We start from the raw sequence: 115,343 nt of genomic DNA, 5'->3' as shown, positions 1-115,343 counted from the left end.
GGATCATTTCTGTGACATCCGGTTATACTGGCGGGCATGTACCAAATCCAACTTATGAACAAGTAACAACAGGCACAACAGGGCATACAGAAGCAGTAGAGATCGAATATGACCCAGAAGTTATTTCTTATGATCAGTTGGTGGAAATCTATTGGCAGCAAACCGATCCGACTGACGCGTTAGGACAGTTCGCTGATCGTGGTGATTCTTATCGACCAGTGATCTACTATAGTGATGAAGAAGAACGAAGCATTGCAGAGCGTTCAAAACAAGAATTGCAAGACAGCGGGCGATTCGATAAGCCAATCGTGACAAAAATCGAACCAAGAAGCGAATTTTATCCTGCAGAAGATTACCATCAGGATTATTACAAGAAAAACAAGCTCCATTACAATCTTTATCGAGAAGGTTCTGGACGTGCCGGTTTCATTCGTCGACATTGGGGCGGCAAGAAATAAGAAGCCGAAAAAGCTACTTCTGGAATACCGTATATCAGAGATTGTGAAATCAGCATTTTGAGCTAATACCGAGGGTCAGCTGATTGAACACCATTTAGTGGAGAGGTTGTGAACCTGTCGCCTAGCTCCAAGTCACAAGGATTTGGTAGGAGAACACTATATATCAGAGGTTGTGACAAGTCGTTTGTCACAACCTTTTTTCAATACCTAAGATGAAGGACAATCAGCAACGCACTGCTCAAAAAAGGAATGAAAGGCAGTTTTTCCATCTTTTTTTTATGACAGATAAAGTAAACAAAAAAACGGATATTCCAAACAGACTAGCAAGAAACAAGATCTGAAGCAACTCTTCCAGAGACAAGCCACCACTCCAAGAAAGCATCAACAGAGTATCGCCAGCTCCGAGATAGGATTGACCATAGCGAAGGCATGCACCGCCTACGATGAACGTTAACAGAACACTTTGCCATTGGAAAACGCCGTCCTGCAACCAAAAAATCCATAAGACTGCCCAGGAGCAGAATAGCGTGTGAGAATGGACCATGAAGTAAAATAAATCCATCAACGAAAATAGCAAAGCCGAAAGCACCCAAATGAACGTCGAAAAATTTCTTGCGGAAGAAAAAGTAAAGAACCAGGCAAAAAGACCACCACATAAGACTTCTGCCAACAAATAGTAGAAGGGCAACCGACACCGGCAATAGCGACAGCGAAATCGTTGGACGATGATCGAGAGAATCGGAATCAATTCATACCAAGAAAGCGAACGACAGCATTTGACACAATGAGATCTAGGATAAATAATAGAGTGACCTAACGGAATCCGCTGGGCGGTTAAACATAAAAATGATCCGATACAGCAACCAATGATAAAATAAAGTAACACGCCATCTCCCCCTTTTCAAAACCAAGATACGCAAGCTTAAACTAAATTTTTGTACATACATAAAATTTGAGGTGAAAAAATGAACGTTTCAATCGGATTAGATATCGGAACCACACAAACCAAAGCAGTTGCTTTCACAGATGAAGCCCAAGAAGCAGCATCCGCTTATTTTCGCTACCCTTTGATCCAAGAAACACAAGGGATGGCAGAACAAGATCAGGAATTGATCTTTCAAGGTGTCTGCACCGTTATAAAAGAAGTAATTAAACAGTTACCTTCAGACACAATCATTCAATTTGTCTCCTTCTCCTCTGCGATGCATGGCCTGATATTGTTGGATGAAGAGAAAACACCGTTATCTCGAATGATCACTTGGGCAGATAACCGAGCAGCGGACGAAGCAGAAAAACTGAAATATACCGTGCTTGGCAAAGAATTTTATCGGCAGACTGGGACGCCGATTCATCCAATGACACCATTGAACAAAATCAAGTGGCTGCAAAATAGCCAACCTGAATTATTCAAAAAAACTGCTTATTTTGTCGGTATCAAAGACTATATCTTTTATAGATTGTTTGGCGAACTGATCAGCGACTACGGAACAGCTTCAGGAACTGGATATTTTGATATACATGAATTCCAATGGGCAGAAGAAGTGCTTGACTACTTGAACATTCGAATAGAGCAATTGCCGCAAGTCTTTCCTTCCACCTATCAAGTAACAGGTCTACCATCAAAAACAGCAGCAGAACTAGGTTTGCCAAATGATATATCATTTGTTTTGGGAGGGGCAGACGGGCCGCTTTCTAATCTAGGGTTAGGTGCTTTTGGTGATACGATCGCCGCTTTGACCGTAGGAACGAGCGGAGCACTTCGTTTTATTACTACTCAGCCTCAGTTCCATCCAGAAATGGAGACGTTTTGTTATGTTCTGGATCAGAAACATTGGGTAGTGGGAGGAGCGACTAGCAATGGTGCTGGCATCTTTGATTGGGCAGGGCATACATTTTTACAGGAAGTCGTTCAATCTGCTAAAGAAAAAGGAGAAAATCCATATGATGCACTGCTTTCGGCTATCGCTTTTGTGCCAGCGGGTGCCAATGGTCTGATTTTTCATCCCTATTTACTTGGTGAGCGAGCACCGCTTTGGGACGCAGATGCGTTTGGCAGTTTTATCGGTTTACAGCGGCAACATACAGAAAAAGAAATGATGAAGGCGATTCTAGAAGGGATCTGTCTCAACCTTTATCGGATTTTAAAAGGAGTTTGCCAGGAAAATCAGCTCACAGAGATCCGTGCTACAGGCGGGTTTGCTCAATCTCCGATTTTTCGTCAGATGATGGCTGATGTACTGGGTTACCCGCTTGTTTTCCCTACTGTCACAGAAGCATCCGCATTAGGAGCTGTGATTTTAGGCTGGCGAAGCATCGGAAAGATCCAAAGTATCAGTGAAGCACAGGAATTGATAGAATTGAAAGAGCAAGTTGGAGTACAAGAAACTGATCATAAAAAATATCAGAAAATCTATCCATTATTTGTTTCGACACAAAAGCATTTAGCACAGACTTATCAGCAATTTGCTCAACTGCGAGAAGAATTAGCTGATTCTGAAAAATGATTGGCTTTACGGATAAAAAAGCGAACTGAAAATCGTTCTCAGGTAAATGATTTTGTTGTACTTTTCATTGAAAGTCTACTATTATTTTAAGTGTAAGAAAATGTTAGGAGGCAAGAAAGATGAAATTCCAACAAACCAAAGAAGTATTAAATCAATTAGTTGCAGATCTAAGCCAAATGTCTGTTGTTGTTCACCAAACACATTGGTACATGAGAGGACCAGGTTTCCTTACATTGCACCCAATGATGGATGAGTTCATGGATGATTTGAACGCTCAGTTAGATGAAGTATCCGAACGCTTGATCACATTAGACGGTTCACCTTATTCTACATTGCGTGAATTTGCAGACAACACGAAAATCCCTGATGAAATTGGCCGCTGGGATCGTACTATTCCAGAACGTTTGGAAACACTTGTTGCAGGCTATCGTTATCTAGCAGATCTTTACCAAAAAGGAATCGAAGTTTCTGGAGAAGAAGGCGACGATCCAACACAAGATATCTTTATCGAATTCAAAACAGCCACAGAAAAACGTATCTGGATGATCCAAGCTCATTTGGGCAAAGCGCCAGAGATCGACGCGTAAAAACTGTTGTTGAACTTGACCGAAAAAGAGGTTGTGAAATCAGCGTTTTGACCTGAGTATTAGAGAAACAAACGTCAAAATAGTTCCTCATATTTTGCCGTTTTTTGAGCTAATACCGAGGGTCAGCTGATTGAACACCGTTTACCAAGAGGTCGTAAACCTGCCGTTCAGCTCCGAGTCACAAGAAACAATTTCAAAAAACAGCTTCTTAAGTTTTATGGATATTGTGACTTGTGACCGAGGAGTTGGCAGGAGACCGCCGTTTATTTAAAATAAGAGGTTGTGACAAGACTTTTGTCACAGCCTCTTTTTGTTTTTTATTTTAACAGGAAACGACCCTTTTATATAAAAGAAAGAAAAAGAAGTAAAGTTTCATATAAATTTTTCAATCAAGCAGAAAAACGTTGACATTGACTAGATTAGCGGGTAATATGTTAAATGGTATTGTTTGCCCCACAAAGAGCCCCGGAAACTCGAAGTGTATGTCAAACATCAGAACTTAAATTGGAGGAAAATAACGTGCGTACAACATATATGGCCAAACCAGGCGAAGTAGAACGTAAATGGTATGTAGTAGACGCAACTGATGTTCCATTGGGACGTCTTTCAACAGTTGTTGCATCTGTACTACGTGGTAAAAATAAACCAACTTTCACACCTCATTTGGATACTGGCGATTTCGTCATCGTCATCAATGCAGACAAAGTGAAATTAACAGGTAAAAAAGCGACTGACAAAATTTATTACCGTCACAGCAACTACCCAGGAGGATTGAAATCAATCACTGCTGGCGAATTGCGTGCTAAAAATTCTCGTCGTTTGATCGAAACTTCTGTAAAAGGTATGCTTCCTAAAAACACTTTAGGCCGCAAACAATTTACAAAATTGAACGTATACGGTGGAGCAGAACATCCACATGCAGCACAACAACCAGAAGTTTTAGACATCACAAACTTAATCTAATAGGAGGGAATTTCATTGGCACAAGTTCAATATATCGGCACAGGCCGTCGTAAAAACGCAGTTGCTCGCGTACGTCTAGTACCAGGAACTGGCAAAATTACTGTAAATAAAAAAGATGTTGAAGAATACATTCCACATGCTGACTTGCGTGAAGTAATCAATCAACCTTTCGCTGTTACTGAAACAAAAGGCGCATATGACGTATTTGTTAACGTAAACGGCGGAGGATACGCTGGACAATCAGGAGCTATCCGTCATGGTATCGCTCGTGCATTGCTAGAAGTTGATCCTGACTTCCGTTTAGCGCTTAAACGTGCTGGCTTGCTTACTCGTGACGCACGTATGGTCGAACGTAAAAAACCAGGTCTTAAGAAAGCCCGTAAAGCTTCACAGTTCTCAAAACGTTAATTGCGATTATCGTTCGAGTTCACGAGTTACGAGAATCGTACTGGGCGAAGCAATGCTGAGCGCAGTTACCTTAATCCTAACTTTTCTGGCACTTTCCACAATTTGGAAAGTGCCTTTTTGTGTTTTTAGCTATGTTAATAGGTAGGATTCTTGGTCTATAATATCATTCGATCTATAAACAAACGGGAAAAAGATCAAGTATCTTCAAACAATATTATTTATCCGCTTCTGAGGTTGTGACAGAAGTGGTCAGCTTCAAGAAATAAGAAGGAATTTACAAAAATCGCTTCTCATGTTTGATGAAGATTGTGACTTGTGACCGAGGAGTTGGCAGGAGAACACCGTTTATTCGGAAGAAGGGATTGTGAAAAGTCTTTTGTCATAACCTCTTATTTGGTAGCTAATTGTAAATCCCAAACGGCATGTATTATTTTTCATAAGTCCGTTTTTAAGGATTAATGTTTTCTTTTGCTTTTTATATGGTCTAGCTTCAGCGAGAAGTTCCAACGCATATACAAGGACGTCTGATGTCAACGATAACAACGATTACCATGGTGGCCAGTCCACTTGGATTAGCACTGTTTGGTGCGCTCTTTGATTGGCAGACAACTCAACCACGTCTGCGAGACAGTCTGATTTTTCTTGAAATTCAATTGGAAAATTTACACTTTCTTTATACATTTCTGGCTGCTTTCTTTATACCCGTCAACTATACTTCACTTATCAATAAGAAAGAAGGATAAGTATGGATTTTGGAAATGAAACGGTCTTGAAAGCAACTGGTATAACCAAAAAATACGGTGCTGCCAAAGCATTAGATAAAGTATCGATCGAAATCAAACGTGGAATGATCTATGGTTTGATTGGGGAGAATGGAGCGGGTAAGTCTACCTTTATGAGAACTATTATGGGTTTGATCTCGATTGATGAAGGTTCGATCGAATTATTTGGAACGACGGATTTGCAGGCAGCAAGACGACGTATGGGTCAATCGATTGAAACCCCTGCTCTTTATCCAGAATTAACTGCAAGAGATAACCTACGTATCCAAGCAGCGAACGGCGGTGTGTCGGATAGAGAAATCGAAGACCTGCTGAAAATGATGCGATTGGAAAATACAGGGAAAAAGAAAGCAAAGAATTTCTCTTTAGGTATGCGCCAGCGTTTAGCTATTGCAAATGCACTGATCACGAATCCAGAATTTTTGATTTTGGATGAACCGACGAATGGGATGGATCCAGCAGGGATGGCAGAAATGCGAGAAATCATCCAACGTTTGGTAAAAGAACGGGGCATCACCGTCTTGCTTTCTAGCCACTTGCTAGATGAATTGTCACAGATCGCCACTCACTACGGTATTTTGCATGAAGGACACTTGATCAAAGAATTATCGAAAGAAGAATTGGCACAAGAATCTCGTCAATTTATAAAAATTGACACTTCGGCGACGGAACAAGCAGTAACGGTTCTCGACTCTCTTGGTTATAGGGATTATTTTGTCCAATCTAGCCGTGTTATCCAGCTTTTTGAAGGAATTGACCAAGTAGCAGCCATCAATCAAGCATTGGTAGAGGCAAAAGTTCCTGTGGATGGTATCCACCTAGTTGGGCAAAAACTGGAAGATTATTTCTTACAATTAACTGGAGGCAATCCACATGTTTAATCTATTAACTGCTGAAAAAATAAAAGTATGGAAGAGCCGTAAAATGTGGGTCTCACTAGGACTGATGGTCGTACTTCCGCTTTTTTATTCTTGGAACGAATGGTATATGCATACAAAATACGGCAATGAATTAAACCAAGCAACGGATACAGTCATCAACGGTGCAACAGGGATTTTAATGGTGGAAAAAATGGCTGCATGGATTCTTCTGGCTTTCGCAGCATTTGCGTGCTTTTATATTGGGGAAGAATTTCAAAACGGTACGATTCGCAATACGTTATCTTTAGGACGGAATCGAATGACTTATTATGTGTCGAAACTTCTCGTTACGCTTTTGATCACAACACTTGGCGTGGTTTTGATTACGGGGCTAGCCATGATTGCTTACACACTTGCTTTCGGATTTGGTGAAGTTGAGGGAATCAAAAACTATGGAAATTATGTTCTAAAAGTATTTCCTGTATTGCTTCTGCTGATATTAGCGACATTATCTGTTCCAGTGGCTTTGACATTCATCACTAGAAGTACCAGTGTCAGTTTGCTTCTTTCTTTTCTTTATATCATGGGAACGGCCTTCGTTCCCGGTGTTTTCGCAAAAATCAAAGGCTTGGAATTTCTAACGGAGTGGTTTACGGAAACGTGGCTCATGTATACGGACTTTGCGCAACAAGCAACTTATTCGCAAGCACCGAAAATGATTCTGGTCAGTCTAGTAACAATCGTGGTATCATCAGCTCTAGGAATGTTTATTTTCCAAAAATCTGACATTAAGTAGGTGGTCCTGCTGGAAACTATTTTGATTATCGAAGACGATGAAGCTGTTCATTCTTTACTGGAGGAGGTTCTTGAACAGAGATACAAACTTCTTGATGCTTATTCAGGTACGGAAGGAAAATTATTGTTAAGCACATATCCTGTCGATTTGATCCTTCTAGATCTCATGCTTCCAGGGCTTTCAGGTGAAGCATTGTTAGCAGAAATCCGACAGACATCGAATGTTCCGATCATCGTTCTTTCAGCAAAAAGCGATCAAAGAGATAAAGTTTCCTTGTTGGCAGCAGGAGCGGATGACTATGTGACGAAACCATTTGATATCGAAGAACTGTTGTTACGAATCGGCATCCAACTTCGTCATCAGACTTCTGTCCAAGTAAAAGATCTGTCGCAACGCATCTATTACAAGGAAATCTTAATGGACAAAGAGTCAAGGGATGTAAATGTGAATGGTGTGACTGTCCATTTGACAGGAAGAGAATTCGATCTGCTGAAGCTTTTTTTAGAACATCCGAAAAAAGTATTTTCGCGAGCAAATCTTTATGAAACAGTTTGGCAAGAACCATATTTTGATAGTGAGAAAACAGTGAATATGCATATTTCCAATCTTCGAGGGAAGCTAGCAAAGGCACATGCTGTGTATATTCATACGGTGTGGGGAGTGGGGTTTAGATTTGATTAAGTGGCTGTTGCTTCTCGTTGTTATCTTTATGGGAAGTTTTATTTTCTTCCTGCAAAGGGAAATCAAGCGATTAACTAAGAAAATCGCCACTCTTTCTGAACGACAAGAATATGGTGGTCGTCTTTCAGTCGAATTTCGAGAAAAGAATCTAATGGACCTAGTAGATGCACTGAATAGATGGGTGGATGAAAATGAACAAAAAGGACAAGTATTTCAAGAAATGGAAGAAAACATCAGACTATCGATCGTCGGCCTTTCTCATGATCTCAGAACTCCTTTGACTGCTATTAACGGTTATGTACAATTACTGGAACAGGTAGAGGATACGGAGAAACGGGAGAAGTATTTAACGATCATCAAACAATCTGTTGCAAGATTACTCAGTATGACGGATCAGTTTTATGATCTTGCTCGAATAGAGACGAAGCAAAAAGAAATGGATCTCCATACGCTTTCTTTTTCTAAAGAGGTGGAAGAAGTATTTTTCTCTTTTTATGAACAATTTTCTGAGAAAAATATCGAGGTAGCGTTCGCTGAACACTCGATAAATACAACTGTATTAGCAGATCCGCTCATGTTGCTGCGAGTGCTGCAAAATATCATACAGAATTTATTGCGTTATGCAGATGGACAAGCAAAGGTGACATTTTCAAAAGAGGATCCATTCATTCGATTAACAGTGGCCAATCCTATCAAACCAGGAGCGCAAACCTCTGTTGAAAAAGTCTTCCAGCGTTTTTATACCGAAAATACCAGCCGCACAAATACGGAATCTAGCGGAATCGGGCTTTACCTGTCAAAAAAATTGGTGGAAGGAATGGGAGGAGAGATGACCGCTAGATTAGACGGGGGCATCTTCTCCATCTCCGTCAAGTTACGGAGGGTTTAATTGGCTCTAATTTACCTGAAGTGAATGACAAAAAATTGTATCTCGTTTTAAAGACATCTTCTTTTTTGGAAGGTGTTTTTATTTTGGTGTGATTGATACGAATTAGGTAACGAAGATAGTTATTTTTGTACCCCCTTTTCAAATAGCGCAACAGTGCTATACTAAAACTAACAAATCAAGGAACGGAGAGGGATATGGGCCAAAGAGAATTTATCGTTTTAATTATTATTGCAGTTGTTATTTTATTAGTTGTTTTAGACATTTTTTCACGTTTGAAAGTAAAGGAAACAGTTCGTAGTAATTGGGGAAAAATTCCTTATCAACCGAGATTTGATAAAGAAGAAAGTTTGAAGGATGCGTGGCTCACGGAGAAAAAATTCCGTTCATGGGATAGTGAAATCGACGATCTTACTTGGTATGACTTGGATATGTTCGAAGTATTTGAAGGGATCAACAGTACCTATTCTAGTGTAGGTTCAGAAGCGTTGTATCAGCGTTTACGTAGCTTTGATTTTGGAGAAGATTATCAGTTAGAAAAACTAATTGCTTTTTATCAGGAAAATCCTCAACTGAGAGAAAGAATCCAATATCAATTCGCTCGTTTAGGAAAAAAAGATCATAATTTTGCAAAACAATATCTAGCGGATGGAAAAAGTAAAAAGATTGGACGCGTAGGTTTATTTATTTTTCTTGGCTTGCTTCCGCTGGTGGGTGTAGGTTTGCTTCTTTTAGGTCAAGTACTAGGAATCTATCTAGCAATCGGTGGCTTAGTATTCAATACGGTCTATTATCTAGTGAAGAAACAAACACTAGAAACAGAGCTGAATAGCATGAGTTATTTGGTTTCAACGATTTCAGCCGCCAATCAGTTAGCAAAAATGACGACACCACTTCAAAAAGAGCTGAAACAGCAAACTAAACCATTAAGAGACATCCCTAAATTAGGTTTTTCATTTCGAATGAAGAGCGGGAGTGAAGCAGAATTGATTTTTGAATATGTCAACATCATGTTCATGCTACCATTTATCTCCTATCATTTCGTTCTCACTAAATTAGAAAAGCATTCAACTGAAGCCATCAAGCTGTGGGAATTGCTGGGAGAATTGGAAGTTGCAGCAGCCGTTTTGAATTATCGCACCTATATGCCGATCACTTGCCGACCAGAGTTTACTGAGGGCGGTGTGACAGCGAAAGATATCTATCATCCATTGTTAAAAGAAGCGGTAGTGAATCCAGTCAACTGGCAGAAGAATACATTAGTCACGGGTTCCAATGCATCAGGAAAATCTACGTATGTCAAAAGTATAGCCATCAGCTGTATTCTAGCACAGACGATCCAAACAGCGATTGCAGAACAGTTTACCCTGCAACCTGGACATGTGTTGACTTCCATGGCAATCGAAGATGATTTATTTGAAGGCGACAGTTATTTTGTTTCAGAAATCAAATCGATCAAACGTTTGCTGGACCAAGTGGCTTCCAAAGAACGCTGCTACTGCTTCGTAGATGAGATTTTAAAAGGAACAAATACGATCGAACGGATTGCTTCTTCCGCTTCAGTCGTTCGGTGGCTTGCGGAGTATCCATCTTTAGCATTTGTCGCCACACATGATATCGAATTGACAGAGATTTTAAAGAATTATTGTGAGAATGTCCACTTTGAAGAACAAGTAACAGAAGGAAAAGGAATCAGTTTTGATTTCAAATTAAAAGAAGGACCTTCAAGGACCCGAAATGCGATTGCCTTGCTGAAAGTTTTGGATTACCCAGAGACTTTAGTAGAAACCGCAAAAACGGAAGCCGCGTCATTTGATGAAAAGCGGCAGTGGCATGTATTGGGATAGGCGAAGTGATCGAAAGTATTTATTGGATCAAAAATCTTGGCTCATGCTTCCGCCGTTTATACGTGTTTAGAGCGTGAGACAAAAGTGTTCTTTACTTTTGTCTCACGCTCCTTTTGTTGCACATATGAATAGTAATCCTTTATCTTCGATTTGTTTTTTCTGAAAAGGTTGTCTGACTTCGTCCGATTGATGTCTTTCATTAGGAGATTTTCCTGAGCCCAGCAACCTGATTTTTCGCTGGAACCAAGTTGTTTTTTCATCTGCTGTATTCCATGATACAATAAAGAATCATGTCTATAAGGAGATAGGAAATAAATGGCAAATGCGCTTGAAATAAATAATTTGAAAAAGATCTATGGAAGTGGGGTCGAAGCATTGCGGGGAATCGATCTTTCGGTGAAAGAAGGAGATTTCTATGCGCTATTAGGGCCAAATGGAGCTGGGAAGTCTACAACGATCGGGATTATTACTTCTTTAGTCAATAAAACATCTGGAAAAGTGAATGTCTTCGGTTATGATCTGGACAAGGATCTAGTTCGAGCAAAGCAACAGATTGGATTGGTTCCACAAGAGTTCAATTTTAACCCTTTTGAAACGGTCCAGCAAATCGTCGTGAATCAAGCCGGTTACTACGGTGTTTCTCGCAAAGAAGCGATGAAACGCAGTGAAAAATATTTGAAGCAGTCCAATCTTTGGGAAAAGAGAAATGTCCGTGCACGTATGCTTTCCGGGGGAATGAAGCGAAGACTGATGATTGCTAGAGCACTGATGCATGAACCACGTTTGCTGATTTTAGATGAACCAACAGCAGGAGTTGACATCGAGTTGAGACGCGAGATGTGGGAGTTTCTACGAGAATTGAACGAAAATGGTACAACGATCATTTTGACGACGCATTATCTAGAAGAAGCTGAAATGCTTTGTCGCAACATCGGAATCATCCAATCGGGTGAACTGATCGAGAATACAAGTATGAAAGAGCTTCTGTCAAAACTGCAATTTGAAACATTTATCTTTGATTTAGCGCCATATGATACCAAACCTGTGATTGAAGGATATGCTTGTACATTTGAAGATGAGCAGACAATCGCTGTCGAAGTTGAACGAAATCAAGGGGTGAACGGAATCTTCGATCAGCTTACAAGACAAGGAATCAAAGTTCTTTCTATGAGGAATAAGTCGAATCGTTTAGAAGAACTGTTCTTGAAAATCACAGAAGAAAATAATCATACGGAGGAGAAAAATGTTTAATCTTTATTTTACTGCATTAAAAAGTTTAGCTATCAAGGAAACGAACCGCTATTTGCGTATATGGGTCCAAACACTGGTTCCGCCAGTGATCACGACATCCTTGTATTTTGTTATTTTCGGAAAAATGATCGGTGGGCGGATCGGTGACATGGGTGGTTTTTCATATATGGAATTCATCGTTCCTGGTTTGATTATGATGTCTGCTATCACTAGTTCGTATGCCAATGTTTCTTCGTCCTTCTTCTCTCAAAAATTTCAGAAAAATATCGAAGAAATCTTGGTAGCACCTGTTCCTACACATGTGATTATTTGGGGCTTTGTGATTGGTGGTGTGGGTCGCAGTATTCTCGTCGGCTCTCTCGTAACGATCATTTCCTTGTTCTTTGTACCACTTCATGTGTATTCATGGTTCATGGTCATCATTACATTATTGATGACGGCAATCTTGTTTTCGTTAGCAGGACTGCTCAACGGGATTTTTGCTCAGTCTTATGATGATGTATCGATCGTACCTACATTTGTCTTGCAGCCGTTAACTTATCTAGGTGGCGTTTTCTATGCCATCTCTATGTTACCGCCCTTTTGGCAAGCTGTTTCGAAAGTCAATCCGATCGTTTATATGATCTCCGGTTTCCGTTACGGATTCCTTGGAACGATCGATGTGCCAGTAGCAACATCGATGATCGTACTTGTGTTATTCATCGTTGTTTTGTACGCCGTTACTTGGTATTTGATCAATAAAGGAAGAGGATTGAGAAGTTAGAAAAGAGGTTGTGAAATCAGCGTTTTGACCTGAGTATTAGAGAAACAAACGGAAAAATAGTTCCTCATATTTTGTTGTTTTTTGAGCGAATATCGAGGGTCAGCTGATTGAACACCGTTTAGTGGAGAGGTTGTGAAAAAGCTGTTCTGCATCAAGTAATAAGAACAGCCAAACAAAAATAGCTTCTCATGTTTGATGAATATTTTGACTTGTGACCGAGGAGTTGGCAGGAGAACACCATTTATTCCGGAAAAGGGACTGTGAAGATTTTTGTCACAGTCCTCTTTTTGTTCAATCAGACAAACCTTCTGAGCTGTTCACTTTGCTTCTTTTTTTGTTTCCTAGTATAATGACAATGTTTTTGAGAAAGATTGCGACTTCACTGCTTGATAGAATGGAGAGTAACAAATAAATGACTACTAATTTTTGGAAAGAGCTGCCAAAGCCTTTTTTTGTTTTAGCACCAATGGAAGATGTAACAGATGTTGTATTTCGCCATGTCGTAAAGCATGCAGCAGCACCGGATGTCTTCTTTACTGAGTTTACAAACTCAGACAGTTTCTGTCATCCAGATGGAAAAGACAGTGTACGAGGAAGATTAACATTTACAGAAGATGAACAGCCGATGGTTGCCCATATTTGGGGAGACAAGCCAGAATTTTTTAGAGAAATGAGCAGTGCTATGGCAGAAATGGGCTTCCAAGGAATCGATATCAACATGGGCTGCCCAGTCCCTAATGTAGCAGAACGTGGAAAAGGCAGTGGCTTGATCCTTCGTCCAGAAGTAGCGGCACAATTGATTGAAGCAGCTAAAGCTGGCGGTTTGCCTGTCAGCGTCAAGACGCGTATCGGCTATACGGAAATGTCTGAGATGGAAGAATGGATCAGTCACCTACTTCATCAAGATATAGCCAATCTTTCTGTCCATTTGCGTACGCGTAAAGAGATGAGTAAAGTAGATGCACATTGGGAAGTCATTCCTAAAATCATTGCTTTACGTGACCAAATCGCTCCACAAACACTAATCACGATCAATGGAGATATCCCCGATCGCCAGACAGGAGAAGAATTGGCCGAGAAATATGGCGTTGATGGCATCATGATTGGCCGAGGGATTTTCAAGAATCCTTATGCATTTGAAAAAGATCCGAGGGAACATACAGAAAAAGAACTGATCGGACTACTTCGTCTGCAACTAGATCTGCAAGATCATTATTCAGAAATCATCCCGCGTTCCATCACAGGACTACATCGTTTCTTTAAAATCTATATCAAAGGATTTCCAGGAGCAAATGACTTGCGAGTTCAGTTGATGAATACGAAATCTACTGATGAAGTACGAGAGATCTTAGACACTTTTGAAAAAGAACATCCAACGCTTTTCAGTGAACAATGATTTCTTGCTTGAACACCGTGAATTAGAGGTCGTGAAAAAGCTGTCCTGCATCAAGTAATAAGAACAGCCAAACAAAAATAGCTCTTCATATTTTGTCGTTTTTTGAGCTAATACCGAGGGTCAGTTGATTGAACACCGTTTATATCAGAGGTTGTGAGCCTGCCGTTTAACTCTGAGTCACAAGGAGCAATTTCAAAAAACAGCTTCTCATGTTTGATGAATATTTTGACTTGTGACCGAAGAGTTGGTAGGAGAACACCGTTTATAAGAGGTTGTGACAAAAGTCTTGTCGCAACCTCTTTTTTAACCAAAAAAGTGCAAATAGTTTACTTTAAGTAAGAGAATAATTATGATGAATAAAAAAGGTGGAACAAATAGCATACTATATATATTGAAATGAACACTGTATGGATGCTCCAACTTGATGAAGCTAAGGAGGAATTCGTATGTCAGAAAAGGAATTAATGAAGGTAGTCGGTTTTTATGAAGGGTTGCCGATCGATGATCCAAAAAGCTTTATTGATGAAAAAGAACAGATACCTGTACCCAGTTCACGGGATCTTCTGGTAAAAGTCAACGCAGTATCTGTTAATCCTGTCGATACGAAACTTCGCCAAGATAACGGGATAAGAAATGCTTTACGTATCTTAGGTTTTGATGGAGTCGGGAAAGTTGTTGCTGTAGGTGACGAAGTGCAAAAATTTTCTGTCGGCGATCGCGTTTTTTACGCAGGTACAACAACAAGAGCAGGAAGCAATCAAGAATACCAACTAGTTGACGAACGTATTGTCGCTCTTGCACCAAAAAATCTTTCAGATGAAGAAGCTGCAGCCTTGCCGTTGACCTCATTGACCGCTTATGAATTGTTATTTGAAAAATTTGGTCTAACTCCAGAAGAAAATGCCAATCGCGGGAAAAAAATCTTAGTGATCAACGGATCCGGGGGCGTCGGTTCGATTTTGAATCAACTAGCGCATTGGGCTGGCCTAGAAGTCTACGCGACTGCAAGTCCGAAGAATTTTGAATGGCTGAAAAAAACAGGTGTAGACTATCCAATCGATTATCATCACGACTTAAGTAAAAGTTTTCGTGAATTAGGAATCGATCAAGTAGAGTATGTCGCTGTATTATTCGATATTACCCGCTACTTTGATCAAATCAAGCACCTTGTCCGACCATTTGGACATGTGGGAACGATCGTAGGGATCAAAGAGCCGTTAGATATAGGTGTTTGGAAAAACCAATCTATCAGCTTCGACTGGGAGTATATGTTCGCTAAAACAGACTATAACTATGAAATCGAAACGCAAGGAGAAGCTTTAGCGCACATTGCTGCTTTAGCAAATGAAGGGATTATCCGCAGTACATTGAGCAAGGTCTATTCAGATGGGATGAATGCGAAGAACTTGAAACAAGCAACCAAAGACGTAGAAACAGGACATATGTTAGGAAAAGTCGTTGTTAGTGGTCCGTTCAACGGATAAGCAAGAATACGCCGATTTTTTTCTTATTTGACTTTGATAAAAACAAGAGCGCATGACAGTAATTTGCCATAAGCTCTTGTTTTTTTATTTATAATAAGCGAATCAACGAAAGGGAAAGAATTCCTGCCAAGACGATCACCAATAAGCTTTTTGAAAGAATAGCAGCTAAAAGTGTAGGAACTGAAGCCAAAGCATTTTCGAGATTGATCTGCGGCAGATGTCCGATATTTTGGGTAAATAGACTGCTGAACCATAAAGCAGACATAATGACGATCGGGACAAAACTTAAATACTCAAGCAACGGTTGCGGTAAATCGAATTTTTTCAGTAAGACAAATGGTAGGACCCTAGAAAGCCAAGTTGCTAAAGTACAACCTAAAATAGTCAGCAATGTAAACTCAAAAGAAGGCATGTTTGATCCACACCCCCAATCCGCACCCAATCAGTGTTACAACTACAATCACTAAGTTGCTTGGGATAAAAATCAGTCCGACATATACCAGAATCAAAGTGAGACCAATCAGGATCAACTGTAATCGTTTAGAGGTGTTTCTATCAGAAATGACTTGAAGATAAAGTAACCCGATAAACATAGCGACGATGGCGAAATCCAAACCAAACTTTTTCGGATCAGTAATAAAATTCCCTAAAAGTGCGCCAACAAGAGAAGAACCCACCCACGTCAAATAAGAAATCCAATTAGCTGTATTCATCCAACGAAAGTTTAACTTTTGTCCAGTATAGTTCAATTTATTCATTCCCAGTGCGAAACTTTCATCTGTCAGCAATGTGCCAATCAGCAGATTTTGAAGCAGCCGATTTTTCTTGAAATAAGGAGCAATCGTCATACTCATCAGAATCATTCGGGAATTGACTAGAAAGGTCGAGAAAACGATGGAAAGCAATGGGCTGTGACTAGCAAGCATGCTGACTGTGATAAATTGGGCAGAACCAGCATAGACCAGCAGGGACATCAACGTGACGACTAGTGGATAAAATCCGGCAGCTTTCCCAACGATACCAAATGCAAGTCCAATACCGATATAACCGAAAACGGTAGGTAACGTGTCTTTGATCGCAGTTTTTATATCTAACTTTTCATCCAATAACAAAACTCCTTTAGCACGACATAAATTTTCATAATTGTCGTTAAACTTGTGAATATTCTAAATTTTTAATGAGCATTTGTCAATGGTGGGATTGAAACGTAAAGAACTAGCGGGTCGCAGATTTACACGTATTGTTTCGGTGGGAGGAGGCGCGAAAAATCTTGCATGGCTACAAATCCAAGCTGATATTTTCGATGCAACGGTCTATTGTTTAAGTGTGGAGGAAGGACCTGCATTAGGCGCAACAATGATTGCTGCACTAGGGTTAGGGTGGTTCGACACACCTGAAAGTTGTTGTCAGAATTTTATCCAATATACAGATGCAGTGGAACCTCTCTTACAAAATGTAGAAAAGTATCATAAAATCTATCAACAATGCCGGAAAATCTATCCAGCAACGAAGGAAATTTGTCATGACTTATAAAACAAAACGCGTACCTAATAGTCAAATGACTAATATTGGGTACGCGTTAAGTCTTCTTTACTTCATCCTTTGCATGATTCGTGTTTTTAAAGCAAGGTCTGCTGTATTTCTTGTGGATTTAGGATGGTTGTTATCGTTTACTTGCTATTTTTCATTGAAATCGTCTTTCTTTACCGTTTCTTTAGTTTTTTATCTATTTTTTTCTTTTGGTTAGAAAATTCTTTTTCCCGAAAGTCTTCTTTCAGGATTTTTATGGAGTAGCGTTTTGAATAAGAGGCGTCAGTATGATCGACTTGGCAGACGAACCAAGAGAACATTTGCCTTTTTTCTGCATGAGGTGCTTCTGCTAATAATTCTTTCCATAAATAATAACAGTCCTCTATCAGAAGAAGGGTTCGTTCATCCTCAGGCTCCCAATAGAATGTTTCGAGAGTAGCAATCACTTCATTGATCAATTCGAATGCGGGAAGATAGGCATTTTGCTGAATAAGCGATTCAACTGCTTCTTGGATGAACTTTCGCATCTCCATGATGAACTTCGCTGTTTTCCTGTTTTTGTTTTTCTTGATAATATGATCGTATTTATGGATGATAGTTGTTAATTTATCTGAATAATTTATTGCATGAAATGGCATCTTAACTTTGAAGCGTTCGATAAAGTGCGGATGTTCTATAAGAATCTCTGTTAAAAGCTCCCGTACAAGAGAGGAACTAGCGGAGGAAACAAGGGACGAGAGTTCGGAAAGTGAGTAGTTGGATTTTTTTATTGGACGTTCTTCGTAAGCGAATAAGACAGCAGCCATGTGTTTGCATTTTTTTCCTTCTATGGCATATAGACAATCACAAGTCATGTTGGTCTTTTCATCCCAAGTGATCACTACCTTATAATCTTCCGTGCCAGAAACTGTTGCGGACAAGTACTTGCTTGTATAGTTCAAATGACGGACAAAACCGTGCAGATGATAGCTGTAACCGCGTTCCAAAACGTTTTCAGGAAAATACTCAAGCCAATTATTCATCTAGTTCTCCTTTCATGAAACACTTATTTATATTTAGTATAAAGAAACGTTTAAGAAAAAAGTAGCTGATTTTACATATTTGATAATCACTTTTGCTCGAATTGTCAAAAATTCATTCTCCTTTTCTTTTCTTAGAGAATGTGAGAAAAAGTAAAAGAATAGCGTGTTTTAAAGATGGAACTTTTTTTGTTTTTTATTTATCTGACAAAAATGAAGTGATTTTGTTAGAAATAAATAATTGTTCCAATTGATAAAAGAGGTATGATGTATCGCAAAGAAAAATCCAAGCAGCGTTCTGATCAGCAGTTTGAACAACAATTTGCTTTGTACAGTAGGTAGTAAGCGGATTAACTAAGGGAATAAAAGATATTTTTACCGCTTTGTTTACTTAGAATCTGTCTTCCCCAAAATTTATTTTTCTAAAGGTAAAACATAGATAGGCAGATAATACCAATTATCCGTTACGAAACGCTGCTTGAGAATTTTCTTTAGATCCATACAACATTTTCTACATCTGACTAAATTGGTTCCTGATTCATCAAGTAATTGACTTTCTTTGATAATATGATAAAAAGGCAAGCAAGGAGGAAGATAAATATGCTTAAAGATCTGAACCAATTGATCGATTACATCGAAGAACATTTGACAGAAGGACTTTCCTATAAAATAATAGCCGAAAATACAGGAATCTCTGAATATCAATTAAAACGCATCTTTACGTTTATTGCAGGGATGTCGCTAATGGACTATATCAAAAACCGTAGATTGGCTTTGGCTAATCGCGATCTTCTAGATGGATCAAGAGTGACAGAAACGGCGTTTAGATATGGATATGAAACAGTCGAAGGTTTTTCAAGAGCTTTTCGTGATTGGTCAGGATATCTGCCTTCAGAAATCAGCAGATACGGCATACAAAAATCTTTTCCACGCTTGACATTTTTTATTGATGTCAGAGGAGGAAAATCGATGGAATTTCGTATCGAAAAGAAAGAACAGTTTTATGTGGCAGGTGTGGCGAAAAAAGTTCCTGTCAAATTTGAAGGAGTCAATCAAGAAATACAAAAGTTAGCGCAGACGATCACGGAGACTCAAAGGGAAGAGATGCATAAGTTAGGAGATTTATATCCAAATCAAGTAATCAACGTTTCTTATGGATTTGATGGAGACCGCTTGGAAGAAAAGGGCAGTTTGATGCACATGATTGGCTTTGCTACGACAAAAGAAAATCCGTACGCTGATTTAGAAATGCTTGCTATAGAAGAACACACTTGGGCCATTTTTCCTAATAAAGGGCCATTTCCCCAAACTTTACAAGATACTTGGGGGAAAATCTATGCAGAATGGCTTCCTTCTTCAGATTATGAGTTAGTCGAAGCTCCCGAGATCTCTTTTACAAAATGGGGAGAGGATTTCAGTAATGTTTACAGTGAGATTTGGATTGCAGTGAAAGCAAAAAAATAGTTAAAAAATAAAAATATCCCTAGAAAAAAGAGCGTAATCGTGTCATTTCCCTTTAATTTTATGTAAGATGAACTTAATATAATAGAAAGGGTGGGAGAAATGGCAAAGTATAGGATCGAAGAAAAACCAGATTTTACGGTGACGGGTATTGGTGTGGAATTGAAGAGTAGCAATACGGATTTTGTCGGTTTGGCTGCAGAGAAACAAGCATTTGAGCAAAAAGTTATCGGTAATGGAACAATAGATGCATTGAAACAAGCTGCTGAAAATCATTATTTCTTTACAGTCAACGAACCCTATAACGGGAAAATGATGTACTATGTCGGTGTTCAAACGAGTCAGGATGTTCCAAACACTACGCGAATCATCCCATTCCCAAAAGGAACGTATCTTGTTGTAAGCGCTTTAGCAGAATCGCCTGAAGAATTAAGAAATGATTTGACGAATACGGCCTTTGGGCATGTTTTAAGAGAAGTAGAAGATTACGCCTATGTTGGGGGTCCAAATGCTGTAGTCGAAATGGGAGTTACCAACGGGAAATATATGGGAGAAATCTGGATACCGGTAGTCAATAAACCATGATAATATAGAGGTCGTGAAAGTAGCGCTTTGACCTGAGCATTAGAGAGGAAAAATGGGAAATAGCTTTCCATATTTTGCATTTTTCAGAACTAATGCCGAGGGTCAGCTACTTGAACACCGTTTATCAAGACGTCATGACTTCAGCGCTTTGACCTGAGCATTAGAGAGGAAAAAGGGGCATGACAAGGCTTTTGTCCCCCGGAGAATAAAAGAATTTATGTAGACGATTCCGATCAGAAAAATGCAGGCACAGTAGAGAGAATTATAAAAATCTCTCTACGAGGCCTGTGTTTTCTGGTCTTTTTTCTTTTTCCAAAACGGCTATTTTATGTATCAGACTATCAAGTGTGATCTTAGCCATTTCTTCTTCTGCCTTTTTCTGCAGCCGAGCGTAGCTTTCTTCTAAAGCTTCTTGGATATTCGCACCAACGACGCAATTTGGATTTGTTTTTGGATCGACTTGGATAAGCTGTGTATTACCTTCGATGCTGCGATAGACATCTAGTAAAGAAATCTGATCTGGACTTTTGGCAAGGGAAGGCTGCGGTTTTCCGGTTTTTGTAAAGATCAAACCGGATTTTTTGAGCTGACTCATGATTTTACGTACATTTGCTGCATTTGTTTCGATACTACTGGCAATCATCTCACTAGAAAGTGATCGGGTATCTTGAAACATTTCAATATAGGCAAGTACATGGATTGCATCACTAAATTGCAGAGAATACTTCATCAGTTGTCATCCTTTCATTTTTTTTGCTTGACTTATCTTACCACACTCTTTATGATAAAGGTGTAATTTATAAATGTACAGCTGTAAATCTTAACAAATAAAAAGAATAGGGAGTGGCAAATATGCATTATTTAGTAACAGGAGCAACTGGAGGTTTTGGTGGTTATGCGCTGGAATTCTTAAAAAAGATGGTTCCACAAAATGAAATCTATGTACTAGTACGTAGTGAAGAAAAAGGAGAAGCACTGAAAGAAGCTGGATTTAATATACGTATTGGTGATTATGATGATTTAGACTCAATGAAAGAAGCGTTGAAAGGAATAGATCGATTGCTTTTTGTCTCTGGCGTTCCAGGAAATCGTCAAGCCGAACATAAGAATGTAGTGAAGGCAGCACAAGCAGCTGGGGTATCTTATATCGCTTATACAAGTTTTGCAGATGCCGATCACTCGATCAGTGTATTAGCGCCAGATCACCAATTCACTGAAAAAATGATTAAGGATTCAGGTATTTCCCATACATTTTTACGGAATAATTGGTATGTAGAGAATGAATTACCTATCATTGGGCAGGCTTTAAAAACTGGTCAATTCGTTTATGCTGCAGGAAATGGAAAAACAGGTTGGGCATTGAAACGTGAATATGCAGAAGCTGCAGCAAAAGTACTAGTAGAAAGTGACTCTCCAGAAATCTTAGAATTATCCGGCAATCTAACTGACTATGAAGAATTAGCCAAGGCATTAGAGCGTGCGACAGGTAAAGAGTTAGAAATTATTGAAGCAAGTGATGCAGCGTTTGTCGAAAATCTAAAAGAAGCCGGATTCCCTCAAGAAGCAGCTGACATGTTTTTAGCGATCCAACATGATATTAAAAAGGATCAGTTAGCTATTTCCTCTGATGATTTAGAAAAAGTATTGGGAAAACCATTAACTTCTCTTGAAGCAGCATTAAAAGAAATATTGGATCAGGAATAATGTATAAAGAGGTTGTGAAAAAGCCGATTAGTTTTGAGTATGAAGAAAAATTTTGTGAAAAAGCTGTTCTGCATCAAGTAATAAGAAGAGTCAAATAAAAAATAGCTCTTCATATGTTTCGTTTGGCTGGACTTATTACCGCGGAGTTGGCAGGAGAACGCCGTTTTTATTCGGAAAAAGGAGCTGAGACAAGATTTTTGTCTCAGCTCCTGTTTGTTTATCGATAAAAAAGTCTGGGGAAGACGATGGCTCAGGCTTTGTTGGAAACAGAGCCGATTTTATCATTTGCTTTTACATCACGTGCGGGTTCGATTTCTAAGCTTTGGACTTTGTCGCCATTTGTGAATACAACGACCATATCCGTGTTTTTGCCTGCAGATTGAATAGCGGCAAGATCAACTAAAGCAATCAATTGACCTCTTGCGACTTTTTGACCTTCTTCTACATATAAAGTGAATGGTTCGCCTTTTAAGTCAACAGTGTTGATGCCCATATGAAGCAAGACTTCGATACCAGCATCTGTTTGGATTCCGACAGCATGTTTCGTTGGGAAAATGTTTGTGATCGTACCAGCGATTGGAGAGAAGATTTCTCCATTTTCTGGTAATACAGCATAGCCGTCACCCATCATTTTTTCCGCGAATACATCATCTGAAACTTCAGTGATTGGAATCAGTTTCCCATTTGCGATAGCGTAAATATCTTGTTCGATCGTTTCACCGGCAAATGTTTCTGTTTTAACCACGGTGTTTGTTTGTGCAGGTCGTGCTGCAGCACCACCATGTAGTTTTGCCATCTCATCTGCAACGAATTGTACTTCTGTACCTACGATGACTTGCGCATTTTTTCCGTCGATGATCTTCATACCAGGTACGCCAGTGGCTTTGATTTTATTTTGATCGATCAGGCCTGTATCTTTGACTTGCAAACGAAGGCGTGTAGTACAGTTATCGATCGAAGTTACATTGTCGGCTCCGCCTAATGCAGCGTAGATTTTGCTTGCTTGTGCCGCATATTTATTGTCTGAATTAGTCGTTGCAGTATCGTCATCTGAAAGATCTGCTTCCTCGCGGCCAGGAGTCATCAGATGGAATTTTTTGATAGCAAAGTTAAAACCAAAGTAGTAAATCACTGCTGTTACTAATCCTTGGACGATCAACATCAATGGCTGATTCGCAATCGGATTTTTCAAAGATAGGAAGTAATCGACAAATCCGGCACTAAAGGCAAATCCTGCTGTCCAATGGAAGAATGCACTCACTGCTAAAGAAATCCCAGTGAAAATTGCATGCAAGACATATAATGGCCAAGCAACGAACATAAATGAAAATTCAAGTGGTTCTGTCACACCAGTAAAGAATGAAGCAAAAGCTGCTGCTAGCATCAAGGAAGCTGTTTTTGCTTTGTTTTCTGGACGTGCATTTCTGTAAATAGCATATGCTCCTGCTGGAAGCCCGAACATCATGATTGGGAAAAATCCAGCTTGATACATTCCTGTTACGCCTTTTGTTCCTTCAGAAGCCAAAAATTTACCAATATCATTGATTCCTGCTACGTCAAACCAGAACACGGAGTTCATTGCTTGATGCAATCCTGTAGGGATCAGTAAACGGTTGAAGAAGCCATAAAGACCTGCACCACCCCAGCCTAAACTCAAAATGAATTTAGCAAAAGAAACTAAAGCAGAGTAAACCGGAGGCCATACGAGCAGTAGCACTGCACTGATCAGCAACATGACAAAGGCAGCCAAGATTGGCACTAGACGCTTGCCGCTAAAGAAAGATAAAGCCATCGGTAATTTTGCTTCGTGGAAACGATTATAAAGAGCTGCCGCAATCAATCCGGCAATAATACCAATAAATACGTTACTGATCTGAGCAAAAGATGGATCAACTGATTCTGGTTTGATATTCAATAAAGTAGCTACTGAATCAGTTTTTAAAACATTTACTGGAACTTCAAATGCGACCAAACCTGCCAAGGCAGCAGCACCTGATTTGTCCACTGACATCCCTAGTGCTAACCCAACGGCAAACAGCAAAGGTAATTGACCTAAAACTGCGTTACCGCCAGCTTGTAAAAAATGAGCGACAATGTCGTTACTATAAGATGCCCACCAGTTTCCGATCCCTACTAGTAAAGCAGCAGCAGGTAAGACCGCAACTGGAAGTTGAAGGGAACGTCCCATTCGTTGTAGATATGCTTTCAATTTTTTTCCTCCTCATGATTGTTAACATTTGTTTGTACGATTGCGCTTCTTAAACGCTCGATATGGATGGCCAAGTAACCCAGTTCTTCTTTCGTGATCGCGAGCTGGTATTCTTTGGTCAGCAACACACGGATTTTTTTAGAAATCTTATAGCTTTCTGGGTATTTTCGTTTGACCATTTCTACGATTTCCGTGTCTAAAACAGCATATTGTTGCGCATGGGTTCGTTGTAGAAGCAGTCGTAAATGATTCACCAGTCTTGAATAATTCAGTGAAAATGGTTCTGAATGGATATCTGTTTCCAATTCTGATTCCACTAAATGGATGATGTCAGATACAATCGTCACTTCACGGATACTGCGATGGTTATTGTTCCGACCGCTTCGTCCGCTGTGAATATGGATTGCGATATATCCTGCTTCGTCATAAGTATATGGAATCCCAAGCTCTTTTGTCAGATACTCTACTGCCCATTGAGCAATACTGAATTCATCACTGTAAAGCACTTCGATTTCTCTTAAAAGTTTGTTGCGGATGACGATACCGTTATTAATGTTCTCCGCAGAAAAAGCAATGTGGTCGGTCAAAGCGATCAATACATGTTCATTCAACTTTTCCATCAAAACAGTTTCCGCATGATCAATGATCGTTTCTGCTGCAAATAAAAAGCGTTCATCAATCTGATTAAGTAAATTTTGCAACTTGATTTGACCTTCTGGTTCCATGACAAATATCCGTTCGACATCACGATCAAAAATCAAATCATTTCTTTTTCTGTCAAATCCAATCCCTTTTCCAATAGCTACTTTTTCCTGTCCACCGTCATCTACCAATACTGCATTTTGATTAAAGATCTTTTTGATTTTCATGCGCGCACCCTTTTTGAAGATTTGGTTTTCACGTTTGCTAGACCAGTTGATTGCGGCCAAACAAAAATAGACACGAAAAACCTCCTAGGGAAACCATGTTCCTCAGAGATTTTTCATGCCTAGTATGATCTAGTCACATGAAACGAATTATTGTTAACGTAATCAATTTTATATAGACAGTTATGTTTTGTCAATTCTTTTTTTATAATTATAGTAATTTACTGGAATTATCAGAAATAAAAGGAAGAAATAAATTAAGAAACTTATGTTATTTAATCGTTGGATCTTTTGCTTATCTTATTCGTTGTTAAAAAGCTGAAAGCGAAGGAAAAAAACTCTACTTAACTGTATTTCTCCGTTAGGACATCTAAAAATTTACGAGCAGCAGGAGAAAGAGGCTGGTCTTTTTTCCAAATGAGATTCAGTGAAGCTTGTAATGGCGGATCGAGTGGGATGAATATTTTTTCCGTCCCATAAGTATTGATGATCCCATCTAGAGCTAATGCACCAAAAGTCCCGTTATCGACCATCAAAGAAGCATTGTACAATAAGTTATATGTTCCGACGATCGATAACTGATCTATGCTGAAACCTAGCCATTCAGCTAGTTGACTGTCCACTGACGTTTGCCGGGAAATGATCAAAGGAACAGTTTTCAGTTCCTGCGGATGGATGACGGTTTGCTTTGCTAAAGGATGATTTCGATGTATCAAAAGTCCCCAACGATCTTGGGCTGGCAGTCGAAATGACTGGTATTTTTGTTTGTTTGTCGGTTCGATTACGAGTCCAAAATCAAGTAATCCGCTATCCAGTTTGTCTATGATATCATCTGCATTCCCGCTATATAAATGAAACTGGATATCAGGATGCGCCTTGATCAACGAATGAAGGCTATCAGAAATGAAAGAGATTGCTTTAGTTTCGCCTCCGCCAATGTAGATTTCTCCAGAGATGATTGCGTCATTTGTTAAATTGTTCGCCGTTTTTTCTACCAACGACAAGATTTCTTTTCCTTTTGAATAAAGATATCGACCAGAATCCGTCAACTGTATCTCTCGGGAGCCCCGAGTGAAAAGTGTCACACCAAGTTCTTCTTCTAAATCTTTCAGTTGTTTTGAGAGAGTAGGTTGCGTGATATGCAGAGATTTTGCTGCTCGGCTGATATTTTTTTCTCTAGCTACTGCTAAAAAATACGTCAGTATACGAATATCCATTTTTTCCCTCCTGTTTTTAAAAAAGCATACCACTAAGTATAGTTAAAAGGAATAGTTAAGTATGTTTTATAAGTATTAGACATGATAAGCCGTCCGTTATAAAGTAAGGATAAAAGGAGGGAGCAAAATGACAAGCCTCATCGAAAAACAAATCGTCAATAAAGAGATTCGAGTAACGGATCCGCTCTTTGAAGTGATCCATCAGATCCAAGCTGAAAACGAAGAGCCTTTAGCAGCGCTGAATACTGGGTACCATGAACCAGCAGATATCCGCAAACGGCTAGAAAATATCATTAGTGACAAAGTAGATGATACGGTGACTGTTCTGCTGCCTTTTTATACAGATTTCGGCAAACATATTAGTATAGGGAAAAATGTCTTTATCAATCGTCAAGTGATGTTCGTTGACTTAGGTGGCATCTGTTTAGAAGATTCAGTATTGATTGGTCCTCGTGTCAACCTCATCACGGTGAACCATCTAACCGATCTAAAAGAACGAAGAGGCTTGTCAGTAAAGCCAATCCACATCAAGAAAAATGCTTGGATCGGAGCAGGAGCAACTATTCTGCCAGGCGTAACGATTGGCGAGAATGCCATTGTTGCAGCGAATGCAACTGTTACGAAAGATGTCCCAGACAATACCATCGTTGCAGGAATCCCTGCCAAAATCGTCAAACCTGTCGAACGGATTATTTGAACAGTAAGATGAAATAAGAGATAGTGAGTATAAGCAAGAGATTTTTCAAAACAGGAGGAGAATAGAATGAATGATTTATCAGAAAAAGTGATTGTCATCATGGGCGCTTCAAGCGGAATCGGTGAAGCAACAACGAAGCTATTAGCAGAAAAAGGGGCTAAACTAGTTATAGCTGCACGCCGAGAAGATCGCCTAAAAGCAATAAAAGAATCTTTACCAGAAGCTGAGCTATATATTCAAACAGCAGATGTAAGAGATTTTGCACAAGTCCAAGCAGTTATCGATTTAGCGATGGAAAAGTTCGGTCGAATCGATGTATTGTACAATAATGCAGGAATCATGCCAACCGCTCCATTAGTTGAAGGTCACCGTGATGAATGGCAAAATATGCTTGATATCAACATCATGGGTGTGTTAAATGGAATTTCCGCCGTACTTCCAATCATGGAAAAACAAAAATCTGGGCATATCATTTCAACTGATTCTGTGGCGGGACATGTTGTTTATCCTGATTCCGCCGTTTATTGCGGAACAAAATTTGCTGTCCGTGCAATCATGGAAGGATTACGTCAAGAGCAACGGCAAAATAACATCAAATCTACGATCATCTCTCCAGGAGCTGTTCAAACTGAATTATATCAAACCATCAGCGACAAAAAGGCTGCTCTTGAACTTCATGAAGCGCAAAAAGAATGGGGATTGACCTCCGAAGATATAGCTTCTGCTGTAGCATTTGCGATAGAAACGCCAGACCGGATGTCTGTCAGTAACATGATTATCCGTCCGACGACACAGGAAGTATAATCCATAACGGATAATATCCAAAGAGAATTACTTGTTAAATAGTTATTCAAACGACCATCAATTTAAGGCGTGAATGGAGAAGAATATTCTTCATTTACGTCTTTTTATGTAGAAAAAGCAAATTTATCAAAAAGAAAAAAATGTTATTTAAATATGGACATTGACTTGCTTTTACTTTTTTAGTTACACTGTTATTTAGGAAAAGTTTCATAATTCAAAGGAGAAAAAAGATGAAAGCAAAGAATTTATTATTTAGCGTTATTCTTTTAGGAAATCTAGCAGTTGCCAACACAACAGTGCTAGCTGAAGAATCGACAGAAACTGTCGCAACTCAGACATCGAGTTCTTCAGAAACAGGAATTGAAAACGATACAGAGAGTACTTTGCAGTCAGCTACTGTCTCAGAAAATACAATTTCAACCGAAGAACCAACAACTGAAACAACAGAACAAACACAAACCGAAGACAGTACATCAGCAGAAGCTCAGAACAATCCAGAGAATGCAGAAGAAATCACGAACCAATTGACAGATGGGCAAACATTGACACATACCCATCAAGCAGATTTGTCTGAATTCGAAAACTATACTGGCTATGCTTTTTATGCTCGCTCATCTGCTAATTCTCAACAAGCGTTCATTGATAGTATTGCCTCAACTGCACAAAGTTTGGCAAGTGCCAATGACTTATATGCATCAGTCATGATTGCTCAAGCCATCGTTGAAAGTGGCTGGGGGAACAGTACTTTGGCTTCTGCCCCTAATTACAATCTATTTGGGATTAAAGGAAGCTATAATGGCCAATCTGTTACGATGCCTACTTCGGAATATGTGAATGGGCAATGGATTACGGTGAATGCCGCTTTTAGAAAATATCCTTCGTACAAAGAATCATTGCAAGATAACGTAACGGTATTGAAGACGACTTCTTTTCAGCCAGGCGTTTACTACTATTCCGGTGCATGGAAAAGCAATACGAACTCTTACAAAGATGCTACGGCTTGGCTAACAGGTCGTTATGCCACTGCGCCTAATTATGGTTCTACATTGAACAATGTAATCGAAACCTATAATCTGACACAGTATGATACAGCACCAACTTCAACTTCTCCGATGTATCGTCTGTATAACCGTCATACAGGAGAACATTTATATACATTGAATGCCGGAGAAAAAAATTATCTGCCAACTGTAGGCTGGGAATATGAAGGGATTGCTTGGCAAGCACCAAACAGCGGACAACCTGTCTACCGTTTATACAATCCTTACAGTGGAGACCATCATTACACAATGGCACAATCTGAGATCAACTCTTTAACAAAAATCGGTTGGCGTTATGAAGGTCTAAGTTTTTATTCTGGTGGTTCCAAGCCAATTTATCGACTATTTAATCCAAATGAAAAAACTGGTACCCATCACTATACCTTGAGTGCTAAGGAAAGAGATTGGCTAACACCGATGGGCTGGAGATATGAAGGAATAGGATTTTATGGTTATTAAAAAGAGGTAGTGAAAAAGCTGCCCTGCATCAAGTAGTAAGAACAGCCAAACAAAAACAGATTTTCATGTTTTTTGTTTGGTTGAACTTATTACCGCAGATGCAAGTTTTTGAACACCGTTTACTCAAAAAAGGTTGTGACAACATCTTGTCATAACTTTTTTATTACTGTTTAAGCATACTGATCCAATTTCTAATATTCGACGGGATTCTTGCAAAAGGCGATTTCGGAAATTTTTGGCGGTGTAAAATTTTCTACTGCAGAAGAGCTATCTTCTATAGTTTGATAAGAATCAATAATCTTGGTTTTAGCGTTGTGCTTTCTTTATCATTTTTTCCGTTCATTCTACAAAAAATTTCTTTTCTCTATACTTTTCTATTGAGAGCGTTTTTTTTTATTACACAGCTGATTCTTTGACTTTTTTCTTTTTTTATTCTATTATTGACAAGTCAATCGTTGACGAGTCAATTATTAGAAAGGAGGAAATTATGTCTTTAGAAGAGATTAGTCACCTTTTATATCAAATCAAATTAGCCGATCAAAAAATCGTCCAGATCTTTGAAGAAAATATCGGTATAAGTCTTACTAGATACGAGATCATGATGAGACTGAAAGAAGAAAATCCATTGCTACAAAGCAGTTTGCAAGAAAAGTTGCAGATTGATCAAGGAGCAGTTACTCGTCATCTGAAGGTATTGGAAGCAAATGGCTATGTTTCGCGTCAGAGAAATCCTCAGAACAACCGGGAAGTGTATGTAGCGCTAACAGAAAAAGCCCAGAAGAAAATCAAGCATTGTGAAATGGACCATAAAGATACAGGTTCCGTGCTATCCCCGGCTTTCAGCGATGTAGAAATGAAACAATTTCTAACACTTTTAGATAAATTGAATACCCAACTTTGCAATATAACAACAGAAACGAAAGAGGTTAATAATAATGGAACAAAAAAATGATTTTTCAACAATTATGACTGGTAGAAGATCCGTTCGCGTATATGATGAAACATACAAAATCCCACACGAAGAAATGCTGGAAATGATCAAAGAAGCGACGACTGCACCTTCTTCTGTCAATATGCAACCATGGCGCTTTGTGGTCGCTGAAAGCGAGGAAGCAAAAGAAATCTTGCGTCCTTTGATCCGTTTCAATACGAGACAAAATGATACTTCTTCTGCAATGGTCATGATTTTTGGCGATATGCAATGTTACGAATATGGCGAAGAAATCTACAACCAAGCTTACGAATCAGGGAAGATGCCAAAAGAAGTCAGAGATCAACAATTAGCTGCGATCATTCCTTATTACAAGAGTTTTTCAAGAGAAGAAATGAACGATGTAGTCAAAGTCGATTCTAGCTTAGCGGCTATGCAATTCATGTTAGTTGCGCGTGATCATGGCTATGAAACAAATCCAATTGGTGGATTCGAAGCAGATCAGTTGGCAGAGGCATTTGGTTTGGATAAAGACCGTTATGTTCCAGTTATTATTTTATCAATAGGAAAAGCGGTAGAAGAAGGTTACGAGTCTGTTCGTTTAGCACCAGAAAAGATCACTACGTTCGAATAAAAGGTTTTCAGTTACTATTCAGTAGCTATTGCTTTTTTTGAATCGTGTGTGGTAACCTAATAAAAAAGGAGGTCGGAAAAATGACTGCATCGATGAAATTACGTTTCGAACTTTTGAATAACAACTAAATAAATTCAAAAGACATGTATAAACAACAATTTCATGGATGGAGTATGTCCATTTTTTCGAACGACAGTAGAATAGGTGAAAGCTATGACAGATTTGGTGATTTAGTCATAGTTATTTCGTTCAGAGTAGGAAAAGATGTGATGCAGTTTTTTTGCAAACAGATTTTTCTGCTCTTTTTTAGTATCGATAATTGTTGTTTTACATGAAATAGGAGTGTAAAACATATGGAAAATTTAGCAGTAAATATAACAAATCTACAAGTCAGCTTTGGCAACCAGCTAGAACTATCTATTGATTCTCTTCGTGTCTATCAGCAAGATCGTATAGGGATCATAGGAGAAAATGGTGTCGGTAAATCGACTTTGCTCAAACTAATAGCCGGTGAACTTTTTCCCGATCATGGGAAAATCCAAACAGAGATCACCTTCAACTACCTGCCTCAATTAACCTATCTCGCTGAAGCAAAGGACCTAAATTTGGAATTAGCCAGTCATTTCCAGTTAAGACTGGAAGAAACTTCAGAGCGGAAATGGAGCGGAGGGGAAGAACGAAAGATCGAGTTGATACGTCTTCTTTCTTCTTATGAACAAGGGATGCTTCTAGACGAGCCAACAACCCATCTAGATAGAAAAAGTATTGATCGACTGATTGAAGAGCTTCGTTATTATTATGGTACGCTGGTTTTTGTTAGTCATGATCGCTATTTTCTAGATGAGCTAGCATCGAAAATCTGGGAAGTAAAAGACGGAGAAATCCGAGAGTTTTCGGGGAATTATAGTGCCTATCTCACTCAAAAGGAATTGGAGAAAAAGACTCAGCTACGAGAAGCAGAGTCGATCATGAAAGAGAAAAAACGATTGGAAAAATCGATCCAAGAAAAGAAAAAACAAGCGGAAAAGTTGGAAAAAGTGTCCAGTAAAAAGAAAAAGCAACAAATCAGACCGGATCGGTTGTCTTCCTCTAAACAAAAAGACAGTGTACAAAAAGCCATCCAAAAGAATGCGAAAACATTAGAGAGAAGACTCCAAAAAATAGGAGAAACAACCAAGCCGCAGCAGATGAAACAAATCCGTTTTCCAGTACCAAAATCTCTTGAACTCCACAGCCGCTATCCCATCATGGGACAAAATGTCCAATTGGAAAGAAGTGGGAGAACATTACTGGTAAATGGTGATTTTCAGTTTTCTTTAGGTAAAAAAATCGCGATTGTCGGTGAAAATGGTTCAGGTAAGACAACCTTATTAGAACATATCCGCAAACAAGGAGAAGGAATCCTTCTCTCTCCGAAAGTAAGCTTTCAAGTATATCAGCAAAAGGGTTATCAAATGACATCTGAAGAATCCATCATTCGTTTTGTCATGAGACAAACAGAGTTTTCAGAATCGCTTGTCCGTAGTTTGCTGAATCACTTAGGGTTTGCTTAGGAAACTTTGACGAAACCGTTATGTACATTAAGTGGGGGAGAAGCGACCCGTCTGACGATTGCTTTGCTTTTTACTAAGCCAAGTAATGTGTTGCTGTTAGATGAACCGACTAATTTTATTGATATGGCAACGATCGAAGCTTTAGAGAAGCTAATGCAAATATATCCGGGAACGATTTTGTTTACTTCTCATGATTCTTACTTTGTCGAGCGTACGGCTGATGAAGTTTATGAAATAAAAGGGCAGAAAATAAAAAAAGTACTTACGAGAAATTTTTAAATGTGCTACGATGATTTTCGTGACAAATTTAAAGGAGTGGTACAGATTGCCTACAAATAAAAAAGAAGGAATAATTTTTACAACAATGATGTGTTTTTTGATGGTCTTGGGGATGAGCGCGTATAATTTATGGCTGCATCAAGATCTTCATTTATCAAGTTTGTTGATTGGTCTAGTGCCTGGATTCGTGGTGGCTTTCATTTTGGATGTCTTCATCATCGGTGTGCTGGCGAAAAAAATTGCCTTTAAACTACCAGTAAATCCAGAAAGCAAGGTCCAAATGATCTTAACTATTTCATGCTTGATGGTTTTAGGAATGGTGACATGTATGTCTTTATTCGGTGTGATCATGGAACAAGGAATACCTGATCAATTATTCTCTGCTTATATGAATGCTTGGAAAATGAATGTGATTGCCGCTTTACCGTTGCAGTTGATCATCGTTGGCCCGCTTTCAAGAAGTGTGCTAAAAGCAATTCAAAGTAATGAATGATGGAACACTGTTATTTGAAAAAAGGCCTTGGCATGCTTTTTGTCATAGTCTCTTGAATGCAGTTCTAGAAAAATAGTGATCCGAACGATAGGTTTTGGCCTGTCGTTCGGATCGCTTTTTCTTTTCCAACTGTATTGCTCTTTTATTGAAGATAATTTGCTCTTCAATAGATATTTCTAGAAAGGTTCTGTTTATCCCTTACTCAAAAAACTGCTGCATTTGTTCTCTTACTTGCTGACACCATTGGAGTTCCTGCTGACAAAGCATAATTCTGCGCTGGATCACAACATAACGTCCAAATTCTTGTTTCTTGTCTAGCGAGAGGTCATTCAATTTTTTTTGATTTTTTTGCATGATTTTGTTCAGCTGTTGTTCTCTAGTGAATAGCAGTCCAGTAGCTGTTGTTTTATCGAGCGTCGAAAAAGCATAGATTTTTGCTAGAAATTCATCTTTTTGCGTAGGAGCGGGAGTTTCCTCTTTGATCCATTCCTCTACAAGAGCACGTCCTTCATCAGTCAAGTGGTAGATCTTTTTTTGAGAGTGCTCGTCTTTGTCCAAAACGGTCACATAACCCTGCTGGTCTAACTTGGCAAGCGTTGTATAGATCTGACTGTGATGGGCTTCCCAAAAAATTGTGATCAGCTGCTTCAATTCATACCCAGAACGTGGTTTGGATAAAAGCACGCATAATAATATATAGGCTAAAGTATTCATAAAAATCCTACCTCTCGTCTTATTTTCTTTATTATATCACAGTAAAGTTTCCACGTTTTACATGTGCATATTGACATGTAAAATAAATCATGTATGATGCTAATAGAGAGAAAGGGATGGAAATATTGGAGAATCAAATAGATATACAAGAACAAACAAATGAAGAAACAAAGGGGAAAAGTTCAGCGCTAGTTGTAGCAGCTACCTGTATGATCGCTTTTATGGGAGTGGGTCTAGTAGACCCAATCTTAAAAACGATTGCTGCACAGTTAAACGCTACGCCAGCTGAAACGACCCTGTTATTTACTAGTTACATGTTAGTCACTGGTGTGGTGATGCTATTTACAGGTTTCTTATCTAGTCGGATCGGTTTGAAAAAAACATTGATGACAGGATTGTTTATCATCGTTGTATTCGCTGGTCTTGGCGGATTATCTGGGAATATCGGAATGCTGATTGGGTTACGTGCCGGCTGGGGTGTCGGGAATGCTTTATTTGTCTCTACTGCTTTAGCAACGATCGTCAGTATTTTAGTTGGTAACACAGAAAAAGCAATCATGATGTATGAAGCAGCACTTGGCTGCGGAATGGCTGTTGGCCCTCTAGTCGGTGGGGTCTTGGGCAGTGGTTCATGGCGTTATCCATTTTTTGGGGTAGCATTTTTGATGTTTTGCGGTTTTATAGCCCTAGCGGTACTTTTACCTGAAACTGAGAAACCAAAGAGAAAAGTAGGCCTTTGGGAAGGTGTCAAAGCGTTAAGCAATCATAAACTTCGTTCAGTTGGACTAATCGCATTGTTATATAATTTCGGATTCTTTACTTTACTTGCGTATGCGCCATTTTTATTGATTGGCTATTCTGAATTAGAAGTCGGTTTTGTATTTTTTGGCTGGGGTGTGCTTCTGGCTATTGCTTCGATTTTCGTTGCACCGGCTCTTGAGCGGAAGTTTACGACTTATCGGACAATTTTAGCAGCATTTGTCTTATTCATTATTTGTTTGCTGTTATTAGGAGCTGGAACTTCTATGCCAGTCCTTGTACCGATCAGCATTGTGTTAGCAGGATTTTTCCAAGGAATTATCAATACACTGTTGACGACGATTGCTATGGAAATACCAGGTCTGCAACGAAACGTTGCTTCGTCCAGCTATAGTTTTGTCCGCTTTTTCGGTGGAGCTTTAGCACCATTTATTGCAGGTGTGATTGGTGAACATATTGGTGAAAGCTATGCGTTTTATTTTGCAGGTGCCATTGTTCTTATCAGTGTATGTTGTATCATTTATCACCGTAATTATTTTGCTACAAATGAAGAAGAATAAGAAATCAGAGGTTGTGAAAAAGCTGTCCTGCATCAAGTCATAAGAACAGCCAAACAAAAATAGCTTCTCATATTTTTCGTTTGGTTGGGCTTATTACCGCAGATGCAAGCTTTTGAACACCGTTTATCAGGAGGTTGTAAAATCAGCGTTTTGTCCTGAGTATTAGAGAAACAAACGGAAAAATAGTTCCTCATATTTTGCCGTTTTTTGAGCTAATACCGAAGGACAGCTGATTGAACACCGTTTAACAGAGGTTGTAAAATCAGCGTTTTATCCTAAGTATTAGAGAAACAAAACGGAAAAATAGCTTCTCATATTTTACCGTTTTTTGAGCTAATACCGAGGGTCAGCTGATTGAACGCCGTTTACCAAGAGGTTGTGAGACTGTCGTTTAACTCTGAATCACAAGGAACAATTTCAAAAAACAGTTTCTCATGTTTGTTGAATATTGTGACTTATGATTGAGGAGTTGGCAGAAGAACACCATTTATTCGGAAAAAGGGGATGTGACACGATTTTTGTCACATTCCCTTTTTTTCTCAAAATAATGAAACTGGAAAATTTTCAGTAGGTAAGCTAAAATTCATTTAAGAAAAAGAATGGGGGGATAATAGATGCTGGAAGAATATTTTCAGGAAGTCGGGTTGACACTCGTTGAATTACCCATTGAATTTTCAGATGATCGGTTGATTTATCGTGGCTATATCAAAGAATTGCCAATAATCAATGCGGAAGGTGAAACTAGAAAAGCGATGCAGCAAAAAATAGCTGGTATGTATCAGGTGTATCGGGAACAGCTACTGGCTGAATCAGCGGAAGAAGAAAAAGAAAAAACGATGAACTTGTCCATGGATGAGCTGCTTCGTTATTATGATGGCGAAACATTTGACGGATTTTCGCTTCTTAACGAAGAGGAAACAGATTTACCAGGCAGCTGGTAGGCGAACGCCGTTTATATGGAAAAAGAGGCTGTGACAAAATCTTTGTCACAGCCTCTAAAAAGTCCGGCAGTTTTTTGCCGATCTTCAAGGCACTCTACTTATCGTACGGATATTTTTTAGCGGAAAGTCCGATTCAAGTGGTTTTTATTCAGCTGATATTTATAAGATAAGTGAAAAATCCCAGCAATCAGTAGCGTAATCGTATAAGCGATTGAATGATCGAAAAAAGAATAGTAATTGATTGTCGCTAATAAGCATAATGCAACCATGTAACTAATGTGCAAGCGTGTAACCAGCCCTTTTTGCCCGATTTTGTCAAAATACTGCGACCATTTTTCCCGTTGACTCCCTATGCTTCGTTTTTTGAATTGAAAGAAAAGGGATAAAATACCGACTCCCAGAAAAGCAGCGATATTCAGAGAAATAAGGTAAATAAAAAAAATCATTAAAATTTCAAACATATTGACACCTTTCTAGTTGGATAGAACCTTTACAGAAAAAAGGCAAAAGGCGGGAATAATGTTTCACACGAAACATTATTCGCGGATTTGTCCATCGCCATAAATGATATATTTTGTGGAAGTTAATTCATTTAACCCCATTGGACCACGGGCATGCAACTTTTGAGTAGAGATACCAATCTCTGCACCAAAACCAAATACCGATCCGTCTGTAAAACGAGTGGAGGCATTGACATAGACAGCCGCCGCGTCCACTTCATTTAAGAAACGTTGACTAGCCGCATAACTATCTGTCACGATCGTTTCTGAATGTTTAGTATTATGCCGATTGATATGTGCAATTGCTTCATCCAAAGAATCGACCACTTTGACAGCAAGGATATAATCTAGATATTCAGTATCCCAATCTGTGTCTTCTGCTAAAGCAGCCGTCTCTAGATATTCTAACGCACGAGCATCCGCACGTAAAGAGACCCCGTGTTCTACCAGTTCTTTTTCAATAGCTGGCAAGAAAAAAGGTGCGATCTCAGAATGGATCAGCAATGTTTCTGCCGCGTTACAGACAGATGGACGGGAAGCTTTTGCATTGACGATGATGTTCACTGCCATAGATAACTGTGCTTCTTTATCGATATATACGTGATTATTTCCTGTACCTGTTTCAATGATAGGTACCGTTGCCTGTTCTTTGACTCGTTGGATTAATTTTGCTCCGCCTCGAGGAATCAGCACATCTAAGTATTCTGTCAATCGCATCAACTGTCCTGCAGTTTCATGAGAAGTATCATCGACAAACTGGATGGCATAAGGAGATTCGCCAGCACTGACCAGTACTTGCTGCAATAATTGGACTAATAATTGATTCGAGAAGAATGCTTCTTTGCCACCGCGAAGGATAACGGCATTCCCTGATTTGAATGCTAGACTAGCTGCATCTGTCGTGACATTTGGACGAGATTCGTAAATGATGCCGATCACGCCTAGTGGCACGCGCTTTTTGCCGATTCTCAATCCGTCGGTGTTCGTCCACATCTCATCTACTTTTCCAATAGGATCGTCTAACGAAGCAATTTTTTCGATCTCTGTAGCCATGGCATTGATTCGCTCAGGTGTCAGCTGCAAGCGGTCTTGCATCGTTTCACTGATATTGTTTTCGACTGCTTTTTCTAAGTCTTTATGATTTGCTTCAATGATCGTTTGTTGATTCTTTTTGATGGTTTGTGCCATTTGAACAAGTAGCTCATTTTTGCGGTTTGTAGGCATAAGTGCTAGTTGTTGCGCGCTATCTTTTGCCTGTTGTCCTAATTGCATCAAGTCAGTCATTTCAAGTCCTCCTTAAATAAAGTACCTACTTCTTTTCCTGCAAGAATATCAAAAATAATTGCCGGATTTTTTCCATTTGCTAAAATCATTGCGCTGTTTGCTTCAAATATCCTAGAAGCGGCTTTTAATTTACTCTGCATACCGCCTGTTCCAAATGTGCTACCAGCACCACCTGCTTGTGCCAGAATCTTTTCATCGATTTTATCGATATAGCGATACATCTGTGCCTCGGGATTTGTAGTCGGATTATCTGAATAAAACCCGTCGATATCAGAAAGGACGATCAAAAGGTCTGCCGCGACAAGTTTTGCCATGATGGCTGACAGCTGATCATTATCGCCAAATTTTGTCAGATGATCTAATTCATCCACTGCTACAGTATCGTTTTCGTTCACGATAGGGATCGTGTCCATAATCAAAAGCTGTTCCAATGTATTCCTCACATTTTTACGACTTTCAGGATAATCTACCACGTCTCTTGTCACGAGGATCTGTGCCGTCTGTTGATTATATACACTGAATCTTTGATTATAGATATTCATCAGTTCGGCTTGACCAACAGCCGCCGCAGCTTGCTGTTCAGGAATCAAAGTCGGACGTTCTGACAAATGTAATTTATGCATACCAACGCCTACAGCTCCTGATGAGACTAAGATCACTTCCTTTCCCCGATTTCTAAGATCAGAAAGGACAAAAGCTAACTGATCGATTGCCGCAAGATTGATATTTCCATTGGGATAAATCAATGTACTTGTTCCTACTTTGACAATAATTCGTTTTGCATTTTTAATTTCTTTACGCATGTGACACCTCAATCAAATATCCACTCATTAATTTCGTTCTATTCTACTTGTTTTGACGAGTAAAGTCATGTAAAAAATAGTTTTTTTGTACAACTTGCAGTCGTTTGGAAAAAGAACGAATTAATGGTTTACTTTAAGATAGCAGAATTTCTTGAAGAATTTGTAAAGAAAGTCTTTTACAGCCTCGGATATGTTAGAATAGGAGTAGTTTATTTAGGGAGGAAAACCGGTGAGAAAAAGAGGATTTGAAGTTATTTCTAAATATAAAGATCAAAATATCAATCTACCGCAGCGCGCTACACATCATGCTGCTGGCTATGATTTTGAAGCAGCAGAAGAGGTCGTGATTCCAAGTATCTGGAAAGCAGGCTGGAAAAAGGGGTTGGAAACAGTCGCAGATGGATTGAAAAAAGATGTATCAGAAAATGAAAAACAATTGAAACCAACCCTCGTGCCTACTGGAATCAAAGCTTACATGGGAGAAGATGAATTTTTGCAGCTTGCTAACCGTTCAAGCAATCCGTTGAAGCGGTTTTTAGTGTTGACAAACGGAGTAGGTGTGATTGACAGTGATTATTACAATAATGAGGCAAATGAAGGCCATATCATGTTCCAATTCACCAACTTTGGTTTCAAGGATGTAGTGATCAAAAAAGGCGAGCGTATCGGCCAAGGGATCTTTTTGCCGTTTTTAAAAGCAGATCAAGATCAAACGACTGCTCAACGTCAAGGCGGATTTGGTTCTTCCAGTAAATAAAACGTTAAAGATACTTAAGCTTGATTTAATGTCTCATGATTAGGATAAAAGGAGGCGGTACAATGGCAAAAAAATCAAAAGTACAATTTGTTTGCCAAAATTGCGGGTATGTGTCGCCTAAGTTCTTGGGACGCTGCCCAAATTGCGGAAAATGGAATACGATGGTCGAAGAAATCGAACAAGATACAACGGACCGCAGAACTCGGACAAGTTTGACAGGAGAAAAAGCAAAACCAACAAAAATCGCAGACGTCGTCCCTAAAAAAGAACCTCGGATCAAAACAAAATTAGAAGAACTGAACCGTGTGTTAGGCGGAGGTGTGGTGCCAGGGTCTATGGTCTTGATTGGTGGCGATCCAGGTATCGGGAAATCCACTTTGCTGTTACAAGTTTCTCAGCAATTAGCAGCCATAGGCGGAAAAGTCTTATATGTATCCGGCGAAGAAAGCGCAGAGCAGATAAAATTACGCGCGGAACGCCTCGGAAGTATCAACACAGAATTTTATCTATACGCTGAAACAGATATGAACGAAATCAGTCGTGCCATCGAACATATCTCCCCTGATTATGTTATCATTGATTCCATCCAAACGATGACGCAGCCAGACATCACAAGTGTGGCAGGAAGTGTCAGCCAAGTAAGAGAAACCACTGCAGAACTACTCAAAATCGCTAAAACAAATGGGATAGCCATTTTTATCGTCGGTCATGTTACCAAAGAAGGCTCGATCGCCGGCCCAAGAATGTTAGAACATATGGTGGATACGGTGTTATATTTTGAAGGTGAACAACATCATAGTTTTCGGATTTTGCGAGCAGTAAAAAACCGATTTGGCTCAACGAATGAGATTGGGATTTTTGAAATGCATGAGCATGGATTGGAAGAAGTCGCTAATCCTTCACAGATTTTCTTAGAAGAACGCCTAGACGGTGCAACTGGCTCTGCTATCGTTGTGGCAATGGAAGGGACACGTCCAATTTTGGTAGAGATCCAAGCATTAGTCACACCTACTATGTTCGGAAATGCCAAACGAACAACAACAGGTCTTGATTTCAATCGGGTATCTCTGATCATGGCAGTGCTGGAAAAAAGAGCTGGGTTGCTTCTTCAGAATCAAGATGCTTACTTAAAAGCTGCAGGTGGGGTAAAATTAAATGAACCAGCGATTGATTTAGCTATCGCTGTCAGTATTGCTTCAAGCTATAAAGAAAAAGGAACACAGCCAACGGAATGTTTCATCGGTGAAATTGGACTGACTGGAGAAATCAGACGTGTCAGTCATATTGAACAACGAGTCAAAGAAGTCCAAAAACTCGGCTTCACAAAAGTATACCTACCTAAAAACAACTTAGGTAACTGGGAAGCGCCAAAAGGAATCGAGATAGTTGGAGTAGCAACTTTGGCTGAAACGTTGAAGCGTGTGTTCCGCTAACTAATAAATGATTGTCGAAACGGAGGAAAAACGATGCAAAAACGTGTCATTACTTTGCTGATGATCATTGTCGGCGCAAGCTTGGGTATTTCATTTTTACCCTCAGCTTGGCAGGCAATCGGTCAACAGTCAAACGGATGGCTGAATAATACATTTACCAACAGCCTGTTAGGCGCACTTATTTTCTTTTTATTATCTTTGCTGTTGGCCAGACATATCTCAGCTATTATCAAACAAGTAGAACAAAAACTAAGTGAGGTCAGCTTGACTTATCTTCTCTTCGGTGCGATCGGTGCGATCATCGGATTGACTTTAGGTGTTGTGATCTCGACCCCTCTTTACAATATGGAAATTCCATTCGTCAATAGTGTATTGCCGATTTTACTGATGATCATCTTAGGCTATCTGGGATTGAGAATGGGAACGACACGAATCGAAGAATGGAAGAAAGTTTTTGGTTCACGAAGCAAAAAAATCGAGCAAGAAACAGCTAGTCAAGTTGAGAGTCAACTGTTAGAACGAAAATCAGGAGAAAATTTCCATAAATATAAAATCTTGGATACAAGCGTGATCATTGACGGTCGGATTTATGATATTACAAAGACTGGATTCTTAGAAGGAACCTTGATGATCCCTAATTTTGTTCTTTACGAACTACAATACATCGCGGACTCAGGGGATAGTTTGAAACGTGTGCGTGGTCGTCGCGGATTAGATATCCTAAATGCCTTGCAAAAAGAAGAGGGTATATCTGTCGAAATGTACGATGGAGACTTTGAAGATATCAGTGAAGTAGACAGCAAATTGATCAAATTGGCTAAGCTTTTAGATGGTGTCATTGTAACCAATGACTATAACTTGAATAAAGTCTCTGAATTCCAAAATGTACCTGTTCTTAATATCAATGCGTTGGCAAATGCCGTAAAACCAGTCGTCATCCCTGGTGAAACGATGAATGTTCTAGTAGTAAAAGCCGGGACAGAACGCCAACAAGGAGTAGCCTACCTTGATGACGGCACGATGGTTGTCGTAGAAGATGGACAGCATTACATGAATGAACGTATCGAAGTCGTTGTAACAAGTGCCCTTCAAACAGCTGCTGGACGCATGATCTTTGCTAAACCTGCACATGCAGGACGAGGAATCGACAATAAAAAAGAGACAGAGAAAAAGACTAAACAATCAAAATAAAAAAGAAATTCAGCCAACTGGTAAGGAAATTCAACCAGTTGGCTTTACTATTTACCTTAGAAAAGGTAAAATTTGTGCTGAGTGGCTTTAAATAAATGATATTTGAGAAGCCGTAACTGACGGAATTTTTGCTGTTAGTCAAAGTCTAGTTTGAAAGAAGAGGAAGAAAATGACGAAAGTACGCGTACGCTATGCACCAAGTCCAACTGGGCACCTGCATATTGGAAATGCAAGAACTGCATTATTCAATTATTTGTTTGCCCGCCACAATGATGGAGACTTTATTATTCGTATTGAGGATACTGACCAAAAACGTAATATCGAAGATGGCGAAAAAAGCCAGTTGGAAAACCTTGCTTGGTTGGGAATGAATTGGGATGAATCTCCTGAAAATCCTGGAGAATACGGCCCTTACCGTCAATCTGAACGTAAAGAAATCTATCAACCGCTGATTGATCAGCTGCTTGCTAGCAATCGAGCATACAAATGCTATTGCACAGAAGAAGAATTAGAAGCAGAACGGGAAGCACAACGCGCAAGAGGAGAAATGCCTCATTACGCAGGAACATGTGCGAACTTGACACCTGAAGAACAAGCAGAAAAAGAAGCACAAGGTCTAGAATCTGTTGTACGTTTCCGTGTGCCTCGCAATACAGAATACGCATTTACAGATATGGTGAAAGGCGCTATTTCGTTCGAATCCGATAATATCGGTGGCGACTTTGTCATCCAAAAACGCGATGGTATGCCAACTTATAATTTTGCTGTTGCGGTCGATGATCATTTGATGAAAATCACTCACGTTTTACGTGGAGATGACCATATTGCCAATACACCAAAACAACTGATGATCTATGAAGCATTTGGCTGGACACCACCAACCTTCGGACATATGACATTGATCATCAACAGTGAAACAGGTAAAAAACTAAGCAAACGTGACGAATCAATCTTGCAATTTATCGAACAATATCGCGAATTAGGCTATCTACCAGATGCAATGTTCAACTTTATTGCATTATTGGGCTGGTCACCTGTGGGCGAAGACGAAATCTTCGAACACCAAGAATTGATCAAAATGTTCGATCCAAAACGCCTAAGTAAATCACCCGCAGCTTTCGATGCGAAAAAACTGCAATGGGTAAACAACCATTACATCAAAGCAATGGATCTAGATGCATTTACTGACATGTGTCTGCCTTATCTAATCGCTGATGGACGTGTAGCAGAAAACCCAGATGAAAAGACAATCGAATGGGTGAAGAAGATCGTTAGCCTGTATCAACCTCAAATGAGCTATGCTGCAGAAATCGTTGATCTGTCTACGCTATTTTTCAATGAACATCCTGTATTGAATGAAGCAGCAAAAGAAGTACTTGCTGGTGAAACAGTTCCTACTGTTCTCCACGCATTCAAAGCACAGCTAGAACAAATGGAAGTAGTAGATGCTCCAACTGTCAAAGCTGCCATCAAAGCTGTTCAAAAAGAAACTGGCGTAAAAGGAAAAAATCTTTTCATGCCAATCCGTGTAGCTGTATCAGGACAAATGCATGGTCCAGAATTGCCTGAAACGATCGAATTGCTTGGTCGTGAAAAATCATTAGCACATTTAAATCAAGTACTGAACTAAACACGATGAACAGAAAAAAGTAAGCAGCTGATCATTACAAGAGAGATACCGGGTGGTGCAAGGTATCAATGAATGGTTGTCGAAATGCCTCTGGGAGTGGTCTTGGCGAAACACAGAAAACAGGAAAAACTGTTTTATAGGAAACAAAGTAGCCAAGAACGTATAACAGGCGTTAGCTGTCAGAGATAATCATTGATTATGAAGAAAAGTGGAACCACGCGGAAAGCGTCTTTTGATAAGGAAACTTATTTAAAAGGCGCTTCTTTTCTTTATAAGAAGATGATTTCCTACATAAAATTCTTACGAAAGGAGTGGAAAGTCATGAGTTGGTTTACCCGAGCGATTGATGCAGCAAAGAGAAACGATCCGGCTGCACGTTCGACAGCTGAGATCGTTTTGACATACCCTGGTTTTCATGCCTTGTTTTGGCATCGTTTCTCTCATTTTTTATATCAGCACCGGCTCTTTTTATTGGCGAAGATCAATGCTCAATTCTGGCGTTTCCTAACTGGTGTTGAGATCCATCCAGGAGCAACGATTGGAACTGGCGTGTTCATCGACCATGGAATGGGAATCGTCATTGGCGAAACCGCAGAAATCGAGGACGATGTGATTTTATTCCATGGCGTAACATTAGGCGGCACAGGAAAAGAAACGGGTAAAAGACACCCAACTGTTAAACAAGGAGCCATGCTCTCTGCGAATGCGCAGATATTAGGACCGGTAACGATCGGAATAAACGCCAAAATCGGTGCAGGTGCCGTTGTGTTGAAAGATGTTCCAGACGACGCTACAGCGGTAGGAGTACCAGCAAAAGTCGTTCGAATCAAAGGAGAAAAAGTGAGGAGATCAGAATGATAAAAATCTACAATACATTGACCAGAAAAAAAGAAGAATTCATCCCTATACAAAAGGGACATGTCGGTATGTATGTCTGCGGACCGACTGTGTATAATTATATCCATATCGGAAATGCTCGTAGCACCATTGCTTTCGATACAATTCGACGCTATTTTGAATATCGAGGCTATAAAGTCGATTTCGTATCGAATTTCACGGATGTAGACGATAAAATCATCCGTACAGCAAACGAATTAGGTATTACAGCACCAGAAGTTGCTGATCGTTTCATCCGAGCATTTGAAGAAGATACGAAAGCGTTGAATGTCGAGCCTGCTACACTGCATCCAAGAGTCATGGATCATATGCCAGATATTTTAGCATTTATTCAAGTGTTGGTTGAAAAAGGCTATGCTTATGAATCTTCAGGTGATGTGTATTACCGTACCCGTAAATTTGAAAATTATGGGAAATTAAGTGACCAATCCATCGATGAACTGGAAGTCGGAGCAAGTCAGCGTACAGGGGAAGAACAGCAGCAAAAAGAAGACCCATTAGATTTCGCTTTATGGAAACAAGCAAAACCTGGCGAGATTTCTTGGGATTCACCATGGGGCAAAGGACGTCCCGGTTGGCATATTGAATGTTCCGTTATGGCAACAAAACATTTAGGAGAAACGATCGATATCCATGGTGGCGGGCAAGATTTAGAATTTCCTCATCATGAAAATGAAATCGCACAAAGTGAAGCGAAAACAGGGAAAAAATTCGCTAATTACTGGATGCACAATGGCTATGTAACGATTGGCGAAGACGATGAAAAAATGAGTAAATCTCTAGGGAATTTCATCACTGTACATGAAATGATCAAAAACGTTGATCCACAAGTCTTGCGTTTCTTCATGGCGACCACACAATACCGTCGTCCGATCCGCTACAGTGAAACGACGATGAAAGAAGCAGCCACCAATTTACAACGACTGAAGAATACGTTTGACAATTTGAAATTCCGCCAAGAAACTGCCTCAGAGAATTTGGCAGATGATGCGGATAAAATCGCTTTGTTAGAAAATTTAGAACAGCGATTCATCGAAGAAATGGACGATGATTTTAATGCAGCAAATGGGATCACAGTGGTCTATGAGCTTGCTAAGTGGCTGAACACTTATCTAGACCAGCCGAAAGTTTCTGCCGCTGTCTTGGCACAAGGAGAAGCTTTATTCTCGCAATGGCTTTCGATCTTCGGTATTTTATTTACAGCAGAAGAGTTATTAGATGAAGAGATTGAACAATTGATCGAAGAACGAAATCAAGCAAGAAGCAATCGTGATTTTGTCCGAAGCGACGAAATTCGTGATTTGTTGAAAGAAAAAGGGATCTTATTAGAAGATACACCGCAAGGAACCCGATGGAGAAGAGAAGCATGAGAGATTACACACAATTGAACGGTTTAGCCTTGGCTTATGTTGGAGATGCGATTTACGAAATCTATGTTCGTGACCACCTGATTGATCAAGGAGAAACAAAACCCAATAAGCTGCATCGTGCGGCAACGAATTATGTTTCTGCGAATGCACAAGCCTTTTTGATTCAGCAAATGCTGGAAGAACATCTTTTGACAGAAGAAGAAGAACTTTATTATCGCAGAGGAAGAAATGCTAAAAGCCATACGAGCGCAAAAAATGCTGATGTTACGACGTATCGGGTCGCAACAGGGTTCGAAGCGCTCATGGGCTATCTGCATTTGACAAAACAAACCGAGCGGATGGAAGAATTGATCCGCTGGTGTATTCAGAAAGTTGGTGAAAAAAATGGGTAAAGAAAGAACAAACAAACATCAATCGAAACGTGGATTTGAAGACAAAAAACAAAATAGATATTCAAATAAAAAGCAAACTGGACGAAATCAGTCAGTTTCTGATCAAAATGAAGAAGCATTAGAAGATAATTTCGTCTTTGGGCACCATGCCGCAGTAGAAGCGCTACAACAAGGGCGAGGGAATAAACTCTTTCTTCAAGAAGATTCACGAGGAGAAAAAGTAGAAGAACTGAAAGAAATCGCACGTGAACAAGCTGTGCCAGTCAAATGGGTTCCTAAACAAAAATTAGAAACTTTGAGCGATCACGGCGTGCATCAAGGAGTCGTTCTTGCGATTACACCTTATGAATATTTATCCCTTGACCAACTGATTGAACGAACAAAAGAGAAAAAAGAAGACCCCTTCTTTTTGATTTTGGATAGCATCGAAGATCCACACAATTTTGGGTCGATTTTACGGACAGCAGACGCAAGTGGCGTCGATGGTGTGATCATACCAAAACACCGAGCAGTTGGAATCACACCTATCGTAACAAAGACTTCCACTGGGGCAGTCGAACATGTCCCTGTTGCACGCGTGACGAATTTGGTACAAGCTGTGCAACAGCTCAAAGAAACAGGATTTTGGGTATTTGGCACAGATATGACCGGCACAAACTTCCAAAAATGGAATGCCAAAGGATCAATTGCTTTAGTCATTGGTAATGAAGGCAAAGGAATGAGTCCAGGATTGAAAAAAGAAATGGATGAATTGCTGACGATCCCGATGACCGGGCACGTCCAGAGCTTAAATGCCAGTGTTGCTGCTGGTTTGCTTATGTATCAGGCTTTTTCCCAACGTCAGGGGGAGTAGACCATGAAAAAACAGCTGTTGATTGTAGACGGCTACAACATGATTGGTTCGTGGCCGGAACTTGTCCAGCTTAAAAAGCAGGACAAAATGGCGGATGCAAGAGAAGCTCTTTTACATCGTTTATCAAATTATGCGAAATATGAAGGAATGGAAGTCATCGTTGTCTTCGATGCCCAACTAGTTCCGGGCATCCAACAAAATTATAAGAAATACCAGTTGGATGTTGTTTTTACGAAAGAAGACGAAACGGCTGACAGTTATATCGAGAGAATCGCTGGTCAGCTGAATGACCGTTTGACACAAGTGACAGTGGCGACAAGCGATTTAGCAGAACAGTGGATGATCTTTTCCCAAGGAGCATTACGAACTTCTGCTTATGAATTATATAAGACGATAAAAAAAACGGAAAAAACAATAGCCCAAGAAAATAAAGATATGCATTTTATTGATTTCCGACGTAATTCTCCATGGAATGAAGAGCAGTTAAAAAAATTGTCCCAAAAATTGGACGATTTAATGAGAAAAAATAAATAACATATCGTTCTAATCAGTTCGATGAATCATTGATGATAAGATTCCTCCATAAACGAATTTATGGAGGAATTATTTTATGTCTGAGGAGTTATTGCGCGCTGCACGTAATGGTGACGAAGAAGCATTTGCTGCCCTGTATCAAAAATATTTTCCACTTTTACTACGTTTGAAAAACACCTATTATTTAAGAAATTATGTTTCTGAGGATTGGGAACAAGAAGCAAGGATCGCTTTATATCAGGCATTGAGAACTTACGAAAAAAGCAAAGGTGTTAGCTTTGGAAGTTATTATAAAAGCATTATAAGCAATCAAATCTATTCTCTGTTGAGGAAGCAGAACGCGCTGAAGCGTCGTGATCAAAAAGATGAAGTCTCAATCGACCAAAAAATAGAGACAGAAGGACCAGACTTTTTAGCAGAGATCACATTGCAAGAACCTTTAGCGATTCAGCATCTTTTATTAAAAGAAGCAATCGAAAATTGCGAAATCCAGTTTTCAAAAATAGAAGCTAAAATTTTTCATTATTATATGCAAGGCGTTGATTTTGTAGACATGGCTGAATGTTTAGCAATGGATCACAAGCAAGTAATGAGCGCTTACGGGAGAGTAAAACTCAAAATAAAAAAACACTTGAAATTTTATAATGAGGAATAATTTAGAAAAATCTTAATGAGCTTCTTATTTATTTTTATTGCATTTCTTTTTTTTTTATGGTAAACTTGAAAATTTTAAAAATATGTGGTATAGTTGATAGTAGAGGTGAACTGTATGCCAACAACTTTAGCTTCAATCAAGAAAGATTTAGAAGGTCGTATCGGCAGCCCAATCATGTTGGTTGCTCAGACAGGAAGAAAGCGTCAAACAGAACGCCGCGGCGTTTTAACAGAAACCTATCCTTCAGTATTCGTTGTTGATTTGGATCCTGAAGAAAATTCTTTTGAACGAGTATCTTACAGCTATTCAGATGTACTTACTCGGACAGTTGAGATCGAATTTTTAACTGAAGCAGTTTAAAAAGCAAACGAGCCTGAGATTCGTAAGGTTCGTTTGCTTTTTTGTGTGCGAATCGGTATGCTAAGAATAAAAAAGCAGGGGGCGTTTGCTTAGTGGAATATCAGGTAAAGAAATTTGAAGAATTGTCAACAGCAGAGTTTTACGCGATCGTCAAAGAACGAATCGCAGTTTTTGTTGTGGAACAACAGTGTCCTTATCAAGAAGTTGATGACATTGATGGACAAGCTTGGCATACGTTTTTTCAAGATACTGATGGGAAGATCCTTGCCTACACGCGAGTATATGAAGAAGCGGAGAGTATCCATTTTGGACGTGTCCTTGTTCATCAGGGCAACCGTAAAGATGGTTTAGGAAGAAAGATTGTTCAAGAAACGATTAACATGATCCAGAAAAATTTTCCAGAAAAACCAATCGTGATCGGCGCACAAGAATACCTACAAGCTTTTTATGAGTCGTTTGGATTCAAGGCAATCTCAGATGTGTATTTGGAAGATGATATTCCACATATCGACATGAAAAAGGAACAAGTAGCAAGTTAAGAATCTAAAAAAAGAAAGCCGACACTGAAAATCGGCTTTCTTTTTTTTAGATTCTTTATTATTTAGAAGTATCGGAAAGATTTGTTTGCTCTACTGGATGTGTATTGTCTTCTGCCACTTGTTTGGCAAGAAGATCGCGTATGTCACTAAGATAATCTTCTGCAGTAGGAGTTTCTTCCACTTCCACTTGCTCTTCTTTGGAGCGTAAATTCTTCGCACGGTTTGCCGCTTTGACAACTAAGAATAAGACAAAACCAGTGATCAGAAATGTAATGATAGCACTAATAACGTTACCAAACGCAAATGTGACGCCTTTTGTCGGCGACCAGTCAAGAATTGAAAGTGCTCCTTCTAAATCAGAAGTACCTGTGATCATTGCGACAAACCAACCTATTAGTGGTGTGATCAAGCCTTGCACCACTTGGTTTACGATGCTTGTAAACGCACTACCAATAACAACGCCGACAGCAAGATCCAAGACATCTCCACGCATGATGAACTCTTTGAATTCTTTGATCATGAATGACCCTCCCTTCTTTTATTTGTCTTTAGTATATCGAAAAATAAAAAATAAAAAAACAATATACGCTTTTAGCCGTCTGTTTCTTTTGATAAAAAACATCTATGCTATACTATAAAGTGTAACATCATTTAGAAAAAACGGCGAATTGCCTGAACTTATAAATTTCAAGCAGAGGAATAAGTAAAAAAGGCAGGTTGACCCATTAAAAGAGTAAGCGGGCAATCAACTGTGAAAAGGAGCATATAAATATGGTGTATCAATTGGCAGAAGGCGTGAATCTTCATGTCTTACCAACAAAAAAATACAAAACGATCCGGATTTTTATCCGTTTTACTGCGCGTCTGCAACAAGAAGTCATCACGAAACGTTCACTTCTCAGCAGCATGTTGGAAACAAATAGTTTGAATTATCCGGATCAGACAAAGTTAAGTGCGCAACTTGCAGAGCTTTATGGCGCAAGCTTTGGATTATCAGTTAGAAAAAAAGGAAATTTACATTGGCTAAACGCAGGGATCAGTTTTGTGAATGGTGAATATGTCAATGATCCAAACCTTTTTTCTCAAGCGGTAGATTTTTTAAAAGAGGTTTTATTTTATCCAAATATTAAAAATCATCAGTTTGATCAGTTGACGTTTGACTTGGAAAAGAACAATCTGCGTCTATATTTGGAAAGTTTGAAGGAAGATAAACAAACTTTTGCTTCCTATGCCTTGCAAGAACTTTATTTTGAAAACAGCCCGGAACAAAAGATCCCAGGGTTGGGCGTAGTCGAAGATTTGGACAAGATCACTGCTAGTTCGCTAGCGTCCTACTATCAAGAAATGATGGCAAATGATCAAATCGACATTTTTGTTGTCGGCGATGTTGATCCGGACAAAGCAGCTGAAGCAGTTGGGCAATTACCATTTGAGTCGCGGGAAACAGTTTATCCAGATCTGTTTTATACCCAACCTCAAGTGAATATCGTGAAGGAACGACAAGTACGTGAGCCAATCGTTCAAGCAAAGCTGAACCTAGCTTATCAGACAAATGTGTATTACGATGAACCAGAACGTTTTGCGCTAATGGTCTTTAACGGTTTATTTGGCGGTTTTCCTCACTCTAAACTTTTCATGAATGTCAGAGAGAAAGAAAGTCTAGCTTATTATGCCTCTAGTAGCGTGGATACGTTCCGAGGATTCATGAGTGTCCAAACCGGTATCGATGAAAAGAACCGAAATCAAGTACTTCATCTGATTCACGAGCAATTAGAAAGTTTGCGAAATGGTGAAATAACAGAGTTGGAACTGTCTCAGACAAAAGCAATGCTGAGAAACCAATATCTGCTTTCTCTAGACTCTCCGCAAGCGGCAATCGAAGCTTCTTTTTTGGACAGCTGGCTGCCGGAAACAAAATTATCTGATGAAGAATGGTTGAAACGTATGGAGAGCGTAACGATCAAAGAGATACAACAAGTAGCTGAGCAAATCGAATTGCAGGCAATCTTCTTTTTAGCAGGAGGAAATGCAAATGAATAAAACAGAATATGAGCAAATCAATGAAACACTTTATCATGAAGTACTGCCAAACGGTTTGACCGTGTATTTGTTGCCTAAAAATGACTATCACAAGACATATGGTTTGTTCAGTACGAATTATGGTTCGATCGATAACGAATTTATTCCCTATGGTGAAAAAGAAAAGGTGAAAGTTCCAGATGGAATTGCCCATTTTTTAGAACATAAGTTGTTTGAAAAAGAAGATGGTGATGTCTTTCAATTATTTGGGAAACAAGGAGCTTCCGCCAATGCTTTCACAAGTTTTACGAAAACCAGCTATCTGTTTTCTACGACGGATCAGGTAGAAAAGAATCTGACGACTCTGATCGATTTTGTACAAGCACCTTACTTCACAGAAGAAACTGTAAACAAGGAAAAAGGAATCATCGGTCAGGAAATCCAAATGTATGAAGACGACCCTAACTGGCGGATGTTTTTTGGCATACTAAATAACTTGTATCCTACACACCCATTGCATATCGATATTGCGGGCACGGTTGAAAGTATCGACAAAATCACAGCTCAAGACTTGTATACGTGCTATCGGACGTTTTATCAGCCAAGCAATATGGTTTTATTTGTAGTTGGTAAGATGGAGCCTGAGAAATTGATGAAACTTATTCGGGAAAACCAAGAAGCAAAAAATTTCCCTCCAAAGCAAGAAATTGTACGTTATTTCCCTGAAAACACAAAAGAAATCATCAAACAAAGTGCATTGGAAGCAGCCATTACACGAGATAAATTTGTACTTGGTATTAAAGGATTAGACACATTGCCGCAAGAAGGAACAGAACTGTTACGCTATAAAACAGCAATCAATCTGTTGTTCCAAATGATTTTAGGCAATACTTCTCGAAACTATCTAGCGATGTACAATCAAGGAATTATCGATGACAGCTTTGGTTTTGAATTCAGCTTGGATCGTGAATTTCACTTTGCGGACTTCAGCGGAGATACGGACGAACCAGAGAAAGCAGCAGAAAAAGTCAAAGAAATCATTCTTGGATTCGCTGATGATCCGGAAGTGTCAGAAACAAATCTCGATTTGCTGAAGAAGAAAATGCTTGGACAATATTTCCAATCATTAAATTCGATCGAATATATTGCCAATCAATTTACGCAAAGTTTATTTGGCGATCGAACTTTATTTGATCTTCCTGAAATCATCGATTCGATCCAAATGAAAGACGTACTGGCAGCTGGGGAAGCATTTATAAGTGAAGAGGCCTTCAGCGAGTTTTACATGAGACCAAAATAAACCAGTATTTTATGAGGAAAAGTCTTAAATTTCGTTTTAGACTTGTAGTAGGAACCTCCTCCAAAATCAGCTTTTATGGTATTCTTAGTTGTGTTGGAAAAATTAGTGAGAAAATAAAACAAATCATGCTCTCTTTTAATCAACTTATATTAAAATAAAATCAAACGAAGTAATCAAAGAGGTTGTGACAGAAGTGGTCAGCTTCAAGAAATAAGAAGGAATTTACGAAAATTGCTTCTCAAATTTTTGTGATATTTCGGCTTATTGCCGAAGAAGCTACTTCTGGAACACCGTGTACCAAGAGGTTGTGAAAAAGCTGCCCTGCATCAAGTAATAAGAACAGCCAAGTAAAAACAGCTTCTTAATGTTTTTAACTTGGTTGGACTTATTACCGCAGATGCAAGCTTTTGAACACCGTTTAAGGAAGAGGTTGTGAAATCAGCGTTTTGACCTGAGTATTAGAGAAACATACGGAAAAATATCTCCTTATATTTTGCCGGTTTTTGAGCTAATACCGAGGAACAGCTGATTGAACACCGTTTAAGAAAGAGGTCGTGAGCCTGCCGTTTAACTCCGAGTCACAAGGAACAAGTTCAAAAAACAGCTTCTTATATTTATTGGATATTGTGACTTGTGACCGAGGAGTTGGCAGGAGAACAATGTTTATTCGGAAAAAAGGAGCTGTGACATGACTTTTGTCACAGCACCCAAACATAACGTCTTTCGTTGCAACAGCAGATGCTTCGGAGAATCAAACAGACTGGAGAAGATGAACGAGTGGCTTTTGAAACCATCGGAGAAAAATTACGGCAAGCACGCCTGAATAAAAAAATATCTTTAGATGAATTACAGCAGATTACAAAAATTCAAAAACGTTATTTGGAAGCAATCGACAATGATGATTTTGACCAATTGCCTGGTAAATTTTACGTGCGGGCATTTATTCGGCAATACGCTGAAGCTGTAGGAGAAGATGGAGACCATTTAGTCGATGTTTTTGATGGGAAAAGCAAATTGACAGGATCGGTCCCTGAACGTCCGCAGCCTGAAACAGTAAGTACTTCTAGAAAAGCAATGCATCAGGAAGAATCGCATCCAAGTCGCTTTTGGACAAGTCTTCCTGTCATTTTATTAGGATTGGTTGCTTTGGCGATTGTCGTTGTCGTGGGCTATATGACTTGGCAAGATCGTCAAGCTGATCCAATAATCGGAGACACAGCTTCTTCGCTTAAAGTAGAAGGATCAGTCGAGGAGTCCTCTTCCTCAGAGCAAAGCACGCAGACCAAAGAGTCTTCTACAGTAGAATCAACAACAAAATCAAGTGAAGAAAAGAAAATGGCAATAGCTACAGGAGAAGATTCTGGCAGTGCCATCGCAGTAAATATCACAGACGCTACCAAGCCTGTAACCCTTGAATTTACTGCTGTCAATCGTGTATGGTTAGGTGTGCTAGTAGACAATGCCTATGTTTATCAAGGGACACTGGCAGCAAATGAAACACAGAGTACCGTGTTACCGGAAACAGCAACAAATGCGACCATCACGATTGGTGCAGCAAGCAATGCAACGATCAAAGCGAATGGAGAATCCGTACCAGTTAATCCAGGGGAAAACAATCAGAGTCCAAAAAATGTGAACCTTACTCTTCAATACGCAGAATGATCGTATAAATTAGTTTACGCATCTGTTTACTTGTAGGTATAAAAAAGAAGGATCGTGACAAATCTGTGTCGCGGTCCTTCTTCGTTAATTCAAAAAGATCAATTTCAATAAAAATACTCCTTTGAATAAATTCATTTGGAAAAGTAAATAATATCGGTGGAAACTTCGCTGATAGTCACGTAGAATAGGGAAGAAAGGAGTCGATAGTGTGAATTTACCAAATAAATTAACTGTACTTAGAATTTGTATGATCCCGATTTTCATTTTGGTTGTAGGTTTACCTTTAGATTGGGGACAATTTAACGTAGGAGACACCACACTGGCTGTCACACAGCTAGTAGGTGCAGTTATTTTTGCTTTAGCTAGTATCACAGACTGGTTAGATGGAAAAATTGCCCGTGCGCGAGGCCTTGTCACTAATTTTGGCAAGTTTGCGGACCCGTTGGCAGATAAAATGCTAGTTATGACTGCTTTTATCATGTTGGTTGACCAAGGAAAGGCCCCTGGTTGGGTAGTAGCGATCATTGTCTGTCGTGAATTAGCCGTCACAGGCTTGCGTTTACTACTTGTCGAACATGGAGAAGTCATGGCTGCAGCTTGGCCGGGAAAAGTCAAGACGGCTACACAAATGGTTGCTATTATCTTGCTGTTTATCAATAATATCCCATTCAGCCTGATCGGTATTCCAGTAGATCAAATCATGCTTTATGCTTGTCTGATCTTTACTATCTATTCAGGTGTGGATTACTTCATCAAAAACAGCGGTGTGTTCAAAGGATCAATGTAAGTATCGTTTAGTGGAGAGGTTGTGAGCCTGCCGTCTAACTCTGAGTCACAAGGGATAATTTCAAAAAACAGCTTTTCATGTTTTATGTATATTGTGACTTATGACCGAGGTTTTGGCAGGAGAACACTGTTTATTTGGAACAAGGAGCTGTGACAAGATTTTTGTCACAGCTCCTTGCCCTCTTTTTAAATAAAAAAATATAAAAATACAGCGTATACTATATAAGGGAGCGGGAAGTAATGAAAGCAGAAATAATAGCTGTCGGAACAGAACTTTTACTAGGACAAGTCGTGAATACGAATGCCACTTTCTTGTCAGAACAGCTAGCTGATCTAGGTATCGAAGTTTATTATCAAACAGTTGTAGGAGATAATCAGCAGCGTTTAGAAGAGTTGATTGCTCTAGCTGAAACAAGAAGTGAACTCATACTCTTATGTGGCGGATTAGGACCGACAGAAGATGACCTGACAAAAGAAGCAACTGCGGCTCACCTCGGTAAGTCTCTCATACAAAATACGGAAGGATACAAAAAATTATTGGCATATTTTGAAACAACCCATCGAAAAATGACCAAAAACAATCTGCAACAGTCCCAGATTATCGAAGGCGGGGTTCCTCTACCAAATCGTACAGGGCTTGCTTTAGGGACTTTTTATCAAACAGATACACATGCGTATATCCTTCTTCCCGGTCCGCCTAATGAGTTGAAACCAATGTTTGTGGAACAAGTACGTCCTTTACTAGAGGAACGTTTTCCTTCTGAAGAAAAACTAATTTCTAAAGTTTTGCGCTTTTATGGGATTGGTGAATCGCGACTGGTCACTGAGCTAAAAGATCTGATTGAGACACAGATCAATCCAACGATCGCACCATATGCCAAACCAAATGAAGTGACATTACGACTGACAGTGAAAACAAATGATGTTCAGGCAGGGAATCAAGCTCTTTTAGCATTAGAAGAAAAAATCCAAGAACGAGTAGGGGAATATTTTTATGGATACGGCGATGATAATTCGCTAGCAAAAGTCGTAGTGGAACTACTGAAAGAAAACAAGCAGACTGTAACAGCAGCGGAAAGTTTGACAGCCGGCGCCTTCCAAGCCGCATTAGGCGACATTGCTGGTGTATCTGAAGTATTTCCAGGCGGATTCGTTACCTACTCGCTCCAAACAAAAGCTGGTTTTCTGGAGATTGATCCGGAGCTATTAGCAGAATATGGAACAGTCAGCAAAGAATGTGTGGAGCAGATGGCCATTCAAGCACGTGAGATAGCAAGAACAGATTACAGTGTAGCTTTCACCGGAGTGGCTGGACCGGACACGTTAGAAGGTCAATCTGCAGGAACAGTATGGATCGCTATTTCATCTAAAGACGGCGTGGTTTCGGAAAAATATCACTTTGCCAGAGATCGTGCTGCTATCAGATATAATGCGGTTATGCAAGGATTTGATCTTTTGAGAAAACAGCTTTTAAGAAAATGATAAATGCGAATATTTGTTCGGTTTTTTCTTGCTTTTTTTCACTAAAAAAGATATGATAAGGATAATGAAATGTTGCTCTGATTTGTAAATATAAGGAGGATTATCGTATTGGCAGATGATCGTAAAGCAGCCTTAGATGCTGCACTGAAAAAAATTGAAAAGAGCTATGGTAAAGGCTCTATTATGAAATTGGGCGAAAAAATCGACCAACAAATCTCTACAATTCCAAGTGGCTCTCTTGCGTTAGATGTCGCTTTAGGTGTCGGCGGTTACCCCCGTGGACGTATCATCGAAGTATATGGACCTGAAAGTTCAGGTAAAACAACAGTTGCACTACACGCTATTGCAGAAGTACAAAAAAATGGCGGAACGGCCGCTTTCATTGATGCTGAGCATGCGTTAGATCCGCAATATGCACAAAAATTAGGTGTGAATATCGATGAACTACTTCTTTCACAGCCTGACACAGGAGAACAAGGTCTAGAGATCGCTGATGCTTTAGTATCAAGTGGGGCTGTAGATATCGTAGTAGTCGATTCAGTTGCTGCTTTAGTTCCACGAGCAGAAATCGACGGCGAAATGGGTGACTCACATGTCGGGTTACAAGCACGTTTGATGTCTCAAGCATTGCGTAAACTCTCTGGTTCGATCAACAAAACAAAAACAATCGCTATTTTCATCAACCAAATCCGTGAAAAAGTAGGCGTGATGTTTGGGAATCCAGAAATCACTCCTGGAGGACGCGCATTGAAATTCTACGCAACGATCCGTTTGGAAGTACGTCGTGCAGAACAATTGAAACAAGGTACAGATATTGTTGGTAACCGTACAAAGATCAAAGTCGTAAAAAACAAAGTAGCACCTCCTTTCAAAATCGCTGAAGTAGATGTCATGTATGGTTTAGGGATCTCACAAGAAGGAGAACTTCTAGACATGGCAGTAGAAAAAGACATTGTTGATAAAAGCGGTGCTTGGTATTCTTATAAAGAAGATCGGATTGGTCAAGGACGGGAAAACGCTAAAATCTATATGGCTAATCATCCTGAAATGATGGCAGAAGTTTCTGCTCTAGTTAGAGCAGCTTATGGTATTGGTGAAGAAGTCGCTGTCCCAGAAGATGAAAAAGGACAAGAAGAATTGCCTTTAGTAGAAGAATAAAAATTATGATAAACAAAAACGGCTGGTCTGAAGAGTAGGTACTCTCCTTGACCTGCCGTTTTTTTATTGAATAAAGAAATCGTGAGTTATTTAATTATACGAGTGGGTACATAAAATAAAAATATCTGTTCATCTACAAAGAATAATTTAATAGAAAAGTTTCTCAATTTAAAGGTTTACCTATATGAAACTAGTGTCATTTATTTTAAAAACCATCGTTTAATGAATAAGTAGAAAGCCGTTTCTTTGTTTATTTAAAGTTGACACTACGGGGTACAAACATTAGAATAAAGTTGTGCATGTTTTTTGTACACATATATGCGAAGATGCATATTGACGAGTTTAGAATAATTTATCATAGAAGCTGTATAGATGATAAAAATGAAAAAGATAGTATGGAGGTGGATTTTATGGTATTCAACATTCTCCTCGCTATCATCGGTTTAATTGTCGGTCTTGGTTTAGGGTTTATGGTCGCAAAGTCACGTCACGAGAAAGAAATAGCTGGTGCACAATCATCAGCTGCTGGAATCATCGATAGTGCAAAAAAAGAAGCAGAAACTCTAAAAAAAGAAGCATTGTTAGAAGCTAAGGAAGAAAATCAGAAATACCGTTCTGAAGTTGAAAGTGAGCTGAGAGAAAGTAAGTTAGAATTAAAATCTCAAGAGAATCGTTTGATTCAACGCGAACAAACGCTGAATCGTAAAGATGACTCGTTAGAAAAACGCGAGAACTCACTTGAAAGTAAAGAAGAAGCACTTAGTTCAAAACAGCAATTAATTGAAGAGCGAGAAAAAGACGTTGAAAAAATGATTGAAGATCAACAAAAAGAACTAGAAAAAATTGCTGGTTTATCAAAAGAGGACGCACGAGATGTCATCATGAAATCGACTGAAGAAGAGCTGAATCATGAGTTAACTCTAATGGTAAAAGAATCTGAACAGCGTGCCAAAGAAGAAGCAGATCGCAAAGCGAAAAACTTATTATCATTAGCGATTCAACGCTGCGCAGCAGATCAAGTTTCAGAAACGACTGTTTCAGTCGTTACCCTTCCGAATGATGAAATGAAAGGTCGTATCATTGGACGAGAAGGTCGTAATATTCGAACGCTTGAGACGCTGACTGGTATCGATTTAATCATCGATGATACACCGGAAGCAGTTGTTCTTTCCGGATTCGATCCAATCCGAAGAGAAATCGCACGGATGACCTTGGAAAAACTGATACAAGATGGACGAATCCATCCAGCGCGTATCGAAGAAATGGTCGAGAAATCTCGTAAAGAAATGGATGAACGTATTCGCGAATACGGGGAAGAGGCAGCGTTTGAAGTCGGTGCTCATACACTTCATCCAGATCTAATCAAGATCATCGGACGTCTGCGATTCAGAACTAGTTATGGACAAAACGTCTTGAAGCATTCGGTCGAGGTTGCAAAATTAGCTGGTATCTTAGCAGCAGAGCTTGGCGAAGATATCCAATTAGCAAAACGTGCCGGGTTGCTCCATGATATTGGGAAAGCACTTGACCATGAGATTGAAGGATCTCACGTTGAGATCGGTGCGGAATTAGCTGCCAAGTACAAAGAAAACCCAGTAGTAATCAACGCGATCGCTTCTCATCATGGAGATGTGGAAGCTACTTCTGTTATCTCTGTCCTTGTAGCTGCAGCAGATGCGCTCTCAGCAGCAAGACCTGGTGCGCGAAGTGAATCATTAGAAAACTACATCCGTCGTTTAAGAAGTCTGGAAAATATTTCGAACAGCTTCGCCGGTGTAGAATCAAGTTACGCAGTTCAAGCTGGACGCGAAGTTCGGGTAATGGTCAAGCCAGAAGAAATCTCGGATTTAGACGCTGTTCGTTTAGTACGTGATATTCGTAAACGAATCGAAGAAGAACTGGATTATCCTGGACACATCAAAGTAATCGTTATTCGGGAAACTCGTGCAACTGATTATGCTAAATAATAAAAAATACAAAAGAAGAGCCGCGGCAAAAGCCACAGCTCTTCTTTTTTTGTAAGGCACGAAAAAACATTGCTATCATTATTTTTTATTCAACATCTCAAGATCTTTCTCGATCGTCGTATTGATTCCTTTGATGATTGCTGGGATGAATCCTGCTTCTTCTAAGGCAACTACACCTGCAACAGTTGTACCGCCAGGAGAAGAAACTTGGTCTACAAGTTCCCATGGATTTTTATCACTTGAAAGGAATTTTTGACAAGAACCCATAATTGCTTTTGCAGCAATCTCAGTGGCTGTCTGTTTGGACAAACCATTCAGTACACCAGTCCGTCCCATCGCATCGATCAGCATGTAAACGAATGCGGGTGAGCTGCCAGCAAGGCCAATGAATGTACTGAAATCTGATTCTGCTAAAGGATAGACGCTGCCGATTGCTTCAAAAATCATCGTAGCTTGCTGAAGCTGTTCCTCCGTGGCAGCTTCATTTTTGCAAATCGCAGAAACGCCTGCTCCTACGCTGACATTGACATTCGGCATCACACGTACGATGGAGGCCTGAGGATCTTCAAGCGCTGTTTCTAAATCTGTTAATGATTTTCCTGAAGCAATAGAAATGAATAAGACTTTCTGGCTATATTCTCTTAGTTCTTCCAATACTTTTTCAATGATTTTTGGTTTCACGGCTAAAAGAACGATATCTGATTGTGATGCAACTTCCTGATTACTTTTGCATGCATGGACGCCAGTTTCAGCAGCAAATTTTTGTGCATTTTCAAAATGTCCACTGGAAACGAACACCTCTTCTTTCGAGACTGTTCCTTTTTTTAATAAACCATCAATAATAGCTTGTGCCATATTCCCTGTGCCGATAAATCCTACTTTCATGTTATCCTCTCCTTTAGCATTAGGATATCTTTCTTTTTCTATCATCGCAAGCAAAGAACAGGTCTAAAGTGGAAAAATTAAAATAAATAAGATAACATTGGGGTATGACACAAAAGTATACAAGTTAGGAATGGGAAAATGTGAAAAATAAACGATACTTGATGCTGCAATGGATAAAGGAACATAGTCTGATTTTAAAACTGATTTTTTTCGGCTCCGTGTTAGTCTTTGTGGCAAATCAAGTCGCAAATATTGCTAATGGCATGAGTTGGCAAGATATTTGGCAAAGGATGGGACAACAAAGCCGCATGACGATCCTGCTCATGATTCTGGCTGGACTGCTGGGTGTCACTCCGATGTTGTTGTATGATTGGGTGACGATCAGAGTCTTAGAAAAACAAGGAAAACCAAAAATGGAAAGAAAAGAGTTTCTTCTTGCTGCGTGGGTAACAAACACGATCAACAATCTCGCCGGTTTTGGTGGTGTGGTAGGAGCAAGTCTGCGGGCTAGTTTTTATGGAAAGCAGACAAATAGAAAAATGGTTTTAGCCACTGTATCAAAAGTCGCACTATTTATGCTGACTGGTTTGTCTGTATGGTCGTTTCTTACATTTATTGATGTCTTTTTTATTCAGTCAGAAAGTATTTTTCGAAGCTATTGGATCTGGCTTTTCGGCGGTAGTTTTTTAGCACCAGTCATTTTCTTTTTTGCTTATCTAAAGAGAAAGACATTGTTCTTCGAGTTTTATCCAAAAGGCTTGCTTGGTCTGCTACTGGCATCCTTTGGACAATGGACGGGAGCCCTTGCGGTATTTTTGATCATCGGCAAGTTGATGAGAATAGATATTTCGATGCTTTCGATCTATCCTATGTTCATGATTGCTACATTGATAGGAATGCTGACGATGGTCCCAGGTGGAATGGGGACTTTTGACGTTTTGATGATCTTAGGAATGAGTCAATTGTCTGTTCGGCAAGATGTAGCAGTAGTTTGGCTATTATATTATCGGTTGTTTTATTATGTTCTACCTTTTATGACGGGACTTCTATTGTTCATCACACATACAGGAGTCAAAATCAATCGATTTTTAGATAACATTCCGCGACTGTTTTTCCAAAAGGTTGCGCATATCGTGCTCGTAAGTGCTGTCTATTTTGCGGGGATCATGATGGTACTTCTATCAACAATCACTAATCTGTCTGCAATCAGTCGGCTATTTCAAGTATTATTGCCGTTCTCATTCAATTTTTTAGATCAGACAGTGAATCTATTGGTTGGCTTTTTATTACTCGGCCTTGCTAGAGCACTTTCAGTAAAAGTCAAAAAGGCATTTCTGCCTACGATTGCTTTACTATCTTTTGGTATTTTAAATACAATCACACGTACGTTATCTTGGCAGTTGATATTGGTATATGTCTTGATTCTGTTAGCTGTGTGGTTATCCAGAAAAGAATTTTATCGAACAAAATTCGTTTATTCTTGGGGAGCTATAATCTTTGATGCTAGCTTGTTCGGCTTTTTGTTTATCGTTTACGCAATTGCAGGCTATCACAGCGGACGCTTTTTAGTCGGTCGAATAACAGGAAATCATTTTATTTTGTTTCCTTCAGATGATGTGTGGTTCTCAGGGCTTATTGGTTTGGGCATCTCATTGCTAGCTTTAGTGGCGCTTTATCAATATTTAGCTGAAGATACTACGAAGCTTGGCAGTGAGTACGAAAAAGACCGTTTTGACCGTTTATTGGAAACATACGGAGGCACAGCTACAAGCCATCAGCTTCGCTTGTCAGGTTACAGTTATTTTTATTACCAAGAAGACGACCAAGATCAAGTCGTTTTTGGTTATCAGATCAAAGGAAACAAATGCTTTGTTTTAGGAGATCCAGTTGGCAATCCTAAAATGATGCGGGCAGCAACGAATCAGTTTATGAAACAAGCAGATTGTTTAGGCTATCAGCTTGCGTTTTATAAGATATCAGAAAGCTACGTAGTGATGCTTCATGAATTGGGTTTTCACTTCACGAAAGTAGGTGAAGCAGGGATTGTTGATCTAGCAACAGAAGACTTGTCTCGGCTGAGTCAGCAACTTGAATATCAACGTTTGATGAAAGAAGGATACCATTTTACTTGGTACGATCAACTGCCGGAAGAATTACATCAAGCTGTAAATGAAGTTTCACAAAAATGGCTTCAAGGTGCACGAGAAAAATACTTCTCTGTGGGACGATTTGATAAATCATATGTATTATCTAGCGGTGTCGGTATTGTCCGTAAAGATCAAAAAGTCGTTGGCTTCATCACCGCTCAGCCGATGACGAAGAAGCAGGCGGGATATGATTTGTTGCGGGTCTTACCTAAAGAATCTGAGGAATTAGCTGACTATCTGTTAGCCAATCTGTTTATTGTATACGAGAAAATGGGCTACTCGGAAGCCAATCTAGGCTTAGCTCCATTAGCTAATGTTGGAGAAACAGATTTTTCTTTCTTTCAAGAAAAAGTCATGCATATCGTATATAATTATGGTAATTTTTTCTATTCCTTCCAGTCTGCTTATGAAAAGAAATTAAAATATGTCGATCATTGGGAAGGACGTTATTTTGCTTATAGGAAAGGAAGTAATTTCGGATTTGCTACCATGCAGCTACTCAGTCTGATAGGAAAAGAAAAAGGAAATGTTCCGAGTTTGGCAGAAGAAGTGCTCACAGAATTATAAGAATCACTAGAACTTGTTTGGATTATGAAGAGAAAATTCTGTGAAAGCTGTTGAAACGATGACAAAATCAACCACTAGGCAGACATAAGCTATACTTTTATTTTTCCCTATGATAGAATACTTGCGACTTAGACTTTTCGAATGGGTGAGAGGATGGAATTGATTGAAAAAGCGCCAGCCAAGATAAATTTAGGACTGGATGTATTATATAGACGGCAAGATGGGTATCATGAGTTGGAAATGGTGATGTCGAGCGTAGACTTGGCAGATCATCTATTTTTTGAAGAAATAACAGAAGACAAAATCATTGTAGAAACAAATAAAGCATTTTTACCGGTAGATGAACGGAACAATGTTTATCAAGCTGCTTTATTGCTAAAAAATAAATACAATATCAAAACCGGTGTCAAGATCTTTGTTAAGAAGAATATTCCAGTAGCAGCTGGATTAGGCGGAGGAAGTACAGACTGTGCAGCTGCTCTAAGAGGGATCAACCAATTATGGAATCTGGGCTGTTCGTTAGAAGAACTGGCAGAAATCGGTTTGGAAGTCGGTACAGATGTTCCTTACTGTGTCTACGGAAGTACGGCATTTGTCGGTGGCAAAGGGGAAGAAATCCAAGTATTACCTTCTATGCCACAGTGCTGGGTTGTGTTGGTCAAACCAAGAATGAGTGTCTCTACACGTACAGTGTTTAGAGAAGTAGATACGCAAGCCATCCAACATCAAGACATCCACGGACTTGCTGAAGCCATCCGAGAGCAAGATTATCAGCAGATGATCAAAAAAATGGGAAACAGTTTAGAAGATATAACGGGAAAGCGGCATCCAGTCATCCATCAAATCAAAGAGCGTATGATCAAGTACGGAGCAGATGCTGCATTGATGAGTGGAAGCGGACCAACCGTTTTTGCCTTGTGTCAACATTATTCAAGAGCGCAGAGAGTATATAATGGGTTAAAAGGTTTTTGTGAGGAAGTTTATTTAGTACGAACCCTGCAATAAAATATAAGAAGTAAAATAAGTGATGAAAAACTGAGGAATCCTAAAATGGTATTCTTCAGTTTTTTATTGTAGTGAAATGGCTAGATATGAGCAGCAACTCATCCATTTTACGATTTAATCAAGAATATACATGCTTAAATCAGAAATTGATGGATTTCTATTGACTGTGTTTTTTTATTTTGATACATTAGTTCACGTTAATAAATCGTAAAATTCCGATTTGTTCATTGAAAGGAGCATATAAATGAAAAAATATCTTTTGACAGCTACGGTAATGATAGGTGCTTTACTGTTTGCAGCATGTGGAAATACGAACAAGGAAGCAGACAAAAAAGAGGATTTGACGATCGTTACGACTTTTTATCCGATGTATGATTTTACAAAAGAGATCGTAGGGGATGAAGGAAACGTGAAACTTTTGATCCCTGCTGGAACGGAGCCGCATGATTTCGAACCAAGTGCAAAAGAAAGAGCAGAAATTTCCGATGCAGATGTTTTCGTGTATAATAGTTCAGACATGGAATTTTTTGTGGATTCGTTAAAGGATTCAGTGGATAGCAAACAGACCTTGATGATCGAAGCAGCTAAAGGAATCGACCGTTTAGAATCGCAAGAAGCAGACGAACATGAAGAATCAGAAGAAGGGCATGATCATTCACATGAATACGATCCACATGTTTGGCTCGATCCGGTATTAGCTATAAAAGAAGTCAGAACGATTGCTGAAGAATTAGGCGAAAAATATCCAGATAAAAAGGAAACTTTTACGAAGAATGCCGATGCTTATATCAAAAAGCTTGAAGCACTGGATCAAAAATACTCCGATGAGCTAAAAGATGCAACAAACCGCACATTTGTCACTCAGCATGCTGCTTTTGCTTATTTAGCGAATCAATACGACTTAAAACAAGTAGCGATTTCGGGCGTTTCACCAGATCAGGAACCCACACCAAGTCGCTTAGCTGAGCTAAAAGAATTTGTGAAGAAAAACAACATCAAAGTGATTTATTTTGAAGAAAATGCCTCTTCGAAGGTAGCTGAGACATTGTCGAATGAAACAGGAGTGAAGCTAGAAGTGTTGAATCCTTTAGAAAGCTTGACTAATGAACAAATCAAAGCAGGCGAAAATTATATTTCTGTCATGGAAAAAAATCTGAAAGCTTTAAAAGAAAGTATCAATTAAGTTTTAGAATGGAGGTTGTAAGGTGCGTTATATCGAAATATCTGATTTGACCTTTTACTATGATGATGAACCTGTACTAGAAGATGTCTCTTATCATGTAGATGCGGGTGAATTTGTCATTTTAACTGGAGAAAATGGAGCAGCCAAGTCAACCTTGGTGAAAGCATCGTTAGGATTACTGAAACCTTCAAAAGGAATGATAAAGATTGCTGAGAAAAATCAAGAAGGAAAAAAATTAAGTATCGGTTATATTCCCCAACAAGTTGCATCTTTCAATGCAGGTTTTCCTAGTACGGTGATCGAATTAGTCCGTTCAGGAAGATATCCAAGAGGCCGCTGGTTCAAGCGTCTCTCTGAAAAAGATCATCAACATGTACAGCGTGCTTTAGAAGCTGTAGGGATGTGGGATATGCGAAATCGGCGAATAGGTGAATTGTCTGGCGGACAAAAGCAGCGAATCAGTTTAGCGCGTATTTTTGCTACTGACCCTGACTTATTTGTTCTTGATGAACCAACAACAGGTATGGATGAAGAATCCAGAAATGAATTTTATCGTCTTCTCCGACATAGTGCGCATGTCCATGGGAAATCAGTTCTAATGATCACCCATGATCATGAAGATATCAAACAGTATGCGGACAGACAGATCCGACTGGTGAGAAAGGAGGATTCTCAATGGCGTTGCTTTCATATGAATTCATGAGAAGAGCGTTTCTTGCCGCTATCTTCATTGCCGGAATCGCCCCGATGCTAGGTGTGTTTTTAGTGATCAGAAGACAATCGCTGATGGCTGATACGCTTTCTCATGTCTCTTTAGCAGGGGTAGCGTTAGGATTCTTTTTGAACCTTAATCCTACACTTACGACCATGCTAGTCGTTGTATTAGCAGCTGTGATATTGGAGTATCTGCGAACGATCTACCGAACCTATTCAGAAATCTCCATTGCCATTTTAATGGCTGGTGGTTTGGCGCTAGCGTTAGTATTGATGAATTTGAGCGGAGGGAATTCAGCAACAAGTATCCAATCCTATCTGTTTGGTTCGATCGTGACTATTACATGGGAGCAAGTCATCTTTTTAGGAATCTTATTCGTTGCCATCGGTATATTGTTCTTTTTATTCAAACGGCCGATGTATGTTCTGACTTTTGATGAAGATACCGCCCACGTGGATGGGCTACCCGTTCATTTGATGTCGATGATGTTCAATGTGATTACTGGTGTGGCTATTGCTGTGATGATCCCGATTGCCGGTGCACTTTTGATATCCGCAATCATGGTTCTTCCCGCAGCAATCGGTATGCGATTAGGCAAAAGCTTCAATGTCGTGATTGCTATCAGTGTTTGTGTAGGATTTCTAGGGATGCTGTCAGGACTAACTAGCTCGTTTTATCTAGATACACCTCCAGGAGCAACAATCACATTAGTCTTTATTGCTTTGTTCCTGATTGTAAATATCATCAAACGAATATTGGTTGCCTTCAGAAGAAAAAATAACTAAATTATAAAGAAAAGAAGCCTTATAAAAACGAAAAATTTTTTATAGGCTTCTTTTTATTTTAATAAATACCGAACTATTTTCTTATTTTTTCATAAAATGCTCGAATTTTTGAAGAAAAACTTATATAATGTAAAACGATAAAATTTCTTAAAAGGAGTTGGAATAGGTGAAAGTACGTCGCAGTGAACGTCTAGTTGACATGACACAGTATTTATTGAATCACCCGCATGAATTGATTTCCTTAACAAGCTTTGCCGAACGTTATGAATCTGCTAAATCTTCTATCAGTGAAGATTTGGGAATCATCAAGAAAACATTTAAAGAACGAGGGTATGGAACCTTGGAAACAATCCCAGGTGCTGCAGGTGGTGTATTGTTCATCCCTGAAATTTCATATGAAGAGGCGAAAAAATATATTGAATCTCTAGCAGAACGTCTATCAGAACAAGACCGTCTGCTTCCAGGAGGATATGTTTATCTCTCTGATTTGTTAGGAGAACCTGAACTGCTGCGTCAAGTTGGAAGAATCATTGCTTCTAAATACCTTGGTGAAAAAATCGATGCTGTAATGACTGTAGCCACAAAAGGCGTACCTATTGCCCAAGCTGTGTCCTATTATCTGAATGCGCCATTCGTTATTGTACGCCGGGACTCAAAAATAACAGAAGGATCAACAGTAAGTGTCAACTATGTGTCTGGATCTTCTGAAAGAATTGAAAAGATGGAACTGTCTAAGAGAAGTTTGAAACGTGGTTCACGTGTCCTTGTAGTGGATGATTTCATGAAAGGCGGCGGAACAGTAAACGGAATGAAGAGCTTGATTGAAGAATTCGAATCAGAACTTGTTGGCATCACTGTATTTGCCGAATCAAAATTCAACGGTCATCGCGCCATCGATGATTATACGTCACTGCTTTATGTCAAAGATGTAGATACTCAAACGAAAAATATTACGGTTGTGCCGGGAAATTATTTTTCAGAATAAGAGGTTGTGAAAAAGCCGCTTAGTTTCGAGTAGTAAGAAAAATTTTGTGAAAATGGCTTTCCACATTTTTTCATAAATTTGGCTTAATACCGAGAAACTGGCTTTTGAACACCGTTTATCTAGAGGTTGTGAAATCATCAGCGTCCTGTCCTGAGCTAATACCGAAGGTCAGCTGATTGAAAAACGTTTAATGAAGAGGTTGTAAGCCTACCGTTTAACTCTAAGTCACAAGAAACGATTTCAAAAAACAGCTTTTCATGTTTTATGAGTAGTGTGACTTGTGACCGAGGAGTTGGCAGGAGAGCACCGGTTACCAAATAGATAGGCCCTTTATGGTCTATCTATTTTTTTATCCAGAAAACGCTGAGATAAAAGAAAATCACTTGTTTTGTTGAAAAAATGGGTATACTGGGATAAACTGAAATCAGCAAACTATATTTAGGAGTGACGCAGTTGGACGCACGTTATGCAATTATTTTGGCGGCAGGGAAAGGTACCCGCATGAAGTCAAAATTATATAAAGTTTTACATCCCGTTTCTGGTAAACCTATGGTAGAACATATCATTAATCGGGTCAGTGAAACGAAACCAGATGAAGTGATTACGATCGTTGGACACGGAGCAGAACAAGTTAAAGCACAACTAGGGGAACGCAGTAAATATGCGTTACAAGCAGAACAATTGGGAACAGGACATGCTGTTTTGCAAGCTGCTTCTTTCTTGGAAGGAAAAAAAGGAACAACGTTAGTTATCAGTGGAGATACACCATTATTGACTACTGAAACGCTGAACAATCTTTTTGAATATCACCAAGGAAAAAATGCAAGTGCAACGATCTTGACGGCACAAGCAGAAAACCCAACAGGATATGGACGAATCATCCGTGACCATATTGGGATCGTAGAAAAAATCGTGGAACAAAAAGATGCAACACCAGAAGAAGCTCTTGTACAAGAAATCAATACAGGAACTTACTGTTTTGACAACGAAGCTTTGTTCGATGCGTTAAGCAAAGTTGGAACAAACAATGCTCAAGGTGAATACTATCTAACAGATATCATCGAAATCTTAAAAGAAGAAGGCAATACAGTTGCTGCTTATCAAACGGATGATTTTGAAGAATCAATGGGAGTCAATGATCGGATCGCGTTAGCTAAAGCAAATGAGATCATGAGAAAGCGAATTAACCAGATGCATATGGTCAATGGCGTAAGCTTTGTCGATTCAGCAACGACATACATCGATGCAGGTGTAGAAATCGGTCCAGACACATTGATCGAAGCAGGTGTACAAATCCAAGGAAATACAGTCATCGGTTCGGATTGTGTCATCGGGGCACATTCAAAAATCGTAGACAGTAGGATTGAGGATCACGTCGTCATTGAAAACTCAGTCATTGAAAGCAGCCATGTCAAGAAACATGCAGATGTGGGACCTTATGCACATTTACGACCAAAAGCTGAAATTGGCGAAAACGTCCATATCGGAAACTTTGTGGAAGTGAAAAATGCTCAAATCGGCAAAGGAACTAAAGTCGGTCACTTGACTTATGTTGGTGATGCTACGCTGGGAGAAGAAATCAATGTCGGATGTGGTGTTGTCTTCGTCAACTATGATGGAAAGAACAAACATCATACGACTGTCGGCGACCACAGCTTTATTGGTTCTAGCACGAATATCATCGGACCTGTCGAGGTAGCTAAAAACAGTTCGATTGCTGCCGGGTCAACAATTACAGACAATATTCCAGAATATGCGCTGGCAATTGCGAGAGCAAGACAAGTCAATAAAGAAGGATATGCAAAAAAACTCCCTTATCTAAACTAAGACTTTTGCAAAATCACTTGATTTATTTAAAAAATATGACTACTATTTATTAGGTAGAATTCTAGAGTTGTGAAAAAGAAAGTGGAGGTCCCCATGTCAAAACATTACTTTGACCCAAGATTAAAAATTTTTGCGTTAAATTCCAATCGCCCATTAGCAGAGAAAATTGCAGCAGCAGTCGGCGTCGAGTTAGGAAAATCATCTGTTACTCAATTTAGTGATGGAGAAATTCAAGTAAATATTGAAGAAAGTATTCGTGGATCGCATGTCTATGTTATTCAATCAACGAGCAGCCCAGTCAATGATAACTTGATGGAGTTGCTGATCATGATTGACGCACTGAAACGAGCAAGTGCAAAAACAATCAACGTAGTCATGCCTTATTATGGCTACGCGCGTCAAGACCGTAAAGCACGTGCACGGGAACCAATCACAGCGAAATTAGTAGCAAACATGATTCAAAAAGCTGGTGCAACAAGAATGCTGACTTTGGACCTTCATGCAGTCCAAATCCAAGGTTTCTTTGATATTCCAGTCGATCATTTGATGGGTGCGCCACTTATTGCCAATTATTTCTTAGAAAAAGGAATCAAAGGCGATGATGTTGTCGTTGTTTCACCAGACCATGGTGGTGTCACACGGGCACGTAAATTAGCGGAATTTTTGAAATCTCCGATTGCGATCATAGACAAACGCCGTCCAAAAGCAAATGTTGCAGAAGTAATGAATATCATTGGACAAGTCAAAGGCAAAACTTGTGTACTGATCGATGATATGATCGATACAGCAGGTACGATCACATTGGCTGCCAATGCTTTGAAAGAAGCTGGTGCAACCAGTGTGTATGCTTCATGTACACATCCAGTATTATCCGGCCCTGCTTTACAAAGAATAGAAGATTCAGCTATCGAGCGTCTAGTTGTTACAGACTCGATCTATCTTCCAGAAGATCGTAAAATCGACAAAATCGATGAAGTAAGTGTTGGCGGACTAATGGGAGATGCAATCAAACGTATCCATGAAAACAAACCAGTTAGTCCATTGTTTGAAACAAAAAATAAATAATAAATAAACTCACAAAGGGGAGTCCAATTGGGCTGAGATTGAATCTATTTCTAAACCCTTCGTACCTGTATCGGTTATGCGAGCGTAGGAATTGTGAATAAACAGCTGTTTGACTATTTTCGAAAGCTGCTTCCTCCTTTGTGACTTTTTTATTCAAAGGAGGAAGTTTTTTTATGGGAAAAAATAGAGTTTGGGTAGAAGGAACGATTGTTGCAGCGTTAGCGATGGTGTTGTCGTTGATTCCGATCCAGATCGGCAGCAGTTTTTCTATTTCATTAGGGCAGATTCCATTGACTCTTTTTGCGTTAAGAAGAGGGACAAAGGCAGGGATGCTGGCAGGTTTCATTTGGGGCATCCTACATTTTCCGTTGGGACAAGTTTATTATTTAAGTGTCGTTCAAGTGTTGATTGAGTACCCGATTGCCTATACTTTTGCAGGCGCAGCAGGGCTCATGGCTTCAAATGTCCAAAAAGGCTATGTAGACGATAATACGAAACAAATTAGAAAAAGCATCGTGTTTGGTGCATTGATTGGCGCACTTTCCAGATATTTTTGGCATTTTATTGCAGGAGTGGTTTTCTGGGGAGCGTATGCACTATGGGGGATGAATCCTTGGCTCTTTTCTTTCGTAATGAATGGTGCCAGCGGGTTGAGTACAGCTATTGTAACGATCATCGTTTTATTAGGGATCCAACAAACGATTCCTTCGATTTTTGTGCCAGATAAACGACAGGAGCTGTAAATAAAAAAGAAGCAAGAAACTTGAGACAGAATCATGTCCTAGTTTCTTGTTTCCTTTTTATTTTTTGATAAGAAATAGATCTACTTCAATGGCAGATAAGAAAGATCGGCATCTTCCACCAATTGCCAGTGTCGATCGGTGACAGAGTAGATTAAAGTAGCGATGATTTCCTCTTCTCGATACCGGGTGCCTTTTAATTTCCAAATATAATCTTCAATCACATAGATTGGGATACGATATTCACCATCGATCAAACCAACTTGATCAAAAGAAAAAATGATCCCTTCCTGCATCAAATTACGCATTTCTTTCAATAATTCCACACTGATTTTTTCAACAGGTGTTTCTTTTTTGAAAAAAGATTTTTTTACATTGATCTTATCTGACAAGATCGAACTTAATTTACTAGCAAAAATCCTATAAAATTCATCTAAATAGCGATAATAAATCCGATTCAGCTGATCATTAAGATCGAAGTATACAAAATTATTCTGTAGTTTATAAAAAAACGGCGAATGAAGATGTGTTTTCATATGACCAAAATATAATAATTCTGAAATTTCTAAAGGTGTCAATTCTTTCAGCATCGTTAAATCAGTAAAGTCGATCCACTTCAATTCATCGAATCCACGCCTGTTACGAGAAGAGGAAAAGAAACGCTGAATATTTTCTGTACCACGGATTACTTTCAGCCCTGTATGGGATTCATATTCTCCAGCAGAAGCAGATGGATCAAGCAAGAGCAAGTTTTGAGGAAAATGCACGATACTGTTTGCAAAGTCAGTAGCAGTCAGCCCTTTTGTTAAAACAGCATTACTTGTGGTATCAATATGTACATAAACTGACTCAGTCATCATGTTCCTCCTCTTATTTCCTCTTAATCTCTTTTATTTTACAACATTTGCATTAAAAAAGCTTGTTTCTTTTATTTTAAAATTCCATTACAAAATCACGTTTTCATTGAAAACACTCTCATTTTCAATTAATTTTTGTGATTTTTGTATTTTTTATTTAAAGGAGGTTTTATGAATTGTTTTCTTATGGAATCTACAAAGTCGAATACGAGACTCATGACCTTTTTATGACGTACTGGTATACTTGAAGAAAAAGGAGAGAGCGATGGAGATAAAAAAAGTTTACTTTTCACAGAAAATGTCGCTGTATTCGCCTATCCAGCAAGCAAAACAACCCCTTCCATTTTTTCAAAGTCATCAAGAAAGTAGAGACGCTTTTTGGCGTTCTGCAAAAAAGCAATGTGCTTTTAAAGCAGTATCGAAAAAATATACCGTCTATTTTACTATTGCTAAAAGTAGAGGAAATGTTATTTTTAATAATCTGTTGATTGAAGGTGAAACTTTTGAATGGAAAAATTTTTTTCGGTATATGGAAGCTTGCGCTCGTTTTTTTATTAAAGAAAACTGTTGTTTTTTATTTCAATTTCCTCTATCAGAAGAATGGTTGCGTATTTTTCATAAAAACGGCTATCAAGGAACCACACAATTAAATAAAAAGCTGGTCTATCATACAGCACTTGTTTTAGGTGGAGGAGGAGCGCACGGTGCTTATCAGATTGGTGTGTGGCAGGCGCTGAAGGAACATGATATCAACTTTGAGATTATCACAGGTACATCGGTAGGTGCGTTGAACGGCGCATTGATTTTACAAGGAGATATGAAAAAAGCTGTGAATTTATGGAAAAAGCTGTCGACAAGACAAGTGCTTGCGTTACCAGAAATGGCTGCGGTTGAAGACCTTCGTGAACGCTTCTATCGAGAAAGACGCCAAATGACGAAAACAGCACTAATTGAAGGCGGGGTTTCTTCTGCTCCATTGGAAAAGATGGTCAAAGACAATTTAGATTTGTCCTTACTCAAACATAATCCCAAAATACGTTTATATACGGTGTCTACTAAACTGCCAGAACTAGCGGAAGTAGTGACTGATATCCAACAGACAAAAACAGAAGAAATACCAGATTGGATACTCGCCTCTGCTTCATTTTATCCCGCTATGGCTTATCGAAAGATCGGAAAAAATAAATATGCAGACGGTGGGTATCGCAACAAAATACCTATTGATATTGCGATTAACAAAGGAGCAACAGAGGCATTTGTCGTAGATGTGCAAGGGCCAGGCCCAGCGAAAAAAATTCGTATGCCAGACATTTTTATCCATTGGAAATGTCAAACATTGTGGACACTAGGCAGCTTTCTGCTTTTTGATGGCCAAAGGAACCAATTAAATTTACAATTAGGCTATCTGGAAATGAAAAAAAGATTAGGCTATTACTATGGGAACTGGTATACATTTCATTCTGTTAAACCTGCAAGAACATACTGGCGAGGATTTTTGTCTTACTTAACAAAAGAAATTCAGTTAGAATTATCTTTTTTCAAAAGCATAAAATTTTGGCAAAAACTGCGTAATTTATATAAGAACAGGGTCGTACCAGAGACATGCGGATTGGCGATGCTAGAACTTTTAGCAAAAAAACATTTTTTATTGCCCAATGAAATCTATCAAGTAGACATGATGATTCAAATGATCTGCCAACAAGATATAAAAAGTATGCCGAATGATTTATTGGCACAAATTGGTCAATTAAGTACTGAAGAATGGCGAAGGTATCGAAAATACCAGCAAAAAATACAAAATGAGCGCACGAAAACTGTTTATTTTGATTTTCTGCTACAAGGAAAACGCAAGGATCGTTTGCAGCATGAATTGCTTAAGCAACCAGTTGACACGTTACTGATCCTATATTTATATTATCTCAAGGAGGAACAACCATGGCACAAGAATTTTCATATGAAATCGTAGAAGAAATCGCTATATTGTCAGAAAACAACAAGGGGTGGCGTAAAGAACTGAACCTAGTCAGCTGGAATGGTCGCCCGCCAAAATTCGATCTTCGAGATTGGGCGCCAGACCATGAAAAAATGGGGAAAGGCCTGACATTGACGAACGAAGAGTTTGAACAACTGCAAAAAGCAATAGAAAATATGTAATGAGGAAGGACCCTGTCGAATGAAAAGTATGACTGGTTTTGGCAAAGCCATCCGCGAAACAAAAGCGTATCAGTTAGATATTGAAATAAAAAGTGTCAACCAGCGTTTTCTAGATGTTCAAATACGAAGTCCTAAAATCCTGAACTTTATTGAAAACGATTTTCGTCAGCTTATTAAACAGCAGTTAAGCCGCGGTCGAATCGAAGTATTTGTGAATCTAGCTTATATTGGCAAAAACGAAAAACAGATCGTCATCAACTGGGAATTGATTGATTCACTTATCACTCAATTGACAGACGGAATTCAACAACGATACGGTAGTCAAAATCAAGTGTCAATTAGTCGGATGGCGGAACGCTTCGCGCTGGACGAAAACTTCGTAACGGTAGAAGAAAAACCGGAAGAGAGCATGGAAGAATTGGCACAGTTAGCTCTAGATACATTGAAAAGCGCACTTGACTCTATTGAGGTGAGTCGAGAAAAAGAAGGTCAAGCTTTAGCTTTAGTGTTGAAAAAGAATACTGAAGAATTCAAAGAAGTACTAAAAAAACTCGATAGTTTTGTAGAAATCTATGAAAAGGAATTTCAAATAAGGTATCAAAAAAAGCTGGAGGAATTTCTTGGAGCGAAAGTCGATGAGCAACGGTTGTTGACGGAGCTAGCCATCTTGTTGGAACGCGGAGATATTCACGAGGAACTGGATCGTCTGGCGATCCATGTACAAAAACTAGATGAACTTATCGAAGCACAATGTCCTGTAGGTCGGGAATTAGATTTCCTGATCCAAGAAATGAATCGGGAAATCAACACGATCGGTTCCAAATCAAATGCAATCGAAATTAAAAATCAAGTCGTCCAGTCTAAGACGATCTTAGAAAAAATCAGAGAACAAGTACAAAATATTGAATGACGAAAGAGGTAGAGATAATGAAATACTATGACGTAACGTTCCACGAATTAAGTGGAAAAACTGTGGTTAAACGGGATATCCCTTCTGAAAAAAACGGCTTTGACGTATGGAAAGATGCCTGTGCAGACTATAATGAGAACGAACTGTTTATTTTGATCAACGACGGTGCTTACGTGACGATGAATCGGAAATTTATTGTTCGAATCGACACAGAAGAGGTAGAAGATCCGACAGAAAAAGCACGTTCTCGAAAAGATGAGATCATGGGTGTAGTGAATACTTTGTCCAATATGGGCTTTTAGCAAGGATGCTGAACAAAGAAATACAATAAATAATCAGAATTGGATTTCTTCGCTTAGCTTCTTTGCTCTAGGAATACATTTAAAGGTTGTGACAAAATTCGTGTCACAATCTTTTTTTATTTTGAATAAGTGATGTTCAAAAACCATTTTCTCGGTATTAAGCCAAATTTATGCAAAAATGTGAGAAACTATTTTCACAAAATTTTTCTTCATACTCGAAACTAATCGGCTTCTTCACGACCTCTTATACACGGCGTTCAAAAGCTTGCATCTGCGGTAATAAGCCCAACCAAACGAAAAACATGAGAAGCTGTTTATGTTTGGCTGTTCTTATTACTTGATGCAGGACAGCTTTTTTACGACCTCTTATACACGGCGTTCAAAAGCTTGCATCTGCGATAATAACCCCAACCAAACGAAAAACATGAGAAACTGTTTATGTTTGGCTGTTCTTATTACTTGATGCAGGACAGCTTTTTTACGACCTCTTGGTACAGGGTAGCTTTTTTACCAATTTCTAGCTATAATTAAAGATAACCTTGAAAGTTGCAGAAAAAAAGTGCAAAATAAACGATAAGTACAAAAAGACTAGTTGAAAGGACGTCGTCATGTCAGAGCGTGGATTATTAATCGTGTTGTCTGGTCCATCCGGTGTAGGAAAAGGCACAGTACGAAAAGCAATTTTTGAGAGTGAGGATAATGATTTTCAGTATTCGATCTCAATGACTACCCGTAAAATGCGTGAAGGGGAGGTCGAAGGCGTTGATTATTTCTTCCGAAGCAAAGAAGAGTTTGAATCAATGATCGAAGCTGGAGAGATGCTGGAATACGCAGAATATGTCGGGAATTATTATGGAACTCCTTTGTCATATGTCAACAAGACATTGGATGAAGGAAAAGATGTTTTCTTGGAGATTGAAGTCCAAGGAGCAAAACAAGTCAAAGAAAAAGTGCCCGATGGTGTATTCATCTTTTTGACTCCGCCAGATTTAGCGGAATTAAAATCACGGATCGTAGGCCGAGGAACAGATGCAGATGAAGTAATCGAAGAACGAATGAAAGTTGCAAAAGAAGAAATCGAAATGATGGCTCTTTACGACTATGCTGTTGTAAATGATGAAGTGCCGCTAGCAGTTGAACGAATCAAAAACATTATTGCCAGTGAACATTTTCGAGTAGATCGCGTAATCGGTAAATATATTAAAATGTTAAAGGAGATGTAGTCTTATGATGTTAAAACCTTCAATTGACTCACTATTAGATCGTGTAAATTCAAAATATTCTCTAGTGATTTTAGCAAGTAAACGCGCGCATGAATTGGATGCAAGTGCACAGCCTACTCTAGATTCTTTTGATTCAGTAAAAAGCGTCGGTCAAGCTTTAGAAGAAATCGATGCAGGAAATGTAGTCAATGATCCACATCCTGAATTAAAACGTGAACGTTTGAAGATGGAAGAAGAGGAACGTCAAGCACAAAAAGAGCGTGAACAACACGAATTGGAATCACGTATCCGTGAAGAGCAAAAAATGTAATAAAGAAAAATAGAGCGAACATCTAAAAAGAAAAGCAAACCCAGCTGTTTCCTTTTCAAACATTCGCCACTTATTGTCTGGTAGAAAAGGCTGTGTCTGAACTTTTTGACACAGTTCTTTTTTTTCTTATCTGCTGTTAATTTTTTGTTAGGATTTGGCAGAAGATAAGACAAATCCATCGATCTCTAGTAAAATAGGCAAGGAACTTTTTGTCGCTTGATAAGAAAAGACAAAAAAAGGAGGAAACGAACCATGACATTAACAGCTGAAGTCATTGTGGACGTACCTACTATGCAGACCGATCAGCCATTCACTTATTTGGTTCCCTCTGAAATGGAAACAGCTTTGCAAGTCGGGATGCGAGTAGAAGTCCCTTTTGGTAATGGCAATCGTCATGTCCAAGGATTTGTTATGGCTATCCAAAAATCAGAAGAATCAGCTAATCCATCTTTGAAGGCAGTTATTCGTTTGCTAGACCTTGCTCCGGTGGTCAATGAAGAATTGCTTTCATTAGCTGATTATATGAAAAAAATTACTTACGCATTCAAAATCACTTGTCTACAAACGATGCTTCCGAGTGTGATGAAAGCAGAATATGATAAATTAATCTATCCTTTGGCAGACACACCAGAAGTTCAGGTATTGTTTGATCAGCGAGAAGTGATTTCCTGGAAGGAAGCAGAAGAAGAAGGCAGCCTTTCTCAATTGATTCGCTGGCGCCAAGAGCAATTAGTAGATATCAAATATGAAGTCCATACACGAAATAAAGTAAAAACGATTCGTTTGGTCCGTTCTTTGTTAACTGAAAAGCAAATCGAAGAAGAATGGGCAAAATTACGGCAAAATGCCAAGAAACAAAAAGAACTTCTTTTGTGTTTATCTGAACTGAGCCAAGAAGAACCAATTGCTTATTTCAAAAATAAAGGAATCAGTACTGCTGTCTTGAATCAAGGAAAAGAAAAGGGCTGGCTGGAGTTTATAGAATCAGAACGTTATCGCGACCCTTATAAAGACCGAGTATTTGACCAAACGACGGCATTGGAACTGAATGCAGAACAAAAAAATGCTGTCGAACAAATCATCACAGCAGGTCAGCAGCAAAAAGATCAGGTCTTTTTGCTGGAGGGAATCACTGGCAGCGGGAAAACAGAAGTATATCTTCAGGCAATCGCTGATGTTTTGTCAGAAAATAAAACGGCTATTATGTTAGTGCCTGAAATCGCATTGACTCCGCAAATGGTCGAGCGATTCAAAGGACGCTTCGGAGAATCAGTTGCGGTCTTACATAGCGGACTTTCCCAAGGTGAAAAATATGATGAATGGCGCAAGATTGAGCGGGAAGAAGCGCAAGTAGTAGTAGGCGCACGATCTGCTATTTTTGCCCCGCTGAAAAATATCGGGCTGATCATTATCGATGAAGAACATGAATCAAGTTACAAACAAGATGAGACACCGCGTTATCATGCGAGAGATCTAGCAATTTGGCGCAGTAAATATCATCATTGCCCAATAGTTCTAGGAAGCGCGACGCCCTCTTTAGAATCAAGAGCACGAGCTCAAAAAGGCGTTTATCAGTTATTGCAGTTGAACCACCGAGCCAAAGCAGCTGCACAGCTTCCAGCTATTGAGATCGTAGATATGCGTGAAGAGTTTCAGAATCATCGGACCTCTACTTTTTCTGCTAATTTGCAGGAAAAAATACAAAATCGATTAGACAAAAAAGAACAAACTGTCCTACTGCTCAATCGTCGAGGATATTCGTCTTTTGTGATGTGTAGGGACTGTGGATTTGTTCTTCCATGTCCTAATTGCGATATCTCTCTTACACTGCATATGGATACACGTTCAATGCGCTGCCATTATTGCGGACATGAAGAACCTATTCCCAATCGCTGTCCTAATTGTGGCGGCAATAAAATCCGCTACTATGGAACAGGTACTCAAAAAGTAGAAGAGGAACTCCGAGAACTTTATCCGCAAGCTAGGATTTTGCGTATGGATGTAGATACCACTCGAAGAAAAGGGGCACACGAACAGATTTTACAAAAATTCGGTGCAAAAGAAGCAGATATATTATTAGGGACACAAATGATTGCTAAAGGTTTGGACTTTCCAGAAGTGACATTAGTTGGGGTGTTGAATGCTGATACCTCCCTGAATTTACCGGATTTTCGTTCTAGTGAGCATACATTCCAATTGCTTACCCAAGTTTCAGGACGAGCAGGGCGAGCGGAAAAAGCAGGCGAAGTCGTGATCCAAACATTCAATCCTCAACATTACGCCATAGAATTGGCTAAAAAACAAAATTATGAGCAGTTTTATCAGCAGGAAATGCATGTACGGCATCGTGGAGGCTATCCTCCTTATTACTTTACTGTGAAAATAACCGCCAGCCATCCTGAAGAACAAGTAGCGGCAAAGAAAATCTTTCAGATTGCCAATCAGCTAAAAGAAGTGTTAAGCCCTCAAAGCTTGCTATTAGGGCCAACGCCCAGCATGATTTTGAGAGTGAAAAACCGATATTATTATCAACTAATCATCAAATATAAACATGAACCGAATCTTCCTCATGTTTTGGATGAAATTTTGAATGGAAGCCAGAAAGAACAGCGACAAGGTCTTTTTGTGGCAATTGACAACGAACCATTAAACTTTATTTAAGAAAGGGCCAAATTATGCGCTATCCTATATTGATCCACCCTAATGATAAATTAAAAAGAACTGCTCAGCCAATCGATGTAATCACGGACGAGACAATCGCTTTATTAGACAATTTATATGAGACAATGATTGCGAATGACGGAATAGGGATCGCTGCTCCTCAAGTAGGACAAAACAAGAGAATTGCTGTGATCGAAGTAGATGAAGGCGAGAAATTTGAACTGATTAATCCAGAAATCGTCGAAGCAAAAGGTGAAAGCCTTGACGTAGAAGGTTGTCTCAGTATTCCGCATGTCTATGGAACGGTCAAGCGAGCAGATGAAGTGACCGTGCGTTATTATGATCGAGACGGAGAAGAGATAGAAGTGACGGCTTTTGGCTATTTAGCCCGTGCCTTCCAGCATGAAATCGATCACTTAGACGGTATCTTGTTCATTGAGAAAATGATACAGCAGATCCCGGAAGAAGAACTTGAAGAATATATGGAGGAACATCTTGATGACTAAGCTAGTATTTATGGGCACACCTGCTTTTTCTGTGCCGATTCTTGAAGGGCTGATAGAATCAGGTTACGAGATCCAGGCAGTGGTAACACAGCCCGACCGTCCAGTTGGGCGGAAACGAGTAATTACGCCGACACCGGTAAAAGAAGCGGCTCTGAAGCACGGTATCCGTGTGCTGCAGCCAGAGAAAATCTCCGGTTCGCCAGAAATGGAAGAAATCATTGAATTGGCGCCTGATGTGATCGTCACTGCGGCATTTGGCCAATTCTTGCCTGAAAAGTTATTGCAAGTACCAAAATTAGGGGCAATCAATGTCCATGCTTCTTTACTTCCTAAATATCGGGGAGGTGCGCCTGTTCATTATGCCATCATGAATGGGGAGAAAGAAACTGGTGTAACGATCATGGAAATGATCAAAAAAATGGATGCAGGCGGAATCTATGCGCAAGAAAGCATACCAATCACTAAACAAGATGATGTAGGGACGATGTTTGAAAAGCTTAGCCTTTTAGGAAGAAAGCTATTGCTAGAAACATTGCCCAATATTTTGGATGGACAAAAACCAGTACCTCAAGACGAGTCAGAAGCAACTTTTTCGCCAAACATCACACGGGAACAAGAAGCAATCGATTGGCATAAAACTGCAGAAGAAATTGACAACCAAGTACGCGGAATGCGTCCTTGGCCAATTGCATTCACGACCTATGAGGGCATACGCTGGAAATTATTATCGGTTGAAGTATTGGCAGAAACTACAGACAAAGCACCTGGTACGATCATCCGGAAAGACAAAAAAAATCTATGGATTGCTTGCGGTAAACAGACCGTCTTAGCCATCAATGAATTACAGCCAGCTGGTAAAGGAAAACAGGCCGTACATGATTTCCTTAACGGAAGCGGTCAGCAAGTTCAGATTGGTCAGCAGGTGAAATAATGAAAAAAATCCCTAAAAAAATGAAAAAATCAGTACGATATATGGCATTACTGACATTAGAGCGAGTGAACAAGGGTGGCGCCTACTCGAATCTTTTGTTGAATGAGATGATCAAACAAAGCGAGCTAAATCAAAAAGATGTGGGTTTATTTACAGAATTGATCTACGGTACGATTAGCCATCAGCGACTATTGGAATTTTACGTTGCACCATTGATCGCTAAAGCAAAAAAAGTGGATGACTGGGTCAAGACGCTTCTTTATCTTTCTGTATACCAATTAGAATTTTTAGATAAAGTCCCTGCACATGCTATTTTAAACGAGGCGGTCGAAATCGCAAAAGTAAAAGGAAATCCTGGGACAGGGAAATTTGTAAATGGTGTCTTGAGGAATTATCAGCGTCAAGGAGCACCAGATCTGCAAGGCATTGCTGATCCTATCGAAAGACTTTCTTTCAAAATCAGCCTGCCTCTATGGATGACGAAACGACTGGTGGATCAAATCGGATACGAAGAAACTGAAAAGCTCGGTTTATCGCTATATCAGCCTAGCCATGCTAGTGCCCGAGTAGATACACGCCGACTTTCCAGAGATCAGGCCATCACTGTTTTGCAAGAAGAAGAGATCACAGCTGAAAAAAGCCAAGTCAGTCCATACGGTATAGTAGCGAAAAAAGGGCATTTAGCTTCTAGCTCATTGTTCCACGATGGCGTCATGACGATCCAAGATGAAAGTTCGATGCTTGTAGCGCCGTCTATGCAAATCGAGCCTGAACATCATGTCTTAGATGCCTGTGCAGCACCCGGAGGTAAGACGACGCATATTGCTTCTTTTTTAGATCCGTCATGCGGTGGAGAAGTGGTCGCTTTAGATGTACACGAACACAAAGTCAAACTCATTGAAGATAATGCAGCACGTCTAGGTGTCTCTTCTGCTGTCTACGCTCAAAAGATGGATGCTAGAGAAGTCAGTAAACAGTTCGAAGCAGAGCAGTTTGATCGGATTTTAGTAGACGCGCCTTGTTCAGGTCTTGGGCTGCTTCGGCGAAAACCAGATATTCGTTATAAAAAACAGCCGGATGAATTAGCGAATTTACCAAAAATCCAATTGGAAATTTTAGAAAGCTGCGCACCAGCTTTAAAGTCTTCCGGTATTCTGACTTATAGCACTTGTACGATCTTAAAAGAAGAAAACCAAGACGTTGTTTCTGCTTTCTTGGAAAGACACCCTGATTTTGAGAGGATTGATGTTTTGACCAATCCTATGCTACAATCATCAATCGAAGAGAAAATGTTGACTTTGTATCCGCATCAGTTTTACACAGATGGATTTTTCATTTGTTGTTTGCGCAAAAAGTAATGAGGTGAAAAAATGCAGATTGAATATCAATCAGATGTAGGAAGACGACGTAACACAAATCAAGACTATGCCAGTGTATTTACCAGCCGTTCAGGTCTCAAGCTTGCTGTATTAGCAGACGGGATGGGTGGTCATCGTGCCGGAGACATTGCCAGTCAGATGGCGGTAACGAATCTAGGCGAAGCTTGGGAAAAACAAGAAGCTGTTGACGATGAAAAAATCGCCCAATGGTTCATTCAATCGATTCAAGAAGAAAATATGCTGATTTATCAGCGTGGACAAGAACAGCCGGAATATAACGGTATGGGAACAACAATCGTAGCGGCCGCTCTGTCAGATGACTGGTTCACGATTGCCAATGTTGGGGATAGCAGAGCTTATTTGATTCGTGAAGATAAAATCATGCAATTGACGGAGGATCATTCTTTAGTCAATGAACTAGTCAAATCAGGAGAAATCAGCGAAGAAATGGCAGTGAACCATCCAAGGAAAAATATTTTAACACGTTCTGTCGGCATGCCTGGAACAGTCGAAGTAGATGTTTCTACTCATCTTTGGCAACTAAAAGATCGACTGCTGTTATGTTCAGATGGCTTGACGAACATGCTGTCTGAAGAAGAAATAGGAACGATCATCAATCAAGAAGGCCCATTGTCTCATAAAGTAACTGAGCTGATTGATCGTGCCAATGAAGCAGGCGGAGCGGATAATATCACCGTTCTTCTTATCGAATATAAGGAGGACAGTGTATGATCGAGTTGGGAAAAAAATTAAATGGCCGTTATCAAATCACTGGAAATATCGGTAGCGGTGGTATGGCAAATGTATTTTTGGCGCACGATTTAATCTTGGATCGTGATGTAGCAGTTAAAGTCTTACGATTTGACTTTCAAAATGACCAGACTGCGATTCGACGATTTCAGAGAGAAGCTTTAGCAGCAACAGAACTCGTTCATCCAAACATTGTTAGTGTTTACGATGTTGGTGAAGAAGACAACATGCAGTATCTGGTGATGGAATACGTCAAAGGAATGGACTTGAAACGATATATCCAAACACATTATCCTGTTCCTTATGAAACAGCAGTAAATATTATGCAGCAGATCCTTTCTGCTATTTCTTTAGCTCATAACCATCAAATCATCCACCGAGATTTGAAACCCCAAAACGTACTGATCGATAATGAAGGTGTTGTAAAAATCACGGATTTCGGGATTGCTATCGCTTTATCTGAAACATCGATCACGCAGACGAATACGATGCTAGGATCTGTTCATTATCTGTCCCCTGAGCAGGCCAGAGGAAGTATGGCAACGAAGCAGTCAGATATTTATGCTTTAGGGATCATCCTTTATGAGATGTTGACGGGTAGCGTACCGTTTGATGGTGAATCTGCTGTAACAATTGCTTTAAAACATTTTCAAGATGATCTTCCATCTATAAAAGCACTTGATCCAAATGTGCCACAAGCACTGGAAAACGTGATTTTACGGGCAACGGCTAAAGAACCTGCAGACCGTTATAAGTCAGCCGAGGAAATGTCTGATGATCTTTCTACAGTATTATCACCAGCTCGTGCAAACGAAGAAAAATGGCAGCCTCATGTGATGGATAATGAAACAAAAGTTATCACACCCCTTACGGAAGATGCACCAATGCCTGATTCATTCAAATCTATGCCTCTGCCAAAAGACAAGCCAGAAAACGAAACCTTACCAGAGGAGGAAGAAGTTCTGCCTGATCCTAAAAAGAAAGGACAGAAAAAATGGTGGCTGATCCTATTAGCTATTCTTGCTGTTTTAGGAATCGGAACAGCTGTATTCTTTGCTTCTGGCGGGCGAGGAGAAGTTGTTGTTCCTGATGTTTCTGATCTTTCTGAAGCTTCTGCTAGAGAAACACTCGCAAAAGCGAAATTAGAAGTAGCAACAAAAACAGAAGAAATTGCAGATGACAAAATCGAAGAAGGTAATGTAGTGAAGACAGACCCGGCAGCGGGAACGACAGTCAAGCAAAAACGCGAAGTCACTCTGTATATTAGTAGCGGCACGAAAAAAATCAAATTAGATGATTACAGTGGTAAAAGTTATGAAGATGCCGAAGCAAGTTTGAAAGAATTAGGGTTTTCTGCTGACTTGATTCAAAAAGAAGAGGAATTCAGTTCAGAGGTAGAAAGCGGAATGATCATTTCGCAATCTCCATCAGAAGATACAGAAGTCGATCCTAAAACAGACACGATTACTTTCACAGTCAGCAAAGGACCAGAAACAGTGACTTTGAGTAGTCATGTAGGAGAAAACTACGAAACTGTTCGTAACTGGCTTGTTACACAAGGATTCAATATCAATAATATTAGTGCTACTTATGACTATAGCGACACTGTACCATCAGGTTCGATCATCAGTCAGGATCCAGCCTCGGCTGAAGTTGTAGCAGAAGAAACTTACATCAATTTTGTCGTAAGCCAAGGAACAGAGCCTAAATTGAATGATATCTCCGGCTATACAAAAAGCGAAGCACAAAGTTATTTAGCTAGTGTCGGTGCAGAATATATCGGGCATGAGACTTCCGAATATTCAAACACGGTGGATAAAGATAAAGTGATTCGTACAGTACCAGGGGCAGGAACGACAATTACCAAAGGAATGGTTGTGAACGTAATTTACTCTAAAGGACCAGATCCAGCGTCTTCTAGTTCTGAAAAAGACTCTTCAGACAGTTCTAGCAGCTCAAGTAGCTCCAGTAGCACAAGCAACTCTTCAAAAGAAGAATCTTCCAGCTCCACAAGTTCATCAGCTAGCACCTCAGAAAGTTCAAAATAAGTGCTGAATAAAATATATCAGAAGGGAATGCGACATTGATTTGTTGCATTCTCTTTTTTGTGTTTCTATCTCTTTTGATCAATTTTCAAGCCTTATACTTTGAGAAGTTTGCATGGAATAACACCTACTTTCCTCTTCGTATGGTAAAATAAACAAAAACGGAGGTGGCACTTATCAAAGGACAAATCAGAAAAGCAATCAGCGGTTTTTACTATGTATACGCAAACGGAGAGACCTATCAAACAAGAGGAAGAGGAAATTTCCGGAATCGGAAAATCACGCCGCTTGTCGGAGATCAGGTGATCTTTGAGAGTGAAAATCAAACAGACGGCTATCTTCTGGAAATCTTGCCGAGAAAAAATCAATTAGTTCGCCCACCAGTCACAAATGTTGATCTTGGAATCATTGTCACAAGTATCGTAGAGCCTGCATTTTCTTATAATCTACTTGACCGCTTTCTAGTTACCTTGGAATACGAGTCGATCGAACCGATTATTTTTTTGACAAAGACCGACTTGTCAGATGACCCAGAAAAAATCGAAGAGATCAAGCAAACCTATACTAAAATAGGCTATCCGGTGATTGTACCCAATCATACGGGTGATACGACAGAACTGATCCGTTACTTCCCAGAACGGCTATCGGTCTTTATGGGTCAGTCTGGAGCAGGAAAATCGACGCTACTGAATCAAATATCACCGGAACTGAATTTAGCAACAGGAGAGATTTCTGATGCACTTGGAAGAGGACGGCATACAACACGTCATGTGGAACTGATTCCTATCTATGGTGGGTTAGTAGCAGATACACCAGGATTTAGCTCGATTGACTTTTTGACAATTGAAGCAGGAGAACTGCCGAGACAATTTCCGGAATTTGTAGAAGCTTCTGTCCATTGCAAATTTAGAGAGTGCATGCATGCTAAAGAACCTGGCTGCGAAGTAAAACATAGAGTAGAAACAGGTGGTATCGCACAGACACGTTACGACAATTATTTGCAATTCTTACAAGAAATCGAAAAAAGAAAACCAATGTATGCAAAAAAAGAAGGTAAACGAAAATAGGAGGAAACAAGAATGAAGATAGCACCATCCATTTTGAGTGCAGATTTTGCCAATTTACAAAGAGACATTGAGTTAGTGGAAAAAGGAGGCGCAGATTACATCCACGTAGATGTCATGGATGGCCAATTTGTCCCAAATATCACGTTAGGGCCAAATATTGTTCAGGCAATCCGTCCTGTTACTAAATTACCGTTAGACGTCCATCTGATGATCGTTGATCCAGAAAACTACATTCCAGCATTTGCAAAAGCTGGAGCAGATATCATTACTGTCCACGTCGAAGCAACTCCTCATATTCATCGGGCACTTCAAATGACAAAAAGCTTAGGAGTTAAAGCTGGAGTAGTTATCAATCCAGGAACACCAGTCTCCATGATCAAACATGTTTTGCCTTTGGCTGATCAAGTACTAGTCATGACTGTCAATCCTGGGTTCGGCGGACAAAGCTTTATTGAAGAAACAGTAGAAAAAATTACGGAACTCGCTGATCTACGTAGAGAGAACAATTGGACTTATGCAATCGAAGTAGATGGCGGAATCGTTCCAGAAACAGCAAAAATCTGTAAAGATGCAGGGGCGGATGTCTTCGTTGCAGGATCATATATCTATGGAGCCGAAAATCCAGTCGGACAAATCGAACGATTAAAAGAGGCATTAGACTAAATGAAAATTTTATTAGCTGCTGGAGGTAATCCGCAAAACTGGCCGCAGTCTCTGCTGTCCAAATACGATGCCTATGTCGGGATAGACCGTGGTGCGCTGTACCTGCTTCAAGCAGGCTACCCAGTAGATCTGGCAGTGGGTGATTTTGATTCATTGTCGAACGAAGAGCAGAAGGAAGTATTTGCAAAAGCCAAAGAGTATACCCGTTCCCCTGCAGAAAAAGACGATACAGATACACAGTTAGGTATCTTAAAAACATTTGAACGTTACCCGCAAGCGGAAGTCACTTTGATTGGAGCTACGGGCGGAAGATTGGATCATCTTTTAGCCAATCTCTGGTTAGGTATGGAACCTCGCTTCAAACCCTTTGCCCATCAGCTTATTATCAGAGATTGTCAAAATTATTTGTCTTATTATTTGCCTGGAGAGCATATAGTAAGACAGATACCAGATATGAAGTATTTAGCTTATTGCTGCTTGACTCCCGTCTCGAATCTTACATTAAAAGGCAGCAAGTATGTATTGGAAAATAAAGAAGTAGAATATCCGACATCTTATGCAAGTAACGAATTTCTTTCAGATACCGCAGAATTTTCTTTTTCAGATGGTATGATTGCAGTTATTCAAAGCAAAGATTGATCCATAAACAAATAAAAAAATTTGTCTTTCAGGCTAAAAATGACAGAATCTATTATTTGCTAAAAAAAAGCTTAAGAGGAGCAACTTACCTTTTGTTTCACGGCATTTAGTGATAAAATTGAACACAAGAGTCTAATTAATTCGAGGTGTCTTTGTGAAGAAGTTCAATCCTAATAAAAATATTATTATTACCTTGGTTATTGTTATCATCGTGGTGACGATACTAAGTGTGACCGCTGCGCAGCGAGCGAATGAAGGAAAGCCCAATTTCTTCCAATCCATCGTTAATGACAGTGTTGCAATGGTTGATAAAACAATCTCTGCCCCAGTACGGTGGGTACGAAATGGAGTAGATTCTGTCCATAATCTTTTTTCAACTTATGCCGAAAATGAGCGGCTAAAAGAAAAAATCGATAGCTATGATGACGTTTCACAGCAAAACAAGAATTACGAGAGAGAAATCGAATCGTTGAAAAAAGAACTTGAGTTGAATCAGACGCTGACTAGTTACGAAAAAGTAACGGCAAATGTCATTACTCGTTCGCCTGACAGTTGGCAGGACATGCTGATCGTAGACAAGGGTTCTAAAGACGGTATCGAAGCAAATATGGCAGTCATGTCGCAAAAAGGATTGATTGGCCGAGTGATCGAGGTCAATACGGCTTCGTCTAAAATCGAATTACTGTCATCCTCTAATGAAAGCTCCAATCATTTTCCAGTACGGGTATCTTCGGCTAATGGCGAAGCGTTTGGTTTGCTTAAAAACTATGATGAAAAGCTCCATGCCTTAGTGGTGACCCAATTAACTGGTGATACGGATATCAAAGAAGGGGATGTTGTCCAGACATCCGGTCTTGGAGGGAATTCTCCAGCTAACTTGCCGATCGGTACGGTTATTAAAACGAAACCAGATAGTTATGGGCTGGATCGGGAAGTTTATGTGAAACCTTATGCAGAAATGTATGACGTGTCAGTTGTGACGATTGTCCAACGGCTAGCGGAGGATTAGTCCATGTTGAAGAAAGAAACAATGAAGTACTATCTGCCAATCGTTTTGTTCTTTTTGATGTTGATAGATGGTCATTTAACAAGAATGCTAGGGGAGTGGTCGAAAGGCACCTATATGTCAAATGCCCACTTTCTGATATTGGCATTATTATGTTGCAGTATGGCGTTTGAAAAACGTTATTTACTGATTACCACGATTGTTCTCGGGGCTATCTATGACGCTTACTATATTGGCGTTATCGGTATCTATGCAGTAGCTCTCCCTTTAATTGTATGGTTGATGTATGTAATGAAAGACGTTATCCATGTCAACATCTTTACTGAATTTTTCAGTATGATCATCTTTGTCACGGGTTATGAATTGTTTACGATGGTGGTCCAGTTGATTTTTAAATTAGCAGTAGTAAATAACACGTATTTTATTACAAGGTTTTTAGGACCTACACTGCTGTTGAACATGATTATATTTGTATTATTCATTTTTCCATTTAAGAAATTATTCAGTGATGAATAATTTCTTTTTTTATTTTTAGGTCGAAAGCGAAAAAGAATCGTTGTTATCTTAAGAAATGCTAGACTTAACGCGGCTTTTTCATGATCATTTTCTGAAACGAACAGTTTTGTCATTTTTAAAAGTTGTTTTGAAACATTTTTGTAACATAACTATTATATCGTTGACATACTGCTATGGTACAATTTTTGTATCGTTAAGAAAGACTTAAATATATTTAGATATTTATTAAATTAAGCCAGTCGGAGGAATGAAGAGTGAAAAAGAGTTTAATATCAGCAGTAATGGTATGTTCAATGACCTTGACTGCCGTAGCATCACCGATCGCTGCCGCGGCGGACGATTTTGATTCTCAGATACAACAGCAAGATCAAAAGATTGCAGACTTGAAAAATCAACAAGCAGATGCACAATCACAAATCGATGCCTTAGAAAGCCAAGTTTCTGAAATCAACACACAAGCACAAGACCTATTAGCAAAACAAGATACATTGCGTCAAGAATCTGCACAATTAGTAAAAGACATTGCAGATTTACAAGAACGTATTGAAAAACGTGAAGATACAATCCAAAAACAAGCACGCGAAGCACAAGTAAGCAACACAAGCTCAAACTACATCGATGCTGTATTGAATGCTGATTCATTAGCAGATGCTATTGGACGCGTTCAAGCAATGACAACGATGGTAAAAGCAAACAACGACTTGATGGAACAACAAAAACAAGATAAAAAAGCTGTAGAAGACAAAAAAGCTGAAAACGATGCTAAACTAAAAGAATTAGCTGAAAACCAAGCTGCTTTGGAATCTCAAAAAGGCGATCTTTTATCTAAACAAGCTGATTTGAACGTACTGAAAACTTCATTAGCTGCTGAACAAGCAACTGCTGAAGACAAGAAAGCTGACTTGAACCGTCAAAAAGCTGAAGCTGAAGCAGAGCAAGCTCGTATTCGTGAACAACAACGTCTAGCAGAACAAGCTCGTCAACAAGCTGCACAAGAAAAAGCTGAAAAAGAAGCACGCGAACAAGCAGAAGCTGAAGCACAAGCACAAGCTACTCAAGCTTCATCTACTGCACAAAGCTCAGCAACAGAAGAATCATCAGCTACACAATCTTCAATGACTGAAGAATCATCATCAGCTACACAATCTTCAGCAACAGAAGAATCAACAACACCTGAATCTTCAACAGAAGAATCAACAGCGCCTGAATCTTCAGCAACAGAAGAATCAACAACAGCGCCTGAATCTTCAGCAACAGAAGAATCAACAACAGTGCCTGAATCTTCAACAACAGAAGAATCAACAACTGTACCTGAATCTTCAACAGAAGAATCAACAACACCTGCGCCAACAACACCATCAACAGATCAAAGTGTTGATACAGGAAACGGCACAGGAAGTAGTACTCCGGCTCCAACGCCAACACCAACACCTGAACAACCAAAACCTGTAACACCTGCTCCAGCTCCTTCTGGAAGTGTGAATGGTGCAGCAATCGTAGCAGAAGCTTACAAATATATTGGTACTCCATATGTTTGGGGCGGTAAAGATCCAAGTGGCTTTGACTGCTCAGGGTTCACACGCTATGTTTACATGCAAGTAACTGGTCGTGACATCGGTGGTTGGACAGTTCCTCAAGAATCAGCTGGAACAAAAATTTCAGTTTCTCAAGCAAAAGCTGGAGACTTGTTATTCTGGGGATCACAAGGCGGAACTTACCACGTAGCGATTGCTTTAGGCGGAGGACAATATATCCATGCTCCTCAACCAGGCGAAAGCGTAAAAGTTGGTTCAGTTCAATGGTTTGCCCCTGACTTTGCTGTCAGCATGTAAGAATGATTAATCAAAAAGAGTTAGCCCATTCTGGACTAACTCTTTTTTTATTGTGATAAAATAGAAATCAGATAAATTCTTCTGTCAATTCCATGAACGTTTGGATATCTTCAGTCACCATGTCGATACCTGCTTGCCAAAAATCTGGTTGGGTAAGATCGACATTCAAATGTTTCTTCGCAAGATCTTCCGTCGTCATTGAGGCAGTATCGCGTAGTAAATGGATATATTCTTCTTCAAAATTTGCTCCCTTTTGGTTGGCGTAAGCATAGATGCCCAAACTAAAGAGGTAGCCAAATGTGTATGGGAAGTTATAAAACGGTACGTCATCAATAAAGAAATGCAATTTTGCAGCCCAGAAATATGGGTGGTAAGTAGCTAAAGCTCCTTGATAGCCTTCTTTTTGCGCCTCAACCATCATCTCTGTGATCTTATCTTCTGAGACTAATCCTTCTTGCCGTGCTTCATAGAATCGATTTTCAAAAATGAATCGGGAATGGATATTCATGAACATAGCTAAAGCATTTTGCAGTTTTGTATCTAGCAAATTGATTTTTTCTTCTTTTGTTTTTGCAACTTTTAATGTAGCATCGGCTACGATCAGTTCTGCGAATGTACTTGCTGTTTCTGCGACATTCATGGCATATTCGCGATTTAAAGAAGGTAAATCCCACATCGTGCTGCTATGGAAAGCATGTCCTAGTTCATGAGCAAGTGTCGCAACCTCATTAACAGAATTACTGTAGGTCATAAAGATCCTTGATTCTTTTGTTTCTGGTAACTCAGTACAATAACCACCAGGACGTTTCCCAGGACGATCTTCTGCTTCGATCCAGCTCTTTTCAAAAGCAGATTGGGCAAATTTAGCCATTTTTGGACTGAATTTGTTAAAGTTTTCGATAATAAATGCTGCTGCTTCGTCAAAACTAAAGGTTTTTTCTTTCAAATCGCCTAAAATAATAGGTGCATCTTGATCTTGCCATTCCATTTTTTCTTTACCGAAAAGATTAGCTTTTCTAGTCAAGTAATCAACAAGGGGCTGTTTGTTTTTCTGGATTGTATCCCACATGACAGACAATGTTTCTTTCTTCAACCGATTGTACTCTAATGGTTTTTGTAGAAAATCTGTGACACCATGAAGTTCATAGTCAGAAAGTCTAAAACCATCTAAATGATTCAAAGTATCCGTGAAGAGGGGTGCCTTTTCTTTCCAGGCTTCTTCCCATGCTGCGAAAAGTGTTTCTCTGACTTTTGGATCTGGATCGCCCATCATCTTATTGAAGGCTTGTCCAGCAGATAATTCGACTACTTGACCATCTTGTTCGAAGGGAATCGAAATGCTGGCTACAATCGTATCATAATGACTGCTCCAAGCATTTAGACCATCTAAAGAAAGCGTATTTATAATGTTTTCTTCAGCTTCTGATAATAATTGTGAGCCATCACGACGAATCTCGTTTAAACGAAAAGCAATTGTTTCAAACGAAGATTGAGAAAGCATCTGATTCCAATCATTGTCAGATATTTCTGCAAATTTCTTTGACAATACAGTTTCGGCTGATTGCAGACGAGGCAGCATTGCGTAAAGCTTGCCCGATAAGACCTTTGCATCTGAATCATTGACATTGGCAGAAAGCAATGCAGTAATATAGCTGCTGCATTGGGTAAAGCCATTCGTAATCGTTTCTTGCAATTGAAGAATAGCGTTTAACTGCTCTGCATTGTCAGAACTAGGTGACCATTTTGTTACGCGGTGATAATACTCGTTCATTTGGTCTTCCAATTGCTTCATCCGTTGGTTCAAAGCATCAGAATGACTGCCTCCGGAAAAAATAGAATCTAGATTCCAATTTAATGAATAACTCATGAAAAAACTCCCTTCATATTGTAATACAAAATTAAGTATAGCACTTTTTTATGGAAGAAGTCTCTATGAAAATGATTGTTGTTTCTTCAAAAAAAGTCTAAGATAAAATACAGAGGTGACTTATGAATTCTTCAAAAAAACAAATGAAAAACGGAAATATTTATTTAGTAATCGCACTGATAGTCGTTATAATCTTATTTTACAGTTCTTCTCAAACTTACGGACAGCAATCACAAGTTTCGCGATTAGAAAGCTGGCTGCCTAATCAGCCATTTAAAGACACATTAGCGGGTATACGTTTTAATTATGGTGGAAGTATGGTGAGTATCGACCATCTGGGCTACGCCAAATTTTTAGAGTTCTTTTTAAGGAAGGGCGCACATTTCGGTACCTATTTTATTTTGGGAGGCAGCTTGTTTTTAGGTGTTTTCCCCAAACTAAAAATTTGGTGGCTGACAGCGATCCTTGCTTGGCTTTCAGCAACAGGGTACGCAGGTTTGGACGAATTCCATCAGATGATGACCGGTGGACGAACACCTATGTTCCAAGATGTCATGTTGGATTCGATCGGTGCTCTGACTGCTGTGATATTATGTGTGCTTTTTGCGGCATTCAAGAAGCGTTTATAGATTGGCTGTGGCTTTGTTTTTTTGTGAAATAGTACTAGAATAGAAGTGTATTCTCAAAAGAACAAGGGAGGAAAAATCATGTCAGGACATAGTAAATGGCATAATATCCAAGGAAGAAAAAATGCCCAAGATGCAAAACGAGGGAAAGTCTTTCAGAAACTTTCTCGTGAAATTTATATGGCAGCTAAAGCAGGCGGTCCTGATCCATCTATGAATCCAGCTTTGCGGCTTGTTGTGGACAAAGCAAAAGCTGCAAATATGCCTAACGACAATGTGGAACGGGCGATTAAAAAGGCTACGAGTGCCGTAGATGAAACGAATTACGATGAAATCACGTATGAAGGATATGGTCCGGGTGGAGTAGGAATCTTAGTCCATGCATTGACAGATAACCGTAATCGGACAGCGACAAATGTCCGAGTAGCTTTTACTCGAAACGGTGGATCACTGGGAGAAACGGGTTCAGTCAGTTACTTGTTTGACCGCAAAGGATATATCGCTATTGAACGCGATGGGTTGACTGTTGATGAAGAGACGATGTTTGAGGATGTATTAGAGGCGGGGGCAGAAGATCTGCAAACTTCTCCTGAAGTATTCGAGATTTATACTGCACCAGAAGATTTTGCTGCTGTACGAGATGAGTTGGAAAAAGAGTTCACTTTGGCGCAAGCAGAATTGACGATGATTCCACAAACGACGATTGATTTAAATGAGGAACAAAAAGAGCAATTGGAACGTCTAGTAGATAAGCTAGAAGACGATGATGATGTTTCAGAAGTCTTTACTGCTGCTGAAATGTAAGTAGCACATTGTTAGATAATAAAAAGAAAGCACCTGTACCAATCGTACGGGTGCTTTCTTTTTATATATTATTTTTGTTAGAAGACCAATACAGGCGTTCCTTTTTCGACCATCCCGAATAATTCCTTCATTACACTTGGTGGGGTGTTGATGCAGCCGTGTGAACCGCGAGTTTTCCATAAGTCTCCACCGTATTCAGGTTGCCAGTCTGAATCGTGGATACCAACACCTGTCCAGTCAATCGGCATCCAGTAGTTTACCGGACTCTCGTAAGGTGTTCCATCGTCATTTGTTCCTTTTAAAGTTGCATCTTCTTCTTTATTCCAAACATAGAAGACTCCAGCAGGTGTAGGTGTAGTTGGCTTTCCGGAAACGATATCTGTTTCAAGGGCCACTTTTCCGTCTTTGTAATACCACATATGCTGGTTCTCCAGATCAACTTCGATATACGTATCTTCGATCAATGGATGATCAGCGGTTGTGCCACCTTGCACAATGGGTGAACGAGTAAAATCTTGGCCTGCCAGAATCGCTTTTTTCAATGCTTCTGTCTCACTGTCTGTTTGGATCGTCCAACTGTAAGTGCCAACTGGGACCGTAACTTCTCCTCTTTTTGTACTTTTAAATTTTGTGTCATTCGTACTTGTGTTATACTTTGTGCCTAAATCTGTTACATATTGACGTACTTGTTCTGTATCTAAATCGACTTTTCCATCATTGTAGGTCAGCCAACTCATAATATCACTTGATGGGATCTGGAAAGTCTCGCCGTTTATACTGTAAGTAGCTTTTACATTTGCGATAGCATTCATGGATGCGAGTTGTTCTTTCAGTGAGCTGTCTTCAGATGTTACTTTTGGTTTTTCTTTGAATTCAGTCAATTCAATTGTATCTTTACCAGAGTTTACCGCACTTTTTAATTGTTTGACCGCAGCATCGACGTCGATCGTATTTCCATTGACTTCAGGCTTGATAACGAAAGAGTCACCTGCTTTTTCGATCGTTGCATCAGTAGTAGGTGTCCGGTCTTTGTTCAAATCAGTCAGCTTAGTTGTCAATGTCTGAACGGTAGTGTCTAGTTTTTGGTGGTTTTGACTGACAGGATCTATTTCTTGTTTTTCTGCCGCTGAGACATAAGTCATTCCCCAAGTCCATCCGTTTTGTTCATTTAGGATCGGAGAAAGCTCCGAAGTGAAATCATCTTTGTAGCCGAGCTCGGATTTTGGTACTTCCTGCCAGACTTTTCCATCTTCTTTAATAGCCAGTTTTTTATCAGAATAAGCTTCTTTTAATTTTTCATTTGCTTTTTCGACTGTTAGATTGCTGACATTTATTCCATTTATTTCTGTATTCGGCAAAAAATGCTTTGTGTAGTATGTACTGCGATAGGTATAAAAGCTGATCAGCACTAAGAGAACACCAAGAGCTGAAAGCAAAGCAACATGTTTCGATTTTTTTCGATGCGAAGATCTTGTCATATCGACAACTCCTTAAGTAAAAGTTTAGGGTGGAACGGTCTCATGATAGCATAATTTAGAGGAAAAGACGAAGGTTATCTCTACTTTATGAAAAAATTTAGAAACCATAAGGGTGATAAAATAAAAAAACGGAAAACACCGAATAGATGTTTTCCGTCATGTTCAAAGATTATTCAGCGTCTAGTTTAGCAAAAGCTTCATCTAGAATTTCTTTTAATTGCTTAGCAGAAGCAGCCATACGGTCTTGCTCGCTGTCACTTAAAGGAATTTCGATTACTTTTTGGATACCTTGACGGTTGATAACAGCAGGTGCACCAATGTAGATGTCGTTCAATCCATATTCGCCATTCATGAATACTGATAAAGGAAGAACAGCATTTTCATCATCTAAGATGGCACGAGTGATACGTGCTAATGCTACTGCGATACCATAGAAAGTAGCGCCTTTTTTCTCGATAATTGTGTAAGCAGCGTCACGTACGCCAAAGAATAGGTTAACCATAGCTTCTTCATCGATTTCTGGGTTGTTTTTTACCCATTCATAGATTTGCAAGCCGGCAACATTTGCATGTGACCAAACTGGGAATTCTGAATCTCCGTGTTCACCTAAGATGTAAGCATGGACGTTACGTGCATCAACGTCAACTAATTCCGCAAGTGCTTGACGGAAACGAGCTGAGTCAAGAGAGGTACCTGAACCGATTACGCGTTCTTTAGGGAAACCTGAGAATTTCCAAGTTGAGTAAGTCAAAATATCTACTGGGTTAGCGGCAACTAAAAAGATACCGTTAAATCCTGATTCAACGATTTGTGTGACAACATCGCGGTTGATTTTTAGGTTTTTGTTTACTAAGTCTAAACGAGTTTCACCTGGTTTTTGTGGTGCACCAGCTGTAATAACAACTAAGTCAGCATCATGTGCGTCTGCGTAAGTAGCAGAATAGATTTTTTTAGGTGAAGTAAATGCCAAAGCGTGAGACAAGTCAATTGCGTCTCCTTCAGTTTTAGCAGTATTGATATCCACGATACCTACTTCTTGAGCGATATTTTGAGTAACTAGAGCAAAGGCATAGCTAGAACCTACGGCGCCGTCTCCAACAAGAATAACTTTTTGATGATCTTTTTTTTCTGCAGCTGCAGTCATTTAGTATCAATCCTTCCATTGATTTGTTTTTTCCCATGCTTATGCTAACATTTCTCAAGCCCCATGTCACGCTATTTGGCTATAAAATATAACAGATAACAAGGTTGTATTATATGTAAAAGCTTACATGTGCGTTATTTCACTATTTTTATATATCAATTATTTCATTAAACTTTGAAGAAATTTTTAATTTCTTTATCATTTATTAACGATTCTCTTTTAGCCGAAACGCCTTGTTTTGTGTTATACTATGCATTGACAAGTATAAAAAAGAAAAAAGCTCGATGGACTGGACCGCTAATTAGCAGTCCAGCCTTTTGTGCTGCTTTTTAGAATTAGGTGGAAAACAAAAATGAAAATGATCGTCGGGTTAGGAAACCCAGGTACCAAATACCAATATACAAAACACAATATCGGCTTTATGGTCGTGGATAAAATTGCACGCGAGCATCAAGCTACTTTCAAAAAAAATCCGTTCGAAGCAGAAGTTGCCGAATTTTTTCATAATGGAGAAAAGATCCTTTTAGTCAAACCACAAACATTCATGAATGAATCTGGCCGTGCAGTCGGCCCACTAATGACTTATTTTGGGATTTATCCAGAGGAATTAGTCGTAATCTACGATGATTTGGATCTGGCAGTGGGAAAAATCCGGCTCCGTCAAAAGGGAAGTGCCGGCGGGCATAACGGTATCAAAAGTATTATTTCCCATTTGAATACGAATGTCTTTGATCGAATCAAGGTGGGAATCGGCAGGCCAGAAGGGAAAAAAACAGTAGTCCAGCATGTGCTTAGTCCTTTCAGCAAAGAAAATCAGCCTTTGATAGAAGAAAGCATGTGTCAATCTGTTAAAGCAGTCGAATATCTCATAGAAGGGCATTCGTTCGTGGATGCGATGAATCGATTCAATTGAGGAAGGAGGAAAAGGAATGGATATTATTCAATTAGTCGGAAAAGATCCGCAAGTAAAAGAATGGGTCAGCAATTTAGAAGAAAAAATGCCTAGACAACTAATCACAGGATTAGCGGGCTCAGCGAAAACACTTCTATTTGCTCGAGCGTTTAAGAAAACAAATAAAAACATGATTATTCTGATGCCAAATTTGTATTATGCGAATCAGTTAGCAGAAGATCTGCAACATGTGATTCCGCAAGATCAGATCCATTTATTTCCAGTGGATGAAGTGCTTTCTGCTGAAATGGCCTTTTCTTCTCCAGAAGCGCGAGGCGAGAGAGTCGCAACGCTTAACGCACTTCAAGAAAAAAAAGCAGGTATCTATTTGTTGCCAGTCGCATCTTTGCACAAGCGACTGCCGAATAAGAAAACTTGGCTACAGGCGCAATTGAATTGGCATATTGGTGATGAGATAGACGTGGAAGATCTTCCTCGCCAATTGACTTTGATGGGCTATGCACGAGAAGAGATGGTCGCAAAACCGGGAGAATTCAGTATTCGAGGAAGCATTATCGATATTTACCCGTTAACGACAACCTATCCTGTTCGTGTAGAACTATTTGATGTAGAGATAGATTCTATGCGGTATTTTGAAGCAGAAACACAACGCTCAATCGAAAAAACGGAAGAAATCTGGGTTTCCCCAACGAGTGAACAAGTCTACGGACCAGAGGATCTAGAACATGGAATAGAGCAAATGCAAAAAATGCTAGAAAAACGGCTTGCTGCGACCACAGAAGAAGCAGACCGCGAGTTTTTGCAAGATTACTTCGGTCAGCTGACTTCAAGCTGGCAAGCAGGTGTCCCGACAGAAGAAGCAAAATTCTACTCAGATCTTCTTTACCAAGAATCTGTGACGATCTTGGATTATTTCCCTTCAAATAGTTTACTAGTCGTTGATGATTATCAGCGAATCATGGAAACAAATCGGGAAATCGAAAGGGAAGCGGCAGAATGGCAGACTCAAAAAATCAGCGAATTGCGGGTGTTTTCTGAGCAGACATTTTCAGCAGATATACAAAAAATCGTGCAGAAGGAAAAGTTCACCACAACCTTTTTCTCGCTCTTTCAAAAAGGAATGGGAAATCTTCGCTTCCAAGCAATCCATAATTTTCAATATCGGACGATGCAACAGTTCTTCGGACAAATGCCATTGCTGAAAACAGAAATGGACCGTTGGCGCAAGCAAAAGCAAACTGTTGTGATTTTTATTCCGACAAAGGACAGGATACGCAAAGCAGAACAAATGCTTCGAGATGAAGACATATTAGTAGTAGAAACAGAAAAAAATGCATTGATCAGAGGACAAGTGCAATTAGTTGAAGGAGCTTTGCAAGCTGGTTTTGAACTTCCTCAAGAAAAAATAGTAGCTATCACAGAAAAAGAAATTTTTCAAAAAACAACAAAAAAACAAACGAGACGTCAAACAGTAACAAACGCAGAGCGATTGAAAAGCTATAATGAATTAAAAGCAGGAGATTACGTTGTCCATGCCAATCATGGTATCGGGAAATACATCGGGATGGAAACGCTAGAAGTAGATGGCGTTCACCAAGACTATATGACTATTTTGTACCAAAACGACGATAAACTGTTTATTCCTGTTACTCAACTGAACCTGATCCAAAAATATGTCGCCTCTGAAGCCAAAGCGCCTCGCATCAATAAGCTAGGCGGAAGTGAATGGACGAAAACCAAGCGAAAAGTCTCTTCAAAAATCGAGGATATCGCTGACGATCTAATCAAATTATATGCCGCAAGAGAGTCAGAAAAAGGATATGCTTTTGGACCTGATGACGCCTACCAAAAAGAATTCGAAAATGCCTTCCCCTACTCTGAAACTGATGACCAGTTGAGAAGTGCAGCGGAGATCAAACGGGATATGGAAAAAGAAAAACCAATGGATCGACTACTCGTAGGTGATGTTGGTTATGGGAAAACAGAAGTAGCGCTTCGAGCGGCCTTTAAAGCGATAAAGGAAAGCAAACAAGTAGCCTTTTTAGTTCCAACAACAATCTTGGCACAGCAGCACTATGAAACGATGCTGGAAAGATTTGAAGGTTTCCCCGTAAATATCGGGCTATTAAGTCGTTTCAGAACAAGAAAGCAACAAAAAGAAACCATCGAACAACTGCGTACAGGTCAAGTTGATATTGTTGTAGGGACCCACCGAATTTTGTCAAAAGATATTGAATTTAGCGATTTGGGTCTACTGATCATTGACGAAGAACAACGTTTTGGTGTAAAACATAAGGAACGATTGAAACAGTTACGTGCACAAGTGGATGTTTTGACTCTGACTGCAACACCGATTCCGAGAACTTTGCATATGTCGATGTTAGGCGTGCGGGATCTTTCAGTAATCGAAACACCGCCTGCGAATCGTTATCCGATCCAAACATATGTTATGGAAAAAAATCCTGGGGCTATTCGCGAAGCAATCCATCGAGAAATGGGACGAGGTGGACAAGTATTCTATTTATATAATCGGGTAGAAACGATCGAACAAAAAGTAGAAGAAATCCAAGAACTCGTTCCGGAAGCACGGATCGGTTATGCTCATGGGCAAATGACAGAGGCGCAATTAGAAAATACGCTTTTTGAATTTATTGAAGGTCAGTATGATGTTCTTGTCACTACAACCATCATTGAAACAGGAGTAGATATCCCGAACGCAAATACGTTGTTCGTTGAGAACGCTGATTATATGGGATTATCCACGTTATACCAATTGCGAGGGCGGGTAGGAAGAAGCAGCCGTGTCGCATATGCTTACTTTATGTATGAGCAGCAGAAGATCCTTAACGAAGTCAGTGAAAAACGTCTTCAGGCAATCAAAGATTTTACAGAACTGGGATCTGGATTCAAGATTGCGATGCGTGATCTTTCCATTCGCGGTGCAGGTAATCTCTTAGGTGCTCAGCAGCATGGATTTATTGATGCAGTCGGTTTCGATATGTATTCTCAAATGCTAAGCGAAGCTGTTTCTCGTAAACAAGGAAAGAATAGTCAAGTGGAGAAGACCACTGTTGAGATCGACCTCGGTGTCGATGCGTATCTACCTGAAACATACGTGGCAGATCAACGGCAGAAAATCGAGATCTATAAACGAATTCGTGAACTTGATTCGCAAGAAATGCTAGATGAACTAGAAGATGATCTGCTCGACCGTTTTGGAGAATATCCAGAAGAAGTAGCACATCTCTTGACAATTGGGCAGATCAAAATGGATGGCGATCGAGCGCTCCTAGAAACGATAAGGAAACAGGAGGCGCATATAGTCTTTACTCTAAGTAAAGTTGGAACAAAACGCTATAGTGTGGAACAGTTATTCGAAGCACTGACAGCGACAAAACTAAAAGCCAGTCTAGGCGTTGAAAAAGAACAGATGGTGATACGCTTGACGATCCCCAACCAAATGGAAGAAGCAGTATGGCTTCAGGAAATCCAAAAGTTTGTCAAAGCGTTGCGTGAGCAAAAATATCTGTCAGCGTAGGAAGGAGCAATGATTTGGATCATAAAGAAATGCGGCGCGTCATGCAAGGAGCATTTGTATTGACGATTGCTTCTTTCATAGCAAAAGTATTAAGTGCCCTTTACCGAATTCCCCTCCAAAACTTAGTCGGCGACGAAGGTTTTTATGTTTATCAGCAAGTTTATCCAATTTATGGGATAGCAATGACTTTAGCTTTATCCGGTCTTCCGCAGTTCATATCAAAGTACGTTGCAGAAAGAAAGAATCCTTTCGAGCGAAAGCAAGCTTTGCAAAATCTTTATCCCTTAGTATTTTGGACAGGTGTCTTTTTGTGGTTGTTTGTCTTTGCATTTAGCAGCTGGATTGCTTGGATGATGGGAGACATACAATTGAAACCGCTGATCCAAGTAGTTTCCTTTACCTTTTTGCTGATGCCTGGTCTATCTTTTTATCGAGGGAATTTCCAAGGAAGATTCTTGATGGAACCAACTGCTGTTTCTCAAGTAGTTGAGCAGTTCGTTCGTGTTTTTGTGATTGTCTGTAGTGCGTTTGCTTTTAGAAAGCTTGGATGGACGGTGTACCAAACAGGGACGGCAGCAATGAGTGGAGCTGTTTTTGGCGGTTTATGCGCATATGGGATCCTTCACTACTATGAACAAAAGATTCATGGAGGAGCGTTAAGCTTCCGACGGTTTCCATTGTTCAAACAGCCGTCAAAGCCCTTGATCCGGCGTTTTCTGGTAGAAGGCGGACTGGTTTCGATTTATAGTGGATTGCTTATCTTTTTCCAGCTGATCGACTCTTTCTTTGTAAAAAATGCTTTGGAAGTTTACGGACTGTCAGAATACGGTGCGAAGATAGCAAAAGGGGTCTATGATCGAGGTCAGCCTTTAGTACAATTAGGTTTAGTGATTGCCACTGCATTAAGTGCGACATTCCTGCCTGCGTTGACTCGTCATTTGACCAACCGGATCTATCGTCAGTTTTTACAGACAGCCAAAATCTATCTTAGATTGACGACCGCTTTAGCATTAGCTGCGTCTTTGGGATTAGCCTTGCTGCTCCCTTATATCAATTATGCGTTGTTTAAAGATTATGCGGGAAATGCAGCGCTTGTATTGTTTGTTTTTTCCATTGCTTTCACTGCAGTCATCCAAGCTTATCAAAGTATTGCTCAAAGCAAGAACTCGTTTCGCCCTTCTTTAAAAGGCGCAGGATGGGGACTATTGGTAAAAGGATTGACTACTTCTTTTCTGACCGGTTTATTAGGAACAGCAGGTGCAAGCCTGTCTACCCTTTTAGGATTAGGTGTGACGCTTTGGTATTTTGTTCGAATTGAAACAAAAGAGCTAAATGCTTTTTGGAAAGAACGGCATTTTGGACGGAAGTTGATGATCAGCCTTCTTTGTATGGCAGTAGTACTGCTGCTGTATTATGGTGTATTGTATATAGTGTTTGGTCCTGTAACTCATCGTTCCACTGCTTTTTTTGTCAGCGTGATAGGAGTTGGGATCGGGGCTTCTGTGTTCATTTATACAGTGATCCGTCTTCGTCTGTTTACAGTACGAGAATGGCTAATGTTGCCTTTTGGTAAGAAAATCCTGCGATTAAATAAAAAAATTAAAAAGTGAGGAATAAGATATGCGATTAGATAAATTTTTAAAAATTTCCCGAATCATCAAAAGACGATCAGTAGCAAAAGAAGTAGCTGATAAAGGAAGAATTCAAATCAACGGTAAATTGGCGAAATCTTCCAGTGATGTCAAAGTAGGCGATATTTTGAAAGTCCAGTTCGGCAATAAAACGTTGGAAGTGAAAATTACGGAATTACATGAATCAACCAAAAAAGAAGATGCACAAAAAATGTACGAAATTATTTCTGAAAATCGCACAGAAACACTAGAGAAATAGATTAGACAAGCTTTCACGATATTGGTATAATGAAAAAGACAATCAAAAAGATTGGAGCGAATCCAAGTGACGAAAAAAAGCAATAAAATCGCTGCGCTAGATACGGAATATGCAAAGAAAAAGTATGCTGAATTTCAGCAACAACAACGTCAACTGATTTTTCGAAGACGCAGACTGGCTGCAATTTTTGTTGGTGCTTTGGTCATTTTCGCGATAATAGGTGTGCAGATTTTCCATGACATGCAAAGGATGCATCAATTGAACGAATTGAGAGTCGAAGCAAATACTGAAATGAAAGAAGTCAACGCAGACGTTGATCAGCTGCACCAAGATGTTTCATTGCTGAAAGATGATGAGTATGTAGCTAAACTTGCCAGAAGCAAATTCTTTTACTCAAAAGACGGTGAAAAAGTTTATCCTATATTAGAATCAAATACAGACAGCTCGACAAATGAAACAGATCAATCAACTAGTTCTACAACTGCAAAATAAGCAGGAATATAAAAAAGGGAAATAATTAGGAGGAACATTTTTTTTATGTCAATCGAGGTAGGAGCAAAACTGCAAGGAAAAGTATCAGGAATCACAAATTTTGGTGCGTTTATTGATCTAGGTGCTGGAAAAACGGGTCTAGTTCATATTAGCGAAGTGTCAAATGGCTATGTAAAAGACATCCATGATGTTTTAAGTGTAGGAGATGAAGTAACAGTCAAAGTTATTTCAGTAAATGATGATGGAAAAATCGGACTATCTATCCGGAAAGCGCAGGAACAACCTGCTGAATCTGGAGAAGAAAGCCGTCCTAAAAAATATCAACAAAAAGATCCCCGTGACAACCGAAATCGTCCAGCACAGAAAAAATCTTTTTCTCGCAGTCAACCTTCAGCTCAAAAAGAAGACTTCGATTCATTGATGAGTTCATTTTTGAAAGATAGCGATGACCGCTTATCTTCATTGAAGCGAAACACAGAAGGAAAGCGCGGTGGCCGTGGCGGACGCCGCAGCTAAAAAGCCGCAAATAATGATAGTGCGACTATTTGGGTCATAGTATCAACAGAGGGCAGGTTAATTGTCGTTTTAGACGTTTTCCCGCTCTCTTTTTTTTAGGAAGAAAGGGTGTGGAAAGGATGAACGTTGAAAAAGGCGGGAAAAAAGCACCGCTATTACAGCAGTCATTTATTCGGCACGGGAATGAACAAGGATTCTGGCAACAAGGATCGAGAATTTTAGCAGCGGTATCAGGTGGTGTTGATTCGATGGTTTTGCTCCATTTACTTTTACAAGTGCAACGCCAAATCGGTTTTTCTTTAGGTATCGTCCACATCAATCACCAATTAAGAGAAGAATCAGCAGAAGAAGCTGCCTATCTTCGCTCATATTGTGAAGAGAAGAATCTCCCTTTATATGTAAGTATTTGGGAAGATCCAGCCAAATCCGCCATAGAAACAGAAGCTCGTAACTTTCGTTATCAAGAATTCACTCGCGTGATGGAAGAAGGACAATATGACACATTGATGACTGCTCATCACGGAGATGATCAAATCGAGACGGTGTTAATGAAAATCGTTCGTGGGGGACAGTTAAATACTTTTTCTGGAATCAAAGAAGTACAACCATTTGCTGCTGGCAGACTGGTTCGTCCGTTGCTGAGTTTTAGCAAAGAAGACCTATATACTTATGCAGCGGAATCGCAGCTTGTTTACTTTGAGGATCAGACAAACCAATTGTTAGATGTCCAGAGAAATCGGCTTCGTCATTTGGTAGTTCCTCAATTGAAACAAGAAAATACACAGGCGTTGAGACATTTCCAGCAATTTTCGCAACAGATCCAATGGGCAGACCAAGTCATTCAAAAATATATGGGACAGTTGATCGAAAAGGAAGTCGAACAGTGGGAGGAACAATTTCGATTTTCTGCAGAAATGATTGAAGAAATGACAGATGCTGAACGATACTATTTTTTTTACTCCTTTTTCGACAAAGCATTCTCAAAAACAGGGATTATTTTGAAAGAACAACAAATGGAGTCGATTTTAGACCAGTGGCAACAGAAAAAAAGCCAATGGCAACTCAGTATTGGCAATAATTGGATACTGAAAAGAGAGTATCATTTTGTTGTACTCTCTAAAAAAGAAAAACAAGCAACTAGCCAGACAGAAAACCAGCGCTTGTTGCTGATTCCAGAACAAGGAATATATTTGAATGAAACAGAATGGATTGGTCTGGTCAAACCTGAAAATGCAGGGGACATCAAAGCAACAGATTCATGGTCTCTATTTTCTCATGACATTTGGATTCCTGCTGATGTGCAACTGTATGTCGAAAAAAGAAAAGCAGGAGACCGCATTAAATTAACAGAGAATCTCACAAAAAAAGTATCTAGATATTTTATCGATCAGAAAGTACCTAATTCACAAAGGCAGCATGCTTGGATCATTACAGATGCCAAAAGAAATATATATAGCTTGATACCTTTTGCCTTTTCATATTTGAGTATTCGTGAAGAAACTGATAAAATACACTACATACTTCTTTACAAATATCAAAAAGAAGCAATTGGAAGGAGAACCTGATGTTGGAAAAGGATATTGAGAGAATTTTGATCTCACAAGAAGAGATACAAGTTCGTTGCAAAGAACTAGGCAAAGAGTTAACAGAAATTTACCAAAACACCAATCCCCTAGTAGTAGGTGTCTTAAAAGGAGCGGTACCATTCATGGCAGATATCGTTCGTTCTATCGATACGTATTTGGAATTGGATTTCATGGATGTTTCAAGCTACGGGAATGCAACAGTCTCGTCAGGGGAAGTAAAAATCGTCAAAGACTTAGATACGAATGTAGAAGGTCGCGATCTGTTGATCGTTGAAGATATCATTGACAGCGGAAGAACACTTGCTTATTTAGTGGATCTTTTCAAATACCGCAAAGCAAAATCAGTCAAAATTGTTACACTACTTGACAAACCTGAAGGAAGAGTAGTAAATATCGAAGCAGATTATGTTGGCTTCAACGTACCAAATGAATTTGTGGTCGGTTATGGCTTGGATTATGCAGAAGCATATCGTAACCTTCCGTACATCGGTGTATTGAAACCTAGTGTTTATCAATCAAATTAATGCTGTATCTCAATTAAATTATGGTACAATAGAATGGTCAGGATTGATAAAAAACTGTTAAATTAAATTGACGCTTAGGGAGGGCAACTATGAACAAAAAGAACAACGGCATGATGAAAAATGCCTTGTATTATGTCCTCGTAATCTTAGCGATGGTAATGGTCGTTTATTTTATTTTTGGTAATAACGGCCAGCGATCGTCAGATATCGAGTACTCAAAATTCACAGAACAACTACAAGCAGGCAAGATCAAAGAATTTGAAGTGCAGCCTGCAAATGGTGTATATAAGATCACTGGTGAATACAAAGAACAGCAGACCGTCGCTAACAGCGGTGGGTTAGCTATCTTAGGTTCAACAGATACGACTACTACCCATTTCACAACAATCATTTTGCCAAATGATACAACATTGAGCCAAGTAACAGAACTGGCAAAAGAAAACAAAGTTGCTACAACAGTAAAAGAAGAATCAAGCAGCGGTATATGGGTTTCCCTATTGCTTAGCTTCTTGCCAATCGTAATCATCATCTTTTTCTTTTACATGATGATGGGACAACAAGGCGGCGGCGGTGGCGGTGGCGGCCGTGTCATGAACTTTGGTAAATCAAAAGCCAAAGAAGCAGACAAAAAAGCTAATCGCGTACGTTTTTCTGATGTAGCGGGTGCGGAAGAAGAAAAACAAGAACTAGTTGAAGTTGTTGAATTTCTGAAAGATCCTCGCCGATTTGTTGAATTAGGTGCCCGTATCCCGGCAGGTGTACTTTTAGAAGGACCTCCAGGAACAGGTAAAACCTTATTAGCAAAAGCTGTTGCCGGAGAAGCTGGAGTACCATTTTACTCGATCTCGGGTTCTGATTTCGTAGAAATGTTTGTCGGTGTCGGAGCAAGTCGTGTTCGTGATTTGTTTGAAACAGCGAAGAAAAACGCACCAGCTATCATTTTCATTGATGAAATTGATGCGGTAGGTCGTCAACGTGGTGCCGGTATGGGCGGCGGACATGATGAACGCGAACAAACATTGAACCAATTGCTTGTAGAAATGGATGGCTTCGACGGAAATGAAGGAGTAATCGTCATTGCTGCAACCAACCGTTCTGATGTACTAGACCCAGCGTTACTACGTCCAGGCCGTTTTGACCGCCAGATTTTAGTTGGACGTCCAGATGTAAAAGGTCGTGAAGCAATCTTGCGAGTCCATGCACGGAATAAACCGATGGCAGATGACGTTGACTTGAAAGTTGTGGCTCAACAGACACCAGGTTTTGCCGGAGCAGATTTAGAAAATGTCTTGAATGAAGCAGCGTTAGTAGCTGCTAGAAGAAATAAAAAGAAAATCGATGCTTCTGATATCGATGAAGCGGAAGATCGCGTGATTGCAGGTCCAGCTAAAAAAGATCGCGTAATCAGCAAAAAAGAACGCGAAATGGTTGCTTATCACGAAGCTGGTCATACGATTGTCGGATTAGTATTGAGTCGCGCTCGGGTCGTCCACAAAGTAACGATCATCCCTCGCGGACGCGCCGGCGGATATATGATCGCTTTACCAAAAGAAGATCAGTTCTTGATGACGAAAGAAGATATGTTTGAACAAATCGTAGGCTTACTTGGTGGACGTACAGCTGAAGAAATCATCTTCAATGTCCAATCAACTGGTGCTTCCAATGACTTTGAGCAAGCGACAGCTCTAGCACGAAGCATGGTAACAGAATATGGAATGAGTGATCGTTTAGGTCCTGTTCAATATGAAGGAAACCATCAAGTGTTTGTTGGCCGCGACTATGGTCAAACAAAAGCTTACTCTGAACAAGTCGCTTTCGAGATTGATCAAGAAGTACGAAAAATCTTGATGGAAGCTCATGATAAAGCTCGAGAAATCATCGAAGCTCATCGTGCACAGCATAAACTGATTGCTGAAAAACTTTTGGAATTCGAAACATTGGATGCCAAAGCAATCAAGTCATTGTTTGAACACGGTGTGATGCCTGAAGGTACTGAGTCAAATGATTATCCAAGCGAAAAAGAAGCGAAAACTTTTGAAGAAGCAAAACGTGCTTTGGAAGAAAAAGACGCTGAAAAACAAGCGGAAGAAAAACGTGATTTTGAAGAAGCAAAACATGAACTGAATGAGGAAAATAAAGCAGAACATGATTCAGATTCTCAACAATCAGAAGATAATCATTCAGACGATCAATACAAATAAAAAAATATAGGTCAATTGATCTGATATGACTCCCGAAAACCGGAACAAAAACCGGTTTTCGGGAGATTTCTTTATTTAAGTTGTAAATAGGATGATGTCCTGTTTTCTAGATGATTCTGAATTATTTTTAAAAGAAGCATTCCAAAGTTGAAAAAAGCAGTAGTTGCTAGTATGATTCACTATGAGTTTAAAAACGGAAAAAGGAGTACATAACAAATGAAAGATTATTTGGTTAAGGCACTTGCTCACGACGGATTCGTCCGAGCATACGCAGTTCAAGCAACAAATACCGTAGCGGAGGCACAAAGACGTCATGATACTTGGCACACCTCCTCAGCTGCTTTGGGACGGACATTGGTCGGTAGTCTGCTACTTGGTGCGACGCTCAAAGGAGAAGACAAACTAACTGTTCGAATCCAAGGTGATGGTCCAGCAACAGGAATTGTAGTAGATGCAAATGGAAAGGGAGATGTGAAAGGTTACATCAAAAATCCGCATCTCAGTCTTCCTCTAAATAGTGAAGGTAAAATCGATGTGCGGGGAGCAGTTGGAACACAAGGAATGTTTACTGTCACAAAAGACTTAGGATTAAAAGAACCTTTTTCTGGGCAAACGCCGATTGTTTCTGGAGAAATCGCTGAAGATTTTACTTACTATCTTGCTATCTCAGAACAAATCCCTTCAGCTGTTGGACTGAGTGTATTGGTCAATACTGACGACAGCATCAAGACGGCGGGAGGATTCATGATCCAAATCATGCCAGGTGCCGATGAAGAAACAATCAGCAAGATCGAAGAACAATTAAAAACGACACCAAGAATCTCTACCCTCTTAGATGAAGGACAGACACCAGAAGAAATATTGAAAGGATTGCTTGGTACAGAAGAATTGAACATTTTGGAAAAAATGCCTGTTCAATTCAAATGTGACTGTTCAAAAGAAAAATTTGCAGAAGCAATTATCGCGTTAGGTGCAGAAGAAATCCAAGCAATGATAGACGAAGATCACGGTGCAGAAGCGGTTTGTTCTTTCTGTAATAACAAATACAAGTATAGTGAAGAAGAATTAGCTGGATTGAAGAAAGAAGCCTTAGGAGGGATTTAAGTGGAACACACATGGAAAATCGGCAATGTGGAAATCCCTAATCGTGTCGTTGTTGCACCGATGGCTGGAATAACAAATTCAGCATTTCGAGTCACTGTCAAAGAATTTGGTGCAGGCTTAGTCGTATGTGAAATGATCAGTGACCAAGGTATTCATTTCAGAAACAAAAAAACTTTAGAGATGCTCCACATTGAAGAAACAGAACATCCATTAAGTTTACAGATATTTGGCGGAAATAAAGATAGTCTAGTTGAAGCTGCTCAATTTGTCGAAGAAAACACAGCTGCCGATATAATAGATATCAATATGGGCTGTCCAGTAAATAAAGTGATCAAAGCAGAAGCAGGAGCAAAATGGCTTTTAGATCCTGAGAAAGTATACGAAATGGTCCAAGCTGTTTCTTCAGCAGTAGATATCCCAGTAACAGTCAAGATGCGTATTGGTTGGGATGAAGAGCACGTCTTTGCTGTAGAAAATGCATTAGCAGCACAATCAGCTGGAGCAAGTGCCATCGCTATGCATGGACGTACACGGGTTCAGATGTATGAAGGAAAAGCGGACTGGGAAGTATTGAAAGAAGTGAAAAAACATTTGACGATCCCATTTATGGGGAACGGGGATGTCAAAACGCCAGAAGATGCAAAACGGATGCTTGACTATGTCGGTGCAGACGGTGTGATGATTGGTCGTGCAGCGCTGGGCAATCCATGGATGATTCACCGCACACAGCATTATCTCGAAACAGGAGAACTGATTCCTGAACCAACACCAGCCGAAAAAATTGCTACAGCTAAACTTCATTTACAACGCTTAGCAGATCTCAAAGGAGAAAAAGTAGCTTGTAGAGAATTCAGAACACATGCGGCTTATTATTTAAAAGGGATTCCTCGAGCAGCGAAAGTGAAAGTAGCAATCAATCAGACAGAAAAACAGCAAGAAATCAATGACCTGCTGGATCAATTTGTAGAAAAAGCGGAAAAAGTACTATTGAAACAAACGTTGTGATTTCTAAGTTTTTCGTGAATTTTCAAGCCGAAATTCCAAGTTCGGCTTGCTTTTTTTGTGTTTCATTGGCATTATAGGAAAGAGATTAACATGAGAATGGAGGAACTTTTGTGACACAGGAACAACAACATCAAGTAGAAGATTTAAATGATCAAATGCTTGTACGTCGTCAAAAAATGGAACAATTGCGTGAAGATGGAATCGATCCATTTGGAAAACGATTTGAACGCACGCACAACTCAGAAGAATTGCATGAACTATTTGATCCAAGAACAAAAGAAGAACTAGCAGAAATGGGATTGACCGCTAGTGTAGCTGGTCGTATGATGACTCGCCGAGGAAAAGGGAAAGCTGGATTTGCGCATCTACAAGATCGTGAAGGCCAAATTCAAATTTATGTAAGAAAAGACCAAGTAGGTGATGAGGCCTATGAAGTATTCAAACATGCAGACCTTGGAGATTTCTTTGGTGTAACTGGACAAATCATGAAAACAGACACAGGCGAAGTTTCTATCAAAGCTTCAGAAATCACGATTTTGTCAAAAGCACTTCGTCCACTGCCAGATAAATACCATGGCTTAACGAATATTGAACAACGCTACAGACAACGCTACTTGGATTTAATCAGTAATCGCGAAAGCTTTGACCGATTTATGAAACGAAGCCAAATTATCAGCGAAATCCGTCGCTATTTAGATGGCAATGGCTATATTGAAGTAGAAACACCAGTATTGCACAATGAGGCAGGTGGAGCTGCCGCACGCCCATTTATCACGCATCATAATGCACTGGACATTGATTTATATTTGCGTATTGCGCTAGAACTTCATTTAAAACGACTAATTGTTGGCGGAATGGAAAAAGTTTATGAAATCGGCCGCGTTTTCCGTAATGAAGGAATTGATACTACACATAATCCAGAATTTACGATGTTAGAAGCATACACAGCATATACTGATTTCAATGATGTAATGAATCTGACAGAAGGTATTATCCGTAACGCAGCTGAAAAAGTACTAGGAACAGCAAAAATCACATATGATGGACAAGCTGTCGACTTAGAAAGTGACTTTAAACGCATCCATATGGTAGATGCAATCAAAGAACAAACTGGTGTAGACTTCTGGCAAGAAATGACATTGGAAGAAGCATTAGCTTTAGCCGAAAAACACAATGTAGAAGTAACCGAAGCTATGGGTGTCGGACATGTTATCAATGAATTCTTTGAAACATTTGTTGAAGAAACATTGACACAACCGACGTTTGTATACGGACATCCAGTCGAAGTTTCGCCTTTAGCGAAGAAAAATCCAGAAGATCCTCGATTCACAGATCGATTCGAACTATTCATAGTGGGGCGCGAATTTGCTAATGCCTTTACAGAACTGAACGATCCAATTGATCAAAGAGAAAGATTCGAAGCGCAAGAAAAAGAACGTGAACTAGGAAATGACGAAGCTCACGGTGTAGACGAAGACTTCTTGGAAGCCTTAGAATACGGTATGCCGCCAACTGGTGGTCTAGGCATCGGGATCGACAGATTAGTAATGTTGCTAACTGATGCACAATCAATTCGGGATGTTTTGCTATTCCCAACAATGAGATAATCGAATAAAAGCTGTCTAAGGAATTCCTTAGGCAGCTTTTGCTGTGTAGAAAGGAATAAATAATAACGAAAGTTCAAAAGCTAATGCCGACTATTCTAGACATTAAAGAAGACGAAAACGAACGATAAAGAAAGAAAAGTTATGAATAATCGTTTATTGAAAAAAACTTGAAAAAATACAAAAAATTCGTTGACCAAGCTAAATTTAGTTGGTATATTATTACTTGTCCAAAAGACAGAAGAAAATATTTATTCAAAAACATAACAAAAAAGTTATTGACATGTTACTAACGACATGATAAGATAACTGAGTCGTTAAAAAAGAACCACTTGCGAAGCTTGATTCTATCGAAAAAAACTTCAAAAAAGTTCTTGACAAATAACAAACGATAAGTTATGATAAATGAGTTGCTGAAAGATTTCGAAAAACGAAATCGAAAAAAACTTTTAAAAAAGAGTTGACAATCGTTTGTCTCTCTGATATGATATAAAAGTTGCTACGGCAGCCAAAAATGAATCGGGAAACACTCTCGATGAAGTAGACCTTTGAAAACTGAACAAAGTAAGACAAACCAAATGTGTAGGGCGTCTTGATTCAATTCAAGACAACAAACATTTTTAACAAGCAAGCAATATGCTAGCAAACAAATTGAGCTTAACAATCGCAAGATTGTTCGAACTTTTTATGAGAGTTTGATCCTGGCTCAGGACGAACGCTGGCGGCGTGCCTAATACATGCAAGTCGAACGCTTCTTTTTCCACCGGAGCTTGCTCCACCGGAAAAAGAGGAGTGGCGAACGGGTGAGTAACACGTGGGTAACCTGCCCATCAGAAGGGGATAACACTTGGAAACAGGTGCTAATACCGTATAACAATCAAAACCGCATGGTTTTGATTTGAAAGGCGCTTTCGGGTGTCGCTGATGGATGGACCCGCGGTGCATTAGCTAGTTGGTGAGGTAACGGCTCACCAAGGCCACGATGCATAGCCGACCTGAGAGGGTGATCGGCCACATTGGGACTGAGACACGGCCCAAACTCCTACGGGAGGCAGCAGTAGGGAATCTTCGGCAATGGACGAAAGTCTGACCGAGCAACGCCGCGTGAGTGAAGAAGGTTTTCGGATCGTAAAACTCTGTTGTTAGAGAAGAACAAGGATGAGAGTAACTGTTCATCCCTTGACGGTATCTAACCAGAAAGCCACGGCTAACTACGTGCCAGCAGCCGCGGTAATACGTAGGTGGCAAGCGTTGTCCGGATTTATTGGGCGTAAAGCGAGCGCAGGCGGTTTCTTAAGTCTGATGTGAAAGCCCCCGGCTCAACCGGGGAGGGTCATTGGAAACTGGGAGACTTGAGTGCAGAAGAGGAGAGTGGAATTCCATGTGTAGCGGTGAAATGCGTAGATATATGGAGGAACACCAGTGGCGAAGGCGGCTCTCTGGTCTGTAACTGACGCTGAGGCTCGAAAGCGTGGGGAGCAAACAGGATTAGATACCCTGGTAGTCCACGCCGTAAACGATGAGTGCTAAGTGTTGGAGGGTTTCCGCCCTTCAGTGCTGCAGCTAACGCATTAAGCACTCCGCCTGGGGAGTACGACCGCAAGGTTGAAACTCAAAGGAATTGACGGGGGCCCGCACAAGCGGTGGAGCATGTGGTTTAATTCGAAGCAACGCGAAGAACCTTACCAGGTCTTGACATCCTTTGACCACTCTAGAGATAGAGCTTCCCCTTCGGGGGCAAAGTGACAGGTGGTGCATGGTTGTCGTCAGCTCGTGTCGTGAGATGTTGGGTTAAGTCCCGCAACGAGCGCAACCCTTATTGTTAGTTGCCATCATTCAGTTGGGCACTCTAGCAAGACTGCCGGTGACAAACCGGAGGAAGGTGGGGATGACGTCAAATCATCATGCCCCTTATGACCTGGGCTACACACGTGCTACAATGGGAAGTACAACGAGTCGCGAAGTCGCGAGGCTAAGCTAATCTCTTAAAGCTTCTCTCAGTTCGGATTGCAGGCTGCAACTCGCCTGCATGAAGCCGGAATCGCTAGTAATCGCGGATCAGCACGCCGCGGTGAATACGTTCCCGGGCCTTGTACACACCGCCCGTCACACCACGAGAGTTTGTAACACCCGAAGTCGGTGAGGTAACCTTTTGGAGCCAGCCGCCTAAGGTGGGATAGATGATTGGGGTGAAGTCGTAACAAGGTAGCCGTATCGGAAGGTGCGGCTGGATCACCTCCTTTCTAAGGAATATTACGGAGACTACACAATTTGTTTTTACTTTGTTCAGTTTTGAGAGGTTTACTCTCAATTTAAAACGGGGCCTTAGCTCAGCTGGGAGAGCGCCTGCTTTGCACGCAGGAGGTCAGCGGTTCGATCCCGCTAGGCTCCATTAACAACATTAGTTGTTAAATTTGTTCATTGAAAACTGGATATTTGAAGTAAATGTAAGTAATACAAACCGAGAACACCGCGTTGAATTTGAAAGCTGAACAAATTGTTTAGCCTGAAGCAAAATAGGCGGACGGCTATAAAATCTTTGATTTTATGAGACGATCGATCTTTTTGCCGCACAGGCTGATTTGTGAGCTGGATAGAGTTTTTTAATAAGTTCAATTGCTTATTTTCTTGATCTAACTTCTATCGCTAGAAGAAGGATCAAAACCCAACCGCAAGGTTGATAAGGTTAAGTGAATAAGGGCG

104 protein-coding genes, 1 tRNA gene, 2 rRNA genes, 2 pseudogenes, 1 riboswitch and 1 other annotated feature (2 of these 111 only partly in view) are annotated in these 115,343 nt (G+C 39.7%); of the genes and pseudogenes, 91 read left to right on the top strand and 18 right to left on the bottom strand.

What is annotated here, in order from left to right; genetic code table 11:
• Positions 1 to 458: the 3' portion of a peptide-methionine (S)-S-oxide reductase MsrA gene (gene msrA, locus IGJ87_RS11830; protein WP_002328246.1), read on the top strand. It extends 70 nt beyond the left edge of the window; 458 of the gene's 528 nt are visible here — the last part of the coding sequence; the start codon falls outside the window, past its left edge; the stop codon is at positions 456 to 458.
• Positions 459 to 658: 200 nt separating this feature from the next.
• On the opposite strand, the pseudogene IGJ87_RS11825 reads toward msrA, so the two are convergent.
• Positions 659 to 1,344, bottom strand: a pseudogene (locus IGJ87_RS11825) (prepilin peptidase).
• Positions 1,345 to 1,423: 79 nt separating this feature from the next.
• Between IGJ87_RS11825 and IGJ87_RS11820 the strand changes: the two are divergent.
• From IGJ87_RS11820 to IGJ87_RS11755, 14 genes are all read left to right on the top strand, one after another.
• Positions 1,424 to 2,962 (top strand): gluconokinase, encoded by a 1,539-nt coding sequence (locus tag IGJ87_RS11820; RefSeq protein WP_002288118.1) that lies wholly within the window; start codon positions 1,424 to 1,426, stop codon positions 2,960 to 2,962.
• Positions 2,963 to 3,081: 119 nt separating this feature from the next.
• Entirely contained in the window at positions 3,082 to 3,549 is a 468-nt protein-coding gene (locus IGJ87_RS11815; RefSeq protein WP_002297290.1) for a Dps family protein, read from the top strand.
• A 534-nt stretch (positions 3,550 to 4,083) separates the two neighbouring features.
• The gene (gene rplM / locus IGJ87_RS11810) at positions 4,084 to 4,512 is read left to right on the top strand and encodes a 50S ribosomal protein L13 (RefSeq protein WP_002323724.1); all 429 of its coding nucleotides are present in this window, start codon (positions 4,084 to 4,086) and stop codon (positions 4,510 to 4,512) included.
• A gap of 15 nt (positions 4,513 to 4,527) precedes the next feature.
• The gene (rpsI, locus tag IGJ87_RS11805) at positions 4,528 to 4,920 is read left to right on the top strand and encodes a 30S ribosomal protein S9 (RefSeq protein ID WP_002287505.1); all 393 of its coding nucleotides are present in this window, start codon (positions 4,528 to 4,530) and stop codon (positions 4,918 to 4,920) included.
• 527 nt (positions 4,921 to 5,447) lie between these two features.
• Positions 5,448 to 5,663, top strand: a complete 216-nt coding sequence (locus IGJ87_RS11800) for a hypothetical protein (RefSeq protein WP_002295987.1) — start codon at positions 5,448 to 5,450, stop codon at positions 5,661 to 5,663.
• 2 nt (positions 5,664 to 5,665) lie between these two features.
• Positions 5,666 to 6,583 carry an ATP-binding cassette domain-containing protein gene (locus IGJ87_RS11795; protein ID WP_002287502.1) on the top strand — a complete coding sequence of 306 codons (918 nt, stop codon included), beginning with the start codon at positions 5,666 to 5,668 and terminating at the stop codon, positions 6,581 to 6,583.
• Positions 6,576 to 7,358 (top strand): ABC transporter permease subunit, encoded by a 783-nt coding sequence (locus tag IGJ87_RS11790; RefSeq protein WP_002287500.1) that lies wholly within the window; start codon positions 6,576 to 6,578, stop codon positions 7,356 to 7,358. The genes IGJ87_RS11795 and IGJ87_RS11790 overlap by 8 nt, the downstream gene beginning before the upstream one ends.
• Positions 7,359 to 8,039 carry a response regulator transcription factor gene (locus IGJ87_RS11785; RefSeq protein ID WP_002319654.1) on the top strand — a complete coding sequence of 227 codons (681 nt, stop codon included), beginning with the start codon at positions 7,359 to 7,361 and terminating at the stop codon, positions 8,037 to 8,039. It begins immediately after the preceding gene.
• Positions 8,032 to 8,928: a sensor histidine kinase gene (locus IGJ87_RS11780; RefSeq protein ID WP_002328795.1), complete on the top strand. Its 897-nt coding sequence runs from the start codon at positions 8,032 to 8,034 to the stop codon at positions 8,926 to 8,928. Before IGJ87_RS11785 ends, IGJ87_RS11780 begins: the two co-directional genes overlap by 8 nt.
• Positions 8,929 to 9,122: 194 nt before the next feature.
• Positions 9,123 to 10,772: a MutS-related protein gene (locus IGJ87_RS11775; RefSeq protein WP_002328243.1), complete on the top strand. Its 1,650-nt coding sequence runs from the start codon at positions 9,123 to 9,125 to the stop codon at positions 10,770 to 10,772.
• 315 nt (positions 10,773 to 11,087) lie between these two features.
• On the top strand, positions 11,088 to 12,023 hold the full coding sequence (locus tag IGJ87_RS11770; protein ID WP_002287494.1) for an ABC transporter ATP-binding protein: 936 nt from the start codon (positions 11,088 to 11,090) through the stop codon (positions 12,021 to 12,023).
• Complete coding sequence (locus IGJ87_RS11765) at positions 12,016 to 12,786, top strand: ABC transporter permease (protein WP_002287492.1); 771 nt, start codon at positions 12,016 to 12,018, stop codon at positions 12,784 to 12,786. Before IGJ87_RS11770 ends, IGJ87_RS11765 begins: the two co-directional genes overlap by 8 nt.
• Before the next feature lie 412 nt (positions 12,787 to 13,198).
• On the top strand, positions 13,199 to 14,182 hold the full coding sequence (locus IGJ87_RS11760; protein WP_002317460.1) for a tRNA dihydrouridine synthase: 984 nt from the start codon (positions 13,199 to 13,201) through the stop codon (positions 14,180 to 14,182).
• Between the two features lie 446 nt (positions 14,183 to 14,628).
• Positions 14,629 to 15,666 (top strand): zinc-binding alcohol dehydrogenase family protein, encoded by a 1,038-nt coding sequence (locus IGJ87_RS11755; RefSeq protein WP_002287486.1) that lies wholly within the window; start codon positions 14,629 to 14,631, stop codon positions 15,664 to 15,666.
• Between the two features lie 88 nt (positions 15,667 to 15,754).
• On the opposite strand, the gene IGJ87_RS11750 is transcribed toward IGJ87_RS11755, so the two are convergent.
• Entirely contained in the window at positions 15,755 to 16,078 is a 324-nt protein-coding gene (locus IGJ87_RS11750) for an AzlD domain-containing protein (protein ID WP_002287484.1), read from the bottom strand.
• Complete coding sequence (locus tag IGJ87_RS11745; RefSeq protein WP_104889228.1) at positions 16,065 to 16,772, bottom strand: AzlC family ABC transporter permease; 708 nt, start codon at positions 16,770 to 16,772, stop codon at positions 16,065 to 16,067. The genes IGJ87_RS11750 and IGJ87_RS11745 overlap by 14 nt, the downstream gene beginning before the upstream one ends.
• Positions 16,773 to 16,857: 85 nt before the next feature.
• On the opposite strand from IGJ87_RS11745, the gene IGJ87_RS11740 reads away from it, so the two are divergent.
• Complete coding sequence (locus tag IGJ87_RS11740; RefSeq protein ID WP_002301008.1) at positions 16,858 to 17,199, top strand: FGGY-family carbohydrate kinase; 342 nt, start codon at positions 16,858 to 16,860, stop codon at positions 17,197 to 17,199.
• A gap of 170 nt (positions 17,200 to 17,369) precedes the next feature.
• Here IGJ87_RS11740 and IGJ87_RS11735 read toward each other — a convergent pair whose 3' ends face one another.
• A complete protein-coding gene (locus IGJ87_RS11735; protein WP_002287480.1) occupies positions 17,370 to 18,218 on the bottom strand; it encodes an SWIM zinc finger family protein in 849 nt (282 codons plus the stop codon).
• A 597-nt stretch (positions 18,219 to 18,815) separates the two neighbouring features.
• Here IGJ87_RS11735 and IGJ87_RS11730 point away from each other — a divergent pair.
• Both IGJ87_RS11730 and IGJ87_RS11725 read left to right on the top strand, forming a co-directional pair.
• Positions 18,816 to 19,679: an AraC family transcriptional regulator gene (locus IGJ87_RS11730; protein WP_002301009.1), complete on the top strand. Its 864-nt coding sequence runs from the start codon at positions 18,816 to 18,818 to the stop codon at positions 19,677 to 19,679.
• A 99-nt stretch (positions 19,680 to 19,778) separates the two neighbouring features.
• The gene (locus IGJ87_RS11725) at positions 19,779 to 20,261 is read left to right on the top strand and encodes a GyrI-like domain-containing protein (protein ID WP_002287478.1); all 483 of its coding nucleotides are present in this window, start codon (positions 19,779 to 19,781) and stop codon (positions 20,259 to 20,261) included.
• Positions 20,262 to 20,523: 262 nt separating this feature from the next.
• On the opposite strand, the gene IGJ87_RS11720 is transcribed toward IGJ87_RS11725, so the two are convergent.
• Positions 20,524 to 20,991, bottom strand: a complete 468-nt coding sequence (locus IGJ87_RS11720; RefSeq protein ID WP_002287477.1) for an Rrf2 family transcriptional regulator — start codon at positions 20,989 to 20,991, stop codon at positions 20,524 to 20,526.
• A 122-nt stretch (positions 20,992 to 21,113) separates the two neighbouring features.
• Between IGJ87_RS11720 and IGJ87_RS11715 the strand changes: the two genes are divergently transcribed.
• Positions 21,114 to 21,965: an SDR family oxidoreductase gene (locus IGJ87_RS11715; RefSeq protein ID WP_002287475.1), complete on the top strand. Its 852-nt coding sequence runs from the start codon at positions 21,114 to 21,116 to the stop codon at positions 21,963 to 21,965.
• Between the two features lie 250 nt (positions 21,966 to 22,215).
• Here IGJ87_RS11715 and nagE read toward each other — a convergent pair whose 3' ends face one another.
• From nagE to IGJ87_RS11700, 3 genes are all read right to left on the bottom strand, one after another.
• Positions 22,216 to 24,174, bottom strand: a complete 1,959-nt coding sequence (gene nagE, locus IGJ87_RS11710) for an N-acetylglucosamine-specific PTS transporter subunit IIBC (RefSeq protein WP_002287473.1) — start codon at positions 24,172 to 24,174, stop codon at positions 22,216 to 22,218.
• Entirely contained in the window at positions 24,171 to 25,043 is an 873-nt protein-coding gene (locus IGJ87_RS11705; RefSeq protein ID WP_002287471.1) for a PRD domain-containing protein, read from the bottom strand. The genes nagE and IGJ87_RS11705 overlap by 4 nt, the downstream gene beginning before the upstream one ends.
• Before the next feature lie 341 nt (positions 25,044 to 25,384).
• Positions 25,385 to 26,257, bottom strand: a complete 873-nt coding sequence (locus IGJ87_RS11700; RefSeq protein WP_002287470.1) for a LysR family transcriptional regulator — start codon at positions 26,255 to 26,257, stop codon at positions 25,385 to 25,387.
• Positions 26,258 to 26,384: 127 nt separating this feature from the next.
• On the opposite strand from IGJ87_RS11700, the gene IGJ87_RS11695 reads away from it, so the two are divergent.
• From IGJ87_RS11695 to IGJ87_RS11665, 7 genes and pseudogenes are all read left to right on the top strand, one after another.
• On the top strand, positions 26,385 to 26,954 hold the full coding sequence (locus IGJ87_RS11695; RefSeq protein ID WP_104889229.1) for a DapH/DapD/GlmU-related protein: 570 nt from the start codon (positions 26,385 to 26,387) through the stop codon (positions 26,952 to 26,954).
• Between the two features lie 66 nt (positions 26,955 to 27,020).
• On the top strand, positions 27,021 to 27,758 hold the full coding sequence (locus IGJ87_RS11690; RefSeq protein WP_002287466.1) for an SDR family oxidoreductase: 738 nt from the start codon (positions 27,021 to 27,023) through the stop codon (positions 27,756 to 27,758).
• Positions 27,759 to 27,988: 230 nt separating this feature from the next.
• A complete protein-coding gene (locus tag IGJ87_RS11685) occupies positions 27,989 to 29,257 on the top strand; it encodes a glycoside hydrolase family 73 protein (protein WP_002287463.1) in 1,269 nt (422 codons plus the stop codon).
• Positions 29,258 to 29,744: 487 nt separating this feature from the next.
• Positions 29,745 to 30,209, top strand: a complete 465-nt coding sequence (locus IGJ87_RS11680) for a MarR family winged helix-turn-helix transcriptional regulator (RefSeq protein WP_002302683.1) — start codon at positions 29,745 to 29,747, stop codon at positions 30,207 to 30,209.
• Positions 30,193 to 30,822 carry a nitroreductase family protein gene (locus IGJ87_RS11675; RefSeq protein WP_002287459.1) on the top strand — a complete coding sequence of 210 codons (630 nt, stop codon included), beginning with the start codon at positions 30,193 to 30,195 and terminating at the stop codon, positions 30,820 to 30,822. The genes IGJ87_RS11680 and IGJ87_RS11675 overlap by 17 nt, the downstream gene beginning before the upstream one ends.
• A gap of 353 nt (positions 30,823 to 31,175) precedes the next feature.
• Positions 31,176 to 32,654, top strand: a pseudogene (gene msr(C), locus IGJ87_RS11670) (ABC-F type ribosomal protection protein Msr(C)).
• A gap of 46 nt (positions 32,655 to 32,700) precedes the next feature.
• The gene (locus IGJ87_RS11665; RefSeq protein ID WP_002287457.1) at positions 32,701 to 33,147 is read left to right on the top strand and encodes a DUF2798 domain-containing protein; all 447 of its coding nucleotides are present in this window, start codon (positions 32,701 to 32,703) and stop codon (positions 33,145 to 33,147) included.
• A gap of 198 nt (positions 33,148 to 33,345) precedes the next feature.
• Here IGJ87_RS11665 and IGJ87_RS11660 read toward each other — a convergent pair whose 3' ends face one another.
• A complete protein-coding gene (locus IGJ87_RS11660; RefSeq protein WP_002287456.1) occupies positions 33,346 to 33,861 on the bottom strand; it encodes a PadR family transcriptional regulator in 516 nt (171 codons plus the stop codon).
• 116 nt (positions 33,862 to 33,977) lie between these two features.
• Between IGJ87_RS11660 and IGJ87_RS11655 the strand changes: the two genes are divergently transcribed.
• Complete coding sequence (locus tag IGJ87_RS11655; RefSeq protein ID WP_002296013.1) at positions 33,978 to 35,180, top strand: MFS transporter; 1,203 nt, start codon at positions 33,978 to 33,980, stop codon at positions 35,178 to 35,180.
• A 614-nt stretch (positions 35,181 to 35,794) separates the two neighbouring features.
• On the top strand, positions 35,795 to 36,121 hold the full coding sequence (locus IGJ87_RS11650) for a hypothetical protein (protein WP_002287453.1): 327 nt from the start codon (positions 35,795 to 35,797) through the stop codon (positions 36,119 to 36,121).
• Between the two features lie 116 nt (positions 36,122 to 36,237).
• Here IGJ87_RS11650 and IGJ87_RS11645 read toward each other — a convergent pair whose 3' ends face one another.
• From IGJ87_RS11645 to proB, 3 genes are all read right to left on the bottom strand, one after another.
• On the bottom strand, positions 36,238 to 36,582 hold the full coding sequence (locus tag IGJ87_RS11645) for a hypothetical protein (protein ID WP_002287507.1): 345 nt from the start codon (positions 36,580 to 36,582) through the stop codon (positions 36,238 to 36,240).
• 75 nt (positions 36,583 to 36,657) lie between these two features.
• A complete protein-coding gene (locus tag IGJ87_RS11640; protein WP_104889230.1) occupies positions 36,658 to 37,905 on the bottom strand; it encodes a glutamate-5-semialdehyde dehydrogenase in 1,248 nt (415 codons plus the stop codon).
• Positions 37,902 to 38,708, bottom strand: a complete 807-nt coding sequence (gene proB, locus IGJ87_RS11635; protein ID WP_002287451.1) for a glutamate 5-kinase — start codon at positions 38,706 to 38,708, stop codon at positions 37,902 to 37,904. The genes IGJ87_RS11640 and proB overlap by 4 nt, the downstream gene beginning before the upstream one ends.
• Before the next feature lie 229 nt (positions 38,709 to 38,937).
• Here proB and IGJ87_RS11630 point away from each other — a divergent pair, with 229 nt between their 5' ends.
• From IGJ87_RS11630 to IGJ87_RS11575, 12 genes are all read left to right on the top strand, one after another.
• Positions 38,938 to 39,465: a dUTP diphosphatase gene (locus tag IGJ87_RS11630; RefSeq protein WP_002287450.1), complete on the top strand. Its 528-nt coding sequence runs from the start codon at positions 38,938 to 38,940 to the stop codon at positions 39,463 to 39,465.
• A 62-nt stretch (positions 39,466 to 39,527) separates the two neighbouring features.
• Complete coding sequence (gene radA / locus IGJ87_RS11625; RefSeq protein WP_002287449.1) at positions 39,528 to 40,898, top strand: DNA repair protein RadA; 1,371 nt, start codon at positions 39,528 to 39,530, stop codon at positions 40,896 to 40,898.
• Between the two features lie 33 nt (positions 40,899 to 40,931).
• A complete protein-coding gene (locus tag IGJ87_RS11620; RefSeq protein WP_002298217.1) occupies positions 40,932 to 42,089 on the top strand; it encodes a PIN/TRAM domain-containing protein in 1,158 nt (385 codons plus the stop codon).
• 169 nt (positions 42,090 to 42,258) lie between these two features.
• Positions 42,259 to 43,719 (top strand): glutamate--tRNA ligase, encoded by a 1,461-nt coding sequence (gene gltX, locus IGJ87_RS11615; protein WP_002287447.1) that lies wholly within the window; start codon positions 42,259 to 42,261, stop codon positions 43,717 to 43,719.
• Positions 43,716 to 43,955, top strand: a binding site (T-box leader). (Overlaps the previous gene by 4 nt.)
• A gap of 85 nt (positions 43,956 to 44,040) precedes the next feature.
• The gene (gene epsC / locus IGJ87_RS11610; RefSeq protein ID WP_430609526.1) at positions 44,041 to 44,577 is read left to right on the top strand and encodes a serine O-acetyltransferase EpsC; all 537 of its coding nucleotides are present in this window, start codon (positions 44,041 to 44,043) and stop codon (positions 44,575 to 44,577) included.
• Complete coding sequence (cysS, locus tag IGJ87_RS11605) at positions 44,574 to 45,986, top strand: cysteine--tRNA ligase (protein ID WP_002287445.1); 1,413 nt, start codon at positions 44,574 to 44,576, stop codon at positions 45,984 to 45,986. The genes epsC and cysS overlap by 4 nt, the downstream gene beginning before the upstream one ends.
• A complete protein-coding gene (locus IGJ87_RS11600) occupies positions 45,983 to 46,378 on the top strand; it encodes a Mini-ribonuclease 3 (RefSeq protein ID WP_002293091.1) in 396 nt (131 codons plus the stop codon). Before cysS ends, IGJ87_RS11600 begins: the two co-directional genes overlap by 4 nt.
• Positions 46,371 to 47,231: a 23S rRNA (guanosine(2251)-2'-O)-methyltransferase RlmB gene (gene rlmB, locus IGJ87_RS11595; protein ID WP_002287441.1), complete on the top strand. Its 861-nt coding sequence runs from the start codon at positions 46,371 to 46,373 to the stop codon at positions 47,229 to 47,231. Before IGJ87_RS11600 ends, rlmB begins: the two co-directional genes overlap by 8 nt.
• Positions 47,232 to 47,234: 3 nt before the next feature.
• Positions 47,235 to 47,765, top strand: a complete 531-nt coding sequence (locus IGJ87_RS11590) for an NYN domain-containing protein (RefSeq protein WP_002287439.1) — start codon at positions 47,235 to 47,237, stop codon at positions 47,763 to 47,765.
• A gap of 76 nt (positions 47,766 to 47,841) precedes the next feature.
• Positions 47,842 to 48,420 carry a sigma-70 family RNA polymerase sigma factor gene (locus IGJ87_RS11585; RefSeq protein ID WP_002287436.1) on the top strand — a complete coding sequence of 193 codons (579 nt, stop codon included), beginning with the start codon at positions 47,842 to 47,844 and terminating at the stop codon, positions 48,418 to 48,420.
• A 114-nt stretch (positions 48,421 to 48,534) separates the two neighbouring features.
• Positions 48,535 to 48,780, top strand: a complete 246-nt coding sequence (locus tag IGJ87_RS11580; RefSeq protein WP_002287434.1) for a Veg family protein — start codon at positions 48,535 to 48,537, stop codon at positions 48,778 to 48,780.
• Positions 48,781 to 48,872: 92 nt separating this feature from the next.
• The gene (locus tag IGJ87_RS11575; protein WP_104889231.1) at positions 48,873 to 49,319 is read left to right on the top strand and encodes a GNAT family N-acetyltransferase; all 447 of its coding nucleotides are present in this window, start codon (positions 48,873 to 48,875) and stop codon (positions 49,317 to 49,319) included.
• Between the two features lie 58 nt (positions 49,320 to 49,377).
• Here IGJ87_RS11575 and mscL read toward each other — a convergent pair whose 3' ends face one another.
• A complete protein-coding gene (gene mscL, locus IGJ87_RS11570) occupies positions 49,378 to 49,839 on the bottom strand; it encodes a large conductance mechanosensitive channel protein MscL (RefSeq protein ID WP_002287431.1) in 462 nt (153 codons plus the stop codon).
• A gap of 251 nt (positions 49,840 to 50,090) precedes the next feature.
• On the opposite strand from mscL, the gene yfmF reads away from it, so the two are divergent.
• The 7 genes from yfmF to rny all read left to right on the top strand — a co-directional run bounded on the left by yfmF (position 50,091) and on the right by rny (position 59,693).
• The gene (gene yfmF / locus IGJ87_RS11565) at positions 50,091 to 51,359 is read left to right on the top strand and encodes an EF-P 5-aminopentanol modification-associated protein YfmF (protein ID WP_002338729.1); all 1,269 of its coding nucleotides are present in this window, start codon (positions 50,091 to 50,093) and stop codon (positions 51,357 to 51,359) included.
• Positions 51,352 to 52,638, top strand: coding sequence for an EF-P 5-aminopentanol modification-associated protein YfmH (gene yfmH, locus IGJ87_RS11560; RefSeq protein ID WP_002287425.1), 1,287 nt, complete (start codon positions 51,352 to 51,354; stop codon positions 52,636 to 52,638). The genes yfmF and yfmH overlap by 8 nt, the downstream gene beginning before the upstream one ends.
• Before the next feature lie 738 nt (positions 52,639 to 53,376).
• A complete protein-coding gene (locus IGJ87_RS11555) occupies positions 53,377 to 54,300 on the top strand; it encodes a RodZ domain-containing protein (protein ID WP_002287423.1) in 924 nt (307 codons plus the stop codon).
• 208 nt (positions 54,301 to 54,508) lie between these two features.
• A complete protein-coding gene (gene pgsA / locus IGJ87_RS11550) occupies positions 54,509 to 55,087 on the top strand; it encodes a CDP-diacylglycerol--glycerol-3-phosphate 3-phosphatidyltransferase (RefSeq protein ID WP_002296025.1) in 579 nt (192 codons plus the stop codon).
• 239 nt (positions 55,088 to 55,326) lie between these two features.
• Positions 55,327 to 56,568: a competence/damage-inducible protein A gene (locus IGJ87_RS11545; protein ID WP_002296026.1), complete on the top strand. Its 1,242-nt coding sequence runs from the start codon at positions 55,327 to 55,329 to the stop codon at positions 56,566 to 56,568.
• Between the two features lie 108 nt (positions 56,569 to 56,676).
• Positions 56,677 to 57,726 carry a recombinase RecA gene (gene recA, locus IGJ87_RS11540; RefSeq protein ID WP_002287328.1) on the top strand — a complete coding sequence of 350 codons (1,050 nt, stop codon included), beginning with the start codon at positions 56,677 to 56,679 and terminating at the stop codon, positions 57,724 to 57,726.
• Positions 57,727 to 58,136: 410 nt separating this feature from the next.
• Positions 58,137 to 59,693, top strand: coding sequence for a ribonuclease Y (rny, locus tag IGJ87_RS11535; protein WP_002287336.1), 1,557 nt, complete (start codon positions 58,137 to 58,139; stop codon positions 59,691 to 59,693).
• 78 nt (positions 59,694 to 59,771) lie between these two features.
• Here rny and proC read toward each other — a convergent pair whose 3' ends face one another.
• Complete coding sequence (gene proC / locus IGJ87_RS11530) at positions 59,772 to 60,578, bottom strand: pyrroline-5-carboxylate reductase (RefSeq protein WP_002296027.1); 807 nt, start codon at positions 60,576 to 60,578, stop codon at positions 59,772 to 59,774.
• A 140-nt stretch (positions 60,579 to 60,718) separates the two neighbouring features.
• On the opposite strand from proC, the gene mprF reads away from it, so the two are divergent.
• The 9 genes from mprF to thiT all read left to right on the top strand — a co-directional run bounded on the left by mprF (position 60,719) and on the right by thiT (position 71,600).
• The gene (gene mprF, locus IGJ87_RS11525; protein WP_002287340.1) at positions 60,719 to 63,292 is read left to right on the top strand and encodes a bifunctional lysylphosphatidylglycerol flippase/synthetase MprF; all 2,574 of its coding nucleotides are present in this window, start codon (positions 60,719 to 60,721) and stop codon (positions 63,290 to 63,292) included.
• 153 nt (positions 63,293 to 63,445) lie between these two features.
• Positions 63,446 to 64,297, top strand: coding sequence for a 4-(cytidine 5'-diphospho)-2-C-methyl-D-erythritol kinase (gene ispE, locus IGJ87_RS11520; protein ID WP_002296028.1), 852 nt, complete (start codon positions 63,446 to 63,448; stop codon positions 64,295 to 64,297).
• Positions 64,298 to 64,541: 244 nt separating this feature from the next.
• Positions 64,542 to 65,480, top strand: a complete 939-nt coding sequence (locus tag IGJ87_RS11515) for a metal ABC transporter substrate-binding protein (protein ID WP_002300362.1) — start codon at positions 64,542 to 64,544, stop codon at positions 65,478 to 65,480.
• Between the two features lie 22 nt (positions 65,481 to 65,502).
• On the top strand, positions 65,503 to 66,183 hold the full coding sequence (locus IGJ87_RS11510) for a metal ABC transporter ATP-binding protein (protein ID WP_002287343.1): 681 nt from the start codon (positions 65,503 to 65,505) through the stop codon (positions 66,181 to 66,183).
• Positions 66,156 to 66,980, top strand: a complete 825-nt coding sequence (locus IGJ87_RS11505) for a metal ABC transporter permease (RefSeq protein ID WP_002287344.1) — start codon at positions 66,156 to 66,158, stop codon at positions 66,978 to 66,980. Before IGJ87_RS11510 ends, IGJ87_RS11505 begins: the two co-directional genes overlap by 28 nt.
• Positions 66,981 to 67,146: 166 nt before the next feature.
• Positions 67,147 to 67,965, top strand: coding sequence for a pur operon repressor (purR, locus tag IGJ87_RS11500; RefSeq protein WP_002287345.1), 819 nt, complete (start codon positions 67,147 to 67,149; stop codon positions 67,963 to 67,965).
• Between the two features lie 453 nt (positions 67,966 to 68,418).
• Positions 68,419 to 69,792, top strand: a complete 1,374-nt coding sequence (glmU, locus tag IGJ87_RS11495; RefSeq protein WP_002298200.1) for a bifunctional UDP-N-acetylglucosamine diphosphorylase/glucosamine-1-phosphate N-acetyltransferase GlmU — start codon at positions 68,419 to 68,421, stop codon at positions 69,790 to 69,792.
• A 93-nt stretch (positions 69,793 to 69,885) separates the two neighbouring features.
• Positions 69,886 to 70,857, top strand: a complete 972-nt coding sequence (locus tag IGJ87_RS11490; protein WP_002287347.1) for a ribose-phosphate diphosphokinase — start codon at positions 69,886 to 69,888, stop codon at positions 70,855 to 70,857.
• Positions 70,858 to 70,862: 5 nt separating this feature from the next.
• Positions 70,863 to 70,965, top strand: a riboswitch (TPP riboswitch).
• Positions 70,966 to 71,030: 65 nt separating this feature from the next.
• Entirely contained in the window at positions 71,031 to 71,600 is a 570-nt protein-coding gene (gene thiT / locus IGJ87_RS11485) for an energy-coupled thiamine transporter ThiT (RefSeq protein ID WP_002301201.1), read from the top strand.
• A gap of 80 nt (positions 71,601 to 71,680) precedes the next feature.
• Here the strand turns inward: thiT and IGJ87_RS11480 are convergent, their stop codons facing one another.
• Positions 71,681 to 72,454 (bottom strand): hypothetical protein, encoded by a 774-nt coding sequence (locus IGJ87_RS11480; protein ID WP_002298196.1) that lies wholly within the window; start codon positions 72,452 to 72,454, stop codon positions 71,681 to 71,683.
• 265 nt (positions 72,455 to 72,719) lie between these two features.
• On the opposite strand from IGJ87_RS11480, the gene IGJ87_RS11475 reads away from it, so the two are divergent.
• From IGJ87_RS11475 to IGJ87_RS11390, 18 genes are all read left to right on the top strand, one after another.
• Positions 72,720 to 74,420 carry a patatin-like phospholipase family protein gene (locus IGJ87_RS11475; RefSeq protein WP_002301203.1) on the top strand — a complete coding sequence of 567 codons (1,701 nt, stop codon included), beginning with the start codon at positions 72,720 to 72,722 and terminating at the stop codon, positions 74,418 to 74,420.
• Positions 74,390 to 74,608 (top strand): YdbC family protein, encoded by a 219-nt coding sequence (locus tag IGJ87_RS11470; RefSeq protein ID WP_002287352.1) that lies wholly within the window; start codon positions 74,390 to 74,392, stop codon positions 74,606 to 74,608. The genes IGJ87_RS11475 and IGJ87_RS11470 overlap by 31 nt, the downstream gene beginning before the upstream one ends.
• 19 nt (positions 74,609 to 74,627) lie before the next feature.
• A complete protein-coding gene (locus IGJ87_RS11465; protein ID WP_002301205.1) occupies positions 74,628 to 75,518 on the top strand; it encodes a YicC/YloC family endoribonuclease in 891 nt (296 codons plus the stop codon).
• A gap of 17 nt (positions 75,519 to 75,535) precedes the next feature.
• Positions 75,536 to 75,820, top strand: a complete 285-nt coding sequence (locus IGJ87_RS11460) for a hypothetical protein (RefSeq protein WP_002287356.1) — start codon at positions 75,536 to 75,538, stop codon at positions 75,818 to 75,820.
• Between the two features lie 608 nt (positions 75,821 to 76,428).
• On the top strand, positions 76,429 to 77,043 hold the full coding sequence (gene gmk, locus IGJ87_RS11455) for a guanylate kinase (RefSeq protein ID WP_002287358.1): 615 nt from the start codon (positions 76,429 to 76,431) through the stop codon (positions 77,041 to 77,043).
• A gap of 4 nt (positions 77,044 to 77,047) precedes the next feature.
• Positions 77,048 to 77,353: a DNA-directed RNA polymerase subunit omega gene (rpoZ, locus tag IGJ87_RS11450; RefSeq protein ID WP_002287365.1), complete on the top strand. Its 306-nt coding sequence runs from the start codon at positions 77,048 to 77,050 to the stop codon at positions 77,351 to 77,353.
• A gap of 252 nt (positions 77,354 to 77,605) precedes the next feature.
• Positions 77,606 to 80,014, top strand: a complete 2,409-nt coding sequence (gene priA, locus IGJ87_RS11445) for a primosomal protein N' (protein WP_002287367.1) — start codon at positions 77,606 to 77,608, stop codon at positions 80,012 to 80,014.
• A 14-nt stretch (positions 80,015 to 80,028) separates the two neighbouring features.
• A complete protein-coding gene (def, locus tag IGJ87_RS11440; protein ID WP_104889186.1) occupies positions 80,029 to 80,520 on the top strand; it encodes a peptide deformylase in 492 nt (163 codons plus the stop codon).
• Positions 80,513 to 81,451, top strand: a complete 939-nt coding sequence (gene fmt / locus IGJ87_RS11435) for a methionyl-tRNA formyltransferase (protein WP_002301208.1) — start codon at positions 80,513 to 80,515, stop codon at positions 81,449 to 81,451. The genes def and fmt overlap by 8 nt, the downstream gene beginning before the upstream one ends.
• Positions 81,451 to 82,809 carry a 16S rRNA (cytosine(967)-C(5))-methyltransferase RsmB gene (gene rsmB, locus IGJ87_RS11430; protein ID WP_002328224.1) on the top strand — a complete coding sequence of 453 codons (1,359 nt, stop codon included), beginning with the start codon at positions 81,451 to 81,453 and terminating at the stop codon, positions 82,807 to 82,809. The genes fmt and rsmB overlap by 1 nt, the downstream gene beginning before the upstream one ends.
• Positions 82,810 to 82,821: 12 nt before the next feature.
• Positions 82,822 to 83,562 carry a Stp1/IreP family PP2C-type Ser/Thr phosphatase gene (locus tag IGJ87_RS11425; RefSeq protein ID WP_002287376.1) on the top strand — a complete coding sequence of 247 codons (741 nt, stop codon included), beginning with the start codon at positions 82,822 to 82,824 and terminating at the stop codon, positions 83,560 to 83,562.
• A complete protein-coding gene (gene pknB, locus IGJ87_RS11420; protein WP_002328223.1) occupies positions 83,559 to 85,628 on the top strand; it encodes a Stk1 family PASTA domain-containing Ser/Thr kinase in 2,070 nt (689 codons plus the stop codon). The genes IGJ87_RS11425 and pknB overlap by 4 nt, the downstream gene beginning before the upstream one ends.
• 164 nt (positions 85,629 to 85,792) lie before the next feature.
• Complete coding sequence (gene rsgA, locus IGJ87_RS11415; RefSeq protein ID WP_002287379.1) at positions 85,793 to 86,692, top strand: ribosome small subunit-dependent GTPase A; 900 nt, start codon at positions 85,793 to 85,795, stop codon at positions 86,690 to 86,692.
• Positions 86,693 to 86,704: 12 nt separating this feature from the next.
• A complete protein-coding gene (gene rpe, locus IGJ87_RS11410) occupies positions 86,705 to 87,355 on the top strand; it encodes a ribulose-phosphate 3-epimerase (protein WP_002287380.1) in 651 nt (216 codons plus the stop codon).
• Positions 87,356 to 87,994 (top strand): thiamine diphosphokinase, encoded by a 639-nt coding sequence (locus IGJ87_RS11405; protein WP_002287382.1) that lies wholly within the window; start codon positions 87,356 to 87,358, stop codon positions 87,992 to 87,994.
• 154 nt (positions 87,995 to 88,148) lie between these two features.
• Positions 88,149 to 89,003 carry a rod shape-determining protein MreC gene (mreC, locus tag IGJ87_RS11400; RefSeq protein ID WP_002298185.1) on the top strand — a complete coding sequence of 285 codons (855 nt, stop codon included), beginning with the start codon at positions 88,149 to 88,151 and terminating at the stop codon, positions 89,001 to 89,003.
• A gap of 3 nt (positions 89,004 to 89,006) precedes the next feature.
• The gene (gene mreD / locus IGJ87_RS11395; protein ID WP_002287385.1) at positions 89,007 to 89,516 is read left to right on the top strand and encodes a rod shape-determining protein MreD; all 510 of its coding nucleotides are present in this window, start codon (positions 89,007 to 89,009) and stop codon (positions 89,514 to 89,516) included.
• 254 nt (positions 89,517 to 89,770) lie between these two features.
• The gene (locus IGJ87_RS11390) at positions 89,771 to 91,348 is read left to right on the top strand and encodes a PcsB-like coiled-coil domain-containing protein (protein ID WP_002338733.1); all 1,578 of its coding nucleotides are present in this window, start codon (positions 89,771 to 89,773) and stop codon (positions 91,346 to 91,348) included.
• A gap of 67 nt (positions 91,349 to 91,415) precedes the next feature.
• Here the strand turns inward: IGJ87_RS11390 and IGJ87_RS11385 are convergent, their stop codons facing one another.
• The gene (locus IGJ87_RS11385) at positions 91,416 to 93,215 is read right to left on the bottom strand and encodes a M3 family oligoendopeptidase (protein WP_002328221.1); all 1,800 of its coding nucleotides are present in this window, start codon (positions 93,213 to 93,215) and stop codon (positions 91,416 to 91,418) included.
• A gap of 122 nt (positions 93,216 to 93,337) precedes the next feature.
• Between IGJ87_RS11385 and IGJ87_RS11380 the strand changes: the two genes are divergently transcribed.
• A complete protein-coding gene (locus IGJ87_RS11380; protein WP_002287389.1) occupies positions 93,338 to 93,844 on the top strand; it encodes a VanZ family protein in 507 nt (168 codons plus the stop codon).
• Positions 93,845 to 93,922: 78 nt separating this feature from the next.
• On the top strand, positions 93,923 to 94,645 hold the full coding sequence (locus tag IGJ87_RS11375) for a YebC/PmpR family DNA-binding transcriptional regulator (RefSeq protein ID WP_002287391.1): 723 nt from the start codon (positions 93,923 to 93,925) through the stop codon (positions 94,643 to 94,645).
• Between the two features lie 77 nt (positions 94,646 to 94,722).
• Here IGJ87_RS11375 and IGJ87_RS11370 read toward each other — a convergent pair whose 3' ends face one another.
• Both IGJ87_RS11370 and IGJ87_RS11365 read right to left on the bottom strand, forming a co-directional pair.
• On the bottom strand, positions 94,723 to 96,123 hold the full coding sequence (locus IGJ87_RS11370) for a L,D-transpeptidase family protein (protein ID WP_002298179.1): 1,401 nt from the start codon (positions 96,121 to 96,123) through the stop codon (positions 94,723 to 94,725).
• Between the two features lie 169 nt (positions 96,124 to 96,292).
• On the bottom strand, positions 96,293 to 97,267 hold the full coding sequence (locus IGJ87_RS11365; RefSeq protein ID WP_002287399.1) for an L-lactate dehydrogenase: 975 nt from the start codon (positions 97,265 to 97,267) through the stop codon (positions 96,293 to 96,295).
• 352 nt (positions 97,268 to 97,619) lie between these two features.
• On the opposite strand from IGJ87_RS11365, the gene pth reads away from it, so the two are divergent.
• The 15 genes from pth to IGJ87_RS11290 form a co-directional block, all read left to right on the top strand.
• On the top strand, positions 97,620 to 98,180 hold the full coding sequence (gene pth / locus IGJ87_RS11360) for an aminoacyl-tRNA hydrolase (protein ID WP_002287401.1): 561 nt from the start codon (positions 97,620 to 97,622) through the stop codon (positions 98,178 to 98,180).
• A gap of 16 nt (positions 98,181 to 98,196) precedes the next feature.
• The gene (gene mfd / locus IGJ87_RS11355) at positions 98,197 to 101,718 is read left to right on the top strand and encodes a transcription-repair coupling factor (RefSeq protein ID WP_002338734.1); all 3,522 of its coding nucleotides are present in this window, start codon (positions 98,197 to 98,199) and stop codon (positions 101,716 to 101,718) included.
• Positions 101,719 to 101,732: 14 nt separating this feature from the next.
• Positions 101,733 to 103,328, top strand: a complete 1,596-nt coding sequence (locus IGJ87_RS11350) for a putative polysaccharide biosynthesis protein (RefSeq protein ID WP_104889184.1) — start codon at positions 101,733 to 101,735, stop codon at positions 103,326 to 103,328.
• A gap of 10 nt (positions 103,329 to 103,338) precedes the next feature.
• Positions 103,339 to 103,608, top strand: coding sequence for an RNA-binding S4 domain-containing protein (locus tag IGJ87_RS11345; RefSeq protein WP_002287407.1), 270 nt, complete (start codon positions 103,339 to 103,341; stop codon positions 103,606 to 103,608).
• Positions 103,609 to 103,674: 66 nt separating this feature from the next.
• Entirely contained in the window at positions 103,675 to 104,100 is a 426-nt protein-coding gene (locus IGJ87_RS11340) for an FtsB family cell division protein (RefSeq protein WP_002287409.1), read from the top strand.
• Between the two features lie 45 nt (positions 104,101 to 104,145).
• Positions 104,146 to 104,616 carry a S1 domain-containing RNA-binding protein gene (locus IGJ87_RS11335; protein ID WP_002287412.1) on the top strand — a complete coding sequence of 157 codons (471 nt, stop codon included), beginning with the start codon at positions 104,146 to 104,148 and terminating at the stop codon, positions 104,614 to 104,616.
• Positions 104,617 to 104,735: 119 nt separating this feature from the next.
• On the top strand, positions 104,736 to 106,181 hold the full coding sequence (gene tilS, locus IGJ87_RS11330) for a tRNA lysidine(34) synthetase TilS (protein WP_033582016.1): 1,446 nt from the start codon (positions 104,736 to 104,738) through the stop codon (positions 106,179 to 106,181).
• Positions 106,181 to 106,726, top strand: coding sequence for a hypoxanthine phosphoribosyltransferase (hpt, locus tag IGJ87_RS11325; RefSeq protein WP_002287415.1), 546 nt, complete (start codon positions 106,181 to 106,183; stop codon positions 106,724 to 106,726). Before tilS ends, hpt begins: the two co-directional genes overlap by 1 nt.
• Before the next feature lie 89 nt (positions 106,727 to 106,815).
• Entirely contained in the window at positions 106,816 to 108,927 is a 2,112-nt protein-coding gene (gene ftsH, locus IGJ87_RS11320; protein WP_002287418.1) for an ATP-dependent zinc metalloprotease FtsH, read from the top strand.
• Between the two features lie 216 nt (positions 108,928 to 109,143).
• Entirely contained in the window at positions 109,144 to 110,031 is an 888-nt protein-coding gene (gene hslO, locus IGJ87_RS11315) for an Hsp33 family molecular chaperone HslO (protein WP_002298174.1), read from the top strand.
• Positions 110,032 to 111,036 (top strand): tRNA dihydrouridine synthase DusB, encoded by a 1,005-nt coding sequence (dusB, locus tag IGJ87_RS11310; protein WP_002307694.1) that lies wholly within the window; start codon positions 110,032 to 110,034, stop codon positions 111,034 to 111,036.
• A gap of 110 nt (positions 111,037 to 111,146) precedes the next feature.
• Positions 111,147 to 112,643, top strand: coding sequence for a lysine--tRNA ligase (lysS, locus tag IGJ87_RS11305; RefSeq protein ID WP_002296055.1), 1,497 nt, complete (start codon positions 111,147 to 111,149; stop codon positions 112,641 to 112,643).
• A gap of 680 nt (positions 112,644 to 113,323) precedes the next feature.
• Positions 113,324 to 114,883 (top strand): 16S ribosomal RNA (locus IGJ87_RS11300).
• Between the two features lie 76 nt (positions 114,884 to 114,959).
• Positions 114,960 to 115,032: transfer RNA gene (locus tag IGJ87_RS11295), tRNA-Ala, on the top strand.
• A gap of 292 nt (positions 115,033 to 115,324) precedes the next feature.
• A 23S ribosomal RNA gene (locus IGJ87_RS11290) occupies positions 115,325 to 115,343 on the top strand; it runs 2,896 nt beyond the window's last position.
• The 16S and 23S rRNA genes sit together here with 1 tRNA gene alongside, the layout of an rRNA operon.

The sequence above is a fragment of the Enterococcus sp. DIV1411a genome, from assembly GCF_050531945.1.
GTDB lineage: Bacteria > Bacillota > Bacilli > Lactobacillales > Enterococcaceae > Enterococcus_B > Enterococcus_B faecium.
The sequence above is the reverse complement of the archived record's forward strand: the minus strand, read 5'-3'. Positions and strand labels throughout refer to the sequence as shown.

What these genes read in the sequence shown, in the direction of transcription:
- IGJ87_RS11820 (WP_002288118.1), top strand. Translation starts at nt 1,424, where the DNA reads ATGAACGTTTCAATCGGATTAGATATCGGAACCACACAAACCAAAGCA.
- IGJ87_RS11815 (WP_002297290.1), top strand. Translation starts at nt 3,082, where the DNA reads ATGAAATTCCAACAAACCAAAGAAGTATTAAATCAATTAGTTGCAGAT.
- rplM (WP_002323724.1), top strand. Translation starts at nt 4,084, where the DNA reads ATGGCCAAACCAGGCGAAGTAGAACGTAAATGGTATGTAGTAGACGCA.
- IGJ87_RS11800 (WP_002295987.1), top strand. Translation starts at nt 5,448, where the DNA reads ATGTCAACGATAACAACGATTACCATGGTGGCCAGTCCACTTGGATTA.
- IGJ87_RS11795 (WP_002287502.1), top strand. Translation starts at nt 5,666, where the DNA reads ATGGATTTTGGAAATGAAACGGTCTTGAAAGCAACTGGTATAACCAAA.
- IGJ87_RS11790 (WP_002287500.1), top strand. Translation starts at nt 6,576, where the DNA reads ATGTTTAATCTATTAACTGCTGAAAAAATAAAAGTATGGAAGAGCCGT.
- IGJ87_RS11775 (WP_002328243.1), top strand. Translation starts at nt 9,123, where the DNA reads ATGGGCCAAAGAGAATTTATCGTTTTAATTATTATTGCAGTTGTTATT.
- IGJ87_RS11770 (WP_002287494.1), top strand. Translation starts at nt 11,088, where the DNA reads ATGGCAAATGCGCTTGAAATAAATAATTTGAAAAAGATCTATGGAAGT.
- IGJ87_RS11765 (WP_002287492.1), top strand. Translation starts at nt 12,016, where the DNA reads ATGTTTAATCTTTATTTTACTGCATTAAAAAGTTTAGCTATCAAGGAA.
- IGJ87_RS11760 (WP_002317460.1), top strand. Translation starts at nt 13,199, where the DNA reads ATGACTACTAATTTTTGGAAAGAGCTGCCAAAGCCTTTTTTTGTTTTA.
- IGJ87_RS11755 (WP_002287486.1), top strand. Translation starts at nt 14,629, where the DNA reads ATGTCAGAAAAGGAATTAATGAAGGTAGTCGGTTTTTATGAAGGGTTG.
- IGJ87_RS11750 (WP_002287484.1), bottom strand. Translation starts at nt 16,078, where the DNA reads ATGCCTTCTTTTGAGTTTACATTGCTGACTATTTTAGGTTGTACTTTA.
- IGJ87_RS11740 (WP_002301008.1), top strand. Translation starts at nt 16,858, where the DNA reads ATGGTGGGATTGAAACGTAAAGAACTAGCGGGTCGCAGATTTACACGT.
- IGJ87_RS11735 (WP_002287480.1), bottom strand. Translation starts at nt 18,218, where the DNA reads ATGAATAATTGGCTTGAGTATTTTCCTGAAAACGTTTTGGAACGCGGT.
- IGJ87_RS11730 (WP_002301009.1), top strand. Translation starts at nt 18,816, where the DNA reads ATGCTTAAAGATCTGAACCAATTGATCGATTACATCGAAGAACATTTG.
- IGJ87_RS11725 (WP_002287478.1), top strand. Translation starts at nt 19,779, where the DNA reads ATGGCAAAGTATAGGATCGAAGAAAAACCAGATTTTACGGTGACGGGT.
- IGJ87_RS11720 (WP_002287477.1), bottom strand. Translation starts at nt 20,991, where the DNA reads ATGAAGTATTCTCTGCAATTTAGTGATGCAATCCATGTACTTGCCTAT.
- IGJ87_RS11715 (WP_002287475.1), top strand. Translation starts at nt 21,114, where the DNA reads ATGCATTATTTAGTAACAGGAGCAACTGGAGGTTTTGGTGGTTATGCG.
- IGJ87_RS11705 (WP_002287471.1), bottom strand. Translation starts at nt 25,043, where the DNA reads ATGAAAATCAAAAAGATCTTTAATCAAAATGCAGTATTGGTAGATGAC.
- IGJ87_RS11700 (WP_002287470.1), bottom strand. Translation starts at nt 26,257, where the DNA reads ATGGATATTCGTATACTGACGTATTTTTTAGCAGTAGCTAGAGAAAAA.
- IGJ87_RS11695 (WP_104889229.1), top strand. Translation starts at nt 26,385, where the DNA reads ATGACAAGCCTCATCGAAAAACAAATCGTCAATAAAGAGATTCGAGTA.
- IGJ87_RS11690 (WP_002287466.1), top strand. Translation starts at nt 27,021, where the DNA reads ATGAATGATTTATCAGAAAAAGTGATTGTCATCATGGGCGCTTCAAGC.
- IGJ87_RS11685 (WP_002287463.1), top strand. Translation starts at nt 27,989, where the DNA reads ATGAAAGCAAAGAATTTATTATTTAGCGTTATTCTTTTAGGAAATCTA.
- IGJ87_RS11680 (WP_002302683.1), top strand. Translation starts at nt 29,745, where the DNA reads ATGTCTTTAGAAGAGATTAGTCACCTTTTATATCAAATCAAATTAGCC.
- IGJ87_RS11675 (WP_002287459.1), top strand. Translation starts at nt 30,193, where the DNA reads ATGGAACAAAAAAATGATTTTTCAACAATTATGACTGGTAGAAGATCC.
- IGJ87_RS11660 (WP_002287456.1), bottom strand. Translation starts at nt 33,861, where the DNA reads ATGAATACTTTAGCCTATATATTATTATGCGTGCTTTTATCCAAACCA.
- IGJ87_RS11655 (WP_002296013.1), top strand. Translation starts at nt 33,978, where the DNA reads ATGGAAATATTGGAGAATCAAATAGATATACAAGAACAAACAAATGAA.
- IGJ87_RS11650 (WP_002287453.1), top strand. Translation starts at nt 35,795, where the DNA reads ATGCTGGAAGAATATTTTCAGGAAGTCGGGTTGACACTCGTTGAATTA.
- IGJ87_RS11645 (WP_002287507.1), bottom strand. Translation starts at nt 36,582, where the DNA reads ATGTTTGAAATTTTAATGATTTTTTTTATTTACCTTATTTCTCTGAAT.
- IGJ87_RS11640 (WP_104889230.1), bottom strand. Translation starts at nt 37,905, where the DNA reads ATGACTGACTTGATGCAATTAGGACAACAGGCAAAAGATAGCGCGCAA.
- proB (WP_002287451.1), bottom strand. Translation starts at nt 38,708, where the DNA reads ATGCGTAAAGAAATTAAAAATGCAAAACGAATTATTGTCAAAGTAGGA.
- radA (WP_002287449.1), top strand. Translation starts at nt 39,528, where the DNA reads ATGGCAAAAAAATCAAAAGTACAATTTGTTTGCCAAAATTGCGGGTAT.
- IGJ87_RS11620 (WP_002298217.1), top strand. Translation starts at nt 40,932, where the DNA reads ATGCAAAAACGTGTCATTACTTTGCTGATGATCATTGTCGGCGCAAGC.
- gltX (WP_002287447.1), top strand. Translation starts at nt 42,259, where the DNA reads ATGACGAAAGTACGCGTACGCTATGCACCAAGTCCAACTGGGCACCTG.
- epsC (WP_430609526.1), top strand. Translation starts at nt 44,041, where the DNA reads ATGAGTTGGTTTACCCGAGCGATTGATGCAGCAAAGAGAAACGATCCG.
- cysS (WP_002287445.1), top strand. Translation starts at nt 44,574, where the DNA reads ATGATAAAAATCTACAATACATTGACCAGAAAAAAAGAAGAATTCATC.
- IGJ87_RS11600 (WP_002293091.1), top strand. Translation starts at nt 45,983, where the DNA reads ATGAGAGATTACACACAATTGAACGGTTTAGCCTTGGCTTATGTTGGA.
- rlmB (WP_002287441.1), top strand. Translation starts at nt 46,371, where the DNA reads ATGGGTAAAGAAAGAACAAACAAACATCAATCGAAACGTGGATTTGAA.
- IGJ87_RS11590 (WP_002287439.1), top strand. Translation starts at nt 47,235, where the DNA reads ATGAAAAAACAGCTGTTGATTGTAGACGGCTACAACATGATTGGTTCG.
- IGJ87_RS11585 (WP_002287436.1), top strand. Translation starts at nt 47,842, where the DNA reads ATGTCTGAGGAGTTATTGCGCGCTGCACGTAATGGTGACGAAGAAGCA.
- IGJ87_RS11580 (WP_002287434.1), top strand. Translation starts at nt 48,535, where the DNA reads ATGCCAACAACTTTAGCTTCAATCAAGAAAGATTTAGAAGGTCGTATC.
- mscL (WP_002287431.1), bottom strand. Translation starts at nt 49,839, where the DNA reads ATGATCAAAGAATTCAAAGAGTTCATCATGCGTGGAGATGTCTTGGAT.
- yfmF (WP_002338729.1), top strand. Translation starts at nt 50,091, where the DNA reads ATGGTGTATCAATTGGCAGAAGGCGTGAATCTTCATGTCTTACCAACA.
- yfmH (WP_002287425.1), top strand. Translation starts at nt 51,352, where the DNA reads ATGAATAAAACAGAATATGAGCAAATCAATGAAACACTTTATCATGAA.
- IGJ87_RS11555 (WP_002287423.1), top strand. Translation starts at nt 53,377, where the DNA reads ATGCTTCGGAGAATCAAACAGACTGGAGAAGATGAACGAGTGGCTTTT.
- IGJ87_RS11545 (WP_002296026.1), top strand. Translation starts at nt 55,327, where the DNA reads ATGAAAGCAGAAATAATAGCTGTCGGAACAGAACTTTTACTAGGACAA.
- rny (WP_002287336.1), top strand. Translation starts at nt 58,137, where the DNA reads ATGGTATTCAACATTCTCCTCGCTATCATCGGTTTAATTGTCGGTCTT.
- proC (WP_002296027.1), bottom strand. Translation starts at nt 60,578, where the DNA reads ATGAAAGTAGGATTTATCGGCACAGGGAATATGGCACAAGCTATTATT.
- ispE (WP_002296028.1), top strand. Translation starts at nt 63,446, where the DNA reads ATGGAATTGATTGAAAAAGCGCCAGCCAAGATAAATTTAGGACTGGAT.
- IGJ87_RS11515 (WP_002300362.1), top strand. Translation starts at nt 64,542, where the DNA reads ATGAAAAAATATCTTTTGACAGCTACGGTAATGATAGGTGCTTTACTG.
- IGJ87_RS11505 (WP_002287344.1), top strand. Translation starts at nt 66,156, where the DNA reads ATGGCGTTGCTTTCATATGAATTCATGAGAAGAGCGTTTCTTGCCGCT.
- IGJ87_RS11490 (WP_002287347.1), top strand. Translation starts at nt 69,886, where the DNA reads ATGTCAAAACATTACTTTGACCCAAGATTAAAAATTTTTGCGTTAAAT.
- thiT (WP_002301201.1), top strand. Translation starts at nt 71,031, where the DNA reads ATGGGAAAAAATAGAGTTTGGGTAGAAGGAACGATTGTTGCAGCGTTA.
- IGJ87_RS11480 (WP_002298196.1), bottom strand. Translation starts at nt 72,454, where the DNA reads ATGACTGAGTCAGTTTATGTACATATTGATACCACAAGTAATGCTGTT.
- IGJ87_RS11475 (WP_002301203.1), top strand. Translation starts at nt 72,720, where the DNA reads ATGGAGATAAAAAAAGTTTACTTTTCACAGAAAATGTCGCTGTATTCG.
- IGJ87_RS11470 (WP_002287352.1), top strand. Translation starts at nt 74,390, where the DNA reads ATGGCACAAGAATTTTCATATGAAATCGTAGAAGAAATCGCTATATTG.
- IGJ87_RS11465 (WP_002301205.1), top strand. Translation starts at nt 74,628, where the DNA reads ATGAAAAGTATGACTGGTTTTGGCAAAGCCATCCGCGAAACAAAAGCG.
- IGJ87_RS11460 (WP_002287356.1), top strand. Translation starts at nt 75,536, where the DNA reads ATGAAATACTATGACGTAACGTTCCACGAATTAAGTGGAAAAACTGTG.
- gmk (WP_002287358.1), top strand. Translation starts at nt 76,429, where the DNA reads ATGTCAGAGCGTGGATTATTAATCGTGTTGTCTGGTCCATCCGGTGTA.
- rpoZ (WP_002287365.1), top strand. Translation starts at nt 77,048, where the DNA reads ATGATGTTAAAACCTTCAATTGACTCACTATTAGATCGTGTAAATTCA.
- priA (WP_002287367.1), top strand. Translation starts at nt 77,606, where the DNA reads ATGACATTAACAGCTGAAGTCATTGTGGACGTACCTACTATGCAGACC.
- def (WP_104889186.1), top strand. Translation starts at nt 80,029, where the DNA reads ATGCGCTATCCTATATTGATCCACCCTAATGATAAATTAAAAAGAACT.
- fmt (WP_002301208.1), top strand. Translation starts at nt 80,513, where the DNA reads ATGACTAAGCTAGTATTTATGGGCACACCTGCTTTTTCTGTGCCGATT.
- rsmB (WP_002328224.1), top strand. Translation starts at nt 81,451, where the DNA reads ATGAAAAAAATCCCTAAAAAAATGAAAAAATCAGTACGATATATGGCA.
- IGJ87_RS11425 (WP_002287376.1), top strand. Translation starts at nt 82,822, where the DNA reads ATGCAGATTGAATATCAATCAGATGTAGGAAGACGACGTAACACAAAT.
- pknB (WP_002328223.1), top strand. Translation starts at nt 83,559, where the DNA reads ATGATCGAGTTGGGAAAAAAATTAAATGGCCGTTATCAAATCACTGGA.
- rpe (WP_002287380.1), top strand. Translation starts at nt 86,705, where the DNA reads ATGAAGATAGCACCATCCATTTTGAGTGCAGATTTTGCCAATTTACAA.
- IGJ87_RS11405 (WP_002287382.1), top strand. Translation starts at nt 87,356, where the DNA reads ATGAAAATTTTATTAGCTGCTGGAGGTAATCCGCAAAACTGGCCGCAG.
- mreD (WP_002287385.1), top strand. Translation starts at nt 89,007, where the DNA reads ATGTTGAAGAAAGAAACAATGAAGTACTATCTGCCAATCGTTTTGTTC.
- IGJ87_RS11385 (WP_002328221.1), bottom strand. Translation starts at nt 93,215, where the DNA reads ATGAGTTATTCATTAAATTGGAATCTAGATTCTATTTTTTCCGGAGGC.
- IGJ87_RS11380 (WP_002287389.1), top strand. Translation starts at nt 93,338, where the DNA reads ATGAATTCTTCAAAAAAACAAATGAAAAACGGAAATATTTATTTAGTA.
- IGJ87_RS11375 (WP_002287391.1), top strand. Translation starts at nt 93,923, where the DNA reads ATGTCAGGACATAGTAAATGGCATAATATCCAAGGAAGAAAAAATGCC.
- IGJ87_RS11370 (WP_002298179.1), bottom strand. Translation starts at nt 96,123, where the DNA reads ATGACAAGATCTTCGCATCGAAAAAAATCGAAACATGTTGCTTTGCTT.
- IGJ87_RS11365 (WP_002287399.1), bottom strand. Translation starts at nt 97,267, where the DNA reads ATGACTGCAGCTGCAGAAAAAAAAGATCATCAAAAAGTTATTCTTGTT.
- pth (WP_002287401.1), top strand. Translation starts at nt 97,620, where the DNA reads ATGAAAATGATCGTCGGGTTAGGAAACCCAGGTACCAAATACCAATAT.
- mfd (WP_002338734.1), top strand. Translation starts at nt 98,197, where the DNA reads ATGGATATTATTCAATTAGTCGGAAAAGATCCGCAAGTAAAAGAATGG.
- IGJ87_RS11345 (WP_002287407.1), top strand. Translation starts at nt 103,339, where the DNA reads ATGCGATTAGATAAATTTTTAAAAATTTCCCGAATCATCAAAAGACGA.
- IGJ87_RS11335 (WP_002287412.1), top strand. Translation starts at nt 104,146, where the DNA reads ATGTCAATCGAGGTAGGAGCAAAACTGCAAGGAAAAGTATCAGGAATC.
- tilS (WP_033582016.1), top strand. Translation starts at nt 104,736, where the DNA reads ATGAACGTTGAAAAAGGCGGGAAAAAAGCACCGCTATTACAGCAGTCA.
- hpt (WP_002287415.1), top strand. Translation starts at nt 106,181, where the DNA reads ATGTTGGAAAAGGATATTGAGAGAATTTTGATCTCACAAGAAGAGATA.
- ftsH (WP_002287418.1), top strand. Translation starts at nt 106,816, where the DNA reads ATGAACAAAAAGAACAACGGCATGATGAAAAATGCCTTGTATTATGTC.
- hslO (WP_002298174.1), top strand. Translation starts at nt 109,144, where the DNA reads ATGAAAGATTATTTGGTTAAGGCACTTGCTCACGACGGATTCGTCCGA.